The sequence below is a fragment of the Streptomyces sp. NPDC007863 genome (genome assembly GCF_040633895.1).
GTDB lineage: Bacteria > Actinomycetota > Actinomycetes > Streptomycetales > Streptomycetaceae > Streptomyces.
This window is the reverse complement of record NZ_JBEYEI010000020.1, coordinates 113494-203112: the sequence shown is the minus strand read 5'-3', so window position 1 is coordinate 203112 and position 89619 is coordinate 113494. Positions and strand designations below refer to the sequence as shown.

General features: G+C 73.8%; 95 protein-coding genes, 1 tRNA gene, 1 pseudogene and 1 riboswitch (1 of these 98 only partly in view). Of the genes and pseudogenes, 36 read left to right on the top strand and 61 right to left on the bottom strand.

The genetic code is table 11. The features are described 5' to 3' along the window. Nucleotides 1-773, bottom strand: a 773-nt coding sequence (locus ABZ621_RS29145; RefSeq protein ID WP_360609403.1) for an extracellular solute-binding protein, incomplete at its 3' end; no start/stop codon positions are given. 366 nt (nt 774-1139) lie between these two features. Here ABZ621_RS29145 and ABZ621_RS29140 point away from each other — a divergent pair. Continuing rightward, nucleotides 1140-1517: pseudogene (locus tag ABZ621_RS29140) on the top strand (alpha/beta hydrolase fold domain-containing protein); the annotation flags it as partial. Here ABZ621_RS29140 and ABZ621_RS29135 read toward each other — a convergent pair. Beyond that, nucleotides 1483-1556 (bottom strand) — tRNA-Pro (locus ABZ621_RS29135). The pseudogene ABZ621_RS29140 and the gene ABZ621_RS29135 overlap by 35 nt on opposite strands. A 372-nt stretch (nt 1557-1928) precedes the next feature. On the opposite strand from ABZ621_RS29135, the gene ABZ621_RS29130 reads away from it, so the two are divergent. Next, a complete protein-coding gene (locus ABZ621_RS29130) occupies nt 1929-3137 on the top strand; it encodes an acyl-CoA dehydrogenase family protein (protein WP_360609402.1) in 1209 nt (402 codons plus the stop codon). Between the two features lie 70 nt (nt 3138-3207). Here the strand turns inward: ABZ621_RS29130 and ABZ621_RS29125 are convergent, their stop codons facing one another. The 5 genes from ABZ621_RS29125 to ABZ621_RS29105 are packed head-to-tail and all read right to left on the bottom strand — an operon-like array spanning nt 3208 to nt 7008. Further along, nucleotides 3208-3780 (bottom strand): GAF domain-containing protein, encoded by a 573-nt coding sequence (locus ABZ621_RS29125; RefSeq protein WP_169089935.1) that lies wholly within the window; start codon nt 3778-3780, stop codon nt 3208-3210. After that, nucleotides 3777-4400 (bottom strand): ATP/GTP-binding protein, encoded by a 624-nt coding sequence (locus tag ABZ621_RS29120; RefSeq protein WP_360609401.1) that lies wholly within the window; start codon nt 4398-4400, stop codon nt 3777-3779. Before ABZ621_RS29120 ends, ABZ621_RS29125 begins: the two co-directional genes overlap by 4 nt. Continuing rightward, nucleotides 4378-4755: a DUF742 domain-containing protein gene (locus ABZ621_RS29115; protein ID WP_360609400.1), complete on the bottom strand. Its 378-nt coding sequence runs from the start codon at nt 4753-4755 to the stop codon at nt 4378-4380. Before ABZ621_RS29115 ends, ABZ621_RS29120 begins: the two co-directional genes overlap by 23 nt. Continuing rightward, entirely contained in the window at nt 4752-5186 is a 435-nt protein-coding gene (locus ABZ621_RS29110; RefSeq protein WP_169089929.1) for a roadblock/LC7 domain-containing protein, read from the bottom strand. The genes ABZ621_RS29115 and ABZ621_RS29110 overlap by 4 nt, the downstream gene beginning before the upstream one ends. 7 nt (nt 5187-5193) lie before the next feature. Then, nucleotides 5194-7008, bottom strand: a complete 1815-nt coding sequence (locus ABZ621_RS29105; protein WP_360609399.1) for an ATP-binding protein — start codon at nt 7006-7008, stop codon at nt 5194-5196. A 461-nt stretch (nt 7009-7469) separates the two neighbouring features. Between ABZ621_RS29105 and ABZ621_RS29100 the strand changes: the two genes are divergently transcribed. Beyond that, nucleotides 7470-7865, top strand: coding sequence for an NTP pyrophosphohydrolase (locus ABZ621_RS29100; protein WP_360609398.1), 396 nt, complete (start codon nt 7470-7472; stop codon nt 7863-7865). Nucleotides 7866-7895: 30 nt separating this feature from the next. Here ABZ621_RS29100 and ABZ621_RS29095 read toward each other — a convergent pair whose 3' ends face one another. The 3 genes from ABZ621_RS29095 to ABZ621_RS29085 all read right to left on the bottom strand — a co-directional run bounded on the left by ABZ621_RS29095 (nt 7896) and on the right by ABZ621_RS29085 (nt 9873). Then, nucleotides 7896-8075: a hypothetical protein gene (locus tag ABZ621_RS29095; protein WP_360609397.1), complete on the bottom strand. Its 180-nt coding sequence runs from the start codon at nt 8073-8075 to the stop codon at nt 7896-7898. A 145-nt stretch (nt 8076-8220) separates the two neighbouring features. Further along, on the bottom strand, nt 8221-8580 hold the full coding sequence (locus tag ABZ621_RS29090; RefSeq protein WP_360609396.1) for a hypothetical protein: 360 nt from the start codon (nt 8578-8580) through the stop codon (nt 8221-8223). A gap of 93 nt (nt 8581-8673) precedes the next feature. After that, on the bottom strand, nt 8674-9873 hold the full coding sequence (locus tag ABZ621_RS29085) for an MBL fold metallo-hydrolase (RefSeq protein ID WP_360609395.1): 1200 nt from the start codon (nt 9871-9873) through the stop codon (nt 8674-8676). Between the two features lie 129 nt (nt 9874-10002). Here ABZ621_RS29085 and ABZ621_RS29080 point away from each other — a divergent pair, with 129 nt between their 5' ends. Then, complete coding sequence (locus ABZ621_RS29080) at nt 10003-10608, top strand: TetR/AcrR family transcriptional regulator (protein ID WP_360609394.1); 606 nt, start codon at nt 10003-10005, stop codon at nt 10606-10608. A 337-nt stretch (nt 10609-10945) separates the two neighbouring features. On the opposite strand, the gene ABZ621_RS29075 is transcribed toward ABZ621_RS29080, so the two are convergent. The 3 genes from ABZ621_RS29075 to ABZ621_RS29065 all read right to left on the bottom strand — a co-directional run bounded on the left by ABZ621_RS29075 (nt 10946) and on the right by ABZ621_RS29065 (nt 13339). Continuing rightward, nucleotides 10946-11743 (bottom strand): SIMPL domain-containing protein, encoded by a 798-nt coding sequence (locus ABZ621_RS29075; protein ID WP_360609393.1) that lies wholly within the window; start codon nt 11741-11743, stop codon nt 10946-10948. Nucleotides 11744-11939: 196 nt separating this feature from the next. Beyond that, nucleotides 11940-12977 carry a DUF6745 domain-containing protein gene (locus tag ABZ621_RS29070; protein ID WP_360609392.1) on the bottom strand — a complete coding sequence of 346 codons (1038 nt, stop codon included), beginning with the start codon at nt 12975-12977 and terminating at the stop codon, nt 11940-11942. 35 nt (nt 12978-13012) lie between these two features. After that, nucleotides 13013-13339: a hypothetical protein gene (locus tag ABZ621_RS29065; RefSeq protein WP_360609391.1), complete on the bottom strand. Its 327-nt coding sequence runs from the start codon at nt 13337-13339 to the stop codon at nt 13013-13015. Between the two features lie 180 nt (nt 13340-13519). Between ABZ621_RS29065 and ABZ621_RS29060 the strand changes: the two genes are divergently transcribed. Genes ABZ621_RS29060 through ABZ621_RS29040 form a run of 5 tightly spaced genes read left to right on the top strand, consistent with a single transcriptional unit; the run spans nt 13520 to nt 18696 of the window. Continuing rightward, the gene (locus ABZ621_RS29060; RefSeq protein WP_360609390.1) at nt 13520-14479 is read left to right on the top strand and encodes an STM4015 family protein; all 960 of its coding nucleotides are present in this window, start codon (nt 13520-13522) and stop codon (nt 14477-14479) included. Further along, nucleotides 14476-15651, top strand: a complete 1176-nt coding sequence (locus ABZ621_RS29055) for an STM4014 family protein (RefSeq protein ID WP_360609389.1) — start codon at nt 14476-14478, stop codon at nt 15649-15651. The genes ABZ621_RS29060 and ABZ621_RS29055 overlap by 4 nt, the downstream gene beginning before the upstream one ends. Before the next feature lie 11 nt (nt 15652-15662). Continuing rightward, nucleotides 15663-16484: an STM4013/SEN3800 family hydrolase gene (locus ABZ621_RS29050; protein WP_360609414.1), complete on the top strand. Its 822-nt coding sequence runs from the start codon at nt 15663-15665 to the stop codon at nt 16482-16484. Beyond that, nucleotides 16481-17818 carry an STM4012 family radical SAM protein gene (locus ABZ621_RS29045; RefSeq protein WP_360609388.1) on the top strand — a complete coding sequence of 446 codons (1338 nt, stop codon included), beginning with the start codon at nt 16481-16483 and terminating at the stop codon, nt 17816-17818. Before ABZ621_RS29050 ends, ABZ621_RS29045 begins: the two co-directional genes overlap by 4 nt. 8 nt (nt 17819-17826) lie before the next feature. Beyond that, entirely contained in the window at nt 17827-18696 is an 870-nt protein-coding gene (locus ABZ621_RS29040; protein WP_360609387.1) for an STM4011 family radical SAM protein, read from the top strand. Here ABZ621_RS29040 and ABZ621_RS29035 read toward each other — a convergent pair. Both ABZ621_RS29035 and ABZ621_RS29030 read right to left on the bottom strand, forming a co-directional pair. Further along, a complete protein-coding gene (locus ABZ621_RS29035; protein ID WP_360609386.1) occupies nt 18683-19495 on the bottom strand; it encodes an SGNH/GDSL hydrolase family protein in 813 nt (270 codons plus the stop codon). The two genes, ABZ621_RS29040 and ABZ621_RS29035, sit on opposite strands and share 14 nt — an antisense overlap. Before the next feature lie 161 nt (nt 19496-19656). After that, nucleotides 19657-20604 carry a LysM peptidoglycan-binding domain-containing M23 family metallopeptidase gene (locus ABZ621_RS29030; protein ID WP_360609385.1) on the bottom strand — a complete coding sequence of 316 codons (948 nt, stop codon included), beginning with the start codon at nt 20602-20604 and terminating at the stop codon, nt 19657-19659. Nucleotides 20605-20608: 4 nt separating this feature from the next. Further along, nucleotides 20609-20765: riboswitch (cyclic di-AMP (ydaO/yuaA leader) on the bottom strand. 394 nt (nt 20766-21159) lie between these two features. On the opposite strand from ABZ621_RS29030, the gene ABZ621_RS29025 reads away from it, so the two are divergent. Next, nucleotides 21160-21981: a tyrosine-protein phosphatase gene (locus ABZ621_RS29025; RefSeq protein ID WP_360609384.1), complete on the top strand. Its 822-nt coding sequence runs from the start codon at nt 21160-21162 to the stop codon at nt 21979-21981. 22 nt (nt 21982-22003) lie between these two features. On the opposite strand, the gene ABZ621_RS29020 is transcribed toward ABZ621_RS29025, so the two are convergent. From ABZ621_RS29020 to ABZ621_RS28940, 17 genes are all read right to left on the bottom strand, one after another. Beyond that, a complete protein-coding gene (locus ABZ621_RS29020) occupies nt 22004-22168 on the bottom strand; it encodes a DUF6126 family protein (protein ID WP_189848334.1) in 165 nt (54 codons plus the stop codon). Nucleotides 22169-22187: 19 nt separating this feature from the next. Further along, on the bottom strand, nt 22188-22817 hold the full coding sequence (locus ABZ621_RS29015; RefSeq protein ID WP_360609383.1) for a helix-turn-helix domain-containing protein: 630 nt from the start codon (nt 22815-22817) through the stop codon (nt 22188-22190). A gap of 75 nt (nt 22818-22892) precedes the next feature. Continuing rightward, nucleotides 22893-24278: an aspartate aminotransferase family protein gene (locus ABZ621_RS29010; protein ID WP_360609382.1), complete on the bottom strand. Its 1386-nt coding sequence runs from the start codon at nt 24276-24278 to the stop codon at nt 22893-22895. 10 nt (nt 24279-24288) lie between these two features. Then, the gene (hpnH, locus tag ABZ621_RS29005; protein WP_360609381.1) at nt 24289-25305 is read right to left on the bottom strand and encodes an adenosyl-hopene transferase HpnH; all 1017 of its coding nucleotides are present in this window, start codon (nt 25303-25305) and stop codon (nt 24289-24291) included. A gap of 7 nt (nt 25306-25312) precedes the next feature. Beyond that, nucleotides 25313-25978: a 1-hydroxy-2-methyl-2-butenyl 4-diphosphate reductase gene (locus ABZ621_RS29000; RefSeq protein ID WP_360609380.1), complete on the bottom strand. Its 666-nt coding sequence runs from the start codon at nt 25976-25978 to the stop codon at nt 25313-25315. Continuing rightward, nucleotides 25978-27975, bottom strand: coding sequence for a squalene--hopene cyclase (gene shc / locus ABZ621_RS28995; protein ID WP_360609379.1), 1998 nt, complete (start codon nt 27973-27975; stop codon nt 25978-25980). Before shc ends, ABZ621_RS29000 begins: the two co-directional genes overlap by 1 nt. Before the next feature lie 107 nt (nt 27976-28082). Next, a complete protein-coding gene (locus ABZ621_RS28990; protein ID WP_360609378.1) occupies nt 28083-29183 on the bottom strand; it encodes a polyprenyl synthetase family protein in 1101 nt (366 codons plus the stop codon). Then, on the bottom strand, nt 29180-30583 hold the full coding sequence (gene hpnE / locus ABZ621_RS28985; RefSeq protein WP_360609377.1) for a hydroxysqualene dehydroxylase HpnE: 1404 nt from the start codon (nt 30581-30583) through the stop codon (nt 29180-29182). Before hpnE ends, ABZ621_RS28990 begins: the two co-directional genes overlap by 4 nt. After that, the gene (gene hpnD, locus ABZ621_RS28980) at nt 30583-31530 is read right to left on the bottom strand and encodes a presqualene diphosphate synthase HpnD (protein WP_360609376.1); all 948 of its coding nucleotides are present in this window, start codon (nt 31528-31530) and stop codon (nt 30583-30585) included. The genes hpnE and hpnD overlap by 1 nt, the downstream gene beginning before the upstream one ends. After that, nucleotides 31527-32432, bottom strand: coding sequence for a squalene synthase HpnC (gene hpnC, locus ABZ621_RS28975; protein ID WP_360609375.1), 906 nt, complete (start codon nt 32430-32432; stop codon nt 31527-31529). Before hpnC ends, hpnD begins: the two co-directional genes overlap by 4 nt. A 288-nt stretch (nt 32433-32720) precedes the next feature. Then, nucleotides 32721-33356 carry a TetR/AcrR family transcriptional regulator gene (locus ABZ621_RS28970; RefSeq protein ID WP_360609374.1) on the bottom strand — a complete coding sequence of 212 codons (636 nt, stop codon included), beginning with the start codon at nt 33354-33356 and terminating at the stop codon, nt 32721-32723. A gap of 119 nt (nt 33357-33475) precedes the next feature. Beyond that, a complete protein-coding gene (locus ABZ621_RS28965) occupies nt 33476-34264 on the bottom strand; it encodes an ABC transporter ATP-binding protein (RefSeq protein WP_360609373.1) in 789 nt (262 codons plus the stop codon). Beyond that, nucleotides 34257-35156, bottom strand: a complete 900-nt coding sequence (locus ABZ621_RS28960) for an ABC transporter permease (RefSeq protein WP_360609413.1) — start codon at nt 35154-35156, stop codon at nt 34257-34259. Before ABZ621_RS28960 ends, ABZ621_RS28965 begins: the two co-directional genes overlap by 8 nt. A 184-nt stretch (nt 35157-35340) precedes the next feature. Further along, nucleotides 35341-36120, bottom strand: coding sequence for a CDP-alcohol phosphatidyltransferase family protein (locus tag ABZ621_RS28955; RefSeq protein WP_360609372.1), 780 nt, complete (start codon nt 36118-36120; stop codon nt 35341-35343). Beyond that, nucleotides 36098-37159 carry an iron-containing alcohol dehydrogenase family protein gene (locus tag ABZ621_RS28950; RefSeq protein ID WP_360609371.1) on the bottom strand — a complete coding sequence of 354 codons (1062 nt, stop codon included), beginning with the start codon at nt 37157-37159 and terminating at the stop codon, nt 36098-36100. The genes ABZ621_RS28955 and ABZ621_RS28950 overlap by 23 nt, the downstream gene beginning before the upstream one ends. After that, nucleotides 37147-37884 carry a phosphocholine cytidylyltransferase family protein gene (locus ABZ621_RS28945; protein WP_360609370.1) on the bottom strand — a complete coding sequence of 246 codons (738 nt, stop codon included), beginning with the start codon at nt 37882-37884 and terminating at the stop codon, nt 37147-37149. The genes ABZ621_RS28950 and ABZ621_RS28945 overlap by 13 nt, the downstream gene beginning before the upstream one ends. Next, the gene (locus ABZ621_RS28940; protein WP_360609412.1) at nt 37881-39686 is read right to left on the bottom strand and encodes a DUF5941 domain-containing protein; all 1806 of its coding nucleotides are present in this window, start codon (nt 39684-39686) and stop codon (nt 37881-37883) included. Before ABZ621_RS28940 ends, ABZ621_RS28945 begins: the two co-directional genes overlap by 4 nt. 409 nt (nt 39687-40095) lie before the next feature. Between ABZ621_RS28940 and ABZ621_RS28935 the strand changes: the two genes are divergently transcribed. From ABZ621_RS28935 to idi, 3 genes are all read left to right on the top strand, one after another. Further along, nucleotides 40096-41037 carry a cation diffusion facilitator family transporter gene (locus ABZ621_RS28935; protein ID WP_360609369.1) on the top strand — a complete coding sequence of 314 codons (942 nt, stop codon included), beginning with the start codon at nt 40096-40098 and terminating at the stop codon, nt 41035-41037. A 222-nt stretch (nt 41038-41259) separates the two neighbouring features. After that, a complete protein-coding gene (locus ABZ621_RS28930) occupies nt 41260-42525 on the top strand; it encodes a bifunctional class I SAM-dependent methyltransferase/N-acetyltransferase (RefSeq protein WP_360609368.1) in 1266 nt (421 codons plus the stop codon). A 261-nt stretch (nt 42526-42786) separates the two neighbouring features. After that, nucleotides 42787-43320, top strand: a complete 534-nt coding sequence (gene idi / locus ABZ621_RS28925; RefSeq protein WP_360609411.1) for an isopentenyl-diphosphate Delta-isomerase — start codon at nt 42787-42789, stop codon at nt 43318-43320. Here the strand turns inward: idi and ABZ621_RS28920 are convergent. Next, complete coding sequence (locus ABZ621_RS28920; RefSeq protein ID WP_360609367.1) at nt 43286-43801, bottom strand: ATP-binding protein; 516 nt, start codon at nt 43799-43801, stop codon at nt 43286-43288. The two genes, idi and ABZ621_RS28920, sit on opposite strands and share 35 nt — an antisense overlap. A gap of 130 nt (nt 43802-43931) precedes the next feature. Continuing rightward, nucleotides 43932-44597, bottom strand: coding sequence for a DUF308 domain-containing protein (locus ABZ621_RS28915; RefSeq protein ID WP_360609366.1), 666 nt, complete (start codon nt 44595-44597; stop codon nt 43932-43934). Nucleotides 44598-44678: 81 nt separating this feature from the next. On the opposite strand from ABZ621_RS28915, the gene ABZ621_RS28910 reads away from it, so the two are divergent. Next, complete coding sequence (locus ABZ621_RS28910; protein ID WP_360609410.1) at nt 44679-45431, top strand: enoyl-CoA hydratase-related protein; 753 nt, start codon at nt 44679-44681, stop codon at nt 45429-45431. Between the two features lie 3 nt (nt 45432-45434). Here the strand turns inward: ABZ621_RS28910 and ABZ621_RS28905 are convergent, their stop codons facing one another. Both ABZ621_RS28905 and ABZ621_RS28900 read right to left on the bottom strand, forming a co-directional pair. Next, nucleotides 45435-46076 carry a DJ-1/PfpI family protein gene (locus ABZ621_RS28905; RefSeq protein WP_360609365.1) on the bottom strand — a complete coding sequence of 214 codons (642 nt, stop codon included), beginning with the start codon at nt 46074-46076 and terminating at the stop codon, nt 45435-45437. 14 nt (nt 46077-46090) lie between these two features. Beyond that, nucleotides 46091-47113 (bottom strand): GlxA family transcriptional regulator, encoded by a 1023-nt coding sequence (locus ABZ621_RS28900; protein WP_360609364.1) that lies wholly within the window; start codon nt 47111-47113, stop codon nt 46091-46093. 126 nt (nt 47114-47239) lie between these two features. Between ABZ621_RS28900 and ABZ621_RS28895 the strand changes: the two genes are divergently transcribed. Both ABZ621_RS28895 and ABZ621_RS28890 read left to right on the top strand, forming a co-directional pair. Next, nucleotides 47240-48106: a hypothetical protein gene (locus ABZ621_RS28895; protein WP_360609363.1), complete on the top strand. Its 867-nt coding sequence runs from the start codon at nt 47240-47242 to the stop codon at nt 48104-48106. Between the two features lie 113 nt (nt 48107-48219). After that, complete coding sequence (locus tag ABZ621_RS28890) at nt 48220-50604, top strand: Tex family protein (protein WP_360609362.1); 2385 nt, start codon at nt 48220-48222, stop codon at nt 50602-50604. A 117-nt stretch (nt 50605-50721) separates the two neighbouring features. Here the strand turns inward: ABZ621_RS28890 and ABZ621_RS28885 are convergent, their stop codons facing one another. The 3 genes from ABZ621_RS28885 to ABZ621_RS28875 are packed head-to-tail and all read right to left on the bottom strand — an operon-like array spanning nt 50722 to nt 53491. Next, entirely contained in the window at nt 50722-51126 is a 405-nt protein-coding gene (locus ABZ621_RS28885; RefSeq protein ID WP_360609361.1) for a hypothetical protein, read from the bottom strand. Further along, complete coding sequence (locus ABZ621_RS28880; protein ID WP_360609360.1) at nt 51123-51854, bottom strand: 2-phosphosulfolactate phosphatase; 732 nt, start codon at nt 51852-51854, stop codon at nt 51123-51125. The genes ABZ621_RS28885 and ABZ621_RS28880 overlap by 4 nt, the downstream gene beginning before the upstream one ends. Beyond that, nucleotides 51854-53491 carry an ABC-F family ATP-binding cassette domain-containing protein gene (locus ABZ621_RS28875; protein ID WP_360609359.1) on the bottom strand — a complete coding sequence of 546 codons (1638 nt, stop codon included), beginning with the start codon at nt 53489-53491 and terminating at the stop codon, nt 51854-51856. Before ABZ621_RS28875 ends, ABZ621_RS28880 begins: the two co-directional genes overlap by 1 nt. A 53-nt stretch (nt 53492-53544) precedes the next feature. On the opposite strand from ABZ621_RS28875, the gene ABZ621_RS28870 reads away from it, so the two are divergent. Beyond that, entirely contained in the window at nt 53545-54501 is a 957-nt protein-coding gene (locus ABZ621_RS28870; RefSeq protein WP_360609358.1) for an FAD-dependent oxidoreductase, read from the top strand. Between the two features lie 81 nt (nt 54502-54582). Here the strand turns inward: ABZ621_RS28870 and ABZ621_RS28865 are convergent, their stop codons facing one another. Together ABZ621_RS28865 and ABZ621_RS28860 are read right to left on the bottom strand one after the other, a co-directional pair. After that, nucleotides 54583-54888: a hypothetical protein gene (locus ABZ621_RS28865; RefSeq protein WP_360609357.1), complete on the bottom strand. Its 306-nt coding sequence runs from the start codon at nt 54886-54888 to the stop codon at nt 54583-54585. A 116-nt stretch (nt 54889-55004) separates the two neighbouring features. After that, nucleotides 55005-56333, bottom strand: coding sequence for a M14 family metallocarboxypeptidase (locus ABZ621_RS28860; RefSeq protein WP_360609356.1), 1329 nt, complete (start codon nt 56331-56333; stop codon nt 55005-55007). A gap of 213 nt (nt 56334-56546) precedes the next feature. On the opposite strand from ABZ621_RS28860, the gene ABZ621_RS28855 reads away from it, so the two are divergent. Further along, a complete protein-coding gene (locus ABZ621_RS28855) occupies nt 56547-58055 on the top strand; it encodes a M1 family metallopeptidase (protein WP_360609355.1) in 1509 nt (502 codons plus the stop codon). Here ABZ621_RS28855 and ABZ621_RS28850 read toward each other — a convergent pair. Both ABZ621_RS28850 and ABZ621_RS28845 read right to left on the bottom strand, forming a co-directional pair. Beyond that, entirely contained in the window at nt 58052-59032 is a 981-nt protein-coding gene (locus ABZ621_RS28850) for an oxygenase MpaB family protein (protein WP_360609354.1), read from the bottom strand. The two genes, ABZ621_RS28855 and ABZ621_RS28850, sit on opposite strands and share 4 nt — an antisense overlap. Nucleotides 59033-59166: 134 nt before the next feature. Beyond that, entirely contained in the window at nt 59167-59658 is a 492-nt protein-coding gene (locus tag ABZ621_RS28845; RefSeq protein WP_360609353.1) for a hypothetical protein, read from the bottom strand. A 172-nt stretch (nt 59659-59830) separates the two neighbouring features. Between ABZ621_RS28845 and sph the strand changes: the two genes are divergently transcribed. Continuing rightward, a complete protein-coding gene (gene sph / locus ABZ621_RS28840; protein ID WP_360609352.1) occupies nt 59831-60817 on the top strand; it encodes a sphingomyelin phosphodiesterase in 987 nt (328 codons plus the stop codon). 10 nt (nt 60818-60827) lie between these two features. Here sph and ABZ621_RS28835 read toward each other — a convergent pair whose 3' ends face one another. Both ABZ621_RS28835 and ABZ621_RS28830 read right to left on the bottom strand, forming a co-directional pair. After that, on the bottom strand, nt 60828-61349 hold the full coding sequence (locus tag ABZ621_RS28835) for a hypothetical protein (protein WP_360609351.1): 522 nt from the start codon (nt 61347-61349) through the stop codon (nt 60828-60830). A gap of 93 nt (nt 61350-61442) precedes the next feature. Next, nucleotides 61443-61925: a macro domain-containing protein gene (locus ABZ621_RS28830; RefSeq protein WP_360609350.1), complete on the bottom strand. Its 483-nt coding sequence runs from the start codon at nt 61923-61925 to the stop codon at nt 61443-61445. An 84-nt stretch (nt 61926-62009) separates the two neighbouring features. On the opposite strand from ABZ621_RS28830, the gene ABZ621_RS28825 reads away from it, so the two are divergent. Genes ABZ621_RS28825 through ABZ621_RS28815 form a run of 3 tightly spaced genes read left to right on the top strand, consistent with a single transcriptional unit; the run spans nt 62010 to nt 63522 of the window. Then, nucleotides 62010-62219 (top strand): helix-turn-helix domain-containing protein, encoded by a 210-nt coding sequence (locus ABZ621_RS28825; protein WP_360609349.1) that lies wholly within the window; start codon nt 62010-62012, stop codon nt 62217-62219. Next, nucleotides 62219-62743: a Clp protease N-terminal domain-containing protein gene (locus ABZ621_RS28820; RefSeq protein WP_360609348.1), complete on the top strand. Its 525-nt coding sequence runs from the start codon at nt 62219-62221 to the stop codon at nt 62741-62743. Before ABZ621_RS28825 ends, ABZ621_RS28820 begins: the two co-directional genes overlap by 1 nt. Nucleotides 62744-62784: 41 nt before the next feature. Further along, nucleotides 62785-63522 carry a MerR family transcriptional regulator gene (locus ABZ621_RS28815; RefSeq protein ID WP_360609347.1) on the top strand — a complete coding sequence of 246 codons (738 nt, stop codon included), beginning with the start codon at nt 62785-62787 and terminating at the stop codon, nt 63520-63522. On the opposite strand, the gene ABZ621_RS28810 is transcribed toward ABZ621_RS28815, so the two are convergent. The 4 genes from ABZ621_RS28810 to ABZ621_RS28795 are packed head-to-tail and all read right to left on the bottom strand — an operon-like array spanning nt 63509 to nt 69288. Beyond that, on the bottom strand, nt 63509-65683 hold the full coding sequence (locus tag ABZ621_RS28810) for a 3-hydroxyacyl-CoA dehydrogenase NAD-binding domain-containing protein (protein ID WP_360609346.1): 2175 nt from the start codon (nt 65681-65683) through the stop codon (nt 63509-63511). The two genes, ABZ621_RS28815 and ABZ621_RS28810, sit on opposite strands and share 14 nt — an antisense overlap. A 44-nt stretch (nt 65684-65727) precedes the next feature. Next, complete coding sequence (locus ABZ621_RS28805; protein ID WP_360609345.1) at nt 65728-66942, bottom strand: acetyl-CoA C-acetyltransferase; 1215 nt, start codon at nt 66940-66942, stop codon at nt 65728-65730. A gap of 49 nt (nt 66943-66991) precedes the next feature. Then, nucleotides 66992-68143, bottom strand: a complete 1152-nt coding sequence (locus ABZ621_RS28800) for an acyl-CoA dehydrogenase family protein (RefSeq protein WP_360609344.1) — start codon at nt 68141-68143, stop codon at nt 66992-66994. Further along, on the bottom strand, nt 68140-69288 hold the full coding sequence (locus tag ABZ621_RS28795; protein ID WP_360609343.1) for a CaiB/BaiF CoA-transferase family protein: 1149 nt from the start codon (nt 69286-69288) through the stop codon (nt 68140-68142). The genes ABZ621_RS28800 and ABZ621_RS28795 overlap by 4 nt, the downstream gene beginning before the upstream one ends. 166 nt (nt 69289-69454) lie before the next feature. Here ABZ621_RS28795 and ABZ621_RS28790 point away from each other — a divergent pair, with 166 nt between their 5' ends. Then, entirely contained in the window at nt 69455-70672 is a 1218-nt protein-coding gene (locus tag ABZ621_RS28790) for a saccharopine dehydrogenase NADP-binding domain-containing protein (RefSeq protein ID WP_360609342.1), read from the top strand. A 15-nt stretch (nt 70673-70687) separates the two neighbouring features. Here ABZ621_RS28790 and ABZ621_RS28785 read toward each other — a convergent pair whose 3' ends face one another. The 4 genes from ABZ621_RS28785 to ABZ621_RS28770 all read right to left on the bottom strand — a co-directional run bounded on the left by ABZ621_RS28785 (nt 70688) and on the right by ABZ621_RS28770 (nt 72478). Then, nucleotides 70688-71122, bottom strand: a complete 435-nt coding sequence (locus ABZ621_RS28785; RefSeq protein ID WP_360609341.1) for a RidA family protein — start codon at nt 71120-71122, stop codon at nt 70688-70690. A 52-nt stretch (nt 71123-71174) separates the two neighbouring features. Then, nucleotides 71175-71555 (bottom strand): VOC family protein, encoded by a 381-nt coding sequence (locus tag ABZ621_RS28780; RefSeq protein WP_360609340.1) that lies wholly within the window; start codon nt 71553-71555, stop codon nt 71175-71177. Further along, a complete protein-coding gene (locus tag ABZ621_RS28775; protein ID WP_360609339.1) occupies nt 71552-71692 on the bottom strand; it encodes a hypothetical protein in 141 nt (46 codons plus the stop codon). The genes ABZ621_RS28780 and ABZ621_RS28775 overlap by 4 nt, the downstream gene beginning before the upstream one ends. Nucleotides 71693-71773: 81 nt before the next feature. Then, entirely contained in the window at nt 71774-72478 is a 705-nt protein-coding gene (locus ABZ621_RS28770; RefSeq protein WP_360609338.1) for an endonuclease V, read from the bottom strand. Between the two features lie 42 nt (nt 72479-72520). On the opposite strand from ABZ621_RS28770, the gene ABZ621_RS28765 reads away from it, so the two are divergent. Further along, the gene (locus tag ABZ621_RS28765) at nt 72521-73078 is read left to right on the top strand and encodes an SMI1/KNR4 family protein (RefSeq protein ID WP_360609337.1); all 558 of its coding nucleotides are present in this window, start codon (nt 72521-72523) and stop codon (nt 73076-73078) included. Between the two features lie 36 nt (nt 73079-73114). Continuing rightward, entirely contained in the window at nt 73115-73414 is a 300-nt protein-coding gene (locus tag ABZ621_RS28760) for a YciI family protein (protein ID WP_360315913.1), read from the top strand. A gap of 9 nt (nt 73415-73423) precedes the next feature. Here the strand turns inward: ABZ621_RS28760 and ABZ621_RS28755 are convergent, their stop codons facing one another. Then, on the bottom strand, nt 73424-74584 hold the full coding sequence (locus ABZ621_RS28755) for an oxidoreductase (protein ID WP_360609336.1): 1161 nt from the start codon (nt 74582-74584) through the stop codon (nt 73424-73426). Between the two features lie 96 nt (nt 74585-74680). Here ABZ621_RS28755 and ABZ621_RS28750 point away from each other — a divergent pair, with 96 nt between their 5' ends. From ABZ621_RS28750 to ABZ621_RS28740, 3 genes are all read left to right on the top strand, one after another. After that, entirely contained in the window at nt 74681-75160 is a 480-nt protein-coding gene (locus tag ABZ621_RS28750; protein ID WP_360609335.1) for a (4Fe-4S)-binding protein, read from the top strand. A 185-nt stretch (nt 75161-75345) separates the two neighbouring features. Further along, nucleotides 75346-75762, top strand: coding sequence for an SsgA family sporulation/cell division regulator (locus ABZ621_RS28745; protein WP_360609334.1), 417 nt, complete (start codon nt 75346-75348; stop codon nt 75760-75762). A 257-nt stretch (nt 75763-76019) separates the two neighbouring features. Beyond that, the gene (locus ABZ621_RS28740; protein WP_360609333.1) at nt 76020-77666 is read left to right on the top strand and encodes an ATP-binding cassette domain-containing protein; all 1647 of its coding nucleotides are present in this window, start codon (nt 76020-76022) and stop codon (nt 77664-77666) included. A 53-nt stretch (nt 77667-77719) separates the two neighbouring features. Here ABZ621_RS28740 and ABZ621_RS28735 read toward each other — a convergent pair whose 3' ends face one another. Next, nucleotides 77720-78202, bottom strand: coding sequence for an ATP-binding protein (locus ABZ621_RS28735; protein ID WP_360609332.1), 483 nt, complete (start codon nt 78200-78202; stop codon nt 77720-77722). Nucleotides 78203-78395: 193 nt separating this feature from the next. Between ABZ621_RS28735 and ABZ621_RS28730 the strand changes: the two genes are divergently transcribed. The 3 genes from ABZ621_RS28730 to ABZ621_RS28720 all read left to right on the top strand — a co-directional run bounded on the left by ABZ621_RS28730 (nt 78396) and on the right by ABZ621_RS28720 (nt 80680). Further along, the gene (locus ABZ621_RS28730) at nt 78396-79241 is read left to right on the top strand and encodes a helix-turn-helix transcriptional regulator (protein WP_360609331.1); all 846 of its coding nucleotides are present in this window, start codon (nt 78396-78398) and stop codon (nt 79239-79241) included. A gap of 13 nt (nt 79242-79254) precedes the next feature. Next, nucleotides 79255-79500, top strand: a complete 246-nt coding sequence (locus ABZ621_RS28725; protein WP_360609330.1) for a hypothetical protein — start codon at nt 79255-79257, stop codon at nt 79498-79500. A gap of 205 nt (nt 79501-79705) precedes the next feature. Then, nucleotides 79706-80680 (top strand): acyl-ACP desaturase, encoded by a 975-nt coding sequence (locus tag ABZ621_RS28720; RefSeq protein WP_360609329.1) that lies wholly within the window; start codon nt 79706-79708, stop codon nt 80678-80680. 22 nt (nt 80681-80702) lie between these two features. On the opposite strand, the gene ABZ621_RS28715 is transcribed toward ABZ621_RS28720, so the two are convergent. Then, nucleotides 80703-80975 carry a WhiB family transcriptional regulator gene (locus tag ABZ621_RS28715; protein ID WP_360609328.1) on the bottom strand — a complete coding sequence of 91 codons (273 nt, stop codon included), beginning with the start codon at nt 80973-80975 and terminating at the stop codon, nt 80703-80705. A 45-nt stretch (nt 80976-81020) separates the two neighbouring features. After that, nucleotides 81021-82073, bottom strand: coding sequence for a non-homologous end-joining DNA ligase (ligD, locus tag ABZ621_RS28710; RefSeq protein WP_360609327.1), 1053 nt, complete (start codon nt 82071-82073; stop codon nt 81021-81023). Nucleotides 82074-82126: 53 nt separating this feature from the next. Here ligD and ABZ621_RS28705 point away from each other — a divergent pair, with 53 nt between their 5' ends. From ABZ621_RS28705 to ABZ621_RS28690, 4 genes are all read left to right on the top strand, one after another. Continuing rightward, nucleotides 82127-83185 (top strand): ATP-dependent DNA ligase, encoded by a 1059-nt coding sequence (locus ABZ621_RS28705; protein ID WP_360609326.1) that lies wholly within the window; start codon nt 82127-82129, stop codon nt 83183-83185. A 386-nt stretch (nt 83186-83571) separates the two neighbouring features. Further along, nucleotides 83572-83823 carry a hypothetical protein gene (locus ABZ621_RS28700; RefSeq protein ID WP_360609325.1) on the top strand — a complete coding sequence of 84 codons (252 nt, stop codon included), beginning with the start codon at nt 83572-83574 and terminating at the stop codon, nt 83821-83823. A 63-nt stretch (nt 83824-83886) separates the two neighbouring features. Further along, nucleotides 83887-85989: an MDR family MFS transporter gene (locus tag ABZ621_RS28695; protein ID WP_360609324.1), complete on the top strand. Its 2103-nt coding sequence runs from the start codon at nt 83887-83889 to the stop codon at nt 85987-85989. A 76-nt stretch (nt 85990-86065) separates the two neighbouring features. Next, nucleotides 86066-86425: a hypothetical protein gene (locus ABZ621_RS28690; protein ID WP_360609323.1), complete on the top strand. Its 360-nt coding sequence runs from the start codon at nt 86066-86068 to the stop codon at nt 86423-86425. A 15-nt stretch (nt 86426-86440) separates the two neighbouring features. On the opposite strand, the gene ABZ621_RS28685 is transcribed toward ABZ621_RS28690, so the two are convergent. Continuing rightward, complete coding sequence (locus ABZ621_RS28685) at nt 86441-86890, bottom strand: YchJ family metal-binding protein (protein WP_360609322.1); 450 nt, start codon at nt 86888-86890, stop codon at nt 86441-86443. Between the two features lie 61 nt (nt 86891-86951). Here ABZ621_RS28685 and ABZ621_RS28680 point away from each other — a divergent pair, with 61 nt between their 5' ends. Continuing rightward, the gene (locus tag ABZ621_RS28680; protein WP_360609321.1) at nt 86952-88295 is read left to right on the top strand and encodes a 6-phospho-beta-glucosidase; all 1344 of its coding nucleotides are present in this window, start codon (nt 86952-86954) and stop codon (nt 88293-88295) included. Between the two features lie 67 nt (nt 88296-88362). On the opposite strand, the gene ABZ621_RS28675 is transcribed toward ABZ621_RS28680, so the two are convergent. The 3 genes from ABZ621_RS28675 to ABZ621_RS28665 form a co-directional block, all read right to left on the bottom strand. After that, entirely contained in the window at nt 88363-89175 is an 813-nt protein-coding gene (locus tag ABZ621_RS28675; RefSeq protein WP_360609320.1) for an SAM-dependent methyltransferase, read from the bottom strand. 77 nt (nt 89176-89252) lie between these two features. Then, entirely contained in the window at nt 89253-89489 is a 237-nt protein-coding gene (locus ABZ621_RS28670; protein ID WP_030495614.1) for a DUF397 domain-containing protein, read from the bottom strand. Beyond that, a protein-coding gene (locus ABZ621_RS28665) for a helix-turn-helix transcriptional regulator (protein WP_360609319.1) crosses the window boundary here: on the bottom strand, nt 89490-89619 show its end. It continues 746 nt past the right edge of the window; the window shows 130 of its 876 coding nt (coding positions 747-876); the start codon falls outside the window, past its right edge; its stop codon occupies nt 89490-89492. It abuts the gene before it with no gap.

Sequence of the window (89619 nt, the reverse complement as noted above, 5' to 3'; positions counted from 1 at the left end):
GCGGCCTTGGTGCCGCTGGCGTCGACGACGTCCCCGCCGAGGCTGTACAGCTGCGCGGTGAAGTGCCAGCCCCCGGTGTTGGCGGCCGAGTACTCACCGAACCCGGCCACCCCGCCACCGAGCGCGGCGATCTTCTTCGCCGCCGCCCGGACCCCCTCCCAGGTACGCGGCGGAGCGTCCGGGTCCAGACCCGCGTCCTTGAACAGCTTGCGGTTGATCAGCAGACCCATCGTGTAGTTGCTGGTGGGGAGGCCGTAGAGCTTGCCGTCCTGCTTGAGGGAGCCGAGGACGTCGGGGTCGATGTCCTTGAGCGCCGGGACCGTCTTGTCGTTGACGTACGCGGAGATGTCGGCGGCGCCGTTCTCCGAGAGGACCTGGGGCAGGTCGGTGAAGTAGGTGTAGAAGACGTCGGGCTGCGACTTCGCCTTCAGCATCGCCGTGAAGCGCGGGGGCTCCAGACACTGCCCCGGCGTGGACCGGCCCTCGATGGTCACGTTCGGATACGTCTCGTTGAACTCGGCGACGTCCTCCTTCCACTCCTTCAGCTCGGCCGCCTTCGCCGCCGGCGGCATGCAGTCGATCGTCAGCGTCACCTTCGTCTTCGGATCGAGCGGGGCGGAGGCGTCGGACGAGCCGGTCGGCTGCGCAGCACCGTCGGTGCCGTTGTCGCTGCTGCTGCTCGTGCCGCAAGCGGCGAGAGCGGTCAGTGTCATCGCGGAGACGAGGGTGACCGCGCTGGCGCGGCGGGCACGGCGGAGCCTGGCACTTCTCATCGAGTGGTCCCCTTCGGGCAAGAACGTGGAGGTCGCCCCACCGAGGTCGGCGACTGCGTTGTGGGGCGCGGCACACTCAACCACCCGCAACAAGTGAACGCAAGATATCGCGCCCATTTCGTAATTGCTCGACAACAGCCCGCCGCACGCCCGTCCGGCACGCCTGACACACGCCTGGCGGGCGCCTGACGGGCGCACACGATCGACGGGGTCGCGTCGCACACCCCAGCCCTCACCTCAGATCACGTGCATCTTTTGCATGATCTCTTCAATTTTTTCCATGAGGCCGTTACCTTGGTGCCGCAGGAGGCCCGCACATGGACAGGCCAACGACGATGAGCTACGCGGAGATCCCACGGAGGCGCCTTCCTCTACGGCGACCGGCGGCGCCTCCCTGTTCCAGGCGCTCCTGGAGGCGGACATGGCCGTGCCACGATCGACTACAGGATCTCGGGAGAGGCACCGTTCCCCGCCCAGCTCGACGACGTCGGGGCAGCACCGGACCGTCTTCGGTCCCACGCCGGGGAGTTCGGTCCCGATGCCGACCGCATCGGACTCTGGGGAGCGGGCCACACCTTCACGGGCCACGACGGCATCCCCGGCCTCGTCGCGGCCTCGGTGGCGTTCCTCGCCGCATCCGCCCCGGAAACGCCCGAGGGGCCGTTTCAGATCACTCTGAAACGGCCCCTCGGCCAACGACTCTCTCGAGTCGGGACGACAGGATTTGAACCTGCGACCCCTTGACCCCCAGTCAAGTGCGCTACCAAGCTGCGCCACGTCCCGCTACCCGTCTGACCTGGGGTTTCCCCTGGCCCGTCGTGCAAGAGAACCATACCGCACTTCCCCCGATGGTCACGAACCGCTTTACGGGGGTCACTCCGGGGCGCGACGCCGGTGCGGGCACATGCCGCCGGAATGTGGCGGGAATTCGACCCTCCGCGAGGGCTCCCGGCGGACGGCAGGGCTCCAGATCGCCCGCAACACAGTCGGAAGTGATCGTCAACAGCACAGGTTTCGGACAAATACGGGGGCGATATTGATCCACCCCTGAAAGATCAACACCATAAACGGGTCGGCCTGTTCGGGACGGGACCACCGCCGATGCACCACCTGTCCGGACCCCGCCGGACAGGCGTTTCGCAGGGAGGTACTCGTATGGACAGCTACTTCAGCAGCCGGCTCCATCATCGGCTGCGCGAGACCGTGCGCGACTTCGCCGAGCGGGAGGTGCGACCCCGCATAGCCGAGATGGAGGCCTCCCGCACGGTCCACCACGAGCTGTCCCGCCTCATCGCCGCCCAGGGCTGGCTGGGCGCGACGATCAGCCCGGAGTACGGCGGCATGGGCGCGGGCCACCTCGCCAAGACGATCATCATCGAGGAGCTGTCCCGGGTCAGCGGAGCCATGGGCGCCATGGTGCAGGCCTCCCAGCTGGGCACCGCCAAGATCGTCCACTTCGGCTCCGACGCCCAGCGCAAGACCTGGCTGCCGAAGGTCGCCTCGGGCGAGTGCCTGCCGACCATCGCGGTCACCGAGCCGGACTCCGGCGGCCACGTCCTCGGCATGGAGGCGAGCGCCGTCCGCGACGGCGACGACTACATCATCAACGGCAGCAAGATCTACGTCGGAAACAGCCACGTCGGCGATCTGCACGGCGTCGTGGTCAGGACCGGCCCCGGATCGAAGGGGCTCACCGCCTTCCTCGTCGAGTCCGACCGCCCGGGCTTCCGGCTCGGCCCGCAGCAGCCGGCCATGGGCCTGCACGGCTTCAGCTTCGGCGAGCTGATCTTCGAAAACTGCCGGGTCCCGGCCGCCAACCGGCTGGGCGACGAGGGCGACGGCCTCTCCGTCGCGTACTCCTCCAGCGTGCTCTACGGCCGGGCCAACCTCACCGCCGTCTCCCTCGGCATCCACACCGCGATCCTGGAGGAGACCACCCGCTTCGCCAGCGAGCGGATCCGCTACGGCGAGCCGCTGTCCGCGCTGCCCACGGTGAAGCTCAAGCTGGGCCAGATGCAGTCCCGCCTGATGACGGCCCGGCTCGCCGCCTACCACGCGGTGCACCTGCTCGACCAGGGTCTCTCCTGTGACACCGAGCTGATGAACGCCAAGCTGGTGAACGTCGAGTCGGCCATCGACTCCGGCCGCAACGCCATGGAGATCCACGCCGCCGCCGGCCTCTTCACCGACCGCTCCATCGAGCGCTACCTCCGCGACGCGCACCACATCTTCGCGCCGGCCGGCACCTCTGACATCCAGCTCCTGCGGCTCGGCGAGGTCGCCCTCGGCCAGGACAAGGGCAGCTGGTCGGAGCGGCTCTCCGAGCTGGTCCGCACCCCGGAACCGGAGCCCGCTCCCGTCTGAGACACCGGAAGAGGGCGAGGGCCCGTACGGCGGCGTGCCGTACGGGCCCTCCCCCACGCGTGGACGCGGGTCAGAACCGGCCGTCCTCGCGGCGGTGGATCTGCTCGACCAGCTCCGCCGCCATCTGCTTGATGGTCTCCAGGCCGGAACGGCCCCAGGGCCGGACGTCGGTGTCGACCACGCAGATCGTGCCGAGCGCCACGCCGGTCCGGTCGATCAGCGGCGCGCCCATGTAGGAACGGATGCCGATCTCGTCGACGACCGGGTTGCCCGCGAAGCGCGGGTAGTCGCAGACGTCCTCCAGGACGAGCGCCTTCCGCCGCACCACCACGTGCGGGCAGTAGCCGTGGTCGCGGGCCATGAAGCGGCCGACGCCACCCGTGCCGGCCGCCGCAGCGCCCAGGTCGCTGCCCGAGTGGGAGCCGCCCGGGGTGTGCAGGCCGGCGAAGAACTGCCGGTTCTCGTCGATGAAGTTGACCATCGAGAACGGGGCGCCGGTGATCTCGGCGAGCCGCTGAGCGAACTCGTCGAAGGCAGGGTCCGGGCGCTCCCCGAGGCCCAGTTCGCGCAGCCGCCGGACCCGGTCCGGGGCCTCCTTGTCGATGGGGGTCAGGAGGAGGTGACCGGTCGGGTCGTAGGTCATGGCGTGACTCCGAAGCTCGGCTCGCTGGCCGGTGTCGAGTTGAGGAGGTGCTGGACGAGGGTCAGCAGCGTGCTGATGGCGGAGCTGGAGATCCTGGCGTCGCAGAGGACGATCGGCACCAGGGCGTCGAGGTCGAGGGCCTGCCGGATCTCGTCCCGGTCGTAGCGGAAGGCGCCGTCGAACTCGTTGACCGCCACCACGAAGGAGATGCCCCGGCGCTCGAAGAAGTCGATCGCCGAGAAGCATTCCTGGAGGCGGCGGGTGTCGGCGAGGACGACCGCGCCGAGCGCGCCCTCGGACAGTTCGTCCCACATGAACCAGAACCGCTCCTGGCCCGGGGTGCCGAAGAGGTAGAGGACGTTGCGGTCGTCGAGGGTGATCCGGCCGAAGTCCATGGCCACGGTGGTCGTGGTCTTGTTCTCCACGCCCTCCAGGCTGTCGGTGGCGGCGCTGACCGAGGTCAGCAGCTCCTCCGTGCTGAGCGGTTCGATCTCGCTCACCGCTCCGACGAAGGTCGTCTTTCCCACGCCGAAACCGCCCGCCACCAGGATCTTCAGCGCGGTGGGGAAGGGATCGGCCGCGAGACCGTCATGGCGTTCAGAGCCGCTGTCGTAGGCCATCGAGCACTGCCTCCAGCAAGGAACGGTCGGATGGGTTGGCGTGGAAGCGGGGGGCCCGCGCGGTGAGGGCCCCACAGTCCACGAGGTCGGAGAGGAGGACCTTGGTGACGGCCGCCGGCAGCCTTAAGTGCGCCGCGATCTCGGCCACCGAGGTGGGCCCGCCGCACAGCCCGAGGGCCAGGCCGTGCTCGGGGCCCATGTGGGGCAGGGGGCCGGAGCCGGTCGCCATCACCAGGGAGAGCAGGTCGAGCGAGGTGGTGGGCCGGGTCCGTCCGCCGCTGACGGTGTAGGGGCGGATCAGCCGGCCGGCCGCGTCGTCGAGCCAGGGCCCTTCCTGCGGGGGTGAGGCGTTCACTGACCGGCGCCACCCGCCGCTGCGGCCGCCTGCCGGGCGGGCGTCATCAGGTACGGGCGCACGCTCTTGACCAGCATCGCCATCTCGTAGCCGAGGACGGCGGCGTCGGCCTCGCGCCCGGCGAGGACGGCCAGGCAGGTGCCGGAGCCGGCGGTGGAGACGAAGAGCAGGGTGGAGTCGAGCTCCACGACGACCTGACGCACCTCGCCGCCGTCGCCGAACCGGACGCCGGCGCTGCGGCCGAGCGAGTAGAGCCCGGAGGCGAGGGCCGCCATGTGGTCGGCGGCGTCGGGGTCGAGCCCGTGGACGGATTTCACCAGGCCGTCGGAGGAGAGCAGGACCGCGCTGCGGGTGTACGGGACCCGCTGGACCAGACCGCTCAGCAGCCAGTCGAGATCCGAGGAATGGCCGTTCGGCACATTGCTCGCCATTGTGTGTCTACTCCTTGTGCGCGTCGCCGTGACGCAGCGACTCCTGGGGGGTGGGCTGGGACTCGGCGAGGCCGATCCCACGCTGGAAGGCGGCCATCAGGCCGGGGTCGTGCAGGGCGTGCTCCTCGGCGGGACGGGACTGCGGCTCGTCGCGCAGCTGGGGGACGAGGTGCTCCTGGGCGCGCCGCTTGGGCAGGTCGGGCCGGCCGGGCGCCTCGGGGCGGGACGCCGGCGGTACGGAGCCGAAGCCCGCCGGGGGGTAGGGACGCTCCGGGGCGGCCGGCGCCGCCGGGGCGGGCGGCCGGTAGGCGTAAGGAGCCGGGGCCGGGGCCTCCGTGGGTACGGGGGCGGGGTTGGCGGCCGTGACCGGCGCGAGCTGCGTGGTGGGGGCGTCGCCGGGGGGGCGCGGCGGCTCGGCGTGCTGCGCGTGCTGGGGCTGCGGGGCCGGGGCCTGCGGAGCCGGGGCCTGCGCCGGGATCTGGTGCTGCTGCGGCTGCTGGAGGTGCTGCGGGTGCTGCGGGTGCTGCTGCGGGGTGGCGCCGGTGACCGCGGCGGTCTGGCGCTCGTGCTGGGCGAGGCCCTCGGGGTCGGCGCCGAGGATGCCCTGCGGGAGGACGAGGACGGCCTGGATCCCGCCGTAGATGTTCGACTGGAGGCGGACGGCGATGCCGTGGCGCCGGGCCAGCGCGGAGACCACGAAGAGGCCGATGCGGCCGTCCTGGAGGAGGTGGGCGACGTTGACCTGGTCGGGGTCGGCGAGCAGGGCGTTCATCTTGTTCTGCTCGACGACCGGCATGCCGAGGCCGCGGTCCTCCACCTCGATGGCGAGGCCGGCGGTGACGTACTGGGCGCGCAGCAGCACGGTGGTGTGCGGCGCGGAGAAGACCGTGGCGTTCTCGACGAGTTCGGCGAGGAGGTGGATGACGTCGGCGACGGCGTGGCCGCGCAGGGTGCCGTCGATCGGCGGGACGAGCTTGACGCGGGGGTACTGCTCGACCTCGGCGATGGAGGAGCGGAGCACCTCGGTCATGGTGACCGGGTTGGACCACTGGCGGCGGGAGATCGCGCCGCCGAGGACGGCGAGGTTCTCGGCGTGGCGGCGGATGCGGGTGGCCAGGTGGTCGACCTGGAAGAGGCCCTTGAGCAGGTCGGGGTCCTCGACCTCGTTCTCCAGCTCGTCGAGGAGCTGGATCTCGCGGTGGACGAGGGACTGGAGCCGTCGGGCGAGGTTCACGAAGACCTCGACCTTCTGCTCGTTGCCGACGCTGGAGGAGAGGCGGGAGGCCTGGACGACGGCGGCGACGGCCGCCTCGTGGGAGCGGGCGAGCTCGGCGCCGAGCCGGTCGAACTCGTCGCCGTGGGTGGTGTCGGGGAGGGCGGGCCGGGGGGCCAGGTCCTCGCCGCGGCGCAACTGTTCGACGACCGAACGGAGTTCGCCCTGCGTCTGGGTGGCGTCGCGGCGCAGCGCGCCGACCCGGTCGAGGACGGCCCGGGCGGCGCGGTCGGCGCCGAGCGCGGCGGCCGTCACCGAGGCGACGGTGAGGGCGGCGGCGCCGGTGAGCGCGGCCCACAGGCCGGGCGTCGGGGCGGTACCGGTGGAGCGGAGGGTGAAGAGCACGGCGGCGGCGCCGCCGAGGGCGACGGCGACGGCGGGCAGGACCGAGGTGCGCAACAGCTGGGGGCGTATGCGGACTTCGACGGGGGCGGCCGTCGCGGGCCTGGTCTGGCTGGCGCCGGTGGTCGTGGTGCGGGCGCCCGAACGGCCGTGCCGCCCGCCCTCGCGGCGGTCGGACCGCGGGGCGGGTGCGCGAAGTTGTGACATGGGTGTCCTTGGTACGTGCCCGGGAAATCGGCGTACTGAGGGGTGCTTGCGGGTACTCGTGGGCTGGGGGGTTGGGGGGTGATTCGGGGGAGGCTGCGGTCGGGGACGGCAGGTGCGATGAGCCTACCGATGATCAGCGACCACACACTGTAGTCGTCAACCGTTCATGTGCGGTGCGCAGTTGGCAAACTTGCCCGTAGACCTGGGGAATCTGCTACCGACCCCTCGACGGACGGCCGATATCGATTGGCTGAAAGTCGCCTGTTTGGCACAGGAGTTGTCGAGGACCGGAACCGTACGAAAGAGGGCGGAGAGGCCAATTGACCTCTCCTCTCTGCGGAAACGCGCCTGGCGCACCGCCGAGCGGAATCCCCCGGAGGGGCCCGGGACCGCCTCCTCCACCCCCCTCCGTCACGGAGCGTGAGCGCTCTGGGGTGGGGTGTGGCTGCCATCCTGGACGCATGAACGCCGAAGCCGAGCTCTCCCGCCGTCCGCTGCTCGTCGTGGACGGGGCCAACGTCGTGGGCTCCGTGCCGGACGGCTGGTGGCGTGACCGCCGGGGCGCCGCGGAGCGCCTGCGGGACCGGCTGGCCGCGCACGGCGGGCCCGCCGACGGGCCGTTCCCGGGGCCGTACGAGATCGTGCTGGTGGTCGAGGGCCGGGCCCGGGGCGTCGGGTCGGTGCCGGAGGTGCGGGTGGAGGAGGCGCCCGGCAGCGGCGACGACCTGATCGCCGAGCTGGCCCGCGGGGCCCACGGCCGGCCGTGTCTGGTGATCACGGCCGACCGGGAGCTGCGCCGCCGCGTGGAGGAGACGGGCGCCCACTGCGCGGGCCCCCGCAGCCTCCCGGGCGGCTGAGCGGCGGCGTGGCGCGCCCCCGCGCGTCACTCACCCGCCGCAGCCGCCGCATCCTCCTCCGCAGCCCCCGCAGCCGCCTCCGCTGCCTCCGGCCCCGCCGTCCTTGTCCTTGTCCTTGCTCGACGACGAGCCGGACCCCGAGTCGAAGACGGTTCCGAGGAACGCGCAGACGAGCACGATTCCGATGATGATGAGCACCGCTTCCCCCACGGTCTCCCCCTTGCCGCACGGTGTGGTGTTTCCCTGCCCGGTTCTTACCCGACTCGCCCGGAAACAGAGCATGCTCGGCGACCCGGATTCGGTCAGCCGTGCGAGGAGGAAGGGCGTCCGGCGGGTGCTCCCGCGTGGAGGACCGTCAGGGCCGGGAGCGCCGAGAGGACGCCTCCGGCGGCCAGGACCCCAGGGCGGCGAGCTCCGCGACCGCGTGGTCGGCGAGGAACCGCCCGGGGTCCGGGGAGCCGAGCGCGGTGAGCGCGGTCTGGTCGCCGCCCGCGCACGCGGTGTGGAACGCGGGGTGCGCGTCGCCCGCGATGCGGGTGCCGACCTCGACCAGGGCCGGGCCCTCGGGGATGACGACGACCTCGGCGCGCGCGGGCCCGAAGCGGACGCCGAGCGCGTCCAGGGCCTGCTCGACGCAGGCGATCAGCGTCGGCGCCGGCGCCGGGTCCTCGTCGTCGCCGCCGTCCGCGCGATCGGCCTCCTCACCCTCTCCCACGCCTCCCCCGGAACACCCACGTGATCCTCGACAGCGCCACCGCCCAGGACCGGACGGCCGTCCGGTCCGCGCGCCGGCGCTCCCCGCGCGTCGTCAGCGGTCGCCCGCCAGGTCGAGGTCGCGCCGCGGTGCCTCGCCGCGGGTCTCCGGGGGCTCCGGGCGGCGCCACGGGCGGGCCAGGGGCTGGGACACGGCACGCCACCAGGGGTCCGCGGGCACCTTCCCCGCGGGCTCGAACGGCTCGCCGGGGCGGGGAAGCGCCACCGCCTGCCCGGCCTCCCGCGCCGCGTCGCGGGTCCACTCCCCCGGTTCCGCCCACGGGTGCGGGGCCAGGTTGAAGGTGCCCCAGTGGATGGGGAGCAGCACGCCGCCGGGCGTGCCGCCCTGGAGGTCCAGGTGGGCACGGACGCCTTCGGCGGGGGTCATGTGGATGTCGGGCCAGAACTCGGAGTAGGCGCCGATCTGGATCATGGTGACGTCGAAGGGGCCGTGGGCGGCGCCGATCTCCCGGAAGCCCTGGAAGTAGCCGGTGTCGCCGCTGTGGAAGATACGGTGGCGGGGGCCGCGGACGGACCAGGAGGCCCAGAGGGTGTGCTGCTGGTTGCGGATGGCGCGGCCGCAGAAGTGACGGGCCGGGGTGGCGGTGAGGGTGACGTCGCCGACCTCGGTGGACTCGTGCCAGTCCAGCTCGCGCAGGCGCGAGGCGGGGACGCCCCAGTGCTCCAGGTGGGCGCCGACGCCGAGCGGGACGGCGAAGAGGGTGTCGGTGGAGGCCAGCGCCTTGATCGTCGGCAGGTCGAGGTGGTCGTAGTGGTCGTGGGAGATCACGACGACGTCGACCGGGCCGAGCGCGGCGAGCGGCGCGGGCGCCGGGTGGAGCCGCTTGGGCCCGACGAAGGAGAAGGGAGAGCAGCGCTCTCCCCAGACCGGGTCGAAGAGGATCCGGACGCCGTCGATCTCGGCGAGCACGCTGGAGTGGCCCAGCCAGGTGATCCGCAGGCCGCTCGCGGCGGGGCGGGCCAGGTCGGCCACGGCCGTCGGGTGGACGGGGATCACCCCGGACGGGGCGCGGCGGGCGCGCGCCTCCCGCTCGAAGTAGACCTTCATCAGGTCGGCGGTGGAGCCGGAGGGGCCCCGGCGGGCCTCCTCGGGGTTCCGGAAGACGCCGTCGGCGAAGTGCGGCGAGCGGCGGATGCGGGCCAGCCGCTCCCCCGTGGGCTCGGCGCCGAAGGACTCGGGCCGCAGGGCGCGCAGCCGGGCCCGCAGCGAACGGTCGGAGCCGGTACCGGTCACAAGTCCTCCTGAACTCTGGGGGTCGTTCCATTATGGGCGGACGCGGAGGCGGACGGGCGGGCGACCGGGTGGCGGACCGGCCGGCGGCGATGATCATGACTCTGTCATGTGCTGTGTAGGCTGCTCGGCGTGGCGAGAGTGCGGTTGAGCGTGGCCGAGCGGCGCGAGGAGCTGCTGCGGGCCGCCGTCGAACAGATCGAGGCCCGGGGCACCACCGCCGTCCGCATCGCCGATGTGGCCGCGGCCCTCGGCGTCAGCAACGCGCTCGTGCTGTACCACTTCTCCACCAAGGAGCAGCTGGTCGCGGCGGCCTTCGCGCACGCCGCCGAGAGCGACCTCGCCGAGCTGCGCCGGCTCCTCGGGCGCCGCTCGACGGCGGTGCGGCGGCTGCGCGCCGCCATCCGCTGGTACGCCCCGAGGGGCCAGGCCAAGGGGTGGCGGCTGTGGATCGAGGCGTGGGCGGCCGGCCTGCGCGACCCCGAGCTGCGCCGGGTCGCCGCCTCGCTCGACCAGGAGTGGAAGCGCGCCCTGACCGCCGTGATCGAGGAGGGGGTCGCCGCCGGCGAGTTCCCCTGCCCGGACCCGGCGGGCGCCGCCTGGCGGCTCACCGCCTACCTCGACGGCCTCGCCGTCCAGACGACCGTCTACACCGGCGGCCTCTCCCGCGCGGCGATGCTCCGCTGGGCCGACACGGCCCTCGACCGCGAGCTGGGCCTCCCGACACCGGAGAACTGAGCGGCGCCCGGTGCCCCGGGCCGGGAACACGCCCCCAGGCCACGGCCCGGCACCCGAGCGGGCCCGCCGGCCGGCAGCATGGCGCAAGAGCCCGAGCCAGGGCCGGGGCCGGGGCCGCGGGCCTGGGCCAGGGCCAGGGCCTGGGCACGGGCCCGCGCCCGAGCTGAGGCCGGGGGCCGGGGCCAGGGCCGGGCCGAACGGCGGCGCACGGCCGAGCGGCACACCCGACGGCCAAGCGGCGCCGGGCGCGCAGACCGGCGGCAAGGCGCAAAGGCACGGGCCCGCGTTCGAGCCGGGCCGGGGGTGGGGGCCGGGGGCGGAAGCCGGACGCCCGGCCTCAGAGGAGTTCGTAGACCGCCGAGACCGTCACCTGCTCCTCGATCTCGCCGGGGGCGAGCGGGACGTTCTGTTCGTCGGCCGGGAGGGACGGGAGCGTGCCCTGGCCGGGCCGGAGCGAGTCGCCCTCGCTGAGGGAGACCAGCCGGCCCAGGCGGTGGCCGCTCAGCTTGGCGTGCTGGGAGGCCTTCTCGTACGCGTCCCGGTACGCGGCCTCGCGGGCCTTGGCGCGCAGCTCCTTCGGGTCGGCCACGTCGAAGACGACGCCGTTGACCCGGCCCGCGTCCCCCGTGGCGCCGTTGACGGCGCCGATGACCTGGCCGGCCCGGTCGATGTCCCGGACCTTCACGGAGAAGCTCTGGCTCGCCTGGTAGCCGGTCACCTTGGACTCGCCCCCGGTCGTCTGGGTGTAGACGGGGTTGAGGGAGAGGCTGTCGGTGCGGATGTCCCGGTCCGCGATGCCCTCCTCGCGCAACACGGCGAGCAGCGCCTTCGCCGCCGTGTTCTGCGCCGCCATCGCCTCCTTCGCCGTCGGCTTGGTGACCTCCACGCCCACCGAGAGGATCGCCAGGTCGGGGGCGGCGGTGGCGCTGCCGCTGCCCGTCACGGTGACGGTCGCCGGCGCCTCGGCCCGGGCGGCGGTCGCCCGCGGGGCGGGGCGCTCCGGCGCGGCGGCGAGCGCGGGGGCCGCGGCGCCCAGGAGCAGCGCTCCGAGGACGGCGCTGCCCGCGCCGGCGGCGAGCAGACGGGCGGCGCGGGCGCCGCGGTTCGGGAGGGTGGGCGCGGGGCGGTGCGGCACGGGCGGTCCCTTCGACGGTCGGGTGCCGGTGGCTCCGGCGGGCACATCCCAGCACCCGGGGCCGCCGCCTCCCGGGCGCCACTCCTGACCGCCGCCGCCCTTCACCTCTCCGTACCAGCGGATTTCCAGCCGAGCGGCTCTCCGTACGAGCGGCTGTCCTTACGAGCGTGCCGCCGCTCCCCCGCCCCGCCCCCGCTCAGGTCTGCACGAGCGGCGCGTACGCCTCCGTGCCCAGGCCGAAGGTCCAGGCGACGCCCTCCCGGGCGGTCCGGGTGCCGGGCGGCACGCGGAGCCAGTACGTGCGGTGGCTGCCGTCCGGCTCGGGCGTCGAGTTGACCACCTCGACCATCACCACGTCCTCGTCGTCGCCGAGCTCGATCCGCCACAGCACGCCCGCCTCGTCGCGGCCCTCGGGGCGGGCCCCGGAGGCGTCGAGGTAGCGCTCGTAGCCGTAGAACTCCAGCATCACGCGCCGCAGTTCGGCGTTCTCCTCGTCGCGGATGCGCTCCGGCGTGAGGTCCGCGAGGCCCGCCAGGAAGTCGGCCGTGACGGGCATGCCGCGCCAGGCGTGGAGGGCGAAGCCGTCCCGGTGGGCGAGCGCCGGGCCGTCGCCCCGGTCGAGCCGCCCGGCCTCGTCCCGGTGCAGCTCGACGGGGCGTTCGCAGACGACGGCGACCTTCTCGTACGGCCACCACCAGCCGGCCTGCTCGGCGACCGCGGCGAGTCCGGCGAGTCGGGTGCCGCGCCCGTCGAAGGCGGCGAGCCAGGCGGCGTCCTGCTGGCCGAGCACCGCGTCGTACAGCAGCTCCCGGCCCGCGAGCTCGGTGAGCGCGCCGGGTTCCTCCCGGTCGCCGAGCACGTCCAGGATCCCGGTCCTGATCCGCTCGGCGAGCGCCCGCGCCGGGTCCCACAGCCGGGCTCCGGTGGCCTGCCAGTGCGCCGTCCACCCGGCGGGGCCGAGCGCGTCGTGGAGGCGGCGGCGCTCCTCCGCCCAGGGCAGGGTCCGCACCTCCTCCCGCACCGACCGCCCCCGGTCCGCGAGGCCCGCGACCAGCTCGACGCCGGCGAGCGGCGACTCCGCCCACACCACACGCTCCGGCGCGGGCAGCCCCGCGAAGGCGTAGGCGAGCAGGACCCCGGCCTCCGCGGCCGTCCGGTCCGCCGCCCCGGTGGCGGCCGCGACGGCCCGCCACTTCTCGTACACGTCGCCCTCGTTCATCGTCCTGTCCCCCATGTCCGTCCGCTCCTCCGGCACCGTCCGGTCCCGTCTCAGTCCGCCACGATCCGGTACGCGCCCGGCACGTACTCCCGCTGCCGCACCACCCGGTACCAGCCTCTCGGCAGCACGATCGGCGCGTGCTCCTCGTGCACCAGCCGTCCGCCCTCGGGCAGTTCGAGCAGGAACGGGCCGTACGGTCCCGGCTCCCGCACCAGCCGGCCGGGGCCCGGGACCGCGTGGGCGTGTCCGGTGACCTCGCCGAAGGCGAGCACGAGCCGCCCCCGGCCGTCCCTCGGCTCGCTCCGCGCGTCCTTCGCCCGGGCGGGCACGGCCCGCTCGTCGACGGACACGATCAGCACGTCCCCCTGCCGGTACATGGCTCTCCCCTTCCCGTCCGGAACCCGCTGCCCGAACACGAGAACGACGCTAGGGGCCGCCACTGACAACGCCCCGGCCAGACCCCCCCCGGGCCGACCCCCCGCCCCTCCTGTCGGTACGCCTTGGTACAACTTCTTGGCGTCACGCCCGTACCGCCGTCCGTCGTCTGGAGCACCGTCATGACCATTGGGGCCTACCTGGAGGAGTTCCACGGCCTCCCCGTCTTCGACCTCCCGGACGCCGACTCGGGCGCCGCGCTGCCCGACCCGGCGGCCGTGGCCTGGCGGCTGTCCAGCCCGACCTACCGCGACGACGACGAGGAGAGCTGGGCCGCCGTCTTCGACCGCTTCCTGAAGACCGTGGACACCACGCGGGTCCGCGCGATCGTCGTGGGCGGCTGGGAGGACGCGTACGACGCCTCCTCCGCCGCGATCGTCACCGCGCTCATCGGCGCCAACGACCGGCTGACGGCCCTGGAGGCGGTCTTCCTCGGCGACATGACCATGGAGGACTGCGAGATCTCCTGGATCGTGCAGTCCGACGTGACGCCGCTGCTCGCCGCCTACCCGGCGCTGCGGGAGCTCGGCGTGCGCGGCGGCACCGGGCTCGTCTTCCCGCCGGTGCGCCACACCGGTCTGCGGACCCTGGTCGTGGAGACCGGCGGGCTCGGCGCCGAGGTCGTGCGCGGCATCGCGGGCAGCGAGCTGCCGGCCCTGGAGCGGCTCGAACTGTGGCTCGGGACCGACGAGTACGGCGGTGACTCCTCGCCCGGCGACCTGGCGCCGCTGCTCTCCGGCGAGGCCTTCCCGGCCCTGCGCAGCCTCGGCCTGTGCAACAGCGTGATCGAGGACCGGGTGGCCGCCGCCGTCGCGAGCGCCCCGGTCGTCGCCCGCCTCGACCGGCTCGACCTCAGCATGGGCGTGCTCACCGACGAGGGCGCGGCCGCGCTGCTCGACGGCCAGCCGCTGACGCATCTGACGGAGCTGGACCTGGAGCACCACTACCTCTCGGAGGCGATGGGCGAGCGGCTCACCGCCGCGCTCGCCCCGCACGGGGTGCGGGTCGTCCTGGACGACCCGCAGACCGCGGAGGACGACGGCGACGGGGACGTCTGGCGCTACGTCGCCATCGCCGAATGACCGCGGGCCCGCGCCTCGTGGTCGTCGGCGACCCGGCGGGGCGTCGCGTCGCGTTCTTCCAGGACGCGCTGCGCGCCGCCGGACTGCCCGGGGCGCGGGCCGTGCCGTGGACGGACGTCCTGCGCGGCGGGGCCCGCTTCGCGGCGGGCGAGACCGTCCGGATCGACTCGCCCGGCGAGGTTCCGGAGGTCGACCTGCTGCTGCGCGGCGCGGACGACCCGGCCCGGGTGGAGGGGAGCCGGCTCTGGTACGAGCGGTTCACCGCGGCCCTCGCCGGGCTCGCCGCCGAGGCGGGCCGCTCCGGAGCGGTGCTGGTCGACGACCCGGCGGAGACGGCCGTCCTCTTCGACAAGCGGCTCACCCACGGCCGGCTCGCCGCCGCCGGCGTGCCCGTGCCCGCCTCGCCGACCTCCGGCCCCGGCGGGGCGCCGGTGCGGGGCTGGGACGACCTGGTGGCGCTGATGGCCGGGGCCGGGCTGCGCCGGGTCTTCGTCAAGCCGGCCCACGGCTCCTCCGCCTCCGGGGTGCTGGCCGTGGAGACGGCCGGCGCGGGGCGGGTGCAGGCCGCCACCTCGGTCGAGCGGGACGGCGCCGGACGGCTCTTCAACTCGCTGCGGGTACGCCGCTACACGGGCGCGCGGGAGGTCGGCGCGCTGGTCGACGCGCTCGCCCCGGACGGACTGCACGTGGAGCGCTGGCTGCCGAAGGCGGTCCAGGGCGGCCGGGCGGCCGACCTGCGGGTGGTGGTGACCGGCGGGCGCGCCACCCACGCGGTGGTCCGCACCAGCCGTTCGCCGCTGACCAATCTGCACCTCGGCGGCGCCCGCGGCGACCTCGCCGCCGCCCGGACGGCGATCACCGCCGCCGGCCGCCGTTGGGAGGACGCGGTCGCCGTCTGCGAGGGCGCGGCGGCGGCCTTCCCGGGCACCCGGTGCGTCGGGGTGGACCTGCTGCCGGGCGCCGGCTGGCGCCGCTTCGCGGTCGGCGAGGTCAACGCCTTCGGGGACCTGCTGCCCGGCCTCACCGGCCTGGCGGGCAGCGGCGCCGAGGGCCTGGACACCTACGGCGCCCAGGTCGCCGACCTGCTGGAACACCCGCCCGCGCCCCCACCCGTACGCCCGCCCGCGAGCACCGCCGGCCCCCGCACCACAGGAACGAGCACCGCCCCGTGAACCAGCCCGACATGAACGCGGTCGTCGGCAGCCACGACCTGCTCCTGGTCACCCTCGACACCCTCCGGTACGACGTGGCCGCCGAGCTGGCCGCCGCCGGCCGCATACCGAACCTGGCCCGGCACCTCCCGGGTGGCCGCTGGGAGCGCCGGCACGCGCCCGGCAGCTTCACCTACGCCTCCCACCAGGCGATCTTCGCGGGCTTCCTGCCGACTCCGGCCGCGCCGGGACCGCACCCGAGGCTCTTCGCGGCCCGGTTCGCGGGCAGCGAGACCACCGCCGGCGGCACCTATGTGTACGACGCCCCCGACCTGGTCACGGCGCTCGCCGCCGACGGCTACCGGACGGTGTGCGTCGGCGGCGTCGGGTTCTTCAACGGGCGGCCGCCGCTCGGCTCGGTCCTGCCCGGCCTCTTCCAGGAGAGCCACTGGGAGCCGTCCTTCGGCGTGGCCTCGCCGACGTCGTTCGAGGCGCAGGTGGCCCGGGCCGAGGAGGTGGTGGCCGCGCTGCCGGCGGACCGCCGGCTCTTCCTCTTCGTGAACGTGGCGGCGCTGCACCAGCCGAACTGGTTCCACCTGCCGGGCGCCACCCGCGAGGCGGGCGACACCCGGGCCACCCACGCGGCGGCGCTTGAGTACGTCGACCGGCACATCGGGCGCCTCTTCGCGGCGATGAGCAGCCGCCGCCGCTGCTTCGCGATCGTCTGCTCGGACCACGGCACGGCGTACGGCGACGACGGCTACACGGGCCACCGGCTCGGCCACGAGGTCGTGTGGACGGTGCCGTACGCGCAGTTCACGCTGGCCGGTCCGGCCGAGGGGGCCGCCGCGTGACCGGCCTCCCGCTCCCCCGCCCGTACCGCTCGTACGTCTACGCCTACCCGCACAAGACGGCGTACCGTCCGCTGCCCGAGCGGCCGGAACTGGCGGCGCTCTGGGCGGACGAGCCGAAGGACGCCCTCTCGCTCTACGCGCACGTGCCGTTCTGCGAGGTCCGCTGCGGTTTCTGCAACCTGTTCACCCGGATCGGCGCCCCGGACGAACTGACCACCCGCTATCTCGACGCGCTCGACCGGCAGGCCGTCGCCGTCCGGGAGGCGCTCGGCGACGCGGCGCCGGTGCGGTTCGCGGCGGCGGCCTTCGGCGGCGGCACCCCCACCTTCCTGACCGCCGCCGAGCTGGAGCGGCTCTGCGACATCGCCGAGCACCGCATGGGCGCGGACCTGCGGGCGGTGCCGCTCTCCGTGGAGACGTCCCCGGCGACCGCGACCGCCGACCGGCTCGCGGTGCTCGCCGGGCGGGGCGCGACCCGGCTGAGCATCGGGGTGCAGAGCTTCGTGGACGCCGAGGCGCGGGCGGCGGTCCGGCCGCAGCGGCGGGCGGACGTGGAGGCGGCGCTCGGCCGGATCCGGGACGCCGGGGTGCCGGTGCTGAACATCGACCTCATCTACGGCATCGACGGGCAGACCGAGGAGTCCTGGCGGTACTCGCTGGACGCGGCGCTGGCCTGGCGGCCCGAGGAGCTGTACCTGTACCCGCTGTACGTGCGCCCGCTCACCGGCCTGGGCCGGACCGGGCCCGCCGAGTCGGACGCGGAGTGGGACGCGCGGCGGCTGCGGCTCTACCGGCAGGGCCGGGACCACCTCCTCGCGGAGGGGTACGAGCAGGTGTCGATGCGGATGTTCCGGCGGGCCGGCGCGGCCCCGTCGGGCCCCGACGACCACGCCTGCCAGACGGACGGCATGATCGGCCTGGGGTGCGGCGCCCGCTCGTACACCGCCGCGCTGCACTACTCCTTCGACTATGCGGTCGACATGCGGGAGATCCGCTCGATCATCGACGCCTACACGGAGACCCGGGACTTCTCCCGGGCCGTGGTGGGCCGCCGGGTGGACGGGGCGGAGGCCCGCCGCCGCCACCTCCTGCAGTCGCTGCTGCAGGCGCGGGGCATGGAGCTGGCCGGGTACGAGCAGCGGTTCGGGACCTCGGCGCACGAGGACTTCGGCGCGGAGCTCGACCGGTTCGCGGGGTACGGCTGGCTGGACGGTGCGGCGCCGGCGGGGCTGCTCAGGCTGTCGCCGGAGGGGCTCGCGCACTCGGACGGGCTCGGCCCGGAGCTGTTCTCCCCCGCCGTACGGGCCGCGATGGCCGCGTACGAGCCGAAGTAGGGCCGGCCGTGGACCTGACGCTGCTGTACCGGGGGCCGCTCGCCTCGTGCGACTACGACTGCCCGTACTGTCCCTTCGCCAAGCGCCGGGACTCGCCGGAGACGCTGCGGGCGGACCGGGCGGCCCTGGAGCGGTTCACCGGATGGGCGGCCGGGCAGGACGGGGACCGGCTGCGGATCCTCTTCACGCCGTGGGGCGAGGGCCTCGTCCGCTCCTGGTACCGGCGGGCGATGGTGGAGCTGTCGCGGCTGCCGCACGTGGAGCGGGTGGCGATCCAGACCAATCTGAGCTGCCGGACCTCCTGGCTGGACGACGCCGACCCGGACACGCTGGCGCTGTGGTGCACGTACCACCCCGGCCAGACGCCGTACGACCGCTTCCTCGGCAAGGCGCTCGGCCTGGCGGCCCGGGGCGTGCGCTTCAGCGTGGGCGTGGTGGGGCTGCCCGAGCACCACGCGGAGGCGCTGCGGCTGCGGGCGGCGCTGCCGGAGCACGTCTATCTGTGGGTGAACGCCGCCGAGGGGCACACGTACACCGACGCGGAGGCGGCGGCGTGGACGGGCATCGACCCGCTCTTCGGCTACAGCCGGCACCCGCACCGGTCGGCGGGGCTGCCCTGCCGGACCGGCGAGTCGGTGGTGTCGGTGGACGGCGCGGGGACGGTGCGCCGCTGCCACTTCGTCAGGGCCGAGCTCGGCAACCTGTACGACGGCTCGTACCGTGCCGCGCTGCGGCCCCGCGCCTGCCCCCTCGCCGTCTGCGACTGCCACATCGGCTACGTCCACCTGGAGTCGCTGCCGCTGTACGACGTCTTCGCCGGCGGGGTCCTGGAGCGGATCCCCGCCGGCCGCCGGGCCCCCGGAGCTACAGGGGCATGAGGTCGGGGCGCTTGGCCTCGACGTGGTCGCCGGAGCTCTCGCCGCGCAGCCGCCGCCCGATCCACGGCACCAGGTACTCGCGCGCCCAGTGGATGTCGTCCCGGCGGACCTCCAGCGGCCCGCGGGCGGGCAGCGGCGGCCACGCCTGGTCCGGGTCGGCGGGCACCGGCAGGCCGAGGACCTGGGCGGCGCGCAGCGCGACCCGGGTGTGGCCCTCGGGCGAGAGGTGCAGCCGGTCGTCGTCCCAGGCCCGCCGGTCCTGGACCGACTTCAGCGACCACAGGTCGAGGACCGGGCAGTCGTAGCGGTCGGCGATGGCACGGACGTGGGCCGTGTACGTGGCGATCTTGCCGCGCAGGTGCTTGAGCACCGGTACGTCACGGGTGTCGAAGCCGGTGGTCACCATGACGGTGCCGACGGCGGAGGTGAGGTCCCGCACCGCCCGCTCGAACCGCTCGGCGACGTCGTCGGGGTCGGTGCCGGGGCGGATGATGTCGTTGCCGCCCGCGCAGAAGGTGACCAGGTCGGGGGCGAGCTCCTTGGCCCGCGGGACCTGCTCGGCCACGATCTGGTCGAGGAGCCGGCCGCGGACCGCGAGGTTCGCGTAGCGGAATTCCTGGTGGTCCGGCAGCTGGTCGGCGAGGAGCACCGCGAAGCGGTCCGCCCAGCCGACGTAGGTCCCGTCCGGCCCCGGGTCTCCGACGCCCTCGGTGAAGCTGTCACCGATCGCCGCGTACGACCCGAATCCCCCGACCGCCCCGAACACGTTCTCTTCTGTTGCTCTCGAATCGTCTGCCACGACAGCACATCCTTCCTTTAGGGATGTGACCTACGCGACCGTAAGGAGGGGTTGACGGCGGGTGATATATGCCACCGATAAAGAATTTGCCAAGCCCGGAATAGGGCGAAGGCCCGGCACGCGGGTGCCGGGCCTTCGCCGTGTCCGTCGGTCCGGACGGGTCAGATGGAGACCCCGTGCTGGCGCAGGTAGGCCAGCGGGTCGATGTCCGCGCCGTAGCTCGGCGAGGTGCGGATCTCGAAGTGCAGGTGCGGGCCGGTCGAGTTGCCGGTGGAGCCGGAGAGACCGATCTGCTGGCCGCCGCTCACCGACTGGCCGGCGGAGACGGCCAGGGAGGAGAGGTGGGCGTACTGCGAGTAGTTGCCGTCGGCGTGCTTGATGACGACCTCGTTGCCGTAGGCGCCGCTCCAGCCGGCGGAGACGACCGTGCCGGCGCCGACGGCGCGGACGGTGGTGCCGGAGGAGGCGATGAAGTCGGCACCGGTGTGGTAGCCGGAGGACCACATGGAGCCGGAGGCGCGGTACGGGGTGGAGACGCCGCCGGAGACGGGGGCGACCCAGCCGGACGCGGCCGGGGCGGCGGCGGCCGGGGCCGCGGCGCGCTCGGCGGAGCGGGAGGCGCGGGTCTGCTCGGTGACCTTCGCCGTGGCCTTCGGGGCGGCCTTGACGGTGGCCTTCGGGGCGGCCTTCGGCGCGGCGGCGGGCTTCGGGGCGGCGGCCTTGGCGGGGTTCTTGGCGCCGAGGGTGAGCTTCATGCCCGGGAGGATCAGCGAGGGGTTCTCGCCGACGACCTGGCGGTTGTCGGCGTAGAGCTGCTTCCAGCCGCCGGCGACGTCGTGGTCGGCGGCGATCTTGGACAGGTAGTCGCCGGCGACGACGGAGTACGTGGTCGGGGCGGCGGCCTTGGCGGCCGGGGCGGCCTGGACCTGGGCCTGCGCGGCGGCGATCACGGTGCCGGAGACGGCGGCCGGGGCGGCCTGCTCGGCGGCGTGGGCGCCGGTGGCGCCGATCAGCGGCAGCGCGACGACGGCGCCACCGGTGCCGGCGGCGACGAGGCCACGGGTGATCAGGGTGGACTTCTGGCGGCGGTGCTTACCCTTCGCGGGCATGGCGAATTCCTCTCCGGCGCCTGCGAGGTGAGCTGTCGGGTTCGGACTGGAGATGTCCGGCCGCGGTTCTCACGCGGCTTCACCCCTAGCCGTCCTGCATCGCGGGACCGGCGTACTTCCTTGGGTCCCCCGCTCCTGCCACGCGTGGACGGGTGTGAATTCCGGACGGTGGCAGGATTCGGCGGTCCGACCGGATTGACGGCGACGCTAGACGAGTGGGGTCGGCGCGAACAAGCCACGGAATTCGGCGGGCATTCCGGGACGATCTTCGGGCCCGGAATTCCGGTCACCCTCCGTGGATGACGGTCCCTCGATTCCCTTTTCGGGGAGGGTGGTTGGACCGGGCGGTCGGCCACGATCCGTCACCTTTATGACCCTGCTCACGCGCCGAATTCCATCTCCCCCTCAACCAGGGCGCGTTACCCCAAGACCTTCCAATACGGACAGATCGCCCATTACCGGCCAGGGGGGTGCGCCACGCCGCGCTCGACGGGATGATTGCGGGGGGAACCGATCTCGTACGGGCCCCGTGAACGCCTACCACCAGGAGCATCCGTGACGCAGCAGCTGCCGCAGGTCCAGCCCCTCGAACCCGGCGAGCCCGAGCTCGCGGCGGTCCGCAACTTCCGGGACGTGGCCGGCCTGCCGACCGCCGACGGACGCGCGGTCCGGCCCGGCACCCTCTTCCGCAGCGGCCACCTCGCCGACGCCACCGAGTCCGACGCGGCCTTCCTCTCCGGCCTCGGCCTGCACACGATCTTCGACTTCCGCAACGAGGCCGACGCCAAGGTGGAGGGCCCGGACGTGGAGCTCCCGGGCGTGCGGAACGTGAACATACCCCTGAGCGACCCGGCCGACGGCAAGGAGTTCTGGCGGATGGTCCGCGAGGGCGACCTCGACACGCTGCGGGACCTGCTCGGCGACGGCAAGGCGGCGGACCGGATGACCTCCGCGTACCGCCGGATGATCGTGGAACGGACCCCCGAGCACAGCCGGATCCTGCACTCCCTCGCCGAGGAGGCCGTCCCGGCCCTGATGCACTGCGCGGCCGGCAAGGACCGCGCCGGGCTCTCGATCGCGATCACCCTGCTCGCCCTCGGCGTGGAGCGCGAGGCCATCGAGGCGGACTACGTGAAGTCCGGCGCCCCGCACCGCCGCTACAAGGTGCGCCGCAGCTCCACCGCCCGGGACGCGATGGCGCCCGAGGTGATGGAGCTGCTGAGCCCGCTCTTCGACGCGCGGGTGGAGTACCTGCGGGCGGCCTTCGAGACCATCGACGCGACCTGGGGTTCCGTGGACGCCTACCTCGCGGACGGCCTGAAGCTGGCGCCGGAGACCCGCGAGCGGCTGCGCGAGCGGTTCCTCACGGAGGCGTGAGGCCGCGGGCCCTCCCGTCCGGTCACTGGTTCTGCCCGCCCAGCATGAAGAGCAGGTAGAGGAAGCCGGCGAAGAGGTGACCGGCGATCAGGTAGGCGAAGAGGCGGAGCACCAGCCCCTTGGGGAACTTCCCCTCGCCGCGCTCCTCACCGGTGACCGGGGCGGAATTCACTGACTTGTCGGACATGTCGACCAGCCTTTCGGGCTCAGCGGGAGTGCGGGGTGCCGCCGCCCAGGCACAGCTCGGCGGCGGGGCTCTGCAGGAGCGTGTGGACGAAGAGCACCTCGGCGCCGGCACGGCCGGCCGCGCCGATCCGGTGCGGGGTGAGCGAGTCGAAGTGCGCGCTGTCCCCGGGGCCGAGCAGGTGCACGGCGTCGCCGAGCGCGAGCCGGACCTGCCCTTCGAGCACGTGCAGCCACTCCTCGCCGGGGTGGACGCGCACGATGTCGGCCCGGGTGGCGTAGGGCACGTGGACGCGCAGGCACTGCATGGCCCGGCCCGCGCCGCCCGCCTGCCGGTAGATCCAGCCGTCGGCCTCGACCGGTTCGGAGCGGTCGGCGCGGATCACCGGGTCGCGTTCGGGCGGGGTCTCGCCCAGAAGCTCGGCGACCGTCGTACCGTAGATACGGGCGAGGGCGAGGAGCATCGGCAGCGAGGGCTGCCGGTTCCCGGTCTCCAGCCGCGAGAGGTGCGCCGGGGAGAGCCCGGCGCGCTGGGCGGCCGCCTCCAGGGTGAGCCCCCGGCGCCGGCGCAGCGCCCGCAGCTGCGGGGCGACGTCGGGCACGAGCTCGGGGGCGGCGGTTTCCGGGGCGGAGCCCCGGGGGACGTGGTCCATGCGTCCATTCCGCCAGGAACATGCCTCTGAGGCAACTTTCTTGCCTCAGAGGCAAAAATCCGTGGGAAGCCCGGCTCAGCGCTGCGCGACCGCCTGCCTGACCAGCGTCTTCCCGAAGTCCCACAGCAGACCGCCGCCGCCGTGGGCGTCCTCCATGACCGCCGTGAAGGCGGTGACGAAGCGGTCCACGTCCGCCTCGTCGATCACCAGCGGCGGGATCAGCTTGATCACCTCCAGGTGGTCCCCGGAGACCTGGGTGAGGATCCGGTGCCGCTGGAGCAGCGGGACCACCACCATCTGCGCGAAGAGCCCCTTGCGGGCCGTCTGGAGCATCGCCCACCGGCCGCGCAGCGCCAGCGAGCTCGGCCGCCCGAACTCGATGCCGATCATCAGCCCCCTGCCCCGGACCGCGTGCAGCAGCTCGTAGCGGGGCACGAGCTCCTCCAGGCGGTCCTTCAGGAGGCCGCCGACCCGCCGCACGTGCGCCACCGTCCCCTCGGACTCCATCACCGAGAGGACCGCGAGCCCGGCGGCCATCGCCTGGGCGTTGGAGCCGAAGCTCGCCGAGTGGACCAGGACCCGGTCCATGGACGAGTAGACCTTCTTGAAGATCCAGTCCTTGCCGAGGGTGGCGCCGACCGGCACGTATCCGCCGGAGAGCGCCTTCGCCACGCACACCAGGTCCGGCTCGACGCCGTCCTCGTGCTGGTACGCGTAGAAGTCGCCGGTCCTGCCGAGGCCGGTCTGCACCTCGTCGGCGATCAGCAGCGCCCCGTGCCGGCGGAGCAGCTCCTGGGCCGCGGCGAGGAAGCCGGGCGGTGCCTCGTGGACGCCCTTGCCCTGGATCGGCTCGACCACGAAGCCGGCCACGTCCCCCTTGCGGAGCTCGCGCTCCAGGGCGCCGAGGTCGCCGAGGGCGATCGCCGTGTCCGGGAGCAGCGGGTCGAAACCGGCCCGGAAGCCCTGCTCGCCGTTGACGGACAGGGCGCCGGTGGTGAGGCCGTGGAAGGCGTGGTCGCAGTAGACGATCCTCGGCCGGCCGGTGGCGTACCGGGCGAACTTCAGGGCGGTCTCGACGGCCTCGGTGCCGCTGTTGCCGAAGAAGACCCGGTCGAGGTGGGGGCTGTGGGCGAGCAGCCGCTCGGCGAGGAGTCCGGGCAGCGGCGGGCAGTCGAAGCGGGTGAGGTCGGGGAGGTCCGCGTCGAGGACGTCGTGCAGGGCCTTGCGGACGACGGGGTGGTGCCGGCCGAGGCCCATGACGCCGAAGCCGGCGAGCATGTCGAGGTGGTCGTTGCCCTCGGCGTCCCAGAAGTGGGCGCCGGCGGCCCGTTCGTAGACCTTGTCGAAGCCGATGGTGTGCAGCATCCGCGGCAGCTGCGGGTTGAGGTACCGGGCGTGCAGTCCGTACCGCTCGCCGCCGCGTTCGGCGAGCAGCGCCCGCAGGTCGAACCCGTCGCTCATGGCCCGCCCCTCAGCTCCCCTGGACGGTCTCGCGGACCGCGCGCAGCGACTCCTTGAGGGAGCCCATGGTGGCGAGCACGGCGGTGGGTTCGTAGCCGCAGTGCGCCATGCAGTTGGCGCAGCGCGGGTCCTTGCCGCGGCCGTACTTGTCCCAGTCGGTCTCCTCGACGAGTTCGCGGTAGGTGGGGACGTAGCCGTCGCTCATCAGATAGCAGGGGCGCTGCCACCCGAAGAGGGAGTAGTTGGGGATCGCCCAGGCGGTGCAGGGGAAGTCCGCCTTTCCTTCGAGGAAGTCGAGGAAGAGCGGCGAGTGGTTGAGGCGCCAGCGGCGGCGGTTGCCGCCGGCGAAGGCCTTCTTGAAGAGTTCCCTGGTCTGTTCGACGCCGAGGAAGTGTTCCTGGTCGGGCGCCTTCTCGTAGGCGTAGGCGGGCGAGATCATCATTTCGTCGACCTGGAGGTCGTCGTTGAGGAAATTCAGCACCTCGATGATGGTCTGCGGGGTGTCGGTGTTGAAGAAGGTCGAATTCGTGGTGACCCGGAATCCGCGCCGCTTGGCCTCCTTGATCGCCGCCACGGCCTCGTCGAACACGCCTTCCTTGGCGACGGATTCGTCGTGGCGTTCGCGCAGTCCGTCGATGTGCACGGCGAAGGCGAAGTACGGGGAGGGGGTGAAATTGTCGAGCTTCTTGCGGAGCAGCATCGCGTTGGTGCAAAGAAAAACGTATTTCCGGCGGGCGACCAGCTGGCGGACGATCTCGTGGATCTGGGGGTGCATCAGGGGTTCGCCGCCGGCGATGGAGACCATCGGGGCGCCGGACTCCAGGACGGCGCCGACCGCCTGGGCGACCGGCATCCGCTGCTTGAGGATGCCGGCCGGATGCTGGATCTTGCCGCAGCCCTCGCACTTGAGGTTGCAGGCGTAAAGCGGCTCCAGTTCGACGATCAGGGGGAACTTGTCCCGCTTGCGGAGCTTCTGTTCGAAGAGATAGGTCCCGACCCGGACGGACTGACGGAGCGGCATGGCCATGACCGGCTCACCTCCTGGGGAGCAGCAGAGAACGGTGCCATTCGAAGAAAGCGGGAAGGACGGCACGGAGGACGCGGAAGGCCGATATTCCCCCGCGTACCGTGCCGATCCGGACCAGTTCGTGTTCGGGGGCGTCCACGACCACCCGTACGGCCGCAAGCGGGCGGGGTCCGGCGGCCCGGGCGGTACGCAGGGTGGCGGCGGACTCCATGTCGACGGCGATCGCTCCGCCGGCCGCCAGCGCGGCCCGCTCGGGGCCCCGCACCACGTGGTCGGAGCCGGTCAGCGGGCCGGTGTGCACGGTCCGCCCGGGCACCGCCCGGGCGAGCGCCTTGACGAGCAGGTCGGTGCCCTCGCAGGCGAGGGCGCCGTCCGGGCCGCGGGTCTCCTCGGCGACGACCAGGTCGCCGGGGTGCATCCCGGGGGCGAGTCCGGCGCAGAAGCCGGAGGCGATGACGGCGGCGCCGCCCCAGCCCTCGCGGGCGAGGGCCCGCTCGACCCCGCGGGCGGCGTGGGCGGGCCCCATGCCCGTGCGCACCACCCGGACCGGTCCCGGCGCCCCGCCGCGCTCGCCGCCGCCGCGCAGGGCGAAGCGCTCGATGCCGAGGGCGCAGGCGACGAGGAGGGGCGGGACGGCGGCCTCCGGCTCCGCCGGAGGACGGCCGCGCTCCATCACGGGCTCCCGCCGGGGGTGGGCTCGCCGTGCACGTACCGGCCGAGCGCGGTGAGCGGGAAGACCTGACGGTAGAGGTGGTAGTTGATGGAGAAGTCCCAGGGGAAGCCGGTGCCGGTGAAGTACGGCTCGTCCCAGGAGCCGTCCTCGCGCTGGGTCTCCACCAGCCAGGCCACGCCCCGCCGGGCGCTCTCGGAGTCGCGCTCCCCGGCGGCGAGGAGGGCGATCAGCGCCCAGGCCGTCTGGGAGGCGGTGGAGGTGCCGCGGCCGATCCAGGAGCGGTCGTCGTACGAGCGGAGGTCCTCGCCCCAGCCGCCGTCCGGGTTCTGCGCGGCGGCGAGCCAGGCGACGGCCCGGCGGATCGCCGGGTGGGAGGCGGGGAGTCCGGCGGCGGTGAGGGCGGGGAGCACCGAGCCGGTGCCGTAGACGTAGTTGACGCCCCAGCGGCCGAACCAGGCGCCGTTCGGCTCCTGGTCGGCGAGGAGCCAGTCGATGCCCCGGCGGGTGCGGGGGTCGTCGGCCCGGCCTTCCCAGGCGAGCATCTCCACGACGTGGGCGGTGACGTCGGCGGAGGGCGGGTCGATGACCTCACCGAAGTCGCAGAAGGGCAGCTTGTTGGGCAAAACGCCCGTGTTGTCGGCGTCGAAGGCGGCCCAGGCGCCGTTGCCCGACTGCATGCCGGCGGTCCAGCGGGCGGCGCGGGCGACGGCCGCGTCGACCCGGGCGGGGTCGGGGTGGCGGACCCGGCGCAGGGCGAGGATCACCTCGGCGGTGTCGTCGATGTCGGGGTAGTTGTCGTTGTGGAACTCGAACGCCCAGCCGCCGGGCGGGAGTCCGGGCCGGCGGACGGCCCAGTCGCCGGCCTTGGTGATCTCCTCGTCGAGCATCCAGTCGGCGGCCTTCACCAGCGCCGGGTGGTCGGCGGGCAGGCCGGCGTCGGCGAGGGCGATGGTGGCGAGGCAGGTGTCCCAGACCGGGGACTGGCAGGCCTCGACCATGCGGACCGGGCCCTCGGGCTCCTCGCGCCAGACGGCGAACCGGTCCAGGGACTCCAGGCCGGCCCGCATGACCGGGTGCTCCAGGTCGTAGCCGAGGAGGTGGAGGGCGATCACCGAGTAGACGGCGGGCGGCTGGATGCCGCCCCAGCAGCCGTCGTTCTCCTGGCGTTCGACGATCCAGCGGGCGGCGGTGTTCATGGCCGCCCGGCGCAGTCCGCGCGGGGCGAAGCGGTGGTAGACGTGCAGCGCCTGGTCGAGGCGCTGGAAGAGGCCGTCCCAGCCGGTGAGCGGGGCGAGCGGGCGCTTCGGCGCAGGGAGGTCGGGGTCGGTGTGCAGCTCGTCGAGGGGGAAGGGCGCCGGGCGGACCGGGCGCTTCGCCGAGACGACGGTGAGCGGCACGATGGTCTGCCGGGCCCAGCAGCCGAAGTCGTAGATGTTCAGCGGGAACCACTTCGGCAGGAACATCAGCTCGGGCGGCAGCTCGGGCAGGTCCTCCCAGCGCCACCAGCCGAAGAGCGCGAGCCAGATGCGGGTGAAGACGCGGGCGGCGGCGATCCCGCCCTCGGCCCTGATCCAGGCGGCGGCGCGGGCCATGTGCGGGGCCTCGGGCCGGTCCCCGGCGAGCCGGAGGGCGACGTACGCCTCGACGGTCGCGGAGAGGTCGGCGGGCCCGCCGTGGAAGGTGGGCCAGGTGCCGTCCTCGTACTGCCGGCTCCGGATGTGCCGGGCGGCGGCCGCGGTGGTGTCGGGGTCGGAGATGCCGAGGAAGCGGCGGAGCAGGAGGTCCTCGGCGTCCATGGTGACGTTGGTCTCCAGGTCGCCCTTCCACCAGCCCTCGGGGGCCTGGCGGGCGAGGAGGTGGTCGGTGGCCGCGCGGACGGCGCGGGCGGCGGCCTCGTCGAGGCGCGCGGGTGAGGTGGCGGAGTGCGGTGGAGTGGTGCTGGCCGCGGGCGCGAGGGGGCCGAGAGCCCCGGCGTTTCCGTCGGTCGTCGCTGTCATGGCTTCCCCTTCGTGGCAGTCGGTTCCTTCTGCTCCTGCGGGTCTGCCGTCGGCCGGTGCGGGTGGCACCGGCCGGCGACTGCGCACTCATATCTGGCTGTGGGTGATCATTTCTTCCGTACGACGACGAAGTCGGCGAGGGCGATCAGCTGGTCGCGCACCCGGGCGGGCATGTCCACCTCGTCGAGGGCGCGCAGCGCGATCGCGTGCTGGCGGCGGGCCTCCCCGGCGGTCCACTCGCGGCCGCCGGCCTCCTCGATGAGGGCGGCGCGGTAGGCGAAGTCCTCCTCGGTGAAGGAGTCGAAATCAGGGGACTCGGCGTCCTGGGCGAGGAGCCGGCCGAGCCGCTCGGACGCCTCTCCGCCGGCCGCGAGGGCGGCGACGACGGGCAGCGACTTCTTCCGCTGCCGCAGGTCGCTCCAGGTCTGCTTGCCGGTGGCGTCCGGGTCGCCCCAGATGCCGAGGAGGTCGTCGACGGCCTGGAAGGCGAGGCCGAGATGATAGCCGTACTCCTCCAGCTTGTCGGCGGTGCGGTCGTCGGCGCCGCCGAGGACCGCACCGATCGAGACGGCGCAGGCGAGGAGGGCGCCGGTCTTGTTGCCCTCCATCTCCAGGCACTCCTCGACGCTGACCCGGTCGCGGTGCTCGTAGGAGATGTCCTGGGCCTGGCCGTCGATGAGCTTGCGGTTGGCCGTGGTCAGCCGGCGGGTGGCACGGCCGGCCTCGACGGTGCCGAGCTCCAGGAGGACTTCGTTGGCGAGGGCGGAGAGGGCGTCGCCGACGAGGATCGCCTGGGCCGGGCCGAACACCTTCCACACGGTGTCCCGGTGGCGGCGCTGCTCGTCGCCGTCCATCAGGTCGTCGTGCAGCAGCGAGAAGTTGTGGACGAGCTCGACGGCGACGGCTCCGGGGAGGCCGACCTCGGGCGCGGCGCCGGCGGCCTCGGCGGAGAGCAGGGCGAGCGCGGGGCGCACGGCCTTGCCGCTGTCGGCGTCGGTGGGGTTGCCCTCGGCGTCGATCCAGCCGAAGTGGTAGGCGGCGACGGTGTCCATGGGCGATGCGAGACGGCCGACGGCCGCCCGCATGACGGGGGTGGACAGGGTCCGCCCCCTCTCCAGCAGGGCGCTGACGTCCGCGGTGTCGACGGCCGGGGTCCCCGGGGGCACGGTCGGCACGGTCTCTCCTCTGGTTCCTGTGATCACACTCATGCCGCCTCCTGCAGCGGATGGTCGTGGCGGCGGCCGAAGGCGGAGAGCGCGGCGCCGGCGGCGCTGAAGCCGCTTCGGACGGCACCCTCCATGGTCGCGGGCCAGCCGGTGGCGGTCCAGGCGCCGGCCAGGTAGAGGCCGGGCGCACGGGTGCGGGCGCCGGGGCGGAGGCGCCCGACGCCGGGTGTGGGGGCGAAGGTGGCGGTCCGCTCGCGGGTGACGAAGAAGTCGCGGACCCCGGCGCCCCGGGCGGCCGGCAGCAGCCGCTCCAGCTCCGGGAGGTAGCGCTCGCGGAGCGCGGCGACGGGGGTGTCGATCTCGTCGTGGGCGGCGGACTGCGAGACGGCCAGGTACTGGCCGGGGCCGGTGAGTCCGGAGGACGCGGTGCGGTCGAAGACCCACTGGACCGGGGAGCCGAGGGCGGTGAAGAAGGGCCGCTTCAGGACCTTGCGGTCGTAGACGACGTGCAGGTCGAGGATGGGCGCGGTGCCGATGTCGAGGAGCCGGTCGGCGTCGTCGAGGGCGTCCTCGGGGAGCAGGCCGTGGGTCTCGGTCTGGGGCACGGCGAGGACGACGGCGTCGGCGTCGAGCCGCTCGCCGGGCACGTCCACGGCCCAGCGGCCGTCGTCGGTGCGGGTGATCCGCTCGGCCTTGGTGCGCAGCAGGGTCCGGACGCCGAGTCCGTCGAGGGTCTTGCCGGCGAGGGTGTCGTGGAGGTGGCCGAGCGGCACGTGGGCCCAGCCGATGTCGGCGGCGCCGGGGTCGGTGAGCAGCCCGGTCTTGAAGACCATGGCGGCGAGCCCCATGGAGGCGTCGGGGGCGGGGGCGTTGAGGGTGGGGATGCCGACGAGGTCCCAGAGGGCCTCGATGGCGCGGGGCGACTGGCCGTGCCGGCCGAGCCAGGTGGCGAAGTCGATGCCGTCGAGGGCCGGGTCGGCGGGGTCGAGCCTCTTGAGGGCGAGCGCGGCGCGGCCGACGGAGGCCCGCTCGGCGAGCGAGAGGTGGGGGTACGTGGCGAGGCTGCGGGCCAGGTGGAAGGGGACCGGCAGCGGGTCGCGCCGGATCCGTCCGAGCCGGGGCCCGCGCGGGTGCGCGACGTCGAGGACGGGCACGTCGAGCCGGTCCTGGAGGGGCGCGAGCCGGGCGCCGTCGACGCGGTCGAGGAACCAGCGGTAGGCGGTGCAGCAGCGCAGGTACACGTGCTGGCCGTTGTCGACGGTCAGCTCGCCCCGCCGGAAGGAGAAGGCGAGCCCCCCGAGCCGGGGCCGCCCTTCGAGCAGCGTGACCGCGACCCCCGCCTCGGCGAGCCGGATCGCCGCGGTGACCCCGGCGAGTCCCCCGCCGACGACGACGGCGGTGGGGGTCCCGGGGGTGGGTCCGGGGGTTCCGGTGGGGGCCATCAGGCGGGCCTCCTCGCGGTGCGGCGGGCGATGTGGCGGGCGTCGAGGCCGGAGAGGCCGCGGACGGCGACGTACGCCTTCTCGGGGCCGGGCAGCGAGACGCGGCCGCGGAGCACGGCGTCGGGGTCGCGCTCGATGCGGTCGAGGAGGCGGCGGTAGATGCCGGCCATGGCGGCCACGCAGGCGCCGCTGCGCCGGTCGAGCATCGGCAGCAGCCGGTAGCCCTCGACGAAGAGGGCGCGGGCGCGGCGGACCTCGAAGTGGACGAGTCCGGCGAAGTCGGCGCCGGCCGGCAGGGTCCGGGCGCCGAAGCCGTCCTCGCAGCCGAAGCGGGCGAGGTCCTCGGCGGGCAGGTAGGTGCGGCCGTTGGCGGCGTCCTCGCGGACGTCGCGCAGGATGTTGGTGAGCTGGAGCGCGAGGCCGAGGGTGTCGGCGTACTCGGCGGCCCGCTCGGACTCGGCGGCGCCGGGCTGGGTGCCGAAGACGCCGAGGGAGAGCCGGCCGATGGCGCCGGCGACGCACCGGCAGTAGACCTTGAGCTCGTCCCAGGTGCGGTAGGTGGCGCCGCGGACGTCCATGAGGACGCCGTCGATCAGCTCGTCGAGCCCTTCGAGGGGGATCGGGAAGCGGCGGGCCGAGTCGGCGAGGGCGACCGCGACGGGGTCGGTGTCGTCCTCGGCGACGTCGCCCTTGCGGACCCGGTCGAGCAGCGCCCGGGTGGCCTCCAGGCGCTCGTGCTTCTCCTCGGGGGCCAGCGTGCCGTCGCCGATGTCGTCGACCCGCCGGGAGAAGGCGTACAGGGCCGACATGGCCTGCCGCTTGTCGGCGGGCAGCAGACGGATCCCGTAGGCGAAGTTGCGGGCCTGCTGTCCGGTGACGGCCTCGCAGTAGCTGTACGCGGCCTGTACCGGCGCGGACGGCCGGACGGTCGTGTCCTCGACGGTCATGTTCCCCCCTCGGAGCGGGCCCGGAGCAGGACCGCTCCGACCTGGCGCGCCAGGCTGGGCCTGGTGGGCTTCGGCGGTCCGGCGAGGACGTCGAAGCCGGCGTCGGCGATGGCGTCGAGCGCGGCGAGTCCGCCGGCGGTGAAGCCCGCGAGCAGCAGCCGCAGCCGGCCGTGGACGCTGCCGACGAGCGGGCTGCCCGCGTGCAGCAGGGCGCGGGCGCGTTCGGCCTGGAAGGCGACGAGGGAGCGCACGGCGGACCCGGCGGTGGGCCGGGCCAGCTCCTCCTCGGTGACGTGGAACCGCTTGAGGTCCTCGGCGGGGAGGTAGATCCGGTCGCGGCCGAGGTCCTCGGCGACGTCCTGGAGGTGCTCGACGATCTGGAGGGCGGTGCAGATCTCGTCGGAGCGGCGGATCCGCTCGGGCGTCTCGGTGCCGGTGATGCCGAGGACGAGCCGGCCGACGGGGTTGGCCGAGAGCTCGCAGTACGCGAGGAGGTCGTCGTACGTCTCGTACCGGCTGACCAGCTGGTCCTGGCGGTTGGCCTGGATCAGGCCGAGGAACGGGCCGGGGGTGAGGCCGCGGCGCCGCACCGTGGGCTGGAGGGCGCGCAGCAGCGGGTGGCGGGGGGTCCCGTCGAAGACCCGGTGGAGGTCCTCCTCCAGGGCGTCGAGGAGGGGGAGCGGGCCGGCGTCGGCTCCGAGGCCGAAGGGGCCGGTCGCGCCGGGGGCGGCGTCGCCGTCGCCGATGTCGTCGACGAGCCGGGCGTAGCCGTAGACGGCCATGAGGTCGTCGCGCCAGTCACGGGGCAGGAAGAAGGGGGCCACGGGGAAGTTCTCGTCCGCGGCCTTGCCGAGTGTGGTGCGCGAGGGGTCGTCGGCGCGCACGTGCCGGGAAGCCGTCACCGGGCGGCGCCCGGCGCGGGGACGGCGACACCCACGTGAAGCTGGAGATTCTGCGTCATGGCCGTCATATCTCCCGTTCTACACTGCCGATCCAATCCATCCTATTTCGGACACGCCGCCGCGCACGGAGCACGCGCCCGCCGGGTGTCCCGGGGGCGCCATGGGCGGTGTGGATCGGACCGGTACAGCTTACGTTGTACGAGGGATGTCGCCATTCGGGGGGTCTGCCGCCGCGCCGGACCGCGCCGGCCGGGCTGACCTGTGGCGATGGCACGGGCCCACCGGAGGTCAGCGGGCGCGGGCTCCGGAGACGACCATGGCGAGGGTGGTCTCGACGACGTCGTCGCGGCGCCGGGCGGAGAGCCGGCGGAGCGGGCCTTCCAGGAGGAGCAGCGAGAGGCCGTGCACGGCCGACCACGCGGCGGCGCCGGCGGAAGGGCGTCGCCCGCCGCTGCGGTCGAGCGTCTCCAGGGTCTCCCGGAGGAGGGTGAAGGCCCGGATCTCGGGCTCCGGGGGCGCGGGGACGCAGGCCGGCGCCTCCCCGGCGGCGGGGCGGACGGTGCCGAAGGCGGCGCGGTAGAGGCCGGGGTGGTCGAGGGCGAAGCCGACGTAGCCGCGGCAGAGGGCGGCGAGCCGGCGCTCGGCGGCGAGCGCGGGCTCGTCGGCGCCGGGCTCACGGGCGGCGGCCCGCTCCATGGCCTCGGCGAGCCGGGCCCTGGCGTGGGCGCGGACGGTGCGGAGCAGTTCGCCGCGTCCGTCGAAGTGCCGGTAGGCGGCGGTGGGCGAGACGCCGACCCGGCGGGCCGCCTCGCGCAGGACGACCCTCTCGGGGCCGCCTTCGGTGGCGAGGTCGACGGCCGCGCAGATCAGGGCGTTGCGCAGGTCGCCGTGGTGGTAGTTCTTTCCGCCCGAGATCCCTGCCATGGGCTCATCCTGCCCGATGTTGACCGCATGAACATTCCAGGAAGGGGCGGGACCGGCGAAAACCGGAAGCGCCCCCGCCGGTGGGGCGGGGGCGCTGCGCACGGGGTGCGGCGGGGAACTCAGCGGGCGGTCTCGCGCTCGTACGCCTTGAGGACCTCGTCGGTCGGGCCGTCCATGAGGAGCTGGCCCTTCTCCAGCCAGAGCACCCGGTCGCAGGTGTCCCGGATGGACTTGTTGCTGTGGCTGACCAGGAAGACCGTGCCGGCCTCCTTGCGCAGCTCGCGGATGCGCGCCTCGGACCGGATCTGGAACTTGCGGTCACCGGTGGCGAGCGCCTCGTCGATGAGGAGCACGTCGTGGTTCTTGGCGGCCGCGATGGCGAAGCGGAGCCGGGCGCCCATGCCGGAGGAGTAGGTGCGCATCGGCAGGCTGATGAAGTCGCCCTTCTCGTTGATCCCGGAGAAGTCGACGATGTCCTGATACCGCGCGTGGACCTCCTCGCGGCTCATGCCCATGGCGAGGCCGCCGAGGATGACGTTGCGCTCGCCGGTCAGGTCGTTCATCAGGGCCGCGTTGACGCCGAGGAGCGAGGGCTGGCCGTCGGTGTAGACCTTGCCGCTCTCGGTGGGGAGCAGGCCGGCGATGGCGCGCAGCAGGGTGGACTTGCCGGAGCCGTTGGTGCCGATGAGGCCGATGGCCTCGCCGCGGTAGGCGGTGAAGGTGACGCCGCGGACGGCGTGCACCTTGCGGACGCCGCGGGTGACCTCGGCCTTGCCCTTGCCGACGATCCGGCTGAGGGCCGCGGTGGCGCTGCCCTTGCCGCCGCCTCCGGTGTTGACCCGGTAGACGATGTGGACGTCCTCGCAGATGACGGTGGGCGCCAGGGGGTTCTGGGGGGTGTCAGCCACGGCCGTACCTCTCCTCAGCCTTCCAGAAGTAGACGAAGCCGCCGATGCCGAAGAGCAGCGCCCAGCCGAGGGCGGTGGCCCAGACGTGGGCGGGCAGGTTCGAGGCCGCGTAGCCGTCGATGAGCGCGAAGCGGACCAGGTCCATGTAGACCGCCGCCGGGTTGTACATGAGGACGTCCGCGATCCAGGCCGGCTTGTCCGCGAGCATCACGGGGATCGAGAACATGACGCCCGAGGCGTACAGCCAGGTCCGCATGACGAAGGGCATCAGCTGGGCGAGGTCGGGGGTCTTGGCGCCCATCCTGGCCATGATCATCGCGAGGCCGATGTTGAACACGAACTGCAGCAGGAGCGCCGGGATCAGCAGCAGCCAGCTGAGCGAGGGGTAGCTGCCGAAGGCGATCGCGACGGCGGCGAGCACGACCATCGAGAACAGCAGCTGCTGGAGCTGCTGGAGCGAGAAGCTGATCGGGAGCGTGGCGCGCGGGAAGTGCAGGGCGCGGACGAGGCCGAGGTTGCCCGAGATCGCGCGGACGCCCGCCATGACCGAGTTCTGCGTGAACGTGAACACGAAGATGCCGGTCACGAGGAAGGGGATGTAGACCTCCTTGCTCATGCCGCGGCCCGCGTTCAGGATCAGCCCGAAGATCAGGTAGTAGACGAGGGCGTTGAGGAGCGGGGTCGCCACCTGCCAGACCTGGCCGAGCTTGGCCTGGCTGTACTGGGCGGTCAGCTTCGCCGAGGAGAACGCCAGGATGAAGTGGCGGCGGCTCCACAGCTCGCGGATGTACTCGAACAGTCCGGGTCGGGCGCCGCTGACCGACAGGCCGTACTTGGCGGCGAGGTCGCCCGGCGCCAGGCCCTCGTCGACGGAGGACGGGGGCGCGCTCATCGCGACCGCCCCGCCCTGGTGAATGTCACTCACAGTCGAAACTTTCGTGTTCAAGATGTGCGGCTCGTCGGAATACCACGATGTCGGACGGCCGGTGTGGCGACTCGGCGAGTCATCGGGGTTGCCACACCGTACGCCATCGCGGTGACCGGCCGGTGACGTGGGAGTCCCGGCCGGCCCCCGCTCACTTCAGGCGGCTGGACACCATGATCGAGACGAGGTGCAGCACGGTCTGGAGCAGTGCGATGCCCGCGAGGACCGCGACGCCGAGCCGGGAGAAGAACAGGTCGCCGCGCACCTGGTCGGCGATGGCGAGGACCAGGATCAGGAGCGAGGCCTCGATGCCGAGGATCAGCCGGTGGAACTTGAGCGCGCCGGCGGCCCGGCGGGCCAGCGCCATGCCGGAGGAGCGGGGCTCCGAGGCGGCCTCCTTGACCGGGGGCATGCCGTTCTGGTGGCGGGCGACGCCGACCAGGTCGGTCTCCGCCTTGATCAGGATGGCGCCGAGCGCGGCCAGGGTGCCGAGGAAGGCCCACAGCCAGTCGATCCGGCCCTCGCCCCACAGATCGGCGGCGCGCAGGCCGAAGCCGACGAGGACGGCGGCGTCGCACAGGTAGGCGCCGACCCGGTCCAGGTAGACGCCGGCCAGCGAGTACTGCTTCTTCCAGCGGGCCAGCTCGCCGTCGACGCAGTCGAGCAGCAGGTACATCTGCACGGCGACGACGCCGAGGACGGCGCCCCAGATCCCGGGCAGCAGCAGCGCCGGGGCGGCGAGCACGCCGAAGAGCGTCATCAGATAGGTCAGCTGGTTGGGCGTGACCTTGGTGTCCGCCAGCCGGCGGGTGATCCGGAGGGAGATCTCCCGCATGTAGAGGCGGCCGCCCCAGTGCTCGCCGCTCCGCCGGTCCTTGACGCCCGGCGGGTGGACGACGGGGCGGAGTTCAGCTACCGATGGCTTGGGCATAGTCGGCGTACGCGTCCCTGATCTGTTCGGTGGAGAGGTCGAGGTGTTCCAGGATGGTGAAGCGGCCCGGCCGGGTCTGCGGGGCGAAGTCGACCGCCCGCACGAACTCGTCGACCGTGAAGCCCATCTCCTCCGGCCGCACCGGAAGGCCGTGCCGGCGGAGGGTCTCCACGATCGCGAGGGAGTCGTCGCGGGCCCCGCGCAGGTGCATCGCGAAGGCCGCGCCGAGGCCGCACTGCTCGCCGTGGCTGGCCGCGCGGGCCGGGTACAGCAGGTCGAAGGCGTGGCTGATCTCGTGGCAGGCGCCCGAGGAGGGCCGGGTGTCGCCGCTGATGGACATGGCGATGCCGGACATCACCAGTCCCTCGGAGAGGGTGACGAGGAAGTCGTCGTCGCCGACTCCGCCCGGGTGCCGGAGCACCGCCTCGCCCGCGCTGCGGGCCATGGCGGCGGCCAGGCCGTCGATCTTCTCGCCGGTCTCGCGGTGGGAGAGCTCCCAGTCCGCGAGGGCGGAGAGGTTGGAGACCGCGTCGCCGATGCCGGAGCGGACGAAGCGGACGGGGGCGTCCCTGATCACGTCGAGGTCGATGACGAGCGCGATGGGGGTGGGCACCCCGTAGGAGCCGCGGCCGTTGTCGTTGTCCAGGGTGGACACCGGCGAGCACAGGCCGTCGTGCGAGAGGTTGGTGGCGATGGCGACCAGCGGCAGCCCGACCCGGGCCGCCGCGTACTTCGTCACGTCGATGATCTTGCCGCCGCCGAGCGCGACCACGGCGTCGTACCGCTTGCCGCGCATGGCGTCGGCCAGCTCGACGGCCGCGTCGATGGTGCCGCCGGCGACGGTGTACCAGTCGGCACCGGGCAGCTCGGCGGCGAACCGGTCGCGCAGCCTGAGCCCCGACCCGCCGCTGATGGCGACGGCGATCTTGCCGCTGCTGGAGATCCTCTCGTCCGCCATGAGCGCGGAGAGCCCCTCCAGCGCACCCCGGCGGATGTCGACGACGACCGGCGACGGGATCAGTCGGGTCAGTACCGGCACGCGATCTCCCGGCCCTTGGCGAGATCGTCGTGGTTGTCGATCTCGACCCAGGAGACCTCGCCGATGGGCTCCACGTCGACGGTGAAGCCGCGGTTCACGAGCTCCTGGTAGCCGTCCTCGTAGTAGAGGTCGGGGTCGCGCTCGAAGGTGGCCTTCAGGGCGTCGGCGAGCTCCTCGGCGGCCTCGGGCTCGATGAGGGTGACGCCGATGTACTCGCCGGTCGCGTCGGCCGGGTCCATCAGCTTGGTGATCTTCCGGACGCCGGCGCCCTCGGCGGCGACGACCTTCATCTCCTCGTCGGCGAGCGACTTCACCGTGTCGAGGGCGAGGATGATCCTCTTGCCCTCGCCGCGGGCGGCGAGCAGCGTCTTCTCGACGGAGACCGGGTGGACGGTGTCGCCGTTGGCGAGGATCACGCCGCGCTTCAGGACCTCACGCGCGCACCACAGGGAGTAGGCGTTGTTCCACTCCTCGGCCTTGTCGTTGTCGATCAGGGTGAGGGTGAGGCCGTACGTCGCCTCCAGCTCGGCCTTGCGGGCGTAGACGGCCTCCTTGCGGTAGCCGACGACGATCGCGGCCTCGGTGAGGCCGACCTCGGCGAAGTTCTTCAGCGTGAGGTCGAGGACGGTGGTCTCGCCGTCCACGGGCACGAGGGCCTTCGGGAGGGTGTCGGTGTACGGGCGCAGTCGCCGTCCGGCACCGGCTGCCAGAACGAGGCCGATCATGCTGTTTCTCCTTCGTCATGAACAGCGGGCGCTCCGGAGGAGACCCAGAAGCGGATGGACTCCACGAGCACCACGAGGGCGAGCGCGCCCGCCAGGGCGGTCAGCGCCAGGGTGAAGTCGTCGCCGCGGTCCGTCAGGAGGGCGGCGAGGACGGCCACCAGGAGCGTGCGCCCCTCGTGTCCGCCGGTGACGCGCACCAGCCAGGCGGGCGGCGCGCCGGTGCCACCGCGGATGCGGTACACCGTGTCGTAGTGATGGTAGGCGACCGCCGCGACCAGGCCGAATGCCGCGGGGACGGCCTGCGGCACGTCCGAGCGGGCGGCGAGCAGCAGCACGGTGGTGTACTCGGCGGCGCGGAAGAACGGCGGGACGAACCAGTCGAGGGCGCCCTTGAGGGGGCGGGCGACGGCGAGCCCGGCGAGGACCGCGTAGCCGCCGGCGGCGCCGACGGTGGCCCAGCTCCCGACCGGGGCGGTGGCCGCGACGGAGATCATCAGGGCGGCGCCGAGCAGCGCGGCGACCGGGGCCGGCACCGGCAGGCGGCGGGTGATCCGGGCGACCGCGAGCGCGATCGGGCCGGAGTCCGCGAGGTCGGCGAGGGCCCGGGCGGCGCGGTCGGTGCGCGGACCGCGGCGCTTGACCGAGCGCAGCAGCCGGCCGGCCGTGGTGTAGCAGGCGGCGAAGGCGCAGCCGACGATCAGCGCCCAGAAGACGATCCGGGGGCTGGTGGCGGCGGTGAGGACGGCGATCATCGCCCAGCGCTCGCCGATCGGCAGGATGATCATGCGGCGGGCCCAGACGGTCCAGCCGACGCCGTCGAGCTTGCTGGAAAGCGCCAGGCTGGTCTTGGCGGTGGAGCCCGCGGCGGCGGAGTCCGCGACGTTGGACTCGTTGAACGAGAAGTCGACGACGTGCCGGCAGGTCATGAGGACCATGGCGGCGAGCGCGAGCGTCCACACGTCGTCGCCGTTCCGGGCGGCGCCGAGGGCGAGACCGGCGTAGAAGGCGTACTCCTTGGCCCGGTCGAAGGTGGCGTCGAGCCAGGCGCCCATCGTCGAGTACTTGAGCGCGTACCGGGCGAGCTGCCCGTCGGTGCAGTCCAGGACGAAGGAGACGAGCAGCAGCACGCCGGCGGCGACGTAGCCGCCGCGCTCCCCGGTGGCCGCGCAGCCGGCCGCGATCAGGGCGGTGAGCAGCGAGGCGGTGGTGACCTGGTTGGGGGTCAGCCCCCGGCGGGCGCACCAGCGGGCGATGTACCGCGAGTAGGGGCTGATGAAGAAGGTGGTGAAGAAGCCGTCGTGGGCCTTCACGGCGGAGCGGAGGCGGACGGCCTCGTCGTCGACGCCGTCGACGGCGGCGCGGGCCTCGTGGCGGGCCGCGGCGTCGGTGGGGACGGCGGCGACGAGGGTGCCGAGCGCGGGCCGGTGCACGGCGACGCCGTCGGCGTCGAGGGCGCCGGCGACGGTGCCGGTGAGGTCGTGGTCCGGCACCGGGGCGGCGGGCTCGGGGGCGGCGGCCAGCGCGCGGGCCAGGGCCGGGCGGGCCTCGGGCTGCGCGGAGAGCGCCCCGGGCACGGCGGCGGCCGGGAAGCGGGGGTCGGTCAGCGCGAGCCGCAGGGCGTGGCGGTGTCCGACGAAGCGGGAGTCGACGAGGGCGACGCGCTCGCCCGCGGGGACGGCGGCCAGGAGGGTACGGGCCTCCTCGGCGCCGGTGGCCCATCGGACGTGGAAGCCGAGCGACCGCAGATCACCGTCGAGCGAGGATCCGGGTGCCGGCGGGCCGGTGAGGATGGCGGTCGACAGACGAACTCACTCCTTGGAACGGGCAGAGGGCCGGCGGGGCCTGTCGGCCCCGGGCGTGGCGGTGCGCCCCGGCACCGGGCGGCGGCACGTCGGCTGAGGCTATCGGATCGACGGAGCGTGAGTTCACCGAGGCTTCGCACGCCGGACGCCCCCCGGTCCGCCCTCCGCCGCCGGGATGCGCCGCGCTCCGCGCGATCATCATCGGGGATCGGCGGCCCGCCCTCCAAACCGGTGCCGGGGACCACCCGGACGGCATTCCGGCAGGTGATCGTACGAATACCGGCCCCGATGGCATCGTCGCAGGTCAGAGCAATGACAACGGTGTTCAGTACCGTGTTGCACATACCCCCCACCCGTAGTTCACTGGCGAATCGGGGCACCGACGGATCAGGACTTGGGAGGCCACGTCATGGGGGCTGGACACGACCACGGGCACAGCCACGGAGGCACGCCGCCGACGGGTACGGCGGGGGCCGCGTACCGCAGCCGGTTGCGGATCGCGCTCGGGATCACGCTCTCCGTGATGGTGGTCGAGATCGTCGGCGGCCTCGTCGCCGACTCGCTCGCGCTGATCGCCGACGCGGCGCACATGGCGACCGACGCGATCGGGCTCGCGATGGCGCTGCTCGCGATCCACTTCGCCAACCGCCCGCCGTCCGGGAACCGCACCTTCGGCTTCGCCCGCGCGGAGATCCTGGCGGCGCTCGCCAACTGCCTGCTGCTCCTCGGCGTCGGCGGGTACGTGCTGTACGAGGCGGTGCAGCGGTTCATGGAGCCGGCCGAGACCAAGGGCGGGCTCGCCATCGCCTTCGCCGTGGTCGGCCTGGTGGCCAACGTCGTCTCGCTGTCCCTGCTCATGCGCGGGCAGAAGGAGAGCCTGAACGTCCGGGGCGCCTATCTGGAGGTCCTCGCCGACGCGCTCGGCTCGGTGACCGTGATCGTCTCCGCGGCGATCATCCTGGCGACCGGCTGGCAGTACGCCGACCCGATCGCCTCCCTCGTCATCGGCCTGATGATCGTGCCGCGCACGGTGAAGCTGCTGCGCGAGACCCTGGACGTGCTCCTGGAGGCGGCCCCCAAGGGCGTGGACATGGCGGAGGTGCGGGCGCACATCCTGGCGCTGCCGGGCGTCGAGGACGTGCACGACCTGCACGCCTGGACGATCACCTCCGGGATGCCGGTCCTCTCCGCCCACGTGGTCGTGGACGCGGGGGCGCTGGACTCGGTCGGCCACGAGAAGATGCTGCACGACCTCCAGGGCTGCCTGGGCGACCACTTCGACGTGGAGCACTGCACCTTCCAGCTGGAGCCGGCCGGGCACGCGCAGCACGAGGCGAAGCTGTGCCTGTGAGGGGCGGCGGGGTCTGTGAGGGCGGTGGGCCCGGCTGTTACGCTCGTCGTACGAACACGTGCGTGAGAGGAGCTGAGGTTGATGACCGTCGCGATGGAGGCCGCCGTCCGCGGCCGCACCCGGTCCTGCTTCAGCTCCCGGGTCTCCGGCTGACCTGATCCCGGTTCTTCCACCGGTCCGTCACGTCGTCGGCCGGAGCCCTTTCACACAAGGGTTTCCACGTTGTCCGACAACGACATCCAGAACACTTCCGCGTCCCACGACGCCTTCTTCGCCCTGCACCACGGTCTGCCGCGGCAGGGTCCCGGCTCCGACGCCACCACCCGTCGCCTCCTCGCGCTCGCGGGACGGCTGCCCGGGCGTCCGCGCGTGCTCGACCTGGGCTGCGGCCCGGGCCGCTCCGCGCTGCTCCTGGCCGCCGAGGCGGGCGCCGAGGTGACCGCCGTCGACACCCACGAGCCGTTCCTCGACGAGCTGCGGGCGGCGGCCGCCGCCCGCGGTCTCGCCGGCTCGGTCCGCGCGGTCCACGGCGACATGGGCGCACTGCCCTTCCCCGACGGCTCCTTCGACCTGGTCTGGGCCGAGAGCTCGGTCTTCGTGCTCGGCTTCGACCGGGCGCTCGCCGAGTGGCGCCGACTGCTCGCGCCGGGCGGGACGCTGGTCCTCACCGAGTGCGTGTGGACCACCGACGCGCCCGCCCCGGAGGCCCGCGCCTTCTGGGACGCGCACTACCCGCTCCGTACGGTCGGCGAGCTCGCCGCCGTCGCGGTCGGGGCCGGGTACCACGTGCTCGGCGCCTTCACCCAGCCCGACGGCGACTGGGACGAGTACTACGTCCCGCTGGCCGCCCACGCCGACGCCGCCGACACCTCGGTGCCCGGCATGGCCGAGGCGGTGGCGGGCGCCCGGGCGGAGATCGCGCTCCGCCGCGACCACGGCGGCGACTACGGCTACGCGGGCCTGGTGCTCCGCCCGGCCGACCCCCGCTGGCCCACCCGCCCCGAGCGGGAGTCCGACCACGCGGCCGTACGGGAGGTGACCGCGGCGGCCTTCGGGTCGCCGGCCGAGGCCGAGCTCGTCGACGCCCTGCGCGCCGACCCGGACGCCTGGCTGCCGGGGCTCTCGGTGGTCGCCGAGGCCCCGGACGGCTCGGTCGCCGCGCACGCGCTGATCACCCGCTGCCGGGTGGACGGGGCACCGGCGGCGGCGCTCGCGCCGGTCTCGGTGGCGCCGGAGCACCAGCGCACCGGTGCCGGGCAGGCCGTCACCCGCGCCGTGCTCGACGCGGCGCGGCTGGCGGGCGAGCGGCTCGTGCTGGTGCTCGGCCATCCGGAGTACTACCCGCGGTTCGGCTTCGCACGGGCGTCCGAGTATGGAATCAAGCCAGGTTTCGACGTTCCGGACGAAGCGATGATGGCGCTGGTCCTGGACGGTTCCGGGCCCGTTCCGCCGGGCACGATCGCCTATCCGGCGGCTTTCGGCGTCTGACCTGCCCCTGACGGTCCTCCGTCGCGCCCGCCGCTCCCCCGCGCCGGTGTACTCCGGTGCGGTGGGAGCGGCGGGCTCCGGCCGCCGAAGTGCGGACAAGCCGGTTTTGTACGGCAGACTGGGTGCGCCCCCAGGGGCCGAGGACCGAAGCGAAGGATGGGTATGCCGACCACACAGGGCACCACGGCCGAGATCGCGCCGGGGCTTGCGTCTCAGCTCGCGTCGGACGGCAGGGCGCCGTCCGCCACCCCGGAGCCGATCATGCTGGAACTGGTCGACGAGGCCGGGAACACCATCGGTACGGCGGAGAAGCTCGCCGCCCACCAGGCCCCCGGGCAGCTGCACCGCGCCTTCTCGGTCTTCCTCTTCGACGAGGAGGGCCGGCTGCTGCTCCAGCGCCGGGCGCTCGGCAAGTACCACTCCCCCGGCGTCTGGTCCAACACCTGCTGCGGGCACCCCTACCCGGGCGAGGCCCCCTTCGCGGCGGCCGCCCGACGCACCTTCGAGGAGCTCGGCGTCTCCCCCACCCTGATGGGCGAGGCCGGCACCGTCCGCTACAACCACCCGGACCCGGCCTCGGGCCTGGTGGAGCAGGAGTTCAACCACCTCTTCGTCGGCCTGGTGCAGGCCACCCCGCGGCCGGACCCGGAGGAGATCGGGGACTACGCCTTCGTCACCCCGGCCGAGCTGGCCGAGCGGCACGCGGCCGCGCCGTTCTCCGCCTGGTTCATGACGGTGCTCGACGCGGCGCGTCCGGCGATCAGGGAGCTGACGGGTCCTGCCGGGGGCTGGTGACCCGGCCCTCCGCCGTCCCCGGCCCCGGTGCCATCGGGGCCAGGGGCAGCGCCGCCCAGATGATCTTGCCGCCGCCCGCGGTGTGCTCGACGTCGCAGGCGCCGCCCGACTCCAGGGCGATCTCCTTCACCAGGAGCAGCCCCCGGCCGCCGGTCTGGCCGTAGTCCGCCTCCAGGGCCTTGGGCCGGTAGGGGTGGTTGTCCTCGACGGACACCCGGACCCACTCCGGCCCGATGGCCACCTCGACCGCTATCTCCGGGGAGAGCAGCGCCGCGTGCCGCACGGCGTTGGTGACCAGCTCGGAAACGATCAGCAGCAGCCCGTGCCTGATGTCCTCGTGGACCGGAACTCCCTGGCGGGCCAGCAGGTCGCGTACCGCGTGCCGGGCCTGGGGGACGGAGACGTCGACCGCGGGAGCGGTGAAGCGCCAGACTCCTTCGTAGGACGGTGGCCGGGCGGGGACACCTCCGCGGGTCTCCATGGTCCGGTTCCCACCCTCGTGCTCGATTCTCGCCACAACGCGAGTCTTGGCAATCCGGAGGGACATCCCGACCTACTGACCAGAAGTCGACACCTATCGGCCACCTTCTGATCGATGCCGTACGTCGACGTCACTTGTCCGACTGATCCTGCGCGATATCCGGGGGAGCCACGGGAGGCGCCGCACCGGCCGGTTCCGGCTTCGGGGTGACCATGCCGACGATCCTCCGGCCGCCGACACCGATCGCGATCAGCCCCAGGCCGTCGAAGAGCAGCGCCAGCGAGAAGAAGCAGCCGATGACGTACCGGCTGCTGTCCGGCCAGTCGAAGAGCACCAGGACGCCCAGGAGCACCCCGAAGGCGCCCTGGAACAGCGTCCAGCCGAACTGCGGGCCGCGCGTCACCACGCTGCCGACCAGCCGGAACACCCCTCCGGTGAGGAAGAGCAGGGCCGCGAACATCGTCAGCGCCTCGGCGGTGCCCTCCGGGTGACGGAGCACCACGCAGCCGGCCGCGAGGTTCACCGCCGCGACCACCGCCGCCAGCCAGAAGGAGCCGGTGCCCCGGGACGCGTACGCCTGGAGGAGGCCCACCAGGCCGCCGACGAGCAGCAGCCAGCCGAAGAGCCACATGGACGTCAGGGTGGCGAACCCGGTGTAGACCAGGCCGACCACGCCGCAGATCACGAGGATCACGCCGAGCGCGGCCAGCCAGCCGAAGCTCCGCCCGAGCCTCTTCCCCTCGCGGGCCATCTCCTGCACGGGATCGAGGTCCTCGTCCCGGTTCTCCTTGGCCATCGTGCCTCCTCGCGGCTGCCTGACGACCCCTTCCCGATCGTACGGTCGGCACCGGTGGATAGCATCCGGCCCATGGAGACCGTGGAGCCCGTGGAGCCGCAGCTCGTCGACACCGTCACGGACGGGGTGGCGACCCTCGTCATCAGCAACCCCGCCAAGCGGAACGCCATGACGGCGGGGATGTGGCGGTCGCTGCCCGCCGTCCTCGGCCGCCTCGCCGCCGACCCCGCGGTCCGGGTCCTGGTGCTGACCGGCGCGGGCGACACCTTCTGCGCCGGCGCCGACATCGCGACGCTGCGCGAGCCGGGTGACGAGCAGCAGGCGCTCGCGGTCCGCGCCGAGGAGGCGCTCGCCGCCTTCCCCAAGCCGACCCTCGCCGCCGTCCGCGGCTACTGCGTCGGCGGCGGCAGCCAGCTCGCCGGCGCCTGCGACCTGCGCTTCGCCGCCGAGGGCAGCCGCTTCGGGATCACCCCGGCGAAGCTCGGCATCGTCTACCCCTCGTCCTCCACCCGGCGGCTTACCGCCCTGGTGGGCCCCGCCGCCGCCAAGTACCTGCTCTTCTCCGGCGAACTCATCGACAGCGAGCGGGCGCTGCGGACCGGCTTCGTGGACGAGGTGCACCCAGCCGGCGAGCTGGCGAAGCGGGTCGGGGAGTTCTGCCGGATCCTCGCCTCCCGCTCGCTGCTCACCCAGGCCGCGGCCAAGGAGTTCGCCGACGGCCGGCTCGACCGGGACGCCCACTGGGCGGCGCAGGCGCACGGCAGCGGCGACACCGCCGAGGGTGTCGCCGCCTTCCTGGAGCGCCGCGCGCCCCGCTTCACGTACGGCCTCTGAGGCTCAGCCCTGCGGCAGGTCCTCGGTCACCGTGCCGCGCCACCGCTCCACCAGGCGGGCGGGGGCCTTGAGCGGCGAGCCGGCGTCGTACGGCGGCTGGGGGTCGTACTCGGTGAGCAGCTGGACGGTCATCGCGGCCTCGTCCCCGGCGATCCGGCCGAACAGGTGCAGCCCCATGTCGATGCCGGAGGAGACGCCGGCGGCCGTCACGTACTTGCCGTCGAAGACGACCCGCTCGCCGGTGGGTTCGGCGCCGAGCGCGCGCAGCTCCTCGTAGGCCAGCCAGTGGGTGGTGGCGCGGCGGCCGTCGAGCAGCCCCGCGGCGCCGAGGAGCAGCGAGCCGGTGCAGACCGAGGTGGTCCAGGTGCTGGTGGAGTCGGCGGTGCGCAGCCACTCCTGGATCTCCGGGTCGTGCATGGCCTGGCGGGTCTCCGGGCCGCCGGGGACGAGGACGATGTCCGGGTGCGGGACGTCGGCGAGGGCCTGGTCGGCGACGAGCGCGAGGCTGCCCTGGTCGTTGCGGACGGGGCCGGCCTCCTTGGCCACGAGGACGGTCTCCGCGCCGGGGAGGCGGGACAGGATCTCGTACGGGCCGACGGCGTCGAGCGTGGTGAAGCCCTCGAAGAGCAGGACGGCGATCTGCATGGGTGTGATCCCTCTCAGCTGGCGGGTCCGGTGGCGGGTGCGGTGACAGGTGCGGTGGCAGGTGCGGTGACGGGTGCGTGGAAGCGGCGGCGGTAGTCGGCGGGGGCGGTGTCCAGCGCCTTCACGAAGGCGCGGCGCATCGCCTCCGGGGTGCCGTAGCCGGCGGCCCGGGACACCTCCTCGACGCCGCGGGTGGTCTCCTCCAGGAGCCTGCGGGCGTGTTCGAGGCGGATCCGGTCGACGTAACGGCCCGGGGTGACGCCGGTCTCGGCGTGGAAGGCGCGGGCGAAGTGGCGGGGCGAGAGCCGGGCGCGGGCGGCGAGCCGCTCCACCGACAGGTCCCCGTCCGGGTGCTCGGCGATCCACGCCTGGACGTCGCGCAGCGGTTCGCGGCGCGCGGTCTGGGCGGCGAGCTGGGCGCTGAACTGCGCCTGGTTGCCGGGGCGGCGGAGGAAGACCACCAGCATCCTGGCGAGGGCGAGGGCCGCCTCGCGGCCCAAGTCCTCCTCCACCAGCGCGAGGGCCAGGTCGATGCCGGCCGTGACCCCGGCGGAGGTGGCGATCCGGCCGTCCCTGACGAAGATCGGGTCGGGGTCGACCTCGACCTCGGGATGGTGGCGGGCCAGGTGCTCGCAGGCCATCCAGTGGGTGGTGGCCCGGTGCCCGTCGAGGAGTCCCGCCTCGGCCAGCCGCAGCGCCCCGGTGCAGACCGAGACCAGCCGCTCGACGCGCGGCCCGTGGACGCGCAGCCAGTCGACGAGGGCCGGGTCGACGCCCCGGGTGCCCTCGCCGCCGGGCACGATCAGGGTGTGCGGCGGCCCGTCGGCGACGGCCTCCTCCAGGGAGGTGTCGGGCAGGATGCGCAGGCCGCTGGAGGTGCGGACCGGTCCGCCGCCCGGGGAGGCGGTACGGATCGGATACGGGTCCCGCGCGGCGCCCGAGGCCCACTGGGCGCCGTGGAACACCTCGACGGGGCCGGTGACGTCGAGGCTCTGCACGCCGTCGAAGAGGACGACGAGGACGGGACGCTGGGTCATGCCTCCATCCTTCGGGGCGGCCTGGGCGGCCGCAAGGACGGCCACCCCACCTTTCCTGCCATCCGGGCGAGCCGTGGACCGGGGGCCGTTCCCTCCGTACCAAGCAGTCGGTTAGGTTCTGGTGCCATGACGACCTCTCTGCCGCCGCGGGCCGGGCGCCGCTGCCACAACGCCCTGAACCCGTTCCACTCGACGCTGTACTTCTCCCCCGACCTGGACCGGGAGTTCGGAGCCCTCGGCCTCACCGACCCCGCCGCCATGCGGCTCGCCGCCCGCAGCGCCCCGCTCGGCGCCGTCGGGGCCGGCACGGTCGCCGCGACCTTCTACAACTACCGCTGGGAGCTCCTCGACCGGCACCTGCCCGCCGTCTGGGAGACCGCCGCCCCCGCCGCCGTCCTCGACGCCCGGCTGCGGGCCGTCGACGCCACCCTGCGCCGGCTGCTCGGCGAGGAGGCCGTCGCCTCCCCCGAGATGGCCGAGGCCGCCGTGCTCGCCCTGCGGGCCGCCGAGGCCTGCACCCGGCACGCCCGGCCGCTGTACTCCGCCAACGCCGACCTGCCGGTCCCCGCGGAGCCGCACCTCGCCTACTGGCACGCCGCGACCCTGCTGCGCGAGCACCGCGGCGACGGGCACCTGACGGCCCTGCTCTCCGCGGGCCTCGACCCGGTCGAGGCGCTGGCCTCCCACACCGCCACCGGCAAGGGCATGACACCGCGCTGGGTCCTCGGCAGCCGGGGCTGGAACCGCGCCGACTGGGAGGCCGCCCGGGAGCGGCTGCGCGGACGCGGGTACCTCGACGCGGACGGCGAGCTGACGGAGACCGGCAAGCGGCTGCGGGAGGAGCTGGAGGAGACCACGGACCGTCTGGACGCCGCCCCGTACGAGCACCTCGGCGCGGCCGGTGTGGAGCGCCTCACCGAGCTGGGCCGCGGTTTCCTGGCCGCCGCCGCGGGCGCGGGCGCCTTCCCCGACGGTCTCGTCGGCAAGGACTGAGCCCGGGGACGCCGCGCGGCGCGCGCGGATCCGGGCCGGTTGCCGCGTCCGGGTGACGGACGCGGCACAATGCACGGGCAAGCCAGTGGTACGAGCAGACGGGTCGGGACACGGTGACGACGTCCATCGAAGCAAGGATCGCCGAGGAGCTCGGCGTACGCGAGCGACAGGTCAGGGCGGCGGTCGAGCTGCTCGACGGCGGCTCCACCGTGCCGTTCATCGCGCGCTACCGCAAGGAAGCGACCGAGATGCTCGACGACGCGCAGCTGCGCACCCTGGAGGAGCGGCTGCGGTACCTGCGCGAGCTGGAGGACCGGCGCACCGCCGTCCTCGACTCGGTACGGGAACAGGGCAAGCTGACGGAGGAGCTGGAGGCCCGGATCCTGGCCGCCGACACCAAGGCGCGCCTGGAGGACATCTACCTGCCGTTCAAGCCGAAGCGGCGCACCAAGGCGCAGATCGCCCGCGAGGCCGGGCTCGCGCCGCTCGCGGAGGGGCTGCTCGCCGACCCGTCGGTGGAGCCGGCCGCCGCGGCGGCGGCCTTCGTCGACGCGGACAAGGGCGTCGCGGACGCCGCCGCGGCCCTGGAGGGCGCGCGGGCGATCCTCACCGAGAAGTTCTCCGAGGACGCCGACCTCATCGGCGAGCTGCGGGAGCGGATGTGGGGCCGGGGCCGGCTCGCGGCCAGGGTCCGCGAGGGCAAGGAGCAGGAGGGCGCCAAGTTCGCCGACTACTTCGACTTCGCCGAGCCGTTCACCGCGCTCCCCTCGCACCGGGTGCTCGCCATGCTGCGCGGTGAGAAGGAGGACGTCCTCAGCCTGGAGCTGGAACCGGAGGAGGCCGGCGACGGGCCGTCGTCGTACGAGCCGATGGTGGCGAGCCGCTTCGGCATCGCCGACCGGGGGCGCCCCGGCGACAAGTGGCTCCAGGACACGGTCCGCTGGGCCTGGCGCACCCGGATCCTCACGCACCTCGGGATCGATCTGCGGGTGCGGCTGCGGACGGCCGCCGAGGACGAGGCGGTCCGGGTCTTCGCGGCGAACCTCCGGGACCTGCTGCTCGCCGCGCCGGCCGGCACCCGGGCGACGCTGGGCCTCGACCCCGGCTTCCGTACCGGCGTGAAGGTGGCGGTGGTCGACGCGACCGGCAAGGTCGTGGCCACCGACACGATCTATCCGCACGTCCCGGCCAACAAGTGGGACGAGTCCCTGGCGAAGCTGGCGCGGCTCGCGAAGGAGCACGCGGTCGAGCTCGTCGCCATCGGCAACGGCACGGCCTCCCGCGAGACCGACAAGCTCGCCACCGAACTGCTCGCCAAGCACCCGGAGCTGAACCTGACGAAGGTGATGGTCTCGGAGGCCGGCGCCTCGGTGTACTCGGCCTCCGCGTTCGCCTCGCAGGAACTCCCGGGCCTGGACGTGTCGTTGCGCGGCGCGGTGTCCATCGCCCGGCGGCTCCAGGACCCGCTGGCCGAGCTGGTGAAGATCGACCCGAAGTCGATCGGCGTCGGCCAGTACCAGCACGACCTCGCCGAGACGAAGCTCTCCCGCTCGCTCGACGCGGTCGTCGAGGACTGCGTGAACGGCGTCGGCGTCGACGTCAACACCGCTTCGGCGCCGCTGCTTTCGCGGGTCTCCGGGATCAGCTCCGGCCTCGCCGAGAACATCGTCGCGCACCGCGACGCCCACGGCCCCTTCCGCTCCCGCAAGGCGCTGAAGGACGTGTCCAGGCTCGGCCCGAAGGCGTACGAGCAGTGCGCGGGCTTCCTGCGCATCCGGGGCGGCGACGACCCGCTGGACTCCTCGGCGGTGCACCCGGAGGCGTACCCGGTGGTGCGGCGGATGGCGAAGACCACCGGCGGCGAGGTCGCGGCGCTGATCGGCGACACGGGGACGCTGCGGTCGCTGCGGCCGGCCGACTTCGTCGACGACTCCTTCGGTCTGCCGACGGTCACCGACATCCTGCGCGAGCTGGAGAAGCCGGGCCGCGACCCGCGCCCCGCCTTCAAGACGGCCACCTTCAAGGAGGGCGTCGAGAAGATCGGCGACCTGCTGGCGGGGATGGTCCTGGAGGGCGTGGTCACGAACGTGGCCGCGTTCGGGGCGTTCGTGGACGTCGGTGTCCACCAGGACGGTCTGGTGCACGTGTCGGCCATGTCGAAGACCTTCGTCAAGGACCCCCGGGACGTGGTGAAGCCGGGCGACGTGGTGAAGGTGAAGGTCCTCGACGTCGACATTCCGCGCAAGCGGATCTCGCTGACGCTGCGGCTGGAGGACGAGGCGGCGGCCCAGGACTCCGCGCCCCAGCGCGAGCGCGGCGGCCGCCCGCCCCAGCAGCGGCAGGGCCAGGGCCGAGGCCAGGGCCAGGGCCGCGCACAGGGCCGGGGCCAGAACCAGAACCAGGGCCGCGGCCAGGCCGCCGCCCCGGCGAACAGCGCGATGGCGGACGCCCTCCGGAAGGCGGGCCTCTTCGGCGAGGGCGGCGGCAAGCGCCGCTGACACCCACGACGCCGCGGCCCCCCGGCCCCGCCCGCACGGCGGGACCGGGGGGCCGCGCGCGTACGGACCGGGGGCGACGTCCGGCACGGCGGACCGGGGCGGCGTCCGGCACGGCGGCTACGGCAGGAAGCGCAGGGCCCAGTCGGCGCGGTTCGAGACGGTGAGGTCGTCGTCGTTCGTCAGGGGGCGCAGGACGCGCTCGGCGGTCTTGGGGTCGGCCTGGACGAGGTCGACGATCTCGGCGGCCAGGCCGTCCTGGTCGTCGCCGAGGTCCACCGCCGAGGCCCGGACCAGGGTCGGGAGGGTGTCGGGGCCGCCGAGGGCGGCGAGGACGCCGCCGAGGAGTTCGCGGGCGTAGCCGTTGCGCTCGGCGACGGCCCGGTCCAGTTCGGACTCCAGGCGCGGCAGCAGGGTCCGGTCGCCGCCCGCCGCGATCTCGTCGGCGAGGTCGATCGTGGCGTCGACGTCCGCGTCGAGGTCGTCCAGCATCGCGAGGAGCCGGGTCACGCTGTCGTCGGTCATGGTGCCTCCGTAAATGCGCCGTCCGCGAGGACGGGGACGGTCGTCGACGCGTCGGGTTCGGCGGCCACCTCCACGTCCCGCGGATAGCCGTACTCGTACAGTTCACGGCCCGAGTCGCAGCCGTGCAAGGCGGCGGCCGGGTCGTCCGTCGCCGCCCACAGCGTGGCCGCCGCGGTCGCCTCCGGGGTCAGGGGGAGCCCCGGCGCGAGGGCGCGCAGGGCGTCGAGGACCGCGCCGGCCCCGAGGAGGTCCTCCAGGGCGGGGCGCAGCGAGCCGTCCGGCCACCGTTCGCCGGCGGCGATCACGGCGAGGGGGCGCGCCTCGGTGCCGTATCCGTGGCGGGCGAGCCAGTGGGCGACGGCGGTGCGGTTGCGGAGCGAGGCGGCGACGACGGTCGCCGTCCCGGCCTCGGCGGCGATCGTGGAGCCGTTCGGGGACGGCAGGACCAGCCGGTCGGGGGCGGGGGCCGAGCGGAGCGCCGCCGGGGAGAGCGACCACGGGTGCGCCGCGGTGGCCTCGCCGCGGCCGACGGCGAGGACGGCGTCCTTCTCGCGGGCGTACGCGACGGCCGTGGCGTCCCGCCAGCGGTACGGGTACACGGCCGTGCCGGCCTCGACCGCGACGCCGACGGCCGTCGTGAACGACAGCACGTCGACGACGACCAGGCAGCCCGCGCCGGCGGCGAGGGCCCGTGCCTCAACGGGCCCCCAGCCGAAGGCGACGCCCATCAGAGTTCGGTGACCTTGCCGTCGGCGACCTCGACCCGGCGGTTGACGCGGATCGCGTCGAGCATGCGGCGGTCGTGGGTCACCAGGAGCAGCGTGCCCTCGTAGGTGTCGAGGGCGGACTCCAGCTGTTCGATGGCGGGGAGGTCGAGGTGGTTCGTGGGCTCGTCGAGGACGAGGAGGTTGACGCCCTTGCCCTGGAGGAGGGCGAGGGCGGCGCGGGTCCGTTCGCCCGGGGAGAGGGTGGTGGCGGGGCGCAGCACGTGGTCGGCCTTGAGGCCGAACTTGGCGAGCAGGGTGCGGACGTCGGCCGGTTCGGTGTCGGGGACGGCGGCGCAGAAGGCTTCGAGGAGGGTCTCGGTGCCGTGGAAGAGCCTGCGGGCCTGGTCGACCTCGCCGACGACGACGCCGGAGCCGAGGGCGGCGTGGCCGGAGTCGAGCGGGAGGCGGCCGAGGAGGGCGGCGAGCAGGGTGGACTTGCCGGCGCCGTTGGCCCCGGTGACGGCGACGCGGTCGGCCCAGTCGATCTGGAGGGTGGCGGGGCCGAAGGAGAAGTCGCCGCGGCGGACCTCGCCGTCGCGGAGGGTGGCGACGACGGAGCCGGAGCGGGGGGCGGCGGCGATCTCCATCCGCAGCTCCCACTCCTTGCGGGGCTCCTCGACGACGTCCAGGCGTTCGATCATGCGCTGGGTCTGGCGGGCCTTCGCCGCCTGCTTCTCGCTGGACTCGCCGCGGAGCTTGCGGCCGATCTTGTCGTTGTCGGTGGCCTTGCGGCGGGCGTTGCGGACGCCCTTGTCCATCCAGTTGCGCTGCATGAGCGCGCGGCTCTCCAGGGCGGACTTCTTGTCGGCGTACTCCTCGAACTCCTCGCGGGCGTGCCGGCGGGCGGTGGCCCGCTCCTCCAGGTAGGCGTCGTAGCCGCCGCCGTAGAGGGTGATCTGCTGCTGGGCGAGGTCGAGTTCGAGCACCTTGGTGACGGTGCGGGTGAGGAACTCGCGGTCGTGGCTGACGACGACGGTGCCGGCCCGCAGCCCCTTCACGAAGGCCTCCAGGCGCTCCAGGCCGTCGAGGTCGAGGTCGTTGGTGGGCTCGTCGAGGAGGAAGACGTCGTAGCGGGAGAGGAGGAGGGAGGCGAGGCCGGCGCGGGCGGCCTGGCCGCCGGAGAGGCCGGTCATCGGCTGGTCGAGGCCGATGGTGAGGCCGAGGGAGGCGGCGACCTCCTCGGCGCGCTCGTCGAGGTCGGCGCCGCCGAGGTCGAGCCAGCGCTCCAGGGTGGTGGCGTACGCGTCGTCGGCGCCGGGCGTGCCGTCGACGAGGCCCTGGGTGGCCTCGTCCATGGCGGCCTGGGCGGCGGCCACGCCGGTGCGGCGGGCCAGGAACTCCCGGACGGTCTCGCCGGCGCGCCGCTCGGGCTCCTGCGGCAGGTGGCCGACGGTGGCGGTGGGCGGCGAGAGCCGGACCTCGCCCTCCTCGGGGGTGTCGAGCCCGGCGAGCAGCCGCAGCAGGCTGGACTTGCCGGCGCCGTTGACGCCGACGAGGCCGATGACGTCGCCGGGGGCGACGACGAGGTCGAGCCCGGCGAAGAGGGTGCGTTCGCCGTGGCCGGCGGCGAGGTCCTTGGCGACGAGAGTGGCAGTCATCAGACCACGCATCCTACGTGGGCGGCGGGGGCCGCCCGGGTACGGTCCCGGGCATGGGCAGCGACGTGATCGTGGTGGGCGGCGGGGTCGTCGGGCTGACGACGGCGGTGACGCTGGCGGAGCGGGGAGCGCGGGTACGGGTCTGGGCCCGGGACCCGGTGGAGGCGACGACGTCGGCGGTGGCGGGCGCCCTGTGGTGGCCGTACCGGATCGAGCCGGCGGCGGAGGCGGGGGTCTGGGCGCTGGAGTCGCTGGAGGTGTACGGGGAGCTGGCCGGGGCGCCGGAGGAGACCGGGGTGCGGTGGGTGCCGGGGGTCCACGCGGACACGCGCCTGGACGGGCTCGGGACGTGGGCGGCCCGGGTCCCGGGGCTGCGGCAGCTACCGCCCGGGGAGGTCCCGGGGCCGTACGCGACGGGGCTCGCGGCCCGGCTGCCGCTGATCGACATGCCGGTCCACCTGGCGTGGCTGCGGGGCCGCCTGGAGGCGGCGGGCGGGGTCGTCGAGCGGCGGGCGGTCGCGGGCCTGGAGGAGCCGGCCGCGGCGGCGCCGGTGGTGGTGAACTGCACGGGGCTCGCCGCGCGGGAGCTGGTGCCGGACGCCGGGCTGCGGGCGGTCCGGGGGCAGTTGGTGCTGGTGGAGAACCCGGGGGTCGAGGAGTGGTTCACGGCCGCGGACGCGGGGGCGGCGGAGACGACGTACTTCTTCCCGCAGCCGGGGCGGCTGGTCCTCGGCGGGACCGCCGAGGAGGGTGCGGAGGGGCGGGAGCCCGACGCGGCGACGGCGGCGGGGATCGTGGCGCGGTGCGCGCGGATCCGGCCGGAGATCGCCGGGGCCCGGGTGCTGGGCCACCGGGTGGGGCTGCGTCCGGCCCGGGCCGGCGGGGTGCGCGTCGAGGCGGTGCGGCCGCCGGGCGGCGGTCTGCTGGTGCACCACTACGGGCACGGGGGCGCCGGGGTCACGGTGGCATGGGGCTGCGCGCGGCGGGCGGCGGAGCTGGTGACGGGGTGAGGGGGACGGCCGAAGGCCCCCGTCCGCGCGGGACGGGGGCCTTCGGCGGGCCGGCGGGACGCGGAGCGCGTCCCGCGCGGGTCACCTCCCGAACGGCGGGGCGACGACCTCGTCGGCGCGCTCGCACTGCTTGGCGCGGCGCTGCAGGGCGTCGGCGCGGGCGTAGGCGCGGCGGGACTCCTCGTAGGCCCTGAGGCGCTTGAGCTGGGCGGCCCGGTCGCGCTCGGCGCGGGCCTGGTTGTACAGCTGGGCGGGGTTGCAGGTGCGGCCGGAGGCGGCCTCGGCCGACGGGGCGGCGGCGGTCTGTCCGAGCAGCAGGCCCCCGGCCAGCAGCATCGTGGCGAACAGGGCGGGCAGGGTGCGGCGCGCACGCGTCGCGTGGGACATGTGTTTCTCCAAGTCGGGGCCGTGGCGGCCCGTTTGAGGCATGGTCAGTACCGGCCGGTAACTTTACCTGCCCCAACGGGACCGATCGGACAAGCCCCTCCTTGCCCACGGAAACGTCAACACTCCTCCACAGGACGCCCACTGACGAGGTGGTAGGCGGCGCGCCCGTCGAGGAGCAGCGGGACCAGGAGCCGCTGCGACTGGCGCAGCGGGACGTACGCGCCGCCGTCCGGGGTCCGGCTCGACTCCACCCCGTGCAGGGCGAGTTCGTCGCCGGCCTCGGCGTACTGGGCGGCGTCGAGGCGGTAGCCGCACGGCGGGTCGGCGATGATCTCGGCGGGCTCGGGCGGGTCGTTGTCGGCGCCGCCGAGGTAGACGGGCCCTTCGTCGGCGAGGCCCGTGAGCCGGGCGGCGGAGGTGGCCGCGGCGAGCGGGGCGCGGCGCTCGGAGACGTACCCGAAGACGTCCTTCAGGGCGGTGAGGTGGGTGGCGACCCTGCGCCGCTGGGAGAGGGCCGGGTCGCGTTCCTCGGCCTCGCCGAGCGGGTCCTCGCGGGTCTCGGCGAGGAGGGCGGCCATGTGCTTGATCCCGGCCGTGTTGCGCAGGATGCGCTCCTGGCCGTCGCCCGCGACCTGCTTGACCGGGCGGCCGGTGAAGGGGTCGGTCCAGATGCCGTAGACGCCGTGGGTGCGGCCCGCGCGGGCGGCGCCGGGGCGGACGTACTCCTCCGAGAGGATCCGGGACTCGGCGTGGACGTGGGCGTCGGTGTCGAGGCTGCGCGGCCAAAGGGCGAGGAGGTCCTTGTCGTAGTAGCCGGGGGTGGCGCCGTACTCGTGGAGGTCGTACACGAGGTCGGGCTCGCGGTCGCGGATCACGGCGGCGAGGGCGCGGGCCTCCGCGGTGCGCAGGGCGAGGTGGTCGCGGTTGACGTCGATGCCGGCGGCGTTGCCCCGGGTGTCGGCCTCGCGGCCGTCGGGATTGGCGTTGGGCACGACGAGGACGGTGGTGCGGGCGAGCAGCCGCAGCGTCCCGGGGTCGCGGGCGAGGGCGAGGTCCCGGACGGTGGTGAGGCAGGCCTCGCGGCCGGCCGGCTCGTCGCCGTGCTGGCTGCAGACGAGCAGCACCGTGGTCGCGCCGCGCGCCGGGCCGAGGGCGGCGAGCCGCAGCGGCCGGCCCTGCTCGGTGGTGCCGACGGTGGTGACCGCGAGCCGCGCGCTGCGCCGGTCGACGGCGGCGAGGAAGTCCCGCTCCTCCGCGTCCGTCGTCCAGCGGGCGCCGCCGCTCGCCTCGAAGCCGGTCACCGGCGCAGCGGGCGGCGCGTCGGGGACCGCCGCCTTCGCCGGGACGGCGACGAGGGGCAGTCCGAGGAGGGCCGCCCCGGCGGCGAGGACCAGGGCGCGGCGGGCGGCACGCGGACGCTTCGGCACGGGCGCGGGCATCGGCATGGCGGGACCGTACTCGCCCCGCCCGGGGTGCGGAAGACCGCGTGCGGGAAACGGGTGAACCGGTGCTTCATGTCGGCCGAATGGCGATCGTGTGACGGAAGGCGCCCTTTACGTGACGCTCCGTCGCGTGCTTCATAGAGTCCGAACAAGTCCGGATCAAGGACCGACGCCCACCCGCGCGTCTTACGTCACCCTCGACTTGGGGAGCCCTCCGTGCACCGCAGAATCATCCTTCCGAGCGCCCTCGCGGCCTCGCTGCTGCTGGCGATCCCGGCTTCGGCGGCCGACTACGTCCCGGGCGCGCCGGGCATCGGCGACTCCTACTACCCCACCGCGGGAAACGGCGGCTACGACGTCTCCCACTACGACCTGCGCCTGAAGTACCAGCCGGCGACCGACCTCCTGGAGGGGACGGCGACGATCCTGGCGACGACCACGCAGAACCTCTCCCGGTTCAACCTCGACCTGGGGCTGAAGGCGAGCGAGGTGCGGGTCGACGGCCGGCGCGCCTCGTTCAAGGCCACCGGGGAGCACGAGCTGGAGATCGTGCCGGCCGTGCCGCTGCCGAAGAACCGGCAGGTCACGGTGGTGGTCCGGTACGCGGGCAAGCCGTCCGAGTTCAAGGTCGGCGGCTGGTCGGCCTGGCACCGCACCCCGGACGGCGGGGTCGCCGCGCAGGAGCCGGACTCGGCCGCCTGGTGGTTCCCGTCCAACGACCACCCGCGCGACAAGGCCACCTTCGACGTGTCCGTCTCGGTGCCGGACGGCACCCAGGCGATCAGCAACGGCGTGCTCCAGTCGCAGTCCTCGCGGCTCGGCTGGACCCGCTTCAACTGGCGTTCCAACAAGCCGCAGGCGCCGTATCTGGCCACGCTCGCGGTCGGGAAGTTCGACATCACGACGGACACGACCGCGAACGGGCTGCCGGTCCTCAACGCCTACAGCAAGGACCTCGGCGACCACGCGGGCGCGGCCCGGGCCTCGATCGAGCGGACCGCCGAGGTCGCGGAGTGGCTGGAGGAGGCCTTCGGCCCGTATCCGTTCAACGCGCTCGGCGGCTACGTCCCCAATGTGACCAGCGGCTACGCCCTGGAGACGCAGACCCGGCCGTTCTACAGCCCGCGCCAGTTCGCGAACGGCTCGAACGTGTCCGTGGTCGTCCACGAGCTGGCCCACCAGTGGTACGGCGACAGCGTCTCGGTGCGCGACTGGAAGGACATCTGGATCAACGAGGGCTTCGCCCGCTACGCCCAGTGGCTGTGGTCGGAGAAGGAGGGCGAGGGCACGGCCCAGGAGCTGGCCGACTACGTGTACGCCCTGCGGACCGCCGAGGACCCGTTCTGGACGGTGAAGCCGGGCGACCCGGGGCCGGAGAACCAGTTCCACGTCGCCGTGTACGACCGGGGCGCGCTGGCGCTCCAGGCGCTGCGGAACGAGATCGGCGACGAGGACTTCTTCGCGATCCTGAAGGGGTGGCCGCAGCGGTTCGCGCACGGTGACGCGCGGGTGGCGGACTTCGTCCGGTACGCCGAGGAGGTCTCCGGCAAGCCGCTGGCGGAGCTCTTCGACACCTGGCTGTACGAGCCGGCCAAGCCGGCGGCCGGTCCGTCGGCCGCCGCCGCCCCGGCCTCCGTGGCCCGGACGGCGCCGGCGCCGGCGCCGGTCCAGCCGAAGTCGTGGAAGAAGATCGCGGCGACGAACGGGGTGCACGAGCACCGCTAGGACGGTTCGCGCGGGAGGCCGTCCGGTCGGCGCGGGGCGCGGCGGGCGGCCTCCCTGGCGCGCCGGGCGAGCGGCAGGTAGCGCAGCCGCTCGGGCAGCGCGGGGACGACCACGCGGACGACCCCGGCGATCCGGCGCAGCCTCCGCTCCTGCTCCGGCGTCCACTCCAGGCCGATCGCCGCGCGGGCGTCCGGCGGCATCAGGCCGATGGTGAGGAAGGCCCGGATCCGCTGGAAGGGGCGGCGGAGCAGCGGCCACAGGGGGCGCAGGGCGAGCCGCAGGAGGAGCGGGCCCCGGTCGGGGGCGGGGACGGGGGCGTCCGGGTCGATGAGCTCGCGGACCACGGCGGTGGCCTCCAGCTCCTCGGCGAGGACCTTGCGGTAGTAGGGCCAGAACTCCTCGACCGTCTGCGGCATGTCCCGGTCGTGGATGCCGAGGATCCGGCCGACCTGGAGCCACTCGGCGTAGAGCCGGCGGTCCTGGGCCTCGGTGAGCGGGCGGTGGAGCAGGGCGAGGCCGTGCCGGTAGACGGGGTAGCCGGTGGCGTGCACCCAGGCGTAGTAGGCGGGCGTGAGGGCGTGGTAGCGGCGCCCGTGGGCGTCGGTGCCCTGGATGTCCCGGTGCAGGGCGCGCAGCCGCCGCCCCTCGGCGGCTGCCTCCTCTCCCCCGTACACCCAGAGCTGCACGGAGCGCAGCGAGCGCTCGCCCCGCCCCCAGGGGTCGGTCCGGAAGACGGAGTGCTCGTCGACGCCCGCCCCGATCGCCGGGTGCGCGACCTGCATGGTGAGCGCGGCGGGCAGCATGAGCAGCGCGCGGACGTCCCCGGCGACGGACCAGAGCACGCCGCCGACGGGCGGCGGGGCGGGGTCGGGGCCCTTCCGGCCGGTCGCGGGGGCGGGTGGTGCGGCCGGGGCCGTGGAGGAGCCGGTCGCGGTGGACGTCGCCGGGATGGGCGTCGCGTCGCCGTCGGTGGTCATGCGGGGTCCCCTGCCTCTCGCCTCGGTGGCCGCCCCTCCAGGGTGCGCCTTCGGGGCGTACGTACGACGGCGGGGCCGGTCCCGGGGGCTTGTCGGCCCCGGGAACGGCCCCGGCGTGGTGGTGTGCGGTGCGGTCAGGCGCGGTCGGCGCCGACCGGCTCGCCGACGATGCGGCCGGCGAGGGCGTGGGCCCAGGCGTCGACGTCGGCGTTGAGCTCGCGCTCGGCGGCCTCGCGCTCGGCGGCGATCTTCGCGGTGCCGGCGGCGAGGATCGTGTCGCGCTCGGCCTGGCCCTCGGCGCGGGCGGCCGCGATGGCGGCGGAGCCCTCCTCGACGGCCTTGGAGCGGATGCGGGCGGCCTCGTGGCGGGCCTCCGCCAGCTCGGCCTCGTACTGGGCGCGGATGTCCGCGGCCTCGGAGCGCAGGTCGTCGGCGCGCTCGGTGCCGCCGTCGATGGCGTCCTCGCGCTCCTCGATCGTGCGCTTGATCTTCGGGAGGATCACCTTCGCCAGGAAGAAGAAGGTCAGGAAGAACACGGCGAAACCGAGGATGAGCTCGGCCCAGACCGGGTTGAGCGGGCCGAGGTCCATGTCGAAGATCTTGGCGTTGGAGGCGAGGGTCGTCATGGCGCGCATCCTACCTGGTCCGGAAACCGGCGGATCGTACACCCCCGTGATCGTTGGCGCGCTCGTACGACGCGGGCAAGATTCCCGGCACCTGGAGGCTACCGGAAGGTAACTACGGCTGGTTGTATGTGCCGCGCCGAGCACAACCCCCCACCACTCGACGGGAGTTCCCGTGTCCCTCAGCACGTTCCGCCGCATCCCCGGTGCCGCCGTGTCCCTCGCGCTCGCGGCCGCCACCCTGGCGGCGACCGCGCCCGCCGCCTCCGCCGCCCCCGAGGCCGCCGCCGCGCCCCGCCTGAAGGTGCTCACGTACAACGCCTTCCTCTTCAGCAAGACGCTGTACCCGAACTGGGGACAGGACCACCGGGCCCGGGCGATCCCCGCCGCCCCGTTCTTCCAGGGCCAGGACGTCGTGGTGATCCAGGAGGCCTTCGACAACTCCTCCTCCGACGCGCTCAAGGCGAACGCCGCGGCGGCCTACCCGCACCAGACGCCCGTCATGGGCCGCTCCAAGACCGGCTGGGACGCCACGAGCGGCGCCTACTCGGCGACCACCCCCGAGGACGGCGGGGTGACGATCCTCAGCAAGTGGCCGATCGTCCGCAAGGAGCAGTACGTCTACAAGGACGCGTGCGGCGCCGACTGGTACTCGAACAAGGGCTTCGTCTACACGGTCCTCGACGTGAACGGCAGCCGCGTGCACGTCGTCGGCACCCACGCCCAGTCCACCGACCCGGGCTGCTCGGCGGGCGAGGCCGCGCAGATGCGCAGCCGCCAGTTCAAGGCGATGGACGCCTTCCTCGACGCGAAGAACATCCCGGCGGGCGAGCAGGTGATCGTCGCGGGCGACATGAACGTCGACTCCCGCACGCCCGAGTACGCGACGATGCTCGCCGACGCGGGCCTCGCCGGGGCGGACGCCCGCACCGGGCACCCGTACTCCTTCGACACCGAGCTGAACTCGATCGCGGCGGAGCGCTACCCGGACGACCCGCGCGAGGACCTCGACTACGTCCTGTACCGGGCCGGCAACGCCCGCCCGGCGAACTGGACGAACCACGTGGTCCTGGAGTCGTCCGCGCCGTGGTCGGTCTCCAGCTGGGGCACGACGTACACGTACACCAACCTGTCGGACCACTACCCGGTGACCGGCTTCTGATCCCGGGGCGTCAGTAGCCGGGGCCGCCGAAGAGGGTGTACGCCCAGGCGGCCACGGCGATCCCGACCAGAACCAGCACCACCCAGGAGCCGGCGCCCGTGTGCCGGCTCCTGCCCGTCCCCGCCGCGGCGGCCCGGGGCGCCTTCGGAGCCTTCGGCTCCCTGCGCGCCTTCCGGCCCTTGTCCGGCCGCCCGGACCGCGAGGGCCCGGCGTCCGCACCCCCGCCCGGACCGCCGTCGGCCGCCGCGGCGACCTCGGCGAGCATCCGCCGGCAGACGGTGGCCAGCTCGGCGACCGGCGCCGTCAGGTCGACGACGACCTCGGTACGGGCCGGGGCCGTGGTCCCCCCGTCGAGTATCCGGCCGGCCCGCAGCAGCGCCTGGTCCTTGCCGCCCGTCGGGGCGAGACTGATCCACCGGCGCACGTGCTCGCCGCGGATGACGACGCCGCCGCCCCGCTCCCGGTACACCGTGTGCTCCCGCCACAGGACCCCGGCCAATTCCGCTGCCGTCTCCCTGAGTTGCGCGTACATCCCACTCCCCTGTTCCCGCCCGCCGACGCGGACCGGCCGCCGACTCTAACCCCCGCGGGCGCGCCTCACCGGCCCGCCCCCGCCGCGCGCCCCTTACGCGCCGAAGTCGTACACGGTGACCGGTATCCCCCGGCTCACCAGCCGCTCGCGCACCAGCGGCTCCACCCGGTCCCACGTCCCGCCGGCGAGCCCGCACCCGATCCGCGGCATGTGGACCGAGGCCCCCAGCTCGGCGGCCCGCTCCGCGAGCCGCTCCAGCGCCCGGTCGATCGCCTCGTACCGCACGGGCACGCCGGAGCTCCGGCCGGTGCGGATCCCCCGCTGCCCCACCAGGTTCGCCACCCAGAGGTGCGGCGAGACCCGCACGAACTGCGCCGCGCCGAGGCCGAAGTCGTTGCCCGCCCGCTCCCGGTGCCAGCGGCGGAAGGCCGCCTCGGGCTCCGGCCAGCGGCGCGAGACGGCGAGCACGAAGCCCTTGCCCCAGCCGCCCAGGTCGTTGCAGACGTGGGCAATGATCCGGACACCTTCGCCCCGGGGCGCGGTGGCGTCGCCCCGTACGTACTCGATCTCGGTCATGGGGGCACGGTAGGCGGCGGCACTGACAACGACGGATGTCAACTGCGGTTGACATCCCTCCCGCTGTCAACCTAGATTGACAGCATGACCGATGCGACCGATCTCGCCGCGCGGGCCGGCGACCGTGATCCCCGGGTGGGACTGCGGGCCGTGTCCGCCCTGCGGCGGCTGTTGGAACAGCTGGAGGCCGTCCAGGTGCGCGGTGCGCGCGACCAGGGGTGGTCCTGGCAGGAGATCGCCACCGAGCTGGGGGTCAGCCGGCAGGCCGTTCACAAGAAGTACGGGAGGCAGTGATGTTCGAGCGGTTCACGAAGGCGGCCCGGGACGTGGTGAAGGGGGCGGCCGAACACGCGGAGCGGAGCGGGGCGGAGGACGTGACCGCCGAGCACCTGCTGCTCGCGCTGCTCGACCGGGACGGGACCCGGGCGGCGGGGGTGCTCGGGCGGCTCTGTCCGGCGGAGCGGCGGGGCGCGCTGGTCGCGGCGCTCGCCGACGCGCGGCGGCGGGCCGGCCTCTCCCGGGCGGACTCCGAGGCGCTGGCGGAGCTCGGGATCGACGTCGACGCGATCGTCGCGCGCGTCGAGGAGACCCACGGGGCGGGGGCGTTCTCCGCCCGCCGCAGGCGCTCCGGGCGCCGCCCGTTCTCGGGCGAGGCGAAGGCCGTCCTGGAGAAGTCGCTGCGCGTGGCGCTGGCCCGCAAGGACCGGGAGATCGGCGACGAGCACCTGCTCCTGGCGCTCACCGCGTCCGGCGGGGTCGTCGCCGAGGCGCTGGCCGACCACGGCGTCACCTTCGCCTCCGTCGAAACCGCGCTCTGAGGGCTTTTACAGTCCTGGTGAGACAGCAATACTGTTGAACCATGGAGGACGAGAGCGGCGAGGGACTGCCCCCGGGGTACACCGTCGACGAGCTGGCGGCCCGGGCCGGGGTGACGGTGCGGACCGTGCGGTTCTACGGGACGCGGGGGCTGCTGCCGCCGCCGGTGATCGGGCCCCGCAGGGTCGGGCGGTACGGCGCCGAGCACCTGGCCCGGCTCGCGCTGATCGAGGAGCTGCAGCGGCAGGGCATGACGCTGGCCGCGATCGAGCGGTACCTGGAGCAGCTGCCGCCCGACCTCAGCGCGCAGGACCTCGCGGTGCACCGGGCGCTGGTCGCGTCCTGGGCGCCGGAGTCCGCCGAGACGATCACCCGGCGGGAGCTGGAGCGGCGCGCCGGGCGGGAGCTGGCCGACCGGGACGTCGAACGGCTCGCCGCCATGGGGGTGCTGGAGGCGACCGGCGACACCGAGGTGTTCCGGCTCGACGGTTCGCTGCTGCGCCTCGGCGTCGAGATGCTCGACGTGCCGATCGAGCACGACACGATCCTCGCCTCCCGCACGGTGCTGCTCGACCACGCCCGGTCGGCCGCGCAGGAGCTGGCGCGGCTGTTCCAGGAAGAGGTGTGGAGCCCGTACCGGGAGAGCGGGGAGGACCCGGACCACCTGACCGCCATGAAGTCGCTGTCCGCGCACATGCAGCCGATCGTGGTCCAGGCCCTCGTCACCGCCTTTCAGCGGTCCCTCAGCGAGGAGTTGCGCTCCGCGTTCAGGAGTCCGTGAAGGTCTCGCCGCGCTCGGCCTTCTCCACCAGGAGGGCGGGCGGGGCGAAGCGCTCGCCGTACGTCTCCGCCAGCTCGCGGGCGCGGGCGACGAAGCCGGCGACGCCGCCCTCGTAGCCGTTGACGTACTGGAGGATGCCGCCGGTCCAGGCGGGGAAGCCGATGCCCATGATGGAGCCGATGTTGGCGTCGGCGACCGAGGTGAGGACGCCTTCCTCCAGGAGGCGGACGGTGTCCAGGGCCTCGGAGAAGAGCATCCGCTCCTGCATGTCGCGGAAGGGGATCTCGTACCCGGGCTTCGTGAAGTGCTCGCGCAGGCCGGGCCAGAGCTTGGCGCGCTTGCCGTCCTCGGCGTAGTCGTAGAAGCCGGCGCCGCCGCTGCGGCCGGGGCGGCCGAACTCGTCGACCATGCGGTCGATGACGACCTCGCCGGGGTGGGTGACCCAGGTGCCGCCGGCCTCCTCGATCGCCTTCTTCGTCTCGTTGCGGATCTTGCGCGGGAGGGTGAGGGTCAGCTCGTCCATGAGGGAGAGGACCTTCGCCGGGTAGCCGGCCTGGGCGGCGGCCTGCTCGACGGAGGCGGGCTCGATGCCCTCGCCGACCATGGCGACGCCCTCGTTGATGAAGTGGCCGATGACGCGCGAGGTGAAGAAGCCGCGCGAGTCGTTGACGACGATCGGCGTCTTGTTGATCTGGCGGACCAGGTCGAAGGCGCGGGCGAGGGCCCCGTCGCCGGTGCGCTCGCCCTTGATGATCTCGACGAGCGGCATCTTGTCGACCGGGGAGAAGAAGTGCAGGCCGATGAAGTCGCTCTGGCGCTCGACGCCTTCGGCGAGGACGCTGATCGGCAGGGTCGAGGTGTTGGAGCAGAGCAGCGCGTCGGCGTCGACGACGTGCTGGATCTCCTGGAAGACCTTGTGCTTGAGCGCGGTGTCCTCGAAGACGGCCTCGATGACCGCGTCGCAGCCGGCCAGGGCCTGCGGGTCGGAGGTCGGGGTGATCCGGGCGAGGAGGGCGTCGGCCTTCTCCTGGGTGGTGCGGCCCCGGGAGACGGCCTTGGCGCAGAGCTTCTCGGAGTACGCCTTGCCCTTGGCGGCGGCCTCGTCGGTGACGTCCTTGAGGACGACCTCGATGCCCGCGCGGGCACAGGAGTAGGCGATGCCCGCGCCCATCATGCCGGCGCCGAGCACGGCGACCTTGCGGACCTGGCGCTTCTCGACGCCCTTGGGGCGGCTGGCGCCGGAGTTGACGGCCTGGAGGTCGAAGAAGAACGCCTGGATCATGTTCTTCGCGGTCTGGCCGGTGACCAGCTCGGTGAAGTACCGGGACTCGATGACCTGCGCGGTCTCGAAGTCGACCTGGGAGCCCTCGACGGCGGCGGCCATGATGTTGCGCGGGGCCGGGTAGGGGGCGCCGTTCAGCTGCTTGCGCAGGTTGGCCGGGAACGCCGGGAGGTTGGCGGCGAACTTCGGGTTCGACGGGGTGCCGCCGGGGATCCGGTAGCCGGGGACGTCCCAGGGCTGCGCGGACTCCGGGTGCGTGTCGATGAAGGCGATGGCCTTGGCCATCATCTCCTCGGGGGTGGCGGCCAGTTCGTGGATCAGACCGCTGTCGAGGGCGCGCTTCGGGGCGTACTGGGTGCCCTGGAGGAGGACCTTGAGGAGGGCGTCGGTGATGCCCATGAGGCGGACGGTGCGGGTGACGCCGCCACCGCCGGGCAGCAGGCCGAGGGTGACCTCGGGCAGACCGATCTTGGAGCCGGGCGCGTCGAGCGCGATCCGGTGGTGGGAGGCGAGCGCGATCTCGTAACCGCCGCCCAGGGCCGCGCCGTTGAGGGCGGCGACGACCGGCTTGCCGAGGGTCTCGATGCGGCGCAGCGCGCGCTTCATGTCCATCGCGGCCTCGAAGATGTCCTTGGCGTGCTCGGGGCCCGCCTGGATCATGTCCTTGAGGTCGCCGCCGGCGAAGAAGGTCTTCTTCGCGGAGGTGTAGATGACGCCGCGGATGGAGTCCTTCTCGGCCTCCAGACGGTCGGCGACGGCCATGATCGACGCGCGGAACGCCTGGTTCATGGTGTTGGCGGACTGGTTCGGGTCGTCGAGGACGAGGGTGACGATCCCCGTGGCGTCCTGCTCCCAGCGGATGGTGGTGCTCTCGCTCATGCTGATGCTTCTCCGGTGGCCGGTGTGAGGGATGCGGACGGGGGTCAGACGCGCTCGACGATGGTGGCGATGCCCATGCCGCCGCCGACGCAGAGGGTGGCGAGGCCGTAGCGCTTGTCCTGGCGCTCCAGCTCGTCGACGAGGGTGCCGAGGATGATGCCGCCGGTGGCGCCGAGCGGGTGGCCCAGCGCGATCGCGCCGCCGTTGACGTTGACCTTGTCCAGGGAGACGCCCATGTCCTTGACGAAGCGCAGGACGACCGCGGCGAAGGCCTCGTTGATCTCGATGAGGTCGATGTCGTCGATGGTGAGCCCGGCCTTGGCGAGCGCCTTGCGGGCCGCCGGGGCGGGACCGGTGAGCATGATGGTGGGCTCGGAGCCGGAGACGGCCGCCGCGACGATCCGGGCGCGCGGCGCCAGCCCGTACCGCTCGCCGACCTCCTTCGAGCCGATGGCGAGGAGGGAGGCGCCGTCGACGATGCCGGAGGAGTTGCCCGCGTGGTGGACGTGGTCGATCTCCTCGACCCAGTGGTACTTCTGCAGCGCGACCGCGTCGAAGCCGCCGAGCTCGCCGATGTCCTTGAAGGACGGCTTCAGCCTGGCCAGGGAGTCGGCGGTGGTGCCGGGGCGCATGAACTCGTCGTGGTCGAGGACGGTCAGCCCGGCCCGGTCGACGACCGGCACGACGGAGCGGCCGAAGCGGCCCTCCTTCCAGGCGGTGGCGGCGCGCTCCTGGGAGAGGGCGGCGTACTCGTCGACGTCGCGCCGGGTGAAGCCCTCGATGGTGGCGATGAGGTCGGCGCCGATGCCCTGCGGGACGAAGTTCGTCTCCAGGTTGGTCATCGGGTCGGCGAACCAGGCGCCGCCGTCGGAGGCCATCGGCACCCGGGACATCGACTCGACGCCGCCGGCGAGGACGAGGTCCTCCCAGCCGGAGCGGACCTTCATCGCGGCCATGTTGACCGCTTCGAGGCCGGAGGCGCAGAAGCGGTTCTCCTGGACGCCGGCGACGGTGTCGGGGAGACCGGCGGCGATGCCGGCGATCCGCGCGATGTCGGAGCCCTGGTCGCCGACCGGGCCGACGACGCCGAGGACGATGTCGTCGATCGCGGCCGGGTCCAGGCTCGGGTTGCGGCGCTGGATCTCGCGGATCAGGCCGGTGACGAGGTCGATGGGCTTGGTGCCGTGCAGGGAGCCGGTGGCCTTGCCGCGTCCGCGCGGGGTGCGGATCGCGTCGTACACGTACGCTTCGGTGCTCACGGGAAGCCTTTCGCGGTGAGGGTTGCTCAGGAGGGGTTCGGGGCGGGTCTCAGCCGAGGAGGGAGCGGCCGATGATCTCCTTCATGATCTCCGTCGTGCCGCCGTAGATGGTCTGGATGCGGCCGTCGGTGAAGGCGCGGGCGACCGGGAATTCGCTCATGTAGCCGTATCCGCCGTGCAGTTGCAGGCAGCGGTCGGCGACCCGCTTCTGGAGTTCGGTCGCCCACCACTTGGCCATGGAGGCGTTGACGGGATCGAGGCCGAGCCCCGTCGGATCGGCGTGCTCGGCGATGCACCGGTCGACGAAAGTGCGGGTGACGGCGCACTCGGTGGCCATCTCCGCGATCTCGAACCGCACGTGCTGGAGCCTGGCCAGCGGCCGGCCGAAGGCCTCGCGCTCCTTCACGTACCGGGTGGTGAGCTCCAGGAGGTGCTCGGCGCCCGCGATGCCCGCGACGGCGATGGCCAGGCGCTCCTGGGCGAGGTTGGTCATCAGGTGGACGAAGGCGCCGTCGAGCTCGCCGAGGAGGTTCTCCTTGGGGACGCGGACGTCCTCGAAGAAGAGTTCGGCGGTGTCCTGGGACTTCTGGCCGATCTTGTCGAGGTTGCGGCCGCGCTCGAAGCCCTCCATGCCGCGCTCGACGACGAGGAGGGAGAGGCCGTGCGCGCCGCCCTCGGGGGTGGTCTTGGCGACGACGATCACCAGGTCGGCGAGGATGCCGTTGGAGATGAAGGTCTTGGAGCCGTTGAGGACCCAGTGGTCGCCGTGGTCCTCGGCGGTGGTGCGGATGCCCTGGAGGTCGGAGCCGGCGCCGGGCTCGGTCATCGCGATGGCGGTGACGATCTCGCCGGAGCAGAAGCCGGGCAGCCAGCGCCGCTTCTGCTCGTCGGTGGCGAGCTTGGTGAGGTAGGGGCCGATGATGTCGTTGTGCAGGCCGATGGCGAGGCCGGGGGCGGCCGCCCTGGTGAACTCCTCGGCGAGGACGGAGGCGTACCGGAAGTCGGGGTTGCCCCCGCCGCCGTACTCCTCCTCGACGGCGAGGCCGAGGAGGCCCTGCCGGCCGGCCGCGAGCCAGGCCTCGCGGGAGACGATGCCGTCCTTCTCCCACTGCGCGTAGTGGGGCAGCACCTCCTTCTCCAGGAAGGTGCGGACGACCGCCCGGAAGGCTTCGTGGTCCTCGGTGTAGAGCGTGCGCTTCATGCGGTCTTCGACTCCTGGGTGTGCAGGGCGGGGACGGCCCAGTCGCGGGCGACCTCGGCGGTGTCGGCGCCGGGCAGGGCGGGGCCGGTACGGAGGGTGCCGGGGGTGGCGGAGAAGCGGGGCGCGGGCGCGGGCTGGACGAGTCCGCCGTGCTCGGCGAAGGTGGCGCGGGCCGCGAGGTGCGGGTGGGCGGGGGCCTCGCGGAGCGAGAGGACGGGGGCGACGCAGGCGTCGGTGCCCTCGAAGACCTCGGTCCACTCGGCGCGGGTACGGCTCCGGAAGCGGGCGGCGACCGCCTCGCGCAGCTCGGGCCAGCGGGCGAGGTCGCGGCGGAGGGACCCGGCCTCCGGCAGGTCGAGGAGCCGGGCGAACTCGTCGTAGAAGCGTTCCTCCAGGGCGCCGACCGCCATGTGGCCGCCGTCGGAGGTCGCGTACACGCCGTAGAAGGGGCAGCCGCCGTCGAGGAGGTTGACCCCCCGCCGGTCCTGCCAGCCGCCGGCCAGGAGCATGGCGTGGATCATGGTGGTGAGGTGGGCGGTGCCGTCCACGATGGCGGCGTCGACGATCTGGCCCTCGCCGTGCGTCCGGGCGTGCTGGAGGGCGGCGAGGACGCCGACGACGAGGTAGAGCGAGCCGCCCGCGTAGTCGCCGAGCAGATTGGCCGGGATGCCCGGCGGGCCGTCCGGGTCGGGGCCGACGAGGCCGAGGGCGCCGGTGACGGCGATGTAGCCGATGTCGTGTCCGGCGGTGGGGGCGAGCGGACCGTCCTGGCCCCAGCCGGTCATCCGGCCGTAGACGAGCCGGGGATTGCGGGCGAGGCACTCCTCGGGGCCGACGCCGAGGCGTTCGGCGACGCCGGGCCGGTAGCCCTCGATCAGGACGTCGGCGCGCTCGGCCAGGTCGAGGAGGACCGCGGGGCCGTCGGGTGCCTTGAGGTCGACGAGGACCGAGCGCTTGTTGCGGTTGGTGAGGTCCTTGGCCGGGTCGACGCCGAGCCCCGGGCCGCCGGGCCGGTCGACGCGGACGACGTCGGCGCCCAGGTCGGCGAGGAGCATGGCGGCGAAGGGGCCGGGGCCGATGCCGGCGAGCTCCACCACCCGGACACCGGCGAGCGGGCCGGTCCGCTCGGTCTGCCTCGTGCCCATCGAGCCCCCAGAGTGTGTGACACCAATGATGTAACACCGGAGATGCTAGGAACGTGTTCCACTCGGCACAAGCCCCCCGGCCGAGCAAGCGCTTGGAAATTCGACGGGACGGCCGGGTCCGCTATCCTCCGCCGACGACATCGCCGAGGGACGGGAGTGGGGCTCGATGGAGACAGGGGCGGGCGCGGGACGGGAGTCCGGGCGGGAGACGGCGGAGCGGCCGTACGACGTGGTCCTCTACGGGGCCACCGGGTTCGTGGGCGAGCTCACCGCGGAGTATCTGGCCGGGCACGCCCCCGCCGGATGCCGCTGGGCCCTCGCCGGCCGCTCGCCGGCGAAGCTGGCCGCGCTGCGCGACCGGCTCGCCGCCGGCCGGCCGCACCTCGCCGGGCTTCCGCTGCTGACCGCCGACTCCGGCGACCCCGCCTCGCTGCGGGCGCTGGCCGGGTCGGCGCGGGTGGTGGCCTCCACCGTCGGCCCGTACGTCTGGTACGGCGAGGGCCTGGTCGCGGCCTGCGCGGAGGCCGGCACCGACTACCTGGACCTGACCGGCGAGCCCGAGTTCGTCGACCGCGTGTACGTCCGCCACGACGCCCGCGCCCGGGAGACCGGCGCCCGCATCGTGCACGCCTGCGGCTTCGACTCCGTCCCGCACGACCTCGGCGTGCTCTTCACCGTCCGGCAGCTGCCCGAGGGCGTGCCGCTGCGGATCGACGGCTTCGTCCGGGCCGGCGCGGTCTTCTCCGGCGGCACCTTCGCCTCCGCCCTGACCGCCTTCGGACGCGGCCCGCAGATGCTGCGGGCGGCCCGCGAACGCCGGCTGCACGCGCCCCGCCTGGTGGGCCGGCGGGCCCACGCGCCGCTGGGCGGACCCCGGTTCAGCGCCGAGACCGGCACCTGGGCGCTGCCGCTGCCCACCCTGGACCCGCGGGTCGTGGCCCGCTCGGCCGCCGCGCTCGAACGGTACGGCCCCGACTTCCGCTACCGGCACTACGCCTCGGTGAAGACGCTGCCGATGGCCCTCGGCGGCACTGCGGCGCTCGCCGCGACCCTCGCCACGGCCCAAGTGCCGCCCGTGCGCCGCTGGCTGATGGACCGTTACGCCGCGGGCTCCGGCCCCTCGGCCGAGCGGCGCGCCCGCAGCTGGTTCACGGTCCGCTTCGTCGGCGAGGGCGGCGGACGGCGGGTCTTCACCGAGGTGTCGGGCGGCGATCCCGGCTACGACGAGACGGCGAAGATGCTCGCCGAGTCCGCCCTCTGCCTCGCCCTGGACCCGCTGCCGAAGACGGCGGGCCAGGTGACGACGGCGGTGGCGATGGGCGACGCCCTGATCTCCCGGCTGCGAGCGGCGGGGCTGCGCTTCCGGGTGGCCCACACCGAGTAGCGCCGGGGGCGCGCGTCACCAGCCGATCATGTCGGGGGTGCCGGTGGCGGGGGCGACCACCGCGTCGATCTCGATCTCGACCAGCCAGGCGGGGTCGATGAAGCGGGACACCTCGACGAAGGTGCAGGCGGGCCGGACGCCGGCGAAGCGCTCGCCGTGGGCCCGGGCCGCCTCGCGCCAGGTGGCGGCGTCGGTGAGCATGACGCGGGTGCGGACGACGTCGGCGAGCCCGGCGCCCGTCTCCCGTAGCGCGGCCTCGGCGATGTCGAGGCAGCGGACGGTCTGGGCGTAGACGTCGCCGGGCGCGGCGGTGGTGCCGTCGGGCGCGATCGGGGCCGTACCGGCGACGGAGACGTACGGGCCGAGCCGTACCGCGCGGGAGAAGCCGATCTCCGGTTCGAGCGGCGAACCGGAGGAGACGAGGCGTCGTGAGGTGGCGTGCAGGTCCATCCGGTCATCCTGCCCGTCCCGCGCCCGCTCGAAGCGCCGTCGGGAGGCGGGCTCAGGGCCCCATGAGGCGGAAGGGATGCCCGGCCGGATCGGCGTAGACCCGCCACAGCGGAGCGCCTCCGGATCCGCCCGCGCCGCCGAGCGGTGCGGCTCCGAGCGCGAGCACCCGCTCGTGGGCGGCGGCCGGGTCCGGGACCCGGATGTCGAGCAGGAACTGCTGCTCGGGGGCGCCCCACACGGGCGGCTGGTGGTCGGCGACGTCCTGGAAGGCCAGGACCGGGCCGTGCGCGTCGCGCAGCACGGCGGAGCCGGCGCCCACCGCGAGCCCCGGATCGGGCGACTCGACCTCGCCGCCGAGCAACTCCCGGTAGAACCCCGCGAGTCCGAAGGCGTCGGGGCAGTCGAGCACGACGCAGCGCAGTCGCCCGTTCATCCGGTGGTCCAGTCCGCGAGCACGTACAGGATGGCGCAGGTCCAGGCGAGCGCGGAGAGCGCCGCGACGGCGAGGACGGCGGGCAGCGCGCGGCCGCCGGAGCGACGGCCGGGGCCCGTGGTGACGGGGGTTGTCATGGGGCCCACTGTGCCGTGGGGGTCTGACAGCGGACATCCGTACGGGTACTCAGCCGCTACTCAGCCGCGCGTGGGTCGCCCTCAGCCCGCGCCTTCCCCGGCCCGCGCCTCCTTCAGCGCGCGGCGGCAGAGCGCGTCGGCGTGCCGGGTGGTCTCGGGGACGCGGTAGCGCGGGGAGAGCGCGAGGGCGTGGGCGCAGGCGTTGTCGAGGGAGATCCGGTGGCCGACGGAGACGAAGACGGGCTTGACGCCGCGCCGGGTGCGCAACGCCCTTCCGACCTCCTCCCCTTCGGCGAGGAGCGGCGCGAAGTCGCCCCGGGCGGCGCCGGGTTGCTCGTAGGTGAAGGTGAAGGGGTTCTTGGCGACGCCGATCGCCGCCCGTCCGGTGAGCACCCCGAGGTGGGAGGCGAGACCGAAGCGGCGCGGATGGGCGAGCCCGTAGCCGTCGCAGACCAGGAGCCCCGGGTCGGCGGTGAGCGCGTCCAGGGCGGCGAGCACGGCGGGGATCTCCCGGAAGGCCAACAGCCCCGGTACGTAAGGGAAGGAGACCCGGCCGACGGCGGTGGCCTCCTCGACCACCTCCAGCGATCCGGCGTCCAGGACCACGGCGGCCGCGGCCACCAGGTCCCGCTCGTCGTCGTAGGCCACGTCGAGTCCGGTGACGTGCCCCTCCCCCACGGCCGGCCCGTCCTCGTCGAGCACGAGCCGCCCGCGCAGCGCGCGCTGGACGTCCAGCGCCGCCGCCTCGTCGGCGGGCCATCCCGCCGGAACCCCGATGATCCCCATGCGGGCCACCCTACGGCGGCGGCCTCGGGTACCGTGCCCGCCGTGACCTCGATCGACGCGCTCGTACGCCTCTGCCTGCCGCCCGCCGTGGCGCCGCCCGCCGTGGACTGGGCGGAGACCGAACGCGCCCTCGGACTGCCGCTCCCCGAGGACTACAAGCGGCTGGTCGAGACGTACGGCTCCGGCGTCTTCGACGAGACGGTGTGGCTGCTCGCCCCGGACGCGGGCCGTCCCGACCACGACCTGCTCGCGCAGCGGCGGGAACGGGACGAGATCCTGGAGTCCCTGTGGGAGATCGGCGAGGAGCGCCCCGAGGAGCTGGAGGAGCCCGGCACGGTCGTGGTGCCGTGGGCGTACGAGGAGGGCTCGGGGGCCTTCCTGTACTGGCTGGTGCGGCCCGGCAGCCACCCCGACACCTGGCCGGTGTTCTACAACGAGGGCCGCGGGCCGCTCTGGGAGCGGCACGGCCCGGGCTGCGCGGCCTTCCTGCACGCGGTGCTCACGGGCACGGCGGACACCGCGTACTTCGGCTACCTGTACGAGGTGCGGGGGATCACCGCGCACGGCTTCGAGCCCGTCGGGGCGGCGCTCGGGGAGTGAACGGCCCGGCCGGGCACCGCCGGTAGCCTTGCACGCATGTTCGTACTGGAATTGACCTACACCGCGCCCGTCGAGCGGGCGGACGCCCTCATGGACGCGCACATCGCCTGGCTGGACGAGCAGTACGCCGCCGGGGTGTTCCTGGCGTCCGGGCGGAAGAACCCGCGCGACGGCGGGGTGATCCTGGCGGCCGGGGTCGACCGGGCCGCGATCGAGCGGATCGCGGCGGCCGACCCCTTCAGCTCCGAGGGCGTGTGCGCCTACCGGATCACCGAGTTCTACGCGTCGAAGACGGTCGAGGGCCTGGCCGGCTACCGCGAGCAGCCGCCGGCCTGACCCCGTCCGTCAGCCGCGGGCGAGCCGGGCGATCCGGCCCTTCTCGCCGGAGGCCCAGCAGCCGCCGTCCGGGGCGCAGTCCACGGTGTCGTACGAGCCGGTGTCGACGGTCCGCCAGCTCCGGCCGCCGTCCCGGGTGAGGTCGGTGCCGGTCGGGCCGACGGCCAGGGCCGCCGTACGGGAGTGCGGCAGCCAGGCGACGCCGGAGCGGTACGCGGGCGGGGGCGTGCCGGCCGGGGTCCAGGTGCGTCCGCCGTCGCCGGTGACGGCGGCGGCGCGCGGCGAGGGCTGCCCGGCGCGGTAGTCGCCGCCGACCGCGAGGCCGTGGCCGCGGTCCCGGAAGGCGAGCGCGAAGACGCCCCGGGCGGGGTCGCCGGCCGGCACGGGGCTGTCGGTGACGGTCCAGGTGCGGCCCCGGTCCGCGGAGTGGAAGACCCGGGCGGTGGCGGCGCCGCCGGTCGCGAACCACACGTCCTTCCCGCCGCCGGGGGCCGTCACCAGGCACTGCCCGCTCGCGGCGAAACCGGCCTCGCCGGGCAGGGCGGCCGGCATCCCGGAGTCCGGCAGGACCTCCCAGCTGCCGCCGCCGTCGCGGGTGGCGAGGATGCGGAACCTTCCGTCGACGGGGTCGCTCAGGGCGAGGCCGTGGCGGCGGTCGAGGAAGGTCACGCAGTCGTAGAAGGCGCGCGGATCGGTGTTGCGGAAGGCCTCGGTCCAGGTGGCGCCGCCGTCCCCGGTGCGCAGCAGCCGGGACGCCTCGCCCTCGCCGATGGCGAGGACGACGGCCCGGCGGGCGTCGAAGGCCTCGACGTCACGGAGCTCCAGACCCTCCGCGCCGGGCGGCGAGACGTTGTGCCAGCTGTGGCCGGCGTCGGTGGTGCGCAGGACGGTGCCCCGGGAGCCCGCCGCCCAGGCGGTGCGCCGGTCCACCGCCGCCAGTCCCCGGAAGCGGGCGTCGGTGCCGGTGGGGGTGAGCCGCCAGCCGTCCGCGGAGGTCTCGGTCGCGGGGGCCGCGAGGGCCGTGGGGGGCGTGGGGGCCGTGGGGGTCTCCCCGGCCCGCGCGGGGGCCGCGAGGGTCAGCGCGAGGGCCGCCCCGATGAGTCCCACCAGTCCCGTCAGTCCCGCCGTCGTCGTGCGTCGCGTCGTTCGCGTCTTTCGCACAGGTGTCATGGCGCCGGAAGCTAGCGGCGGCGGCCCGGCGCGTCCAGAGGGCCTCCCGGCCCCCGCCGGGGTGCGGGGCGCGGCGGGCGTTCCTAGGCTGGGCGCATGACCGAGGGAACAGCGGAGCCGGGGCCGGAGACCCCGATCGCCGAGAAGCCGCGGCTGAAGGAGTACGACGGCGAGGGCATCACCGTCACGTTCGAGCCGCGCCGCTGTCTGCACGCGGCCGAGTGCGTCCACGGCCTGCCGGAGGTCTTCGACCTCTCCCGCCGCCCGTGGGTGCTGCCGGACGCGGCCACGCCGGAGCGGGTCGCCGAGGTGATCCGTCGCTGTCCTTCGGGCGCGCTCCGGTACCACCCGCCGGAGGGCGGGGCCGAGGAGGCACCGGACGTGCCCACCACCGTGCGGCGTTCGCCGTCCGGGCAGCTGGTGATGCGCGGCGACCTCCTCGTCATGGGCGCGCACGGGGCCCGGCACGAGAGCCGGGTGATGCTCTGCGGCTGCGGTGCCTCGGCGAACCAGCCGTACTGCGACCACTCGGGGCCCTGCGCGGCGCCGGACGACGACGTGGCCGAGGACCGCTGAGCTGCCTTACTCCCCCGGGCTCCCCCTCTTCCGCTTCGGTTCCCCCTTCGGGCTCCTTTCTCGGTGACACACCTCACGTGGGGGGCCGGTGCACGTTCCGGCCGTTCCGCTCGTCTTCATGGGTGTCAGGTGCCCTGGTGTCGGGGAGACGCACAGGATCACAACCCGCGCGAGAGGAGTCCGCCGTGTCCGCCGTGATCGAGCAGCCCGTCCAGGCCCGTCTGGTCGCTTCCGCTCCCCGGATGGAGACCGTCCCCGCCACCCTGCGCTACGACCGCGAGGATCCGTACGCGGTCAGCATGGCCTTCCCGCCACCGGCGACCCTGGAGGGCGTCGAGGTCTCGTGGGCCTTCGCCCGCGACCTGCTGGCCCAGGGGGTCGAGCGGCCCGCCGGCGACGGCGACGTACGGCTGCGTCCGTACGGCTACGACCGCACGGTCGTCGAGTTCCACGCCCCGGAGGGCGTGGCGATGGTCCATGTGCGCACCTCCGAGCTGCGCCGCTTCCTGGAGCGCTCGCAGCACCTGGTGCCGGCCGGGCTGGAGCACCAGTACCTGGACTGGGACCGGGATGTGGCCGCGCTCCTGGGCGAGCTGCCGTAGCCCGGCTCCCGTAATTCGATTGCCTCCTCCTCGGAGGGCTTCTACGGTCGACGGGTCGCATCGCCTCCCGATCGGAGAAGGAACGTTGTTCATCTGAGGTCCCGAGACACCGTGCCGCGCCCGGCCCCCGTGCCCCGCGCGCCGTTCTCGACCTCGGTGGACGAGCCGTTCCCCACGTTGCCCGCGCCCCGGTGTCTCCACGCGTCGCTCCACGCCCACGCTCACACCCGTGCTCGCGGCACGCACCGGAGGCCCTCGTGTCACATCAGCCTGTCTTCCTCTCCGCCACCTCTCTCTCCTTCTCCTGGCCCGACGGCACCGAGGTCTTCGACGACCTCCGGATGACGGTCGGCTCCGGCCGCACCGGCCTGGTCGGCACGAACGGTTCGGGGAAGTCCACCCTGCTCCGGCTGCTCGCCGGGCGGCTCACCCCCACCGGCGGCGCCGTGACGGCGTCCGGCGAGATCGGCTACCTGCCGCAGAACCTGGTCCTGGACACCGGCCGCCGGGTGGACGCGATCCTCGGGATCGACCGGAAACGGGCGGCGCTGCACGCCGTCGAGGCCGGGGATCCCGCCGAGGAGCACTTCACCGTGATCGGCGACGACTGGGACGTGGAGGAGCGGGCCCGCGCCACCCTCGACCAGCTCGGGCTCGGCGCGATCGGCCTGGACCGCACGGTCGGCGAGGTGTCCGGCGGAGAGTCCGTGCTGCTGCGGCTCGCCGCGCTGCTGCTGGCCCGGCCGGACGTGCTGCTGCTCGACGAACCCACCAACAACCTCGATCTGTACGCCCGTTCACGTCTCTACGAGGCGGTGGAGGGCTGGTCCGGGGTGATGGTGGTGGTGAGCCACGACCGGGAGCTCCTGGAGCGGGTCGACCGGATCGCCGACCTCCACGACGGCGCGGTGAACTGGTACGGCGGCCCCTACTCGGCGTACGAGGAGGCGCTCGCCGCCGAACAGGAGGCGGCGGAGCGGATGGTGCGGGTCGCCGAGGCGGACGTGCAGCGGCAGCGGCGCGAACTGTCCGAGGCGCAGATGAAGTTGGCGCGCCGCAGGCGGTACGCGCAGAAGAGCTTCGAGAACAAGGCCGTGCCGAAGGTGGTGGCCCACACCCGACGGGGCCAGGCACAGGTGTCGGCGGGCAAGCACCGCACGCTGCACGCGGACCGGCTGACGGAGGCGCGGGAGCGCCTCGACGTGGCGGTGGAGGCGGTGCGGGACGAGGACGAGATCCGCGTCGAGCTGCCGCGCACCTCGGTGCCGCCGGGGCGCGAGGTGCTGCGCCTGACGGACCTCGAACTGCGGTACGGCGCCCGGGTCGAAGGCGGTTTCGAGCTGAGGGGTCCGGAGCGGGTGGCGCTCGTGGGCCGCAACGGGGCCGGGAAGACGACGCTGCTGCGGACGGTCGCCGGCGAGCTGGAGCCGGTGTCGGGAGAGGTGGAACGACTGGTGCCGCTCCGCTTCCTGCCGCAGCGGCTCGACGTCCTGGACGACGGGCTGAGCATCGTGGAGAACGTCGCCCGGTTCGCGCCCACGGCGTCGGGGAACACGATCAGGGCGCGGCTGGCGCGGTTCCTGTTCCGGGGCGCCCGGGCGGATCAGCGCGTGGGCACCCTGTCGGGCGGCGAGCGGTTCAGGGCCACGCTGGCGGCGCTGCTGCTCGCGGAGCCGGCTCCGCAGCTGTTGCTGCTCGACGAGCCGACGAACAATCTGGACCTGGCGTCGGTGCGGAAGCTGACGGCGGCCCTCCACGCGTACGAAGGGGCGCTGGTCGTGGCCAGTCACGACCTGACATTCCTGGAGTCGCTGGGGATCACGCGCCGGGTGCTCCTCGACGGCCGCCTGCGGCCGACGTCGGCGGAGGAGCTTCGGGCACTGTCCGTGTCGACGGCGCGGTGATGCCGACGGTGCGATGACGTCAGCGCTGTGCCGATGTCACCGGTTCGGGGACGTCAACGGTGCAGTAAGGCCCAGGACTTGGTCCCGCCGTCCGTGGTGAGGGCGGGGGCCAGGCCCCAGTCGCCGCCCTGTTCGTCGACCGCCGCGGCCAGCAGCCACATGCTGCGGCTGCGGCGTTCGCGGCAGCGTTCCGCCTCGTCCGGCCGTGGGTGGGCCGGATGCTGGTCGTAGAGGACGATCCGCAGGGCGTCGTACTGCCAGCGGACGCGCAGCGCCATCTCCCGGTCGGGGGTGAACCGGTAGGCGGCGGCGACGAGTTCGGAGACGGCGAGGCGGGCGGTCTCGCGCAGTTCGGCGAGGCCGTGGCGGGCGAGGAGGCCGTCGACGGCCTGGCGGGCGAGGCCCGCGCAGTAGGCGCCACCGGGGAGCAGCATCGAGTAGCTGAGGTTCTCCGTGGCGGGGGGTATGGGCCCGGCCGCCGCGGTGACGGCGGCGGCCGGAAGGCAACGCAGGGCGCCCTTCATCGGATTGCTCACATTTCCTGTACATGGGGGTGCTCTGCACACGGACGCGGTCGCCCCGTGTGAGACTTGCGCTACCGACCGTAGCGCAGATGCGGAGCACAGTGCTACTACTTGCAGGTAGTGGCGCCGTTTCCGGCCAGAGGGCGAAACGGCGGCGCGGAAGCCGGGCGGCAGGGGGCCGCACGGCCGGACGAGGGAGAACGACGTGCCACCCAGGACCAGCCCCACCGCGCGCCAGCAACGGCTCGGGGCAGAACTGCGCAAGCTGCGCGAACAGTCGGGGATGTCGGCCCAGCAGGCCGCCGCCCTCCTGGGCGTCGACCGCACCCGCATCCCCAACGTCGAGTCCGGCCGCTTCGGCATCAGCCCCGAGCGGGTGCGGACCCTGGCCTTCAACTACGGCTGCCCCGACGCGGGCCTGGTCGACCTGCTCGCCGCCATGGCCCAGGAGCGGGACCGCGGTTGGTGGGAGGAGCACCGCGGACTCCTGCCGCCCGCCCTGCTGGACATCGCCGAACTGGAATACCACGCTGCCGAGTTGGCCACCGCCGTGACCACCCACGTACCGGGACTCCTGCAGACCGAGGAGCAGGCGCGGGCGGTCTTCGACACCGCCGTCCCCCTGCTGCCCGAGCCCGACCTGGAGGCCCGGCTCGCCCTGCGGCTGCGCCGCCAGGAGGTCCTGGACCGGCCGGTGCCGTACGAGGCGGTGATCCACGAGGCGGCGCTGCGCATGCAGTTCGGCGGCCCGAAGGTGGCCCGCGCGCAGCTGGAGCACATCCTGGAGCAGTCCGAGCGGGCGACCGTCACCGTGCGGGTCATCCCCTTCGCCGCCGGGGGTTTCCCCGGCGCCGGACAGTCGTTCACCTATGTGTCCGCGCCGGTGCCGCAGCTCGACACCGTGCAGCTCGACTCCTCGCACGGCTCGCTCCTGCTCGACGCCGACATGAAGCTGCGCCGGTACCAGGGGCTGCTCGGGCGGCTGCGCGGACTCGCCCTGTCCGCCGCCGACTCCCGCACGTTCATCCGCTCGATAGCCCAGGACCTGTGAAGGACCCCCCACCATGAACGTCACCAGCACCAGCACCAGCACCACACCCGCCCCCACCTCCCCGGCCGCCGCCCGCATCGCCTGGGGCGACGCCTTCTGCAGCGAGGGGGCCAACTGCTTCCGCTTCGGTCTCGACGACGCCGGCCGCGCCTACATCGGCTCGACCCTCGCCCCGGGCGAGTACGTCAGCGACTCGGTGGAGGCGTTGCGCGCGCTGATCTCCGCGGTGAAGTCCGGCGCCGCCGATCATCTGCTCTGAGTAGCCGATCACTTGTTCGCGGGTGACCACCCCCGAGGTGACCTGCGTCTCTTTTCCCGGCCCGAGCTGGGCACATAACGGAACGTAACCGGACAGCGCCCGAGAGGGGCTTGGTCGACCCCTTACGGAGCCTTAACCTACGGTCTCGTAACCTACGAGTCCGTAGGTAGTTCCGTTTACCCTTTCTCCGTCCCCAGGAGTCCCCGTGACACTCACCTCTCCCCACCTCGGCAGCTCGGCAGGGTGGACCGACGCGCGCTTGCTGTACGCGCTGGAAGAGGTGGTGGAGAAGGAGCTCGACCGGCACCTCAAGGTCGCCAAGGACTGGATGCCGCACGAGTACGTGCCGTGGTCGGACGGCCGGAACTTCCCGGGCTTCTTCGAGGACGGCGAGGCCTGGGACCCGGCCCAGTCCAAGGTCACGGACATAGGGAAGATCGCCCTCGTGGTGAACCTCCTGACCGAGGACAACCTCCCCAGCTACCACCACGAGATCGCCAGCCTCTTCGGCCGCGACGGCGCCTGGGGCACCTGGGTGCACCGCTGGACCGCCGAGGAGGGCCGGCACGGCATCGTCATGCGCGACTACCTGCTCGCCTCCCGCGCCGTCGACCCGGACAAGCTGGAGCAGTTCCGGATGTCGCACATGAGCGAGGGCTTCGAGTCGGACAACCGCCACTCGATGCTGCACTCCGTGGCGTACGTGTCCTTCCAGGAGCTCGCCACCCGCATCTCGCACCGCAACACCGGCCACCAGTCCGGAGACCCCGTCTGCGACCGGATGCTCGCCCGCATCGCGCTCGACGAGAACCTCCACATGATCTTCTACCGCAACCTGCTGAAGGCGGCCCTGGAGATCGCCCCCGACCTGGCGATGCAGGCCGTGCGGGACGTGGTCGTGGACTTCCGGATGCCCGGCCACGGCATCCCCGGCTTCGAGCGCGCCGCCGCCCAGATGGCGATCGGCGAGGTCTACAACCTGCGCATCCACCACGACGACGTCCTGGCCCCGGTCATCCGGCACCTGCGGATCCTGGAGCTGGACGGCCTCGGCCCCGACGGGCTGCGCGCCCAGGAGGAGCTGGGCCTGTTCATGAACGGGCTCGACACGGAGGCCGCGAAGTTCGACGAGAAGCTCGCCGCCCGCAAGGCCCGGATGGCCGCCCGCGCCACGGGCTGAACGGTCGTGTCCCCGGAGCGGTTCAGGAGCGCTGCGTGCGCCGCAGCCTGAGCCGCTCCTTCTCCGAGAGCCCGCCCCACACCCCGAACCGCTCGTCGTGCGCGAGCGCGTACTCCAGGCAGGCCACGCGCCCCTCGCAGGCTCCGCAGAGCTGCTTGGCCTCGCGGGTCGAGGACCCCGGGGCGGGGAAGAAGAACTCGGGTCCGGCCTGGGCGCACAGCGCGTCCTCGCGCCAGGCGAGGTCGGCGGCGGGGCGGGGGGCCGGGAAGGTCAGGACTGCGGTCTCGGTCTGCATGGCTCCACCCTGCCGGGGGCCGCTAAACACACCGTCAACGTCCGATCAATGCGGCGCGTCGGGCGCGTCGGCACCGTTCCCGTCCGGCTTCTTCGCCCGGCTCGGCTGGACCCGTTTCGGCTCGCCGGGCATCTTCGGGTACTCCGGCGGATAGGGCAGGTCCCCCAGGGCGTGCTCGGCCTCGTCGCGCCGCGCCAGTTCGAGCAGCGGCTCCAGGTCGAAGCGCTCGTCGTCCATGTCGGCGTGGACGTCGCCCAGTTCGGCGTAGCGGGCCGGCATGGTGCGGATGTCGAAGTCCTGCGGCACCGCGTCGTCGACCTCCTCCCAGCGCAGCGGCGCGGAGACCGGGGCGTGCGGCCGGGGCCGTACCGAGTAGGCGGAGGCGATCGTGCGGTCGCGGGCCGTCTGGTTGTAGTCGACGAAGATCCGCTCGCCGCGCTCCTCCTTCCACCACTTCATGGTCACCCGGTCCGGCATCCGCCGCTCCAGCTCCCGCCCGCACGCGATGGCGGCCCGCCGCACCTGGACGAAGGTCCAGTCGGGGCGGATGGGGACGAAGACGTGCAGCCCGCGCCCGCCGGAGGTCTTGGGCCAGCCGCGCAGCCCGTACTCGCCCAGGACGGCACGCAGCTCATGGGCGGCGCGGACCGCGTCGGCGTAGTCGGTGCCCGGCTGCGGGTCGAGGTCGAGGCGGAGCTCGTCGGGGCGGTCGGTGTCGGCGCGCCGCACCGGCCAGGGGTGGAAGGTGACGGCGCCGAGGTTGGCCGCCCAGAGCACGGCGGCCGGTTCGGTGGGGCACATCTCGTCGGCCGAGCGTCCGCTGGGGAAGGTGATGTGCGCGGTGGGGATCCAGTCGGGCAGGTACTTCGGGGCCCGCTTCTGGAAGAAGGACTCGCCCGTCACCCCGTCGGGGTAGCGCTCCAGGGTGGTGGGCCGGTCCCGCAGGGCGCGGGTGATGCCCTCGCCGACGGCGAGGTAGTAGTTCACCATGTCCAGCTTGGTGTAGCCGGGTTCCGGGAAGTAGACCTTGTCCGGGTTGGAGACGCGGACGGTGCGCCCGCCCGCCTCCAGTTCCACCGCTGCCGTCTTGCCTGCCATGGGCGCCACCCTAGGGCTCGCCGACATCTGCCGCATACCGGACAATCTGATCCATGGATCTGCCGGTGATGCCGCCCGTGAAACCGATGCTCGCCAAGGCGGTGAAGAAGATCCCGCCCGGGATGCAGTACGAGGCCAAATGGGACGGCTTCCGGGCGATCGTCCACCGCGACGGCCCCGAGCTGGTCATCGGCAGCCGCACCGGCAAGCCCCTCACCCGCTACTTCCCCGAGCTCGTCGAAGCCCTCGCGGAGCGGCTGCCGGAGCGGTGCGTGGTGGACGGCGAGATCGTCGTCGAGCGCGACGGACGGCTCGACTTCGACCGGCTCAGCGAGCGGATCCACCCGGCCGACTCCCGGGTCCGGATGCTCGCCGGGACCACCCCCGCCCGCTTCGTCGCCTTCGACCTGCTCGCCCTCGGCGACGACGCCCTCCTCGACACCCCGCTCGCCGAGCGCCGCGCGGCCCTGGAGCGGATGCTCGCCGGCACCACCGCCCCGCTCCACCTCGCCCCCGCCACCCGGGACCCGGAGCTGGCGGCGCGCTGGTTCGAGCAGTACGAGGGGGCCGGGCTCGACGGGGTGATCGCCAAGCCGCTCGACCTGCCCTACCGGCCCGACTCCCGGCTGATGTACAAGATCAAGCACGAGCGGACCGCCGACGTCGTCGTGGCCGGATACCGCTTCCACAAGAGCGGCCCCGTCGTCGGCTCGCTCCTCCTCGGCCTGTACGACGACCGGGGCGCCCTCCAGCACGTCGGCGTCTGCGCCGCCTTCACCGCCAAGCGGCGGGCCGAGCTCGTCGAGGAGCTGGAGCCGTTGCGGATGGACCCGCCCGACGGACACCCGTGGGCGGCCTGGGCCGAGGAGGCCGCGCACGAGGGCGCCAGGCTGCCGGGCGCGCCGAGCCGCTGGTCGGGGAAGAAGGACCTGTCGTGGGTGGCGCTGCGGCCGGAGCGGGTCTGCGAGGTCGGCTACGACCACATGGAGGGCGACCGCTTCCGGCACACCGCGCAGTTCAAGCGCTGGCGCCCGGACCGCACCCCGGAGTCATGCGGCTACGCGCAGCTCGACGAGCCGGTCTCGTACGACCTGTCGGACGTCCTGGACTGACCCTCCGGGCGGGACGGCGGCGAAACAGGCCGACGATCTTGCCGGTCCTGGCGTCCCTGCGCCACGTGATTTCCTTCACACAGGCAGGGCCGTCGCGGGTCTTGCGCGCCCCGCGCCCCGCCCCGAGGACCGCCCTCCGCGCCCGCGATACGCAGGGACCGTACGCAATGCGGCGCCGGCCACACGCCCCGTACCTGCGGGAACGCCGGCGCCGGCGATCACCGGGGCCGCGCGGTCCGAGGCGGGTGCGCCCGCGCACCCCGCGCGGGGCGGGCGCCCCCGGCGCACCCCGGCACCGGAGCCGTACCGGAACCGCTCCCGCCATCCGGTACGTATGGAGGTGAGAGCCCTTCCCGTCCGCCCCCACGAACCGCTAGGACTGATCCGTGATCGCCTCGCCCTCCCCCCTCGTCCCCGTCCCGATCCCCGACCGCGTGGCCGCTCTCATCGGCGCCTGTCTGCCCGCGCACGTCCTCCAGGCGGAGATCGAGGCGGACTGCGCGGCGCGCGAGGTCTACCGCTTCCGCGGGCCGCTCTGCCCCGAGGACCTGGCCGACCGCGAGCACGCCCTCGCCGCGCTCGCCCGCGCCAACAAGATCCTGGCCAAGCACCACCCGACGCTGCCGGTACGCCCCTGAGGCCGTCGCCCGTTCGGGCGCATCCCACGGGCAGCGGAGGCGGCGCGGTGTGACGCTGCGAAGGTGACCACGACCAGCGACGCAGCACCCGCCGCCCCGGCCGCGCCCGCACCGCCCGTGCTCGACGGCCGCCGCCGCAACATCGTCTTCGGCACGATCATGCTCGGCGTGCTGCTCGCGGCACTCGACCAGACCATCGTGGGCACCGCCCTGCCCACGATCGTCGCGGACCTCGGGGGCGCCGCCCACATGTCGTGGGTCGTCACCTCCTACCTCCTCGCGGAGACCGTGGCGACGGTCCTGGTCGGCAAGTTCGGCGACCTCTTCGGCCGCAAGCTGATCTTCCAGATCTCCGCGGTCGTCTTCATCACCGGCTCCTTCCTCTGCGGCCTCGCCACCAACATGACGCTGCTGATCGTCTGGCGCGGCCTGCAGGGCATCGGCGCCGGCGGCCTCATGGTCACCTCGATGGCGCTGATCGCCGATGTGATCCCGCTGCGCGAACGCGGCAAGTACCAGGGCGCGATCGGCGCCGTGTTCGGCGTCTCCACGGTCATCGGGCCGCTGCTCGGCGGCCTGTTCACCGACCACGCCAGCTGGCGCTGGGCCTTCTACGTCAACGTCCCGATCGCGATCCTCGTCGTCATCGCCGCCGCCCGGACCATCCCCTCCGTGCGCTCGGCGAGCCGGCCGGTCATCGACTACCTGGGCATCGCGCTGGTCGCGATCGGCTCCAGCGCCCTGATCCTGGCGACCAGTTGGGGCGGGAACGAGTACGCGTGGAGCTCCGGCGTCATCATCGGCCTCTTCGTCGGCGGCCTGATCGCCCTCGCCCTGTTCTGTTGGGCGGAGATGCGGGCCGCCGAACCCATGCTGCCGATGCGGCTGTTCCGCAATCCGGTCTTCACCGTTTGCTCGGTGCTGAGCTTCGTCGTCGGCTTCGCGATGCTCGGCGCGATGACCTTCCTGCCGACCTATCTCCAGTACGTGGACGGGGATTCGGCGACCGTCTCCGGCATCCGGACGCTGCCGATGGTCGTCGGTCTGCTGATCGCCTCGATCTACAGCGGCAACGTGGTCAGCAAGACCGGGCACTACCGGATCTTCCCCATCATCGGCTGCGCGGTGATGGGCGTCGGGCTCTATCTGCTCTCCCTGATGGACCAGAACACCGGCGCCTGGCTGGAGTCGCTGTACATGTTCGTGCTCGGCGTCGGCATCGGCCTGTGCATGCAGGTCCTGACGATCGCCGTGCAGAACACCGTCGACTACGCCGACCTCGGCACCGCCACCTCCGGCGTCACCTTCTTCCGCACCCTGGGCAGCTCCTTCGGCACCGCCGTCTTCGGCACGATCTACACCAACGCCCTCAAGCCCAACCTCACCGACGGGGTCGCCGAGGCGTCCGCGCTCGCCGGGCAGGCGGGGCTCGACCCTGCCTCGGTGCCGGCGGCCGCCCAGAGCCCGCAGGGGCTGCACGGACTGCCCGACGGGGTCGCCGAGCCGATCGTCCAGGCCTATGCCGACACCCTGCACACCGTCTTCCTGTGGACCGTGCCGGTCGCCGTCGTCGGCTTCGTCGTCGCCCTCTTCCTCAAGCAGGTCGAGCTGCGGGACTCGGCCCGGGAGTCCGCCCCCGACATGGGCGAGGGCTTCGCCTCCCCCACCACCAGCGGCGACTCGGCGAAGCTCCTCGAACTCTCCGTCGGCCGGCTGCTGCGCCGGGTCGACATGGACACCGCCCGCCGGATCGTCGCCGCCTCCGACACCCGGCTCGACACGGCCGGCGCCTGGGCGGTCATGCAGGTCGAGCTGCACACCCGGACGGTCGGCCACGCGAGCCTCGGCCTGATCGCGGCGAGCCGCCGCCTGCCGCCGGAGGTCATCCTCCCGGTCTTCGACCGGATGGTCGACGAGGGCTTCCTCACCCGGGACGGCAACCTCCTCTCGCACACGCCGGCCGGCACCCGCGAGGCCGAGGTCATCACCCACGCCTGGGGCGACTGGCTCTCCGCCCGCCTGGAGCAGGAGCGCGACCGCCCCAGCGGCCCCGCACTGCGCGCCGCCGTCGACGCCATCGCGAAGAAGGCCGTCGCGGAGGACCTCTCCACCGGCATCCCGACCGGCCGCGCGAACGAGCGGACGAAGGTCGCCTCCCGGTCGTGACCCTCCCTGGACGGAGAAGGGCCGGTCCGGCGGCAAAGGGCTGGTCCGGCCCGCGTCCGTGACCGACGATCGGCCCATGAGCCTTCTCGTCCACACCTTCGTCCTCGACGCCGACGGGCGCCGGGAGATCCTGGAGTCCCCGCCCGGCGGCGGGGACCTCGCCGGCTTCGAGAGCACCCGCGCCGAGCTGTGGGGCTCCCCCGGGATGCGCGCCCTCGGCGCGCGGTTCTTCCCGCGGCTCGACGGCGACGACCTCCACGTCGAGCCCGAGGAGGTGGAGGACTTCCTCGCCGAGTGCGAGGCGGTCCGGCCCCATCTGGCCGACCTCGCCGGACAGGGCGGCTACGCCCCCGACTACGTCGCCGTCCGCTTCGGCCACATCGTCGCGGCCGCCCACCGCGCCAGGGAGGTGGGCGGCGGCGTCCTCGTCTGGTAGCCGTCCCGGCCGGGGTCAGTGCTCCGGGAAGTCCCCGTCGACGTAGACCCAGGCGCCGTCGTGGCGGGTGAAGCGGCTGTGTTCGGTGAGGGTGCCGGGCTCGCCGTCGTGGACGTAGCGGGCGGCGAAGGTGACGGTGCCCCGCTGGTGGAAGGCGGTGCCGTCGGCGGTGCCGAGGATCTCCAGGCCCGTCCACCGCATGCCGGGGTCGAGGTCGAGGGTGCCGGGGCGGGTCTCCGGGGCCCAGGTGCGCAGCAGATAGGCCGCGTCGCCGACGACGAAGGCGCTGTAGCGGGAGCGCATCAGCAGTTCGGCGGTGGGCGCGGTGGCTCCCGTACCGGCGTGGAAGCGTCCGCAGCAGGCGCCGTACACGGCGTCGAGACCGCAGGGGCAGGGCGTGTCGGCGGTGACGGCCGGGGCGGGCGCGGGCGTACGGCGGCGGGGGGCGGTCTTGCGTCGGGACATGCGGTCATTCTCCCCCAGGAGCCGGGCGGTCCCGCGGGGCCGGCCGAGTAGCGTACGGCCCATGCGACTGACGATTCTCGGAGGCGGCGGTTTCCGGGTGCCGCTGGTGTACGGCGCGCTGCTCGGCGACCACGCCGAGGGGCGGATCACCCGCGTCACCCTGCACGATCTCGACGGGGACCGGCTGACGGCCATCGCCCGGGTGCTCGCCGAACAGGCCGAGGGGGTGCCGGACGCGCCCGTCGTCACGGCCACCACCGACCTCGACGAGGCGCTGCGCGGGGCGGACTTCGTCTTCTCCGCGATCCGGGTCGGCGGTCTGGAGGGCCGGGCCGCGGACGAGCGGGTGGCGCTGGCCGAGGGGGTGCTCGGGCAGGAGACGGTGGGCGCGGGCGGGATCGCGTACGGCCTGCGGACCGTGCCGGTCGCGGTCGCCGTCGCCCGGCGGATCGCGGCGCTCGCCCCGGACGCCTGGGTCATCAACTTCACCAACCCGGCGGGGCTGGTGACGGAGGCGATGTCCCGGGTCCTGGGCGACCGGGTCGTCGGCATCTGCGACTCGCCCGTGGGGCTCGGCCGCCGGGTGGCGCGGGTCCTCGGCGCGGACCCGGACCGGGTGTGGATCGACTACGCGGGCCTCAACCACCTCGGCTGGCTGCGCGGGCTGCGGGTGGACGGGCGGGACGAGCTGCCGCGGCTCCTCGCGGACGACGCGCTGCTCGGCTCCTTCGAGGAGGGGCGGCTCTTCGGCACCGCGTGGCTGCGCTCGCTCGGGGCGGTGCCCAACGAGTACCTGCACTACTACTACTTCAACCGGGAGGCGGTCGCGTCCTACCGGGGCGCGGAGAAGACCCGGGGCGCCTACCTCCTGGACCAGCAGGCCGGGTTCTACGCGGAGGCAGGCCGGCCCGGGACGCGGGCCCTGGACGCCTGGCACCGCACGCTGGCCGACCGGGAGGCGACCTACATGGCGCACAACCGGGAGGCGGCCGGGGCCGGGGACCGGGCGGAGGAGGACCTGGAGTCGGGCGGCTACGAGAAGGTGGCGCTGGCGCTGATGCGGGCGATCGCGCGCGGCGAGCGGGCCACCCTGATCCTGAACGTGCGCAACGGCGCGACGCTGCCCGGCCTCGACGCGGACGCGGTGGTCGAGGTGCCGTGCCTGGTGGACGCGAACGGCGCCCGCCCCGTGGCGGCGGACCCGCTCCCGTCCCACGCCATGGGTCTGGTGACGGCGGTGAAGGCGGTGGAGCGGGAGGTGCTCGCGACGGCGGAGAGCGGGTCGCGGGCGGCCGCCGTGAAGGCCTTCGCGCTGCACCCGCTGGTGGACTCGGTGGGCGTGGCCCGCCGGCTGCTCGACGGCTACACGGCGGTGCACCCGGGGCTCGCGTACCTGCGGGCGTGACGCGCGCCGGGCCCGGGGGAGGGACTCCCCCGGGCCCGTGCGGACGTGACGACGTGACGACGTGCGGTCAGGGCTTGCGGGCCACCGCGGCCCAGCCCGGGATCGGGTCGTCGCCCTGGACCTGCACCGGCTCGCCCAGCTCGGGGTGCCACTCGGCGGTGAGCGACACTCCGGGCTCGACGAACTCCAGGCCGTCGAAGAAGGCGGCGAGCTCGTCGCGGGAGCGGGGCCGCAGGGTCAGGCCGCGGGCCTTGTACATGCCGACGGCCTTCGCCGCGCCCTCGGGGTCGAAGTCCCCGGTGACGTGCGAGAGGACCAGGTAGGAGCCGGGGGCGAGCTGGTCGACGAGCTTGGCGACGATGTCCCGCGCGCCGTCCTCGTCCCCCAGGAAGTGGAGCAGGGCCAGCATCGACAGCGCGATCGGCTTGTCGAAGTCAAGGACCTTTCCGGCCCTTTCGAGGATCATCTCGGGGTCGCGGGCGTCCGCCTGGATGTACTCGGTGGCCCCCTCGGGGGTCGAGCGCAGCAGGGCGGCCGCGTGCGCGAGCACGATCGGGTCGTTGTCGCAGTAGACGATCCGGGACTCCGGCGCGGCCGCCTGCGCGATCTGGTGCAGGTTGGGCTCGGTCGGGATCCCGGTGCCGACGTCCAGGTACTGGCGCACGCCGTGGGCGCTGAGCCAGCGGATGGCGCGGTGCATGAAGGCGCGGTTGACCCGGGCCATGTCACGGCCGCGGGCGTCGACGGTGAGGAGCTGGCGGGCCATCTCCTCGTCGACGGGGTAGTTGTCCTTGCCGCCCAGGAACCAGTCGTACATCCGCGCGGGGTGCGGCTTGCTGGTGTCGATCCGAATCTCGCGGGATGCGGGGTCCTGGGTCATCGTCGGCTCTCCTGGTAGGGACGAACGGGTGGCGCTGCTACAAGAGTTACGTGACGGTAGGGGCGTGACGGAAGGGGTCAGGTGAGCAGAAAGTCAGCCTGGCCGGATTTGGCTCCCGCGATGAACGCGGCGATCTCCCCGTGGGTGTAGATGAGGGCGGGTCCTTCAGGGTCTGCGGACTGTCGCACGGCGACCCTGCCGTCGGCCAGCTTCATGGCCTCCACGCAGTTGCCCCCGTTCCCGCCGCTCCAGGGCTTGTGCCATCCCTCGGCACCGAGCTCCGCGGCGGGCATGCCGTTGTATATGCGATCCATTCACAGCTCCTTGCGGAGATCCCGGAGGATCTCCTTCGTGCGTTGTGCAGTCGCGGCCTGCGCCGCCATACGGTCCATGACCTCCAGGTGGGACGCCACCTCGGGGCGCGCGTCGAGGTAGACGGCGCCG

Bases quoted from the DNA above. Each gene is read 5' to 3' on its own strand.
- ABZ621_RS29130 (WP_360609402.1), top strand. From the start codon at position 1,929: ATGGACAGCTACTTCAGCAGCCGGCTCCATCATCGGCTGCGCGAGACC.
- ABZ621_RS29125 (WP_169089935.1), bottom strand. From the start codon at position 3,780: ATGACCTACGACCCGACCGGTCACCTCCTCCTGACCCCCATCGACAAG.
- ABZ621_RS29120 (WP_360609401.1), bottom strand. From the start codon at position 4,400: ATGGCCTACGACAGCGGCTCTGAACGCCATGACGGTCTCGCGGCCGAT.
- ABZ621_RS29110 (WP_169089929.1), bottom strand. From the start codon at position 5,186: ATGGCGAGCAATGTGCCGAACGGCCATTCCTCGGATCTCGACTGGCTG.
- ABZ621_RS29105 (WP_360609399.1), bottom strand. From the start codon at position 7,008: ATGTCACAACTTCGCGCACCCGCCCCGCGGTCCGACCGCCGCGAGGGC.
- ABZ621_RS29100 (WP_360609398.1), top strand. From the start codon at position 7,470: ATGAACGCCGAAGCCGAGCTCTCCCGCCGTCCGCTGCTCGTCGTGGAC.
- ABZ621_RS29070 (WP_360609392.1), bottom strand. From the start codon at position 12,977: ATGGGGGACAGGACGATGAACGAGGGCGACGTGTACGAGAAGTGGCGG.
- ABZ621_RS29065 (WP_360609391.1), bottom strand. From the start codon at position 13,339: ATGTACCGGCAGGGGGACGTGCTGATCGTGTCCGTCGACGAGCGGGCC.
- ABZ621_RS29060 (WP_360609390.1), top strand. From the start codon at position 13,520: ATGACCATTGGGGCCTACCTGGAGGAGTTCCACGGCCTCCCCGTCTTC.
- ABZ621_RS29055 (WP_360609389.1), top strand. From the start codon at position 14,476: ATGACCGCGGGCCCGCGCCTCGTGGTCGTCGGCGACCCGGCGGGGCGT.
- ABZ621_RS29050 (WP_360609414.1), top strand. From the start codon at position 15,663: ATGAACGCGGTCGTCGGCAGCCACGACCTGCTCCTGGTCACCCTCGAC.
- ABZ621_RS29030 (WP_360609385.1), bottom strand. From the start codon at position 20,604: ATGCCCGCGAAGGGTAAGCACCGCCGCCAGAAGTCCACCCTGATCACC.
- ABZ621_RS29020 (WP_189848334.1), bottom strand. From the start codon at position 22,168: ATGTCCGACAAGTCAGTGAATTCCGCCCCGGTCACCGGTGAGGAGCGC.
- ABZ621_RS29015 (WP_360609383.1), bottom strand. From the start codon at position 22,817: ATGGACCACGTCCCCCGGGGCTCCGCCCCGGAAACCGCCGCCCCCGAG.
- ABZ621_RS29010 (WP_360609382.1), bottom strand. From the start codon at position 24,278: ATGAGCGACGGGTTCGACCTGCGGGCGCTGCTCGCCGAACGCGGCGGC.
- hpnH (WP_360609381.1), bottom strand. From the start codon at position 25,305: ATGGCCATGCCGCTCCGTCAGTCCGTCCGGGTCGGGACCTATCTCTTC.
- ABZ621_RS29000 (WP_360609380.1), bottom strand. From the start codon at position 25,978: ATGGAGCGCGGCCGTCCTCCGGCGGAGCCGGAGGCCGCCGTCCCGCCC.
- shc (WP_360609379.1), bottom strand. From the start codon at position 27,975: ATGACAGCGACGACCGACGGAAACGCCGGGGCTCTCGGCCCCCTCGCG.
- ABZ621_RS28990 (WP_360609378.1), bottom strand. From the start codon at position 29,183: ATGAGTGTGATCACAGGAACCAGAGGAGAGACCGTGCCGACCGTGCCC.
- hpnE (WP_360609377.1), bottom strand. From the start codon at position 30,583: ATGGCCCCCACCGGAACCCCCGGACCCACCCCCGGGACCCCCACCGCC.
- hpnD (WP_360609376.1), bottom strand. From the start codon at position 31,530: ATGACCGTCGAGGACACGACCGTCCGGCCGTCCGCGCCGGTACAGGCC.
- ABZ621_RS28970 (WP_360609374.1), bottom strand. From the start codon at position 33,356: ATGGCAGGGATCTCGGGCGGAAAGAACTACCACCACGGCGACCTGCGC.
- ABZ621_RS28960 (WP_360609413.1), bottom strand. From the start codon at position 35,156: ATGAGCGCGCCCCCGTCCTCCGTCGACGAGGGCCTGGCGCCGGGCGAC.
- ABZ621_RS28955 (WP_360609372.1), bottom strand. From the start codon at position 36,120: ATGCCCAAGCCATCGGTAGCTGAACTCCGCCCCGTCGTCCACCCGCCG.
- ABZ621_RS28945 (WP_360609370.1), bottom strand. From the start codon at position 37,884: ATGATCGGCCTCGTTCTGGCAGCCGGTGCCGGACGGCGACTGCGCCCG.
- ABZ621_RS28935 (WP_360609369.1), top strand. From the start codon at position 40,096: ATGGGGGCTGGACACGACCACGGGCACAGCCACGGAGGCACGCCGCCG.
- idi (WP_360609411.1), top strand. From the start codon at position 42,787: ATGCTGGAACTGGTCGACGAGGCCGGGAACACCATCGGTACGGCGGAG.
- ABZ621_RS28920 (WP_360609367.1), bottom strand. From the start codon at position 43,801: ATGGAGACCCGCGGAGGTGTCCCCGCCCGGCCACCGTCCTACGAAGGA.
- ABZ621_RS28915 (WP_360609366.1), bottom strand. From the start codon at position 44,597: ATGGCCAAGGAGAACCGGGACGAGGACCTCGATCCCGTGCAGGAGATG.
- ABZ621_RS28905 (WP_360609365.1), bottom strand. From the start codon at position 46,076: ATGCAGATCGCCGTCCTGCTCTTCGAGGGCTTCACCACGCTCGACGCC.
- ABZ621_RS28900 (WP_360609364.1), bottom strand. From the start codon at position 47,113: ATGACCCAGCGTCCCGTCCTCGTCGTCCTCTTCGACGGCGTGCAGAGC.
- ABZ621_RS28895 (WP_360609363.1), top strand. From the start codon at position 47,240: ATGACGACCTCTCTGCCGCCGCGGGCCGGGCGCCGCTGCCACAACGCC.
- ABZ621_RS28885 (WP_360609361.1), bottom strand. From the start codon at position 51,126: ATGACCGACGACAGCGTGACCCGGCTCCTCGCGATGCTGGACGACCTC.
- ABZ621_RS28880 (WP_360609360.1), bottom strand. From the start codon at position 51,854: ATGGGCGTCGCCTTCGGCTGGGGGCCCGTTGAGGCACGGGCCCTCGCC.
- ABZ621_RS28875 (WP_360609359.1), bottom strand. From the start codon at position 53,491: ATGACTGCCACTCTCGTCGCCAAGGACCTCGCCGCCGGCCACGGCGAA.
- ABZ621_RS28870 (WP_360609358.1), top strand. From the start codon at position 53,545: ATGGGCAGCGACGTGATCGTGGTGGGCGGCGGGGTCGTCGGGCTGACG.
- ABZ621_RS28865 (WP_360609357.1), bottom strand. From the start codon at position 54,888: ATGTCCCACGCGACGCGTGCGCGCCGCACCCTGCCCGCCCTGTTCGCC.
- ABZ621_RS28860 (WP_360609356.1), bottom strand. From the start codon at position 56,333: ATGCCGATGCCCGCGCCCGTGCCGAAGCGTCCGCGTGCCGCCCGCCGC.
- ABZ621_RS28850 (WP_360609354.1), bottom strand. From the start codon at position 59,032: ATGACCACCGACGGCGACGCGACGCCCATCCCGGCGACGTCCACCGCG.
- ABZ621_RS28845 (WP_360609353.1), bottom strand. From the start codon at position 59,658: ATGACGACCCTCGCCTCCAACGCCAAGATCTTCGACATGGACCTCGGC.
- ABZ621_RS28835 (WP_360609351.1), bottom strand. From the start codon at position 61,349: ATGTACGCGCAACTCAGGGAGACGGCAGCGGAATTGGCCGGGGTCCTG.
- ABZ621_RS28830 (WP_360609350.1), bottom strand. From the start codon at position 61,925: ATGACCGAGATCGAGTACGTACGGGGCGACGCCACCGCGCCCCGGGGC.
- ABZ621_RS28825 (WP_360609349.1), top strand. From the start codon at position 62,010: ATGACCGATGCGACCGATCTCGCCGCGCGGGCCGGCGACCGTGATCCC.
- ABZ621_RS28820 (WP_360609348.1), top strand. From the start codon at position 62,219: ATGTTCGAGCGGTTCACGAAGGCGGCCCGGGACGTGGTGAAGGGGGCG.
- ABZ621_RS28815 (WP_360609347.1), top strand. From the start codon at position 62,785: ATGGAGGACGAGAGCGGCGAGGGACTGCCCCCGGGGTACACCGTCGAC.
- ABZ621_RS28810 (WP_360609346.1), bottom strand. From the start codon at position 65,683: ATGAGCGAGAGCACCACCATCCGCTGGGAGCAGGACGCCACGGGGATC.
- ABZ621_RS28800 (WP_360609344.1), bottom strand. From the start codon at position 68,143: ATGAAGCGCACGCTCTACACCGAGGACCACGAAGCCTTCCGGGCGGTC.
- ABZ621_RS28795 (WP_360609343.1), bottom strand. From the start codon at position 69,288: ATGGGCACGAGGCAGACCGAGCGGACCGGCCCGCTCGCCGGTGTCCGG.
- ABZ621_RS28790 (WP_360609342.1), top strand. From the start codon at position 69,455: ATGGAGACAGGGGCGGGCGCGGGACGGGAGTCCGGGCGGGAGACGGCG.
- ABZ621_RS28785 (WP_360609341.1), bottom strand. From the start codon at position 71,122: ATGGACCTGCACGCCACCTCACGACGCCTCGTCTCCTCCGGTTCGCCG.
- ABZ621_RS28780 (WP_360609340.1), bottom strand. From the start codon at position 71,555: ATGAACGGGCGACTGCGCTGCGTCGTGCTCGACTGCCCCGACGCCTTC.
- ABZ621_RS28775 (WP_360609339.1), bottom strand. From the start codon at position 71,692: ATGACAACCCCCGTCACCACGGGCCCCGGCCGTCGCTCCGGCGGCCGC.
- ABZ621_RS28770 (WP_360609338.1), bottom strand. From the start codon at position 72,478: ATGGGGATCATCGGGGTTCCGGCGGGATGGCCCGCCGACGAGGCGGCG.
- ABZ621_RS28760 (WP_360315913.1), top strand. From the start codon at position 73,115: ATGTTCGTACTGGAATTGACCTACACCGCGCCCGTCGAGCGGGCGGAC.
- ABZ621_RS28755 (WP_360609336.1), bottom strand. From the start codon at position 74,584: ATGACACCTGTGCGAAAGACGCGAACGACGCGACGCACGACGACGGCG.
- ABZ621_RS28750 (WP_360609335.1), top strand. From the start codon at position 74,681: ATGACCGAGGGAACAGCGGAGCCGGGGCCGGAGACCCCGATCGCCGAG.
- ABZ621_RS28725 (WP_360609330.1), top strand. From the start codon at position 79,255: ATGAACGTCACCAGCACCAGCACCAGCACCACACCCGCCCCCACCTCC.
- ABZ621_RS28715 (WP_360609328.1), bottom strand. From the start codon at position 80,975: ATGCAGACCGAGACCGCAGTCCTGACCTTCCCGGCCCCCCGCCCCGCC.
- ligD (WP_360609327.1), bottom strand. From the start codon at position 82,073: ATGGCAGGCAAGACGGCAGCGGTGGAACTGGAGGCGGGCGGGCGCACC.
- ABZ621_RS28705 (WP_360609326.1), top strand. From the start codon at position 82,127: ATGGATCTGCCGGTGATGCCGCCCGTGAAACCGATGCTCGCCAAGGCG.
- ABZ621_RS28690 (WP_360609323.1), top strand. From the start codon at position 86,066: ATGAGCCTTCTCGTCCACACCTTCGTCCTCGACGCCGACGGGCGCCGG.
- ABZ621_RS28685 (WP_360609322.1), bottom strand. From the start codon at position 86,890: ATGTCCCGACGCAAGACCGCCCCCCGCCGCCGTACGCCCGCGCCCGCC.
- ABZ621_RS28680 (WP_360609321.1), top strand. From the start codon at position 86,952: ATGCGACTGACGATTCTCGGAGGCGGCGGTTTCCGGGTGCCGCTGGTG.
- ABZ621_RS28675 (WP_360609320.1), bottom strand. From the start codon at position 89,175: ATGACCCAGGACCCCGCATCCCGCGAGATTCGGATCGACACCAGCAAG.
- ABZ621_RS28670 (WP_030495614.1), bottom strand. From the start codon at position 89,489: ATGGATCGCATATACAACGGCATGCCCGCCGCGGAGCTCGGTGCCGAG.